We start from the raw sequence: 115,343 nt of genomic DNA, 5'->3' as shown, positions 1-115,343 counted from the left end.
GCAGGTGGAGTCAATGAGGGAGCGATTCGCATTGCCTTTCAAAATTTGTTGGGCGATGCAGGCCGTGCTTGGGGCATGACTGTGGTTGCCGAACAAACGCTCTTAGTCGGTTCGCGCAAATCATTGCGCTTCGATGGCGAGTTACGCGATAGCTTAAATTTGCGCCGTGGCATCTGGGAAGCAAAAGATCCCGCCGATGATTTGGAACGAGAAATTACCAGCAAGATCCAAGCGGGCTATCCCACCAAAAACACCTTGTTTGAAAATAGTCGCCATGCAGTGTTATACCAAAATAATCAGCGCGCATTAAGCATCGATATGCACGATGACCGTCAATTGCTGCGTTTGCTTGAGACGTTTTTTAGCTATAGCGAGCCACAAGTTGATGATTTTCACCAGGCAGTTGCCCGTTTTCGGCGGGAAATTCCCGATTTGGCCGCTAGTGTTGCTGAAATTATTGCCAATGAATTAAAGCATAGCCGTGATTTTAAGCTAGCGTTTGCAAGTTTTGTGGCGCTTTGCCGCAGTTCGCTCAATCCGCAAACAACCGAGCAGCAAGTCGAAGAGATGTTAATTCAGCATTTGCTGACTGAACGCATTTTCCGCTCGGTGTTTGATAACCCCGATTTTGTGCGCCGCAATGCGATTGCCGCCGAATTGGAAAAAGTTATTACGGTGTTGACCAAACGGGCATTTAGCCGCGATAAGTTTTTGGCAAGTCTCGATTATTTTTATAAAGCGATCGAAAATTCGGCGCGTACCATCAGCGATTATAGCGAAAAATCAACCTTTTTGAATACAGTCTATGAGCAGTTTTTTCAGGGTTATTCAACCAATATTGCCGATACGCATGGAATTGTCTATACGCCTGCGCCCATTGTGCGTTGGATGGTCGCATCAGTCGAGCAATTATTGCGCGATCAGTTTGATTCAAGTTTGAGCGATAAAGGCGTGCACGTGCTCGATCCATGTGTCGGTACTGGTACGTTTATGCTCGAAATTCTGAATCAGTTGCAAAATAGTACGCTTGAGCATAAATATCGCCATGAATTACATTGTAATGAGATTTTGCTGCTGCCCTATTATATTGCAGCCCAAAATATCGAACACGAATTTTATGATCGTATGCAGAATTATGTAGCATTTGATGGAATTTGTTTTGCCGACACCTTAGAAATGGAAGCTAATAAGCCGCAAACGTCGATGTTTGTAGCAGAAAATTCGCAACGGGTGCAACAACAGCAAGATGCACCGATTTTTGTGATTATTGGCAATCCACCCTATAACGTCGGCCAGCAAAACGAAAATGATAATAATAAAAATCGCAAATATCCACATGTCGATACGCGGATTCGTCAAACCTATGCAAAATCGTCAAAAGCTTCGTTGCAAACCAAGCTCTACGATATGTATTCGCGCTTTTTTCGCTGGGCCACCGACCGCCTTGGCGACAACGATGGCGTGATTGCCTATGTCAGCAATGGCTCGTTTGTTGAGCAAATTGCCTTCGATGGGATGCGCAAAGAGTTGCTCAAAGATTTTACCAGCATTTATGTGTTGGATCTGGGCGGCAATGTGCGCAAAAATCCGAAACTTTCGGGCACAACTCACAATGTGTTTGGCATTCAGGTCAGTGTTGCCATTACCTTGTTGATTCGCAATCGCGCCAAATATCCCGAACGCCAGCAAGCAGAGTTGCTGTATGCTCGGTTGGATGAATGGTGGCGGCGCGGCGAGAAATATAGCTATCTCAACCAACACACCGATTACCGCAGCATTGCTTGGCAACAGTTGCAGCCCACCAGCAATGGCACCTGGATTACCGAAGGCATGAGCGACGATTTTGCCGCATTTATTCCGATCGGCAGCAAAGAAGCACGCTCCGGCAGCGTCGGTGCTGAGCCAACAATTTTCAAAGATTATTCTGTAGGGGTTCTTACTAGTCGTGATTCTTGGGTTTATAACTTCAATAGTCAAGCACTAGAAATAAATATAAGGAATTTATTAATATTTTATGAATATGAGAAGATTCGTTGGAAAAAAAGTGATAAAATCGATATTGATAGATTTGTAAATAATGATGAAACAAAAATAAAATGGAGTGATCTACTAAAAAATGCACTAATAAAAGATATTGATATTAATTTTGCTAATACAAAAGTTCGTAAATCATTATATCGACCATTCACAAAAAAATTGATTTATTTTGATTCGATTTTAAATCAACGTAGATATAGCCAACATAAAATTTACCCTAATTCAGATGCTGAAAATGAAAATATTAGCATTTGTGTTGCGAGTATTGGAGCAGATCATTGGACGATATTTGTATCAAATATTATTCCAGATGCAAAATGTGGAATTACTGGCAATTCTATTAATCAATGCTTTCCATTCTACATTTACGATGAAGATGGCAGCAATCGGCGGGAGAACATTAGCGATTGGGCCTTGCAGCGATTTCAAGCCCACACAGGCAACAGCAAGCTCGATAAATGGGATATTTTCTACTACGTGTATGGCTTGTTGCACGTCCCGAGCTATCGCGAGCGCTACGCCGCCAACCTCAAACTAGAACTACCGCGCATCCCATTACTTGCGCCAGCGCAGTTCGCGCAACTGAGTGCAGCAGGCAGGCAATTGGCCGAACTGCATCTGAATTACGAGCAACAGGCCGAGTATAAGCTGAAGCATGTGGAAAATCGCGCCGTGCCATGGACGTGGCGAGTTGAGAAAATGCGGCTCAGTCGCGACAAAAGCGCGATTATCTACAACCAAGCCTTAACCCTTGAAGGAATTCCGCCAGAAGTTTACGAATATCGTTTGGGCAACCGCTCGGCGCTTGAATGGGTGCTTGATCAATACCAAGTGAGCAGCGATAAGCGCAGCGGTATTCTGAGCGATCCCAACAACCTTGATGATCCGGAGGCGATTGTGCGCTTGATCAAACAGGTGATCAACGTCAGCCTCAAAACAGTCGCGATTATCAAACAATTACCAGTTTTAGCCTGAGTGAGCAAAAGGAGTTGGTTTCATGAACATACGTCGCAGTTTTGTAGTGGGTTCGTTATTATTAGGATTAATCGGCTGTGGCAGTCAAGCAGTCAGCACAGCCACGCCGCAGCCAAGAGACTGATTAATTAGATCAATGAGCAACATGAATCCAGATGCCTATCGTGCGCAACTAAAATTGCATAGCTTACCAAATCAAGCAAGCTTGCTGCTTGATCAATTACAGGCATCGCCACGCTTAATTGCCCATGCAATTGTAGTTCACGATGTAGCCCAACAATTGGTTAGTGCGTTGAGGGAGAAGTGGCAAAAGGTAGCAATTGATCGTGATCAGGTGGCATTTGGGGCTGCGCTGCATGATATTGGCAAAATTCATTATCCTGAAGAACTCAGTAGCCCGGGCCACTTGCACGAAGCAGCAGGCCAAGCCATGTTGATTGCAGCGGGGATTGATGCTCAGCTCGCCCGTTTTTGCCTTACCCATGCAGCATGGCGCACCCAAAGCCTTGCACTAGAAGATTTGCTAGTGGCGCTTGCCGACACATGTTGGAAAGGCAAGCGCCAGCAAGCACTTGAGGAGCAGCTGATTACCCACATTCAAGTGCACTACCCCGAGCAAGCGTGGGAAATACTGCTTTTCGTCGATGAGTTAATCGAGGCTTTGGCAGCACAATCTGATCAGCGCCTCGCATGGCAAGCGCAGTTTCCAACCAGCAACTAAGAGTTGACGATTTCCTCAGCCCCTTGCCCACGTCCAGTTGGTGCGCGGGCTGAGGAAATCTAAACAATTGTATGTTCTATGCTCTATGTTCTATGTTCTCTGCCCTAGGTTATTGCACCAAACGGCGACGCACCGCAGCGGCGTGGGCGGTTAAGCCCTCGGCCTCGGCCAAACGCTGGGCAATTGGGCCAAGGCGTTGTAAGGCTTTTTCGTTTAAGCCCACCAGCGAAATCACCTTGCGAAAGTGATCAACATTGACTGGCGAGGCGTAGCGCGCAGTTCCACCAGTCGGCATAATGTGCGATGGCCCAGCCACATAATCGCCCAAAACTTCAAATGAACGTTCGCCAATGAAAATGCCACCAGCGTTGCGCACCTTGCCAACATATTGCCAAGGATCGTTTAGCAATAAGCAGAGGTGTTCGGGGCCATAGGCATTGCTAATTTCAAAGGCAGCATCCAAGCCTGGCACAAGCACAATCCCTGAACGATTGGCCAAAGCTTGGGCGGTGATCTCTGCTCGGTCTAGCTCCTCTAGTTGGCGCCCGACCGCAGCCTGCACTTTTTCGGCCAAGTCCAACGAGGGCGTAAGCAAAATCGCCGAGGCCAACAGATCATGCTCCGCTTGAGCCAACAAATCGGCGGCCACTAACTCAGGGTTAGCGTCAGCATCGGCAATAACCATAGTTTCGGTTGGGCCAGGCAAGGCTTCAATATCAACCGTGCCATAGACCGCTTTTTTGGCCAGCACCACAAATAAATTGCCAGGCCCAATGATTTTATCAACATGCGGCACGCTGTTGGTGCCATAGGCCATCGCCGCAATCGCCTGCGCCCCGCCCAAGCGAAAAATCCGATCGACCCCAGCAATATCGGCAGCAACTAGCACCAGCGGCGAAATCTCGCCAGTAGCCCGTTGTGGCGGCGAACAAACAATAATCTCGCGCACCCCAGCAACCTTGGCAGGAATCACGCCCATCAACAGCGATGAAGGCAACGGCGCAGTGCCACCAGGCGCATAGGCTCCAATCCGATCCAGTGGCAACACAATTTGGCCCAGCGCACCTTCATCGCTCCAATCGACCCAACTTTGGCGGGTTTGCTTGCGGTGAAAGCGCTCAATTTCGGCGGCAGAAACCCGCAAGGCCTCAATCAATAATGGATCAACCAAGGCATAAGCAGCTTCGATTGCCAAGCGATCAACCTCAAACTCGTTGATGGCAACACCTTCGATGGTTCTGCTCCAGTGCTGCAAGGCTGCATCGCCATCGCGGCGCACACTGGCCAAAATCTGGTCAACCGCAGCGGTTGGGGTTGTGCCAGCACCAAACATTGTATCGAGGCTGTGTTGCAAACGCTCAGGAATTTCGACCGTATCGAAGGCAACTCGCGCAAGTGGCCCTTGTTTGGCCAACGCAAGATCGGTATAAAGCTTAATCGGCATAATGGCTCCATCTATCCAAGGTCAAGGCCCTAGCATGCTACCAAATTCAGGCTTGAGCGCAAATGCCCAATTCGAATCGTGCCTTGCAGCTCGTAGGTTTGGGCTATAATGCCAACATGGCAATTGCAATTTTAGCAACCAAACTGATGATTCCAAGCCCGCGAACGAGCGTCGTTAACCGCAGCCAGCTATTGGCGCTGCTTCAGCGCGGCCTTGATCGGCGGATAACCCTCGTTGCAGCACCAGCAGGCTTTGGCAAAACAACCTTGCTAAGCACATGGCTGCACCAAACCAGCCATGCCAAAGCGTGGCTAACCCTCGATCAGCGCGATAATGATCCCTTGCGCTGGCTAAGTTATTTGGTGGCAGCGTTGCAAACCATCGAGCCAACCCTTGGCCAAAGTGTGCAGCAAGCATTGCAAGCGGCTCAGCCAGCCCCAAGCGAGCAACTGCTGGTTAGCTTAATCAATGAGATTCATCGAATCAAGCAACCAATGCTGCTGGTGCTCGATGATTATCATGTAATCGAAAACCAAGCAGTTGATGATATGCTCAATTTTTTGCTGGAGCATATGCCCAACTCGATGCACCTTGTGTTGGCAACCCGCGAAGATCCCCAAATACCCTTGGCTCGGTTACGCGCTCGCGGCCAACTCAACGAATTGAGGGTTGCCGATTTACGCTTCAATTTGGCTGAAAGCAGCGAATTTCTGAATACAGTCATGGGCTTGCACTTGCCAGATCAGGCGATTGCCAAGCTCGAAACCCGTACCGAAGGCTGGGTTGCTGGGCTACAACTCGCGGCGCTCTCACTGCAAGGCCAGCACGATCCAAATAGCTTTATCGAAACATTTAGTGGCCAGCATCAATTTATTTTAGATTATTTGCTCAGCGAAGTGCTGCACCAGCAAACGCCTGCAATTCAAGCATTTTTGCTGCAAACTTCGATTCTTGAGCGCATGACTGGGCCGTTGTGCGATGCAGTTTTGAACCAAACCAACAGCCAATCCATACTCGCCCAAATCGATCAGGCTCATTTATTTATTGTGGCGCTCGATCAGCAACGCGCTTGGTATCGCTATCATCAGTTATTTAGCGATTTACTGCGTCAGCGGTTGGCCCAACAGCTCACCCAGCAAGAGCTTGTGGCCCTGCATCAACGGGCCAGCCACTGGTATCAACAACACGATTTAGTGCTCGAAGCCTTTCAACATGCCACGCTTGCCCACGATTACCAGCGCGCCGAAGAATTGATGATCCAAATGCCGCTGCATGCCAATGGCTTTGTCTCGGCAATGCTGAATTGGCTGGCGAGTTTACCCAATACAGTGCTTGATCAGCAGCCTTCGTTGTGGGTGCGCTATGCAGCAATTTTGCTGGTGATGGGCCAAACCAGCGGCGTTGAAGCAAAATTGCAAGCAGCAGAACGGGGCCTTGAGCAGCAGCCAAATAATGAATACACTCGCGATTTAAGCGGCCAAATTGCCGCCGCGCGGACAACCATCGCCTTAACCCAATATCAAATTGAGACGATTATTGGCCAAGCTCAACGCGCGTTTGCCTATTTGCATCCCCACAATTTGCCCTTTCGGGCGACGGCTAATTGGGCTTTGGCCTATGCCTATCAAGTACGCGGCGAACGCCACAATACCAAGCTTGCCCTAAGCCAAGCAATCGAATTGAGCCAACAAGCCAATGATACCTTTACGCTGATTTTGGCCTCAATCGGCATGGGCCAATTGCAAGAAAGCAACCTAGAGCTGTATCGGGCCGCCGCAACCTATCGTCATGTGCTGCAATTGGCGGGCGAGCAGCCACAGCAAATCATCTACGAAGCCCAACTTGGCTTAGCACGAATCTCCTATCAATGGAATGATTTGGCCGCCGCCGAGCAGCATGCCCAGCAAAGCCTGCAACTTGCACTGCAATACGAGCAAGGCATCGATCGTTTTATATTATGCGAATTGATGTTGGCCCAGATTAAGCTAGCCCACAACGATCTCGCAGGAGCCAAACGGCTGCTTGATCAAACTGAACAATTAGCGCGCCAGCACAATTTTAATCAACGCTTTGCTGAAATTGCCCATCTGCGAATTCAATTGCTGTTGCGCGAAACCAAATTGAGCAACGCCAAGCAACTTGCCACCAGCCATCAACTTGCATTCTGCCAAGCCCAGAGTGCGTTGGCTCAAGCCCAGCCAGCAGCGGCAATTGCCATCCTAACCCCGCTTCAGCAGCAAGCCCAAGCCAACAATTGGCCCGACCAGTTGGTACAAGCCTGCTGCTTGTTGGCGCTGGCCTATGTAGCCCAAGGCCAAAACGCACAGGCAATCGAATGGCTCAAACAGGCATTACCACTGGCTGAGGCCAATCAATTAATTCGCACCCTGCTTGATTATGGCCCTGCAATGCAACAGCTTTTGCAACTGGCCCAAACCCATAGTCTGCACTCATCGTTAATCGATCAGGCGCTTCCGCTATTTAACCATAGTTCCTCAATAAAACCCCAAGCCAAACAGGTTGAGCGCCTGAGCGAGCGCGAAATTGAGGTGCTACAACAGATTGCCGCTGGCTACACCGACCGCGAAATTGGCGAACGGCTGTATTTATCGATCTACACGGTCAAAGTGCATGCCCGTAATATTTATGCCAAACTTGAAGTCACGAATCGCACCCAAGCAGTTGCCCGTGCTCGCAGCCTCGGCATCCTGCCCCAAACCTAAAACCTAGAACCAACAATAAATATGCAGCCTACCTCGTCGAATAACTCATTTGAGGTATGACAGGCCGCGACCAGAATTGTATCCTGCTCGCAGATCGCACACGACGCATAGTTCAAAGCAGGAAGGTATGGCAAATTCATCGCTGCGCTATCAGATTCAGATCAAAGGCCAGCTTGACCCAAGTTGGGCTGAATGGTTCGATGATTTAGCCATCAGCCATACGCCGCAAGGCGATACGCTGCTCACTGGCTCAATCGTTGATCAGGCAGCGCTCTATCGGGTTTTGCGCAAAATTCGCGATTCAGGCTTGAGCTTGATTGCAGTCGTGCCACTTGAGCAACCAATCAACATTTCACAAGGAGCAAGCACCATGGCCAACCAACGCCGCCACGCCATTCTCATTGGAATCTTTTTTATCTTAGCAGCAGTCAGCTCGATTCTTGGCCTACTGTGGTATGCACCATTGCTAACCGAAAGCGACTATTTGCGCGCAGGCGCAGCCAATGCCAACCAAATTGTTGTTGCAGCGCTCATGGAACTGGTTCTCGTCACCACCGCCGTTGGCACAGCCGTCACCATGTTTCCAATCTTACGTCAATATAGCGAACGGATTGCCTTGGCGCACCTATGTTTCCGCTTTCTCGAAGCAGTGGTGATTACAATCGGGATCGTGGGCATGTTAGCTTTGCTTAGCATCAGCCGTGAATTTAGCAGCACAACTGCCGCCGATGAGCAAAGCTACCGCGTGGTTGGCAGCGCATTAATTGCCATCCACGATTGGACATTTATGCTTGGGCCAAATTTCATGCTTGGCCTCAACACAATTATGTATAGTTACATTTTCTTTCAAACCCGCCAAATTCCCCGGCCAATCGCCACGCTGGGCTTGGTTGGCTCAAGCCTCATTTTTCTTGCATCGCTGTTGGAAATGTTTGGAATTATCGAGCAACTTTCGACTTGGGGCGCACTCTTGGCGATTCCAGTGGCGCTTACCGAAATGAGTTTGGCAATTTGGTTGATCGCCAAGGGCTTCAAAACCAGTTCACATACAGCAAAGACCAGTTCAAGCCAACAATTGGTCAATAGTATCTAAAAGTATCGGCTAAGTATAATCACACCTCTAGCCCAACACAAAATAAAACCCCACCTATACCTCTGTGCAGGTATAGGTGGGGTTCACACTAATTATTCGATTAAGAATGATTAAGGCTACTTCGACTTATATTCTTTGGTAAACTGACTTATTTGTCCTGGACCTCCTACCGATAATATTCGATCAGCAGAATCATTAATGTCGGTCAGATTAACTTCTGTTATTTGTTGTTTTCTACCATATGTATGTTCTACTCGCATACCCAATGAGGTAGCAACTGCTTCGGCACGTGGTGGAGCAATAAGAGCCGTTTCATTATTATCACAGACAGGATTATAATAAACACACAACTCGTACCCAACCTTAATCGCCTCAAATCTCTCATCATCACCCCACTTATCTACTGTGAATGTATATCTTAGGTGATAGATATTCAAGTTTTTTGCGCCATCAAATAAATCAGTTCTGCCTACTTTAGCAAGATTGACTCCAATTGCTTTTAACAGACCCACATAACCCGGTGTATATGTCAACTCAGCTTGATTAAATGCGGCAGCATCTGCTGAGGTAAAAACGAATTTGATAACCCCATTAGTTTGTAATTCGGCATTCACACTACCATTAGCAACCCCCGGAATACCAATATTACCACTTCCTCCAACGGTTCCTGTAGCACCTCCCTGAAGTTCCAACGCGGATGTATAAGTATAAGTTATCAAACCCTGCCCAAACGGTAAAAATGCCCCCTCAATTGCACGTGCAGCATTTGCGGCTGAATACATATCCGCATAGCGAACCTTAGTGGCCGTGACAGAAATAGTTAGATCTTCTGATACGATACGATCACATAATTCATTGTCTAATTGTCTTTCCAGCGATTTCTCCCGCGGACCTTGTTTCTTTTCGCCGCCTTCATTAGGGCGAGGCACACGCCCACCACTGCTCGCTTCGCCTGTACCAGGCGTACGGCCACTTGGGTCGGCATAGACCGTTGGGCTGCTATAAGCATATTGGTATGGGTGCAACGAATATGGTTGTTCGGCAAAGCCAGCAAACGGGTCGCGGCCTTGGAAGGTACCATTAGCAGGGTTATACCAACGTGCGCGCAAGAAGACTAAGCCCGTATCAAAGTCGGTATACTCGCCGGTATAGCGCAACGATGACATTGGCGTAGTTGCGCCAGTCAAAACACCCCAAGCATCAGTATCTTGGTTACTAGTTACGCCATCGGTAAGGTTAACTTGTTGGCGCAGGGTATTTTGGGCATCGCTAAAGAAGGCCATGCGTCGAACTGGATTGGTGTTGGTATATTCCGACCACAACAAACCACCATATGGCCCATAGGCATAGGTTGTATAGGTTGCAGCACCTGGTAACGAATAGATCCGTAAGAGGCTGCTATAGCCACCAGTAATCGTGTTGTGCAACAAGGCGGTTTGCGGAGTCATCACGTTGCCATTTGCCGAGTTGGCAACCGAGCGCAAAATCATGGTTTCGCCATGATACTTGTAGCCATAGGTTGAGCCAGCTTTGGTGGTAGTCAACATGCGGTTCAAGCCATCGTAGGTATAGGTATTTTTACCAACCCCGTCGCTCAGCACATTACCCCAAGCGTCATAGCTCCAACCACTGTTTGTCACTCGACCTGCATCATCAAAGCTCAAGCTGGTGTTGTTAACACCATTGACCGTGACACTTGTGCGGTTACCAAGTTTGTCGTAAGCGTATTGTGAGGTTGTGCTTAATCCATTATCAAGCTCAGTGATTAAGCGGCCTAATTTATCGTAGGTGTAGGTATGGCTTGCATTTGTTACCGTACCATTGGTCAAACGTTGGTTTGAAACGAAGGTTTCAGGTTCGTTGGCACGGTTGTAGGTATAGGTGTAGGCCGATAATTGGCTATTAGCCCCGAGATTATTGATCCCCGTTGTGGTTAAGCTACTGATGCGGTTGATTTCATCATAGCCGCGGATCGTTTTAGCCCGTTCAACGCTATTTTCATAATTGCGCGTTTGGCTTAATCGACCAACAGTATCGTAGCTATAATCGGCGACCAGTGAAGCACCACGTAGCACTTTCCATGGGCGGCCAGCAGTATCATATTCATAGTTGGTTGAACCAACGTTGGTTACCCGGCCAGCAGCGTCGTAGCCATAGCCAAGTGTCCATTGGTTGGCAACTGGGTCACCAACAACCGAGCGTTGTTCGCCAGTAATCCGATTCAAGGCATCGAAGTTGTAGGTCATAAGCCCGGTACGGCTATTAGCAACATCAACTGCTGAAACATCAAAGAACGATGTTCGGCGCCCAAGGACATCGTAGGTATATTCTTGGACAACTGTTAAGCCAGCAACCGTCGTTGGCGCGGTGCTAACAGTGCGTTGGCGGCCAAGCTCATCGTAGCTAACGGCAATAACTGGGCGATTGGTGCCAGTGCCGAAGCCAATTGTCTTGGTTAGCAAATTGCGCAGATCATATTCATAGTTAATCGTGCGATTTGCCAGCCCTGTAGCATCGGTATCACTTACGATCCGGCCAGCAGCATCATAAGTTTTGCTGCGCACTTTGCCATGAGCATCAACAATCGCGGTTTGGTTGCCAAGCCGATCATAGCGATACACAGTCGTTACCCGACAATCGCTTGCAGTAGCAACACAGCTAGGTGAATCGTTCTGGACGACCTTAACCAAGTTGCCGCGTAAGTTATAACCATAGCTGGTTTTGCGGCCAATTTGATCAATGGTTGCCACCAAATTGCCAGCACCATTATAAGTATTGGTAACGACAAGATCCTTAACCGTGCCGTCACCAGCGTCATTCGTACCATTTTGATAGTTGGTAAATTGTTTGACAGTTCGGCCAAGTCCATCAACATAGGTCAAGTTAACCGTACCATTTGGCAACTTGATCCAGCGTTGCGCACCACTACCATCAAACCCATAGCTAGTGCGTAAGCCAGCAGTATCAGTTACTGCAATCGTTTGACCAAGTGCATTAGCTTCGTATTGGGTTACTTTGCCCGTTGGATCAGTGGTGTTCCAACGCCGACCGCCAGCGTCAAGATAGGTTGCGCTCGCTGTGACATTATAGGGAGTTGCGGTGCTGCCGTTTGGAGATTGAACATAGTTCTGAATGGTTTGATAGCCACGGCCAAGCACATCATAATTGGTATGGGTTACCGTACCATTTGGTGAAACGGTTTCGTAATCACGGCCCAAGAAGTCATAAAGGGTTGTATCACTTGGCACATTCCGATCAACCGTGCCGCTGCTTGAACCTGCGCTGGTGGCACAATTTGTAAAGGCAATCGTACTTCCCTGCCGACAGTTCTTGATTGTCTTGATGATTCGACCTTGGGTATCATATTCAGGCACGTTCCATTGCCCAAGCACGTCTTGGGAAGCCAATGTTCGGCCAGTTACCAGATCAATCTTCGTTGTGGTCGTGCGGTTAACATCAGTCCGGCCAGTAACGCCTGGAGCGCTGTTTTGGGTTGTGCCAATTTGAATCCCGGCACTGTTGTAGTTATTGAGCGTTACAAGATTGGTAATTGGAGCTGAAGCCGACCATACGCCAGTGGTGCGTAGATCATAATTGTTGATAACGCGATCAACCCCAAATTGATTGTATTTGGTAACTTGAATAATGTCGGTATCGTTGAGCGAGGCCCACGAAAGGTTGCCAGCATCGATTGTCGCTGGATTCCCATTTTCATAATTCAAGGTTACTGTCACTGGGCGATTTAAGGCATCATAGTCAGTTTTCGTCCAGCGATGGAAGAGATCCTTGTACCATACAGGATTACCAACTGCATCATAATAGGTATAGCTCTTAAGGTTTACATCAGGGTAGGTAGCGCTATATTGACCATTATTGATCGTTGGGCGATAGTTCAAGGTTGTAGTAACTGGGCGGCTCAACGCATCGTACTCGACCAACGTGGTACGATCGGTTGCTGCAGACCATTGCATGGTTTGCAGATTAAAGGTGCCAGTTACGATCCCAGTAACCGTTGTTGTACTAGTACGGCCTTGCACATCATAACCATAGCTGGTAACAAGATTTCCGGTTGGGAAGGCTGGGTAGAAGGTTGGAACCGTAACATCAGACGTTGGCAACGCAGGTTTACCGCTGCTGTTGATTGGATTCTTAACCACCCAACGAATTTGGCCAGCTTGATTGTAGGAAACATATTGATCATAGCTGCCATCGGGAAGCTTCGTCCAAAGCTTACGACCCAAAGCATCATAGCCATATTCGGTCGTAATGTTTTGGCTAGCAGTCCGAACTGAGCCATCGCCTACCAGATTAACAATCGTTCGGACTACTTGGCCATCTGCGCGATAGTCCGTCTTGGTGGTTAATGGTGAAGCTGAACCAAACCCTGTCGTTACTTTAATTTGGCGCCCAAGGCTATCATATTCATAGGTTGTGGTTTGGGGATTGCCACTTTCGTAGCCATCAATTTGTTTGGTAACTTGGCCCTTGGTATTGTATTCATACCACGTGCGCACATTATTGGGATTATGTAAGATTTCAAGCCAATTTTTACCAGGATAGCGCACATTATAGGTATAGATTGTTGTCTGACCTAAAGGTGAAATTGTTGTAATCCCATTGGTTTCACGAATGACATTATTGGCATTATCGTATGTGAGCAAACTGCGGATATTATTAGAATCAAGCCGGGCAATTGGACGGAACTTTGCATCGTAGGTAATAACGGTAGTGCGTTGCAAAGCATCAGTGGTGCTAGTAATCCGGCCCATGCGATTGCTAGTTTGCTTGGTTACACGGCCTAAAGCATCAGTCTTGCCAGTCCCAACCAAGTTTGTGCCAATCGTTGCATCGCTCAGCTTAATCCCATTCAAGGTTTGCGATTCGATCGTGTTGTTGGCAGCATAACGATCAACGCGGGTTTCTAGCACAGCATTGGTGCTAGGATTGACCAACTGAATTTGACGATCGGCACTGTTATAGTTGAATTGCAACTTACGGCTGGTGCCATCGGTGCTATTAGGGAAACTTTGTTGCGCTGTTGCCCGAAACATTGGTTCGTTATTGATTGTGCTCGAAATAAAGGTCGTGCGCTCGATCAATTGACCCAAAGCATTCGTGCGTTCGCTCAACAAGTCGTTGCTATAGCCAAACGTTTCTTGGGCATTGGCCAAATCGGTATAGCTAGTCAACTTTCCAGTCGTCGTATTATGGTTGAAGGTAATGCTCCGGCTGTTTTGATCACTGATTGACGATAAATAGCCATTCGTATAGCTAAAATTGAGCCGAATGCTGGGGTCAGTGACGGATTCAACCCGATCAACCGCCCATACGCCATTGCCGAAATCTTTATTGATAACTTTTACTCGTTGACCTTTATCAGATTCAATCAATAAAAGTTGACCTTCAAGATTGAAATAGAGTTTTGTGTCGTGACGGGTTGTAAATACATAGACTTCAGCAGGCAAAAGCGGATCAGTGCTTGCTACCAAATCAAGTGCGGCAAAAATGCCTGATTTTGGAGCTAAAAGAACTCCAGGCACTAGTGGGCCACCAGCAGTAAAGCGTAAACGCGCCCCGCCAGAACCATTGTAAATAACAGTATTTGGTTCGCTTGTGGTATCAAGCCACATATTGTAGCTGTGAGTCCAACCTGCTGCTAACCCTCTCGATGGTTCAGCCGATAGCCCACGTTGGGGAGTTGGGGTCGATGGATGCACCGCTTGGCTATTGTATTCAAGCCCACCATGCAAGGTTCCATCAGGCGATTCAACTTCGATGCTCTGGGTACCATAGTTATAGTTCCCAGTTGCGGTGTTAATATCGCTCTCGTCGCTAACACTTGCTGAGCGTTGATAATCATCGTTCTTAGTACAATCGCAATCGGTGCGGTCTTGGTCGCTGAAACGGGCTTCTTGGCGCAGCGCTACAATCGACATATCACCGCTACTAGGTTGTGTCATCCCAACTAAAAGATACGCACCTTCACGGGCAACTTTGTGTCCCCAGCCATCGCTTAAGGTAATGCTCGATTCCCAAACAAGGGCTTTGGCGGCAATGTCGTAGGCGACGATTAATGGGCTTTGATCAAATGCACCATAGGCGTCTGGAACGATATAGAGATAGCCATCGGCAACCGTCATGCTTGAATAATTACCATGCTGCGGGATCTTTACGCTTGCTTCACGGGTAAGAGTTGTGCCATTAGTACTGAAAACATGCAGGGTAGCGACAAAATTCGGCATGATGTCAGTCCAAGTCGCTCGGTTACAGAATTCGCAGGTAAGCAAAAAGATTTTATTGCCGGAAGCATAAATATCCGAGGTAATCCGCCCCTTGAGCGTGAAGGTATTGCCTGCACTGCCAGTTTGGCTATAGAGGCCAACTTTGGTTTGAAACGTATTAGTATTAAGATCGACAGGCTTTTGTTCTGAGAAGGCAATTGCGCCATCGGCAGTTGCGGTGCTATAAAAACGCACAGTTGATAGCAATGGCGTAGGAAGGGTTACCACCGTTGCTAGGGTTTGACGGTTTACTAAACGGTTACTTAAAGCAATAACCGAGGAGAAAACACCCAACAATCCATCGAGTTCAGGAATAGAGCTATTAAGCACCTCAGCACCAGTGAGCATGTTCACAGCATGTAATCGGTTTTGAGGACCCTCATAGCTGCTATCTGTTTGAAAATAAACGAGATTTTCATACTGATAGCTACCAGTTAAGTCTGTAGGATAAGATCGGGCAGGCCAAGCGTCAGATCCATCACCCACTTGGAATCCATAGACAGATGATAGAGATCCAGGATTATCGCCAAATACAAACCCTTGGTAAGTCACCACGACAACTGATTGATAGACGAAAATCTTGGTAGAAATCGTTGGATAACCAACAGGCAAAGGCCGCGACCAAAGCTGTTGTTTGGTGGTTAATGACCGGGCTACAACTGCGCCACCAACAACGGTATACACAACCCCGTTGGCAGTAGCAAAACCAGTACTATATTCATCATAGGTGTCGATAACTTCAGAAAGCTCGAATGGCGGCGAGCCAGCAATTGTCGTAGGAGCAACTGCTTCACGCTCTGGTGCAGCAATCGAAACATCTTGCTTCAATAAAGGACTACTGCCAGCAGGTCGCCACGCAGCATCGGGGATCGATTGTTCAGGCGTAGCTGAATTGGTGCGATTATCAACCGATGGTGGCTTCGATTGGGCTGCCGCTGGGGAGATGGCAGCAGGTGAAACCATGCTTAAGCATAAGCTTAATAGCATGAGACCCTGAAACGGGCGAGCCAACGAACGCTTCATACATGACCTTTCAATAAAAGAAAGTGATCATGAGCGTTAATGATTCATAGCAGCACAACATGCCGCCTAGAAACCATTATTCTTTGATTTAGGGGAAAGGTTAAAGGGGGATTAATGATAACCCTTCAATCCTCTATCTTCAAACGCTCGGAGCGATTATAAATCTATAATCCGCGCTTTGTCAAATCGCTCTTGCATCCAGCTGCAAAACTCTGTATGCTTAGAGCGATTCTCCCCTTCCAACGGCAAAGGTAGGTGCGCAATGTCGCAACCCACAGAGCAAGAACTGGTTACCAAACGGCTTAAAACCACAGTCTATTGGCTGCTTGGCGGCTCCTTAATCTCCTTATTTCTGTATCTATTTATGGGCGATTTGGTTGCGGTTGCCAGCTTTACGGTTACTAGCGGGCTGTTGGCCACAGCATTTTGGCTGATCAAACGCCAATACAACCAAGCAGCAGTGGTCTTGATGAACATGGCAGCCTTGAGCTTGGTGATTGTCGGTTCGTTTCGCTTTTTCACCTTGCTCTCAATCGCCACCGTGACAATTATTTCAATTGTGCTCGTACTGCCGTTTGTTGATAGTAAGCGCTTGCTGGGAATTTGCGGTTTAGCCTGGGTCGTCAGCATCGTCAGCATCACCAATCGCCTGCGAATCGATCAAGTTGCTGGGTCTGAGATGCCAGTTCGCGTTATCCTCAACTCGCTTTCGATTTTGATCATTATGGGCTTGCTTTGGCAGATTCACCGCCAATTGACCACCAGCCTGCAAGCCAGCAACAGCGCCAACCAAGCCTTGCGCGCCAGCCAACAATCGCTCGAACAGCAAATTGAGCAACGAACCTCGGCCTTGCAACGGGCCTTGCGCGATGTCCAAGCCCAAGCAGATAGCCAAGCGGTATTGGCCCAACAACTGGCCGAACAACAAACCACCATTCGCAACCTCAGCGTGCCAATTTTGCCAATTACCCAACATAGCTTAGTTGTACCCTTGGTTGGAGCCTTGGATGCAGAGCGCTTGAGCACGTTGGTCGAGCAAATTTTAGCCAATCTCAAAAGCCAACGCACCCGCAATTTGATTCTCGATATTACTGGCGTGCCAACCTTGGATCGTGATGCAGGCCGAACGTTGCTCAAAGTGAGCAATGCAGCTCGCCTGTTGGGAGCAAGCACGACCCTGATCGGCGTGCGGCCCGATGTGGCCGAAATGCTGGTGAGCATTGGGCTTGATTTGCGCTCAATTCGCAGCGAAAAAGATTTGCAAAGCGTCGTGTATAGCCTCGTCCAAACAGCATAAAGGCCAAGCATTAACCTGCGCTGATGTTGGGTTCAATGAAATTACCCGCCAGCCCGGGCTTGAGCTTAGTAGCTTTGTCCGGGTCGAGTAACCTACCAAGCTGCCTGATGCCGCAAGCAGCTTTTAGTTAGCGGAGCGCCAAACCACGCCGCACACCCACCAAATAGATCCCAAAGAGCAGCACCATCACACTATCGATAGCGATAGCGATGCCTGCTTGTTGGCCTAGATAGCGCGAACCTTGGGCCAAAACCAGGCCAATAAACACCAACTTGCTGCTCCCAGCAATCAACAAAATTAACGGACGCTGAGCCACATTCCAAGCCCCATACAGCAATAAAATCCCAATCAGCGTAATCAACGCACCCCAATTCCGCACCACCACTTCGACCAATGGCCCGCTCATGGTCTCGCCAAAGTTCGATTGCAAAGCCCATTGGGGATTAATTGCTGCCATGATCATTGAGCATGTCAATATTCCAGAAACCAGCATAATCCACTTCATGTTGTGCATAATCCAGCGCATACGACCTCACACAGCTAAACAACGAGGGCGCTATGATAGCATGGTTTAGCGTAGCGCTTAACAAACTTAACTACTCATTTTGAGCCAAATTGGTCAATTCGAGAAGGTTTTTGACGACGCGATGCTCATCAATAACCATAAGCAACAAAACCGGGCGAGCATAGCAAATCAACCTTCTATAAACAACAAACGCCCGCCGGAGCACTCTCCAGCGGGCGTTACGATCACCGTTGCAATCTAAAATTAGCCGCGTTTTTCGACTGGGACGAAATCGCGGGCATCGTAGCCAGTGTAGATCTGGCGGGGACGCGCAATCGAGGTTTCCTTGTCGTTGTGCATTTCATCCCATTGGGCCAACCAACCCACCGTGCGTGGGATGGCAAACAACACAGGGAACATATCGACAGGGAATTTCATTGCTTGGTAAATAATGCCCGTGTAGAAATCGACATTCGGATAGAGTTTGCGTGAAACGAAATATTCATCTTCAAGCGCAATCTTTTCAAGTTCCAAGGCAATGTCGATCATTGGGTTGCGCCCAACGACTTCAAACACATCGTAGGCCAACTTCTTCACGATTGCAGCGCGCGGATCGTAGTTCTTGTAGACGCGGTGGCCGAAGCCCATCAACAAGACTTCACGATTCTTGACCCGACGAATGTAATCGGAGACATTGCTGGCAGAACCGATTTCTTGCAACATACGCAGCACTTGCTCGTTGGCGCCACCATGCAGCGGGCCATACAACGCAGCAGCAGCAGCAGCCATCGCCGAATAGGGATCGACGTTTGAGCTACCAACCGAGCGCATTGCATTCGTGCCACAGTTTTGCTCGTGGTCGGCATGCAAAATGAACAAGACATCCAAGGCTTTTTCCATAATTGGATCTGGTTGATAGGGATCGGCCTTTTGGAACATCATTTTCAAGAAATTGCCAGTATAGCTCAGCGAGTTATCGGGGTAGACATAGGGCAAGCCCATACGTTTGCGATAGGCATACGCCGAGATCGTGGTTACTTTGGCAATCAAACGGGCAATTTGCAAACGGCGAGTAGCTGGATCTTTGATGTTTTTCGCTTGAGGATAGAAGGTTGACATCGCGCTTAGCGTGCTAATCAACATCCCCATTGGGTGGGCATCAAAGTGGAAACCATCCATCAACTTTTTGATATTTTCGTGGACCATGGTGCGATGGGTAATTTCATGCACCCAGCCATCAAGTTGGGGTTTGGTTGGCAATTCGCCGTTGAGAATCAAGTAGGCGGTTTCGAGGTAGCTGCTGCTATCAGCCAATTGCTCAATTGGGTAGCCGCGATAGCGGAGAATCCCAGCGTCGCCGTCGATATAGGTAATTGCGCTACGGCATGATGAGGTGTTATTGAAGCCTGGATCGTGAGTCATAAGCCCAAAATCTTCGGCATCGGCTTTAATCTGACGTAAGTCGAGGGCGCGGATGGTGCCATCGACGATGGGCAATTCGTAAGTTTTCCCAGTACGATTATCGGTGATCGTCAAGCTGTTAGTCACCAGCGACCTCCTAAAAGCTTAGAACAAAGCTGAGGCGACATTGCCTCAAAAATTCTGATTGGTGTGTCATTGTAACATAAGCTGCCCAACATTCGTTGCTAAAATAGGCCATTATGACGCACCATGTTGGCACACTGCGTTAGATTATGGGCTTGGGATGTTCCACCAGCTCGGTTAATACGCCATGCAGGGCTTTGGGGTGCAAAAAGGCAATCCGAGTTCCATGAATTCCAGGCCGCGCTTCACGATCAATCAAACGCACGCCTTGGGCTTGTAAGCGCTCCAACACATGGTCAATATGCTCAACCGTGTAAGCAATATGATGAATGCCCTCGCCACGCTCGGCCAAAAATTTGGCAAACGCAGCTTCTGGGCTAGTTGGGGCAATTAATTCTAGCAATGTATCACCCACTTTGCCAACCGCAACCCGCATATGGCGTTCGGGCATTTCGATAATTTCCCATTGATCGAGCGCTAGTTGGTCACGATAGCTGGCAATTGCTTGCTCCAAATCGTGCACCGCCAAACCAAGATGATCAACCCGCGTGAGCAATTGCTCCATTGCAGCCTCACAAACACATCCAAAATCAGTATTGTAGAAGTGTACCGCCACCCCAATCAAACGTAAAGGCAGGTCAAAAATCAAAAGTCAGAAAGCAAAAGTCAAAACCTCATCTTCGTGTTCCTTCGTGGGCTTCGTGGATCAGATGTTTAACGCAGCGGCGCAGAGAAGGATGAAGGATGAGGGATGAAGGAGCTAAGATTCATGAGTGATGCGTTGGGTCAGCAAGAATCCAATCAACATAATCTGTGCAATCTGTGGCCAAAGAAATTAATCTTCGCGTCCTTCGCGGTTTGATGCTTCGTGCTCTTCATGTCCTTCATGGATCAATTGCTTAATCCGGAGGCGCAGCGCGATCAGGGCTTTGGGTGTAGGAGGAACACAATCCCAACAATTTGTGCCAATCTGTGGCCAAAGAAATTAACCTTCGCGCTCTTCGCGGTTTCATGCTTCGTGCTCTTCGTGTCCTTCGTGGATAAAATGCGCCAAAAAATTTACTCTTGACAACCGTCTGTTCGGACGGTATAGTACCGTCTACATAGACGGTATGGAGTATTCTATGACCAAAAAAGACCCGCACGCAACGAAAGCCAAGCTTTTACATGCCACGGTTGCGGTAATTATGGCTGATGGTGCGGCCAATCTGACCCTTGAAGCAGTTGCCAAAGCAGCGCAGGTGAGCAAAGGTGGCTTGCTGCATCATTTTCCAACCAAAGAGGCTTTGTTTTATGGCTTGCTAGAGCTAGGCAAACAGGCGTGGGAGGCGTGCTTGGCTGTTGAACTAAGCAAAGAAGCAAGCGATCAGTCGGGCTATTGGCATCGCGCCTATATCCATGCCAGCTTCAACCAATCGCCTGAAGATATTCAAATTTTGCATGCTATGCGGCGGGTTGTGGCAATTTATCCGAATGTATTTGAGGCTTGGCGCGAAGCGTATGCCCAACCTATACCAGTGCCAGCCAACGATCGCCTAGCCTTAGGCCGTTCATTAACAATTCAACTGGCGTGTGATGCACTGTGGTTTAGCGAATTAATTGGCTTGCCAAGTATGCCCTCAGCAACCCAACAGGCACTTTACGCCGAATTATTGAGGTTAACCTATGAGCATTGAACCGCTCACAGCAAACAATTCAAGCGAAGATTGGTCGCACATTCATTGGAAGCCGCGCTTTTTTGCGGTTTGGCTTGGCCAAGCCAGCTCCTTGGTTGGCAGCGCTCTCACCCAGTTTGTGCTGATCTGGTGGATTACCCAAACCGTTGGCTCAGCTCAATCGTTGGCAATCGCAGGCATGATGGCGCTGCTGCCCCAAGCAGTCTTTGGGCCAATCGGCGGCATTATCGCCGACCGCTGGAATCGACGCTTGATTATGATTAGCAGCGATTTGATCTCAGCGCTCAGTATGGTTGTTTTGATTGTGCTGTTTGCCACTGATCAGATTCAGCTTTGGCATATTTATACGTTGATGTTTCTGCGCAGCACGATGCAAGCCTTTCAAAGCCCTGCTGCAACCGCAAGCACCAGCCAACTTGTGCCGCCCGCTTGGCTCACTCGCGCCGCTGGCATGAATCAGATGATTTATGGCTTGATGAGCGTGGCCGCTGCACCACTTGGGGCCTTGGCAATGAGTGTTTTTTCGCTCGAAGGCGCATTGATGATCGATGTGGTCACGGCGCTGCTCGCAATTACACCGTTGTTGTTTTATAAAATTCCCCAAACCATGCAAACCAGCGCAGAGCAAGTGAGCATGTGGCAAGATTTCCGCAGCGGCCTTGCCATGGTTATGAGCAATCGCGGCTTAGTGCTGCTGTATGGCGTTACCTTGTTGATGGTGGCGGTCTTAATTCCAGGCTTCGTGCTCACCCCGCTGCTCATTCAGCAGGAATTTGGCGGCGGCGTTGAACGGGTTGCCTTGATGGAAGGAGTAGGCGGATTAGGCATGTTGATTGGCGGCGTGCTGATTAGCCTGATTCAGTTTCCAATGCGCCGAATTGTGCTGGTGTTGGTAATGTTTGCGCTTTCGTCGGCCATGGTCGGCTTCACTGGCATGGTTCCAGGCTCACTCTTTTGGATCGCGGTTGTGCTGTGGTTTATCAGCGGCGTAACCTATACAATCGGCAATGCACCAATTATTGCCATCATTCAAACAATTGTGCCCAACCAACTGCAAGGCCGCGTGCTCTCGCTCTATTCAACCATGATTGGGCTAGCAGGGCCAATCGCCTTGATTTTTGTCGGGCCGCTCAGCGAATTAATCGGCATTCGCATGATTTTTATTGCAGGCGGATTTCTGGCAACGCTCGTGTGTATGCTCGGGTTTTTATCGCCCAACATTTTGCGCATTGAACAACAACCGGTTCAGGTCGAGCAATATTAATGGTCAAGCGGCTTCCATAAAATTCATGGAAGCCGCTTCGCTGAGCAAGCTTAATCAAATGGCTCAAATAAGGGATACGACTCAGGATACGCGGCTAAAAGTGCAGGATCATTCCAGATCTGATCAAATAGTTCATTAATGTGTTGTGTTTCATCAATCAATTGCAGCAGAAAATCATTATTAAACGCAAAATCGCCAGCCGCTTCAATCCTAGCATGATCAGCTGAACTTAACGCATAGACTACCTGAATATCGCCACTTCTGCCCTGTACTTGAAGCTTCAAGCTAAAATTATTAATTTCCATATAGGCAAAATCGCTGTTCAATTCTGCATCATGGGTGCGCAGCGTCAGCCACGGCCTAAGCTGTTCAGCAAAGCGCTTAAGGGTCGCGCGATTAAACCAACAATCAAAATGATCAACCTGAAGCCAACGATCCTTGATCCGAATGTGCACCAAGACGCGTTGCTCACGGAAATCGAGCTCAACAAAATGCAAGCCGAGCCGCTGTGGAGTACCCAAACCAATCAGCAAGGGTTTAATCTCCATTCCTTTTCCCTCCAAAATTTGATAGCCACAGCCAATAAAAACTTGATCGTTATCGTATTTTATCTAGCTTCAAGTGTTGCTTGTGCCCGGATCTGTTCGAGCGTGGTAACAAACGGGTGGTCATTGCCTTTGATATTCAGTGGCAAAACATAGTGTTGGAGAAGCTCAGGCTTAATCAACCAAGGCTGAGGATGTACAAGCCACGAAAGGCCAGTATTTGCCGCTAGCCATTGAGATAGGCGTTTTTCGCCTTCGCCAAAAGCCACGTACTTGCTCGGGCCATAAGCAGCCAACTTTAGATTAAGCTGTTCGCTTAGTAAACACCCCAAACTCAAGCGCAAGGTTGAACTATTCGCCCGACCAAGCATATGGTCGCGCAACCGTTTGCGCAGATTCTGGCGCGAAGTAGGGTTATTCCTAGCAGGCGAAATTCCAAGATAGAGCAATGTCCAGCCAGCAATGTGTAAACAGCCTACATTTGGAACTTGCGGCGGAATCGTTTTAAACCACCAGCCATAGATCCCAGGCTGCGCTGGAATAAGCTCAGGCGCAGCTAAAAAGTTAACCACAGGCAAAATCTTTTTTGGTTGTAGTAGCTGATCAACAGCTTGATGATCCATCTTAACTCGCTTCTCTAGGTGGAACTTATATTTTTCAGCAACATCATGGTGCTCCACCAATTGTGCTTTAGGGGGTGCAGGGGGATGAAAACCCCCTGCGTTTCCCTCCGGCGGAGGGACAGAAGGGTGGCGAACTTGACTATCCGAATAAGACTATTCCTCGGCCTTTTTCTTGAAATCGACGAAGCGATAGCCAACCCCACGCTCGGTCAAAATATAGTGCGGATTTGCTGGATCTTGTTCGATTTTTTGGCGCAAGTAGGTTACATACAAACGCAAATAATGGCTTTCATCACGATATTCTGGCCCCCAAACTTTGGCAAGCAAGGTTTCGTGCGGCATTACAAAGCCAGCATTTTGCACCAGATGGTAGAGCAAGCGATATTCGGTTGGGCGCAAGCTAATCCGTTCGCCATTGACCAACACTTCACGCCGATCAAAATCGACCGTCAAGCGATCGTCGATTTTGGTGGTTGAAACCGCTTGAGTTGGCGTCACATAATGGCGGCGTAACACAGCCCGCAAACGGCTTACCAACTCGCGATGGCTAAACGGCTTGCCAATGTAATCATCAGCGCCAAGCTCCAAACCACGAATCCGATCATCTTCTTCGTCTTTGGCGGTGAGAAAAATGACCGGAATTGCAGAAAACTCACGCAAGCGGCGCAAGGTTTCGTAGCCATCCAAGCCAGGCATCATAATATCCAACAGCACAGCGTCGGGCATATCTTCGCGCACTTTTTCCAGCGCTTTGCGGCCATTTTCGGCGCTAATCACGCGGCAACCCTCTGCTTCGAGGTTTACGCGCATAAATGTGACCAGCCGTGGTTCGTCATCAACCACCAGAATGAGCTTATCACGTAGCTCAACATTGAACGTATCCACAACAGACTCCTTCTGTAGGCGAATGTTTAAAGGCAATACTTAATCAATAATTGCAAACATCAGCCCACCTTCGGCAACCAACGTGCCATCAACCGTGGCTTTGGCTTGGCCCTTACCAATGCGGCGGCGCATTTTATCGAGGCTTACTTCTAATTTCAGTGTATCACCAGGTGTAACTGGGCGCTTGAAACGAAAATCATCAATCCCTGCAAACATCACAATCTTGCCAGCATACTCTGGCTGGCGCAAAATGATGAATGCCCCGACTTGGGCCAAGGCTTCAACAATCAACACGCCAGGCATCACTGGCCGCCCAGGAAAGTGGCCAACAAAGAACTGCTCGTTCATGGTGACGTTTTTTAGACCAACCGCGCGCACGCCATCTTCAAGCTCCAAAATACGATCGATCAAAAGAAATGGCGGGCGGTGGGGCAGGGTGGCCAAAATATCCTCAATATTAAACATCGCAACACTCCTAACGGCTTTCAAAACCTCTCACAAAGCTCTCAGATAGCCTAGCCCCTAGTGTAACCGAGCCTAAAGCCAGCGGCAAATCCGTTGACGCTGCTATGGTTTTCGGGTATGCTTTGGCTACGCGATAACTTTCACAAACACCGAATTTATGTAGGAAGCGTGCTATGACGCACACATTAAAACAATTGGAAATCCCAAGCACGTTACGCCATGATCTGCAAGCCGTCGAAGATCGCATTATGCACCGAGTCGAATCCCAATCGGCGCTGATCACGGCTGCTGGTCAACACCTTGTTAGCTCTGGTGGTAAGCGGTTGCGGGCCATGATGGTTCTGCTTGCTTCACAATTAGGCCGCTACCGCTTGAGCGATAGCTTGCATGCAGCAACTGCGGTTGAGTTAATTCATGCAGCCAGTTTGGTTCACGACGATTTAGTCGATGATGCCGACCGCCGCCGAGGCAAAGTTACAGTCCATGCCAAATGGGATCAGGGCGTAGCATTGATGGTTGGGGATTACCTGTTTGCGGTTGCTGCTGGCGAAATGGCGCTAGCTCCCGACCCACGGGTGATTCAGATTTTTGCCGAATCGGTTATGACAATTTCGGCCTCTGAATTGCACCCCGTCATGGCGACGCTGCCCACAGCCACAGCCCTCGAACAATATTATGCCAAAATCGGTGGCAAAACCGCAGCCTTGTTTGAAGCAGCTGCCGCTGCTGGCATGGTTTGTGGCGGTGGTAGCCCAGAAGAAATTGAAGCTGCTGCGCGCTATGGCTACGATATTGGCTTGGCCTTCCAAATTGTCGATGATATTCTCGATTTCGTCAGCACCGAGGAAACGCTTGGCAAGCCTGCTGGCAACGATTTGCGCGAAGGCACCATTACCTTGCCATTAATCTTGGCAGTCAAGGATCATCACGAGCATCCTTTGGTCAATTTGCTTGATCGCTACGAGCAGCTAAGCGATGCCCAAGTTGAACAAGCAATTAGCCAAGTTAAGCAGCTTGGGGGCATCGATCAAGCAATCGCTGAAGCTCGCAGCATTACCCAACGCGGCCTCGCAGCCCTCGATATCTTCCCACCATCGGCGGCCAAAGAGCTGTTGCGCGAAATCGCAGACTATGTGCTCGACCGCCATTTCTAAGCTGTGCTAGCTTGGTTGCCTTAGAATTAATGGATTCTCATGGCTCATTAGTGAACTTTTGGTTCGCCACCCTTCCGTCCCTCCGGCGGAGGGAAACGCAGGGGGTTTTCATCCCCCTGCACCCCCTAAAGCACAATTGGTGGATAATTTGAGCCTAAAGAAACTATCGAAATTATTCTTGGTTGAGTGAACACAAATCTAGAACCTAATCGAAACCCTGTTGCAGTGCAGCAGGGTTTTCTAGTTTAATACAATCTCATGATCATTACTTAAGGAAATAGTGATGACAATCGTTCATTTAGCCCCAGTTACCAGCGAAAATTGGCAGGCATGCTGCGAATTGAGCTTGCCCGCAGAGCAACAAGCTTTCGTTGCCTCCAACCTTTATTCAATTGCCGAGGCCCAGTTTTACCCAACCATGCATGTTCGGGCAATTATGACCCAAGCTGATACGCTAGTTGGCTTGGCGGTGTATGGCCTTAGCCCAAACACAGATCAATATCGGGTCGCGCGCTTGATGATCGATCAGGCTTTTCAAGGCCAAGGCTATGGTCGCGCTGCAATGCAGGCGATTTTGGCTGAGGCAGCAGCGTTGGGCACGATCGATCAGGTCTGGCTAAGCTATCGCGAGCACAACCATGCAGCCCGTTATTTGTATCAATCTTTAGGCTTTCAGGAGCAATCCTGCGATGCGAATGGTCGAATTGTGGCCATGTATCCGCTAGCAACCCATGATTAAAGAGCAGCAATCAGTCGATTTTAGCGGCATACCGCTTGCTTAATGCCAGCCCAAGCGCACATATCAGGAGCATACAAACCATGGATTTGAATAGTGGTTATCCATTTTGGGCAGTTAAAAGTGGTTTATTGAGCACGTATCCTCGCTTAGAAAACGATTTAACTTGTGAAGTGGTAGTGATCGGTGGCGGCATTAGCGGCGCGCTGATCGCCCATTATCTGACTGAAGCTAATATCGAAACCGTTGTGCTCGAAAAACGCGAGATCGCTGGCGGCAGCACCAGCGCCAGCACCGCCTTGTTGCAATATGAAATCGATACGCCCCTGACCGAATTAGTTAAGTTGGTTGGCGAGCAAAACGCCGTTCGGGCCTATCAACTTTGTCGCGATGCAATCGATAAAGTCGCCGAAGTTGCCCAAAAAGTCGGTGTAGCAGACCATTTTTCATATAAAACAAGTTTATATCTTGCCAGCAGGCGTTGGCATGTCAAACAATTACGGCAAGAATATGAACTGCGCAAAGCTAAAGGTTTTAATTTGGATTTTTTGGAAAAAGGCGCGATTAGCGAACGCTTTAGTTTTAGTGCTCCCGCAGCCTTATATTCCTACAATGCAGGCGAAGTTGATGCCTTTCAACTGGCCCACGGCTTATTCAGGCATGCGGCCAAACATGGCGCACAGATATTCGATCGCACGAGCGCCAAGGAATGGCAGGCCAATAGTGATGGCGTAACCGTAACGACTGATACAGGCTGCCGGATTCATGCCAAATATTTGATTTTGGCTGCTGGCTACGAAGCCCAAAACTATATCAAACAATCATTGGTGAAATTTCGCAGCAGCTATGCAATTGCCAGCGAGCTGTTGAGCGATTTCAATGGCTGGTATGAGCAGTGTTTAATTTGGGAAAGTGCCCGCCCCTATGTCTACATGCGCACCACCAGTGAAGGTCGGGCGATTATCGGCGGTGAAGATGATCGAATTGATATTCCAGCCAAGCGCGATGCCTTGCTTGAACGTAAAGCAGCCAAATTAAGCAAACGTTTTAATGATTTTTTCCCGCATATTCCGCTACACGTTGATTATCGCTGGGCTGGCACATTTGGCGAAACCAGCGATGGCTTGCCTTATATCGACCATTTACCCGACCAACCGCGGATTTTGCTTGCGCTGGGCTATGGTGGCAATGGCATTACCTACAGCATCGTGGCTGCCGAACTGCTGCGCGATCGGTTGTGTCAACGCCCAAACCCTGATGCAGCGATCTTTCGGCTCGATCGCCATTGAAGCCAACTTGGGCAGATTGCCCAAAGCGCGCTAAAAGCCATTTGTCACAAGCAATTGACTATGCTATAATCGCCAACCGAACTGTGGAATATCAGTGAATACGCGATTCTCATCGAGATGGGCGGAGGGACTGGCCCGACGAAGCCCGGCAACCCCAATTTTTTGGAAGGTGCAAAATCCTGCAGGTTCGGCCTGATAGATGAGTAGACGCATGCGGGCCTCTCTTTTGAGAGGTTTTTTTGTGTAATGCAACCCATGAATGAAGTACCAAAAACTGTTTGGTGGGACGACGTGCCCTGTTTGATCGATCAATTGCGCTTGCCAGCAATGCTGGATATTGTGCGTTGTGAGGATTTAAACAGCGTTATTGAAGCGATTCGCTCTATGCAAGTGCGAGGCGCTCCAGCAATTGGCATTACGGCGGCATATGGCATGGCGCTCGCGGCCAAACGCAGCACAGCCCAAACCAGCAGCAAATTGATCGAAAAACTTGTTAAGGCCAAAAGCCTGCTGGATGCAGCCCGTCCTACCGCAATCAACTTGGCGTGGGCTACGCAGCGGATGCTCGATATAGCACAGGCAAATGCCCAGCTTGAACCTGATCAATTGCGCCAGCGTTTATTGGCCGAAGCCGAAACTATTCGCGACCAAGACGAGGCTATGTGCCGCGCCATTGGTCAACATGGCAAAACGCTTTTGGCCCAAACGCGCAATGTATTGACCCACTGTAATGCTGGTGGCTTGGCAACTGCCGCCTATGGCACAGCGCTGGCCCCAATTCGGGCGGTGCATGAAGATGGTCAGCCAATTCACGTCTGGGTTGATGAAACGCGGCCATTTTTGCAGGGCGCACGCCTCACCGCGTGGGAATTGCAGCAGGCAGGCATCGATCTTACCTTAATTACCGATAATATGGCAGCCTATTTTATGCAGCAAGGCCATGTCGATTGCATTATTGTCGGCTCGGATCGGATTGCAGCCAATGGCGATGTTGCCAACAAAATTGGCACCTATGGCTTAGCGGTTTTGGCCAAAGCGCACAACATTCCACTGTATGTTGCAGCGCCAACCTCGACCATTGATTTGCAGACCGCCAATGGTGCGGCGATTCCAATCGAGCAACGCTCAACCCAAGAAGTGACGCATATTGGGCAACAGGCAATTGCTGCTGAAGGCATTAAGGTGGCGCATCCAGCCTTTGATGTAACACCTGCGCACTTGGTTACGGCAATTATTACCGAACAAGGCATCGCCTACCCGCCCTTTGCCGAACAATTACACACCATGGTCGAGGCTGCCAATGCCGCCAACGCTCGCCAGTGAGTTGCGTTGCCAAGCGATTGCGCCATTTGATCTGCCTTACACCAATCAGGCAAGTGCATGGGCAGCCCAAATGCGTTGGACGCAGGGCTATCCAATTGCGCCAACCTTTGTCGCTCAACCCTTGTGGAGCTTGAGCACCCATGGCTTTCCTGGCTTGAACAGTGACCCACATTTTGAGCTTGCCCAACTCGAACGTCAGCTTGAAGCCCATCAATTGGCCTATCTCGAAAATACGGTTGGCCATGTGGCAGTTGACAGCGTTGAACAATTGCTTGATCATACACCGTGGCTCAATGATCGCCAATTACGGCCCCAAGCTTTGGGTTTTGGCTTGTATGGCCCGTTAAGTTTGGGCCTGACCTTGGTTGACGATCAAGAACGGCCATTATTGGCCGATCAACGCTTGCGCGAGGTCTTGACACAGCACTTACACTTACGGATTGGTTGGCTGGCTCGTGAATTACGCATTCACGACATCCAAGGCTGGGTCTGTTTGATTGAGCCATTTTGGAATGCCCAAGCCCAACCATTTAGCCCAATCAGCCAAGCAGAAGCCTATGGCCTGTTGGCCGAAACCATTCAGCATAGCCCAATTGCCTGTGGCATCGCACCCACTGGAGTAGCTGTCGATTGGCAGCTGTTGATCAAAAGTGGCATGCGGGTGTTGGTTTGTGCCAAAGAGCAACGCCAAGAGTTGCTGGCCTGTGGCAAGTGTATCAATGAGTATTTAGAAAATGGCGGGGCGATTATCTGGGAATGTTTGCCCAGCGATCCCGCTCAGCTGGCCGAAATCACGGTCAGTACTGTGGTCAACGAATGGACTGAATTATTACGTGATGCACTCGATCGCGATATTCTCAACAGTCGCATTCTTGATGGCTCGTTATTAACGATTGCGCAGGGCCTTGCTCAACACGAGCCAAGCCACGCCGATCACGCGCTTGGCCTGTTGGCCGAGGTTAGCCGCGTCATTCGGACGCACTATAAATTGCAGTGAGCGCTGCTATCCACGTAGCATAGCGGCGATATCGTTACTCATACTAGGAGTTTGTTCGTGCGGATTGTTGTAGCTGGATCAATTGCCTACGATTACATTATGGTGTTTCCTGGGCAATTCAAAGATCATATTTTGGCCGATAAAGTTCACGTTTTGAGCGTGAGCTTCTTGGTAGAGTCGATGAAGCGCATGCGGGGCGGCACAGGGCCAAATATTGCCTATAACTTGGCCTTGCTTGGCGAACGCCCCACCGTCATGGGAACCGTCGGCGAAGATTTCAGCGAATATCGCACCTGGCTCGAAAACGCTGGGGTTGATACTGGCTTGATCAAAGTTATTGAAGGCGATTTCACCGCCTCGTGCTTTATCAACACCGACCTTTCCGACAACCAAATCACCGCCTTCTACCCTGGTGCAATGGCCCAAGCCCATCGCCAGCGCTTGCCACTCGATGGCCATCGCCCAGATTTTGTGATTATTGCGCCCAACGATCCTGCTGCCATGGCGCAGTTGGTGATCGAATGCCAAGCCAACAATATTCCCTACTTGTATGACCCAAGCATGCAAGCCCCCCGCATGAACGGCCCTGAATTGCTGGCAGGCTGCCGCAGCGCCGCAGCCTTGATCGGCAACGATTATGAATTTGCCATGATGGCAGAAAAAATTGGCTGCACTGAGGAAGAATTGCATCAAGTCGTTGGCCTAACGGTTGTTACCAAAGGCGGCGAAGGTGCTACAATCTACCACAATGGCCAAGTTTATGAGATTCCAGTGGCCAAGGCAACCGTGGTTGCCGACCCAACTGGAGCAGGCGATGCCTTCCGCGCCGGATTTGTGCGAGGCTACTTGGCAGGTTTGCCCATGCCAGTCGCCGGTCGGATCGCCAGCTTGACGGCATGTTATGCCATCGAGCATCACGGCACGCAAGAACATCGCTACACCAAAGCCGATTTCGTAGCTCGCTACGAAGAAAATTTTGGTGCCGAACCACTCTTAGCTGAATTATTCGGCTAAATCAACCATGGTCATGTCAGTAATGCTACGTTTGTAGCTTACGATTCAGGTATTCAGGGATGCAGTTCATCCTTCATCCCTTTGACTTCATACTTTTATTAAGGAGTTTTTCGTGGCTAAGGATTTCGATATTAAAGATATTAAGCTCGCCGACGAAGGTATGCGCCGCATTGCCTGGGCCGAGCAAGAAATGCCAGTTTTGCGCCAATTGCGCGAACGCTTCAGCAAAGAACGTCCCCTTGAAGGCATCAAAATGTCGGCATGTTTGCACGTTACCGCTGAAACCGCAAACTTGATGCGCGCCTTGCAAGCTGGTGGCGCTGATATTGTGTTGGCAGCCTCAAACCCACTTTCAACCCAAGATGATGTTGCCGCAGCATTGGTGCAATACGACGAAATCCCCGTCTATGCCATCAAGGGCGAAGATAACGCAACCTATTACAACCACTTGAAAGCCGCCCTTGACCACGCTCCGCATATCACCATGGACGATGGTGCTGACCTCGTGAGCGCCGTCTTGAAAGATCGCCGCGAATTGTTGCCAAACTTGATTGGCTCAACCGAAGAAACCACCACTGGTGTGATTCGCTTGCGTGCTATGGCCAACCAAGGCGTGCTCGAATTCCCTGTGATCGCGGTCAACGACAGCCAAACCAAGCACTTGTTCGACAACCGCTATGGCACTGGCCAATCAACCCTCGACGGTATCATCCGCGCAACCAACGTGTTGATCGCTGGTAAAACCGTGGTTGTTGCTGGCTATGGCTGGTGTTCAAAAGGGATCGCGATGCGCGCCCATGGTCTTGGCGCAAACGTCATCGTCACCGAAATCGATTCAATCAAAGCCCTCGAAGCTGCAATGGACGGCTTCCGCGTGATGCCAATGGTTGATGCAGCTCGCATCGGCGACATCTTCATCACCGCAACTGGCGATATTCATGTCCTCGACGGCGAAGATTTCGCTGCCATGAAAGATGGCGCGATTGTTTGTAACTCAGGCCACTTCAACGTTGAAATCGATATTCCAGCTTTGGAAAAAATGGCAGTTGAAAAGAAACAACCTCGCCAATTCATCGATCAATACGTTATGGCCGATGGTCGCCGCATCAACTTGTTGGGCGAAGGCCGCTTGATCAACTTGGCTTCTGCTGAAGGCCACCCAAGCGCCGTGATGGATCAATCGTTCGCCAACCAAGCTTTGGCCAGCGAATACCTCTTGACCAACAAAGGCAAGTTGGAAAACAAAGTCTACGCCTTGCCAGTAGAAGTTGACCAAGAAATTGCTCGCTTGAAGCTCGCCGCAATGGGTATCAGCATCGATATCTTGACCGAAGCTCAAGTAACCTACCTCAACTCATGGGAAGAAGGCACCTAGTCTAATCGATCGTTTGAGGCTGGTTCAGGCTAGTTCAACGATCTTATGCTAATGTGACTGAGGCCGAAGTGCATTAATCCGCCTTCGGCTTCAGTATTAGCAATATTCCCGCCCCCACTAGCCTCCGTCCCGCCGCAGTGGGGGCGGGAATGGGATGAGCTTTCAAGGGTAGATTTTCGCTGCAAACCACGGATATGCTGGTTCATCGGTGGATGAATGACTGCCGATCCATGCCCTTGAGGGGGTGCAGGGGGATTAAAGCCCCCTGCGTTTCCCGCCTTGAGGCGGGACGGAAGGGTGGTGATCACCCATGATTGGAAAAAACCTACCCTTGAAAGAACGAGGTGAGGGAATCGAAGCACGAGCAATCAAACCAATCCTCAGAGAACCCAATGAGTATGGAATTTCAAGATTGGTTAACCATAGATTTAGGAGATAAAACTCAATGGACGCAACAACATTTATGCGTGCTCCACAGTTCTTCTTCACCTCAGAATCGGTGACTGAAGGACACCCCGATAAAATTTGTGACCAAGTTTCCGATGCGATCTTGGATGAATTGTTGGCCCAAGATCCAATGTCGCGGGTGGCTTGCGAAACCGCTACCACGACTGGCTTGATTGTGGTTCTCGGTGAAGTTACCACCAAGGGCTATGTTGAAGTTCAAGACATTGTGCGCAAAGTCGTCAGCGACATCGGCTACACCCGTGGCAAGTTCGGCTTCGATGCCGAAACCTGTGGGATTATCGTTGCCTTGCACGGCCAATCGCCAGACATCGCCCAAGGCGTTGACGTGGCCTTGGAAGTGCGCGATGATCAAGCGAGCCGCGAAGCTGAAATTGAAAAAGTCGGCGCTGGCGACCAAGGTATGGTCTTCGGTTTTGCTTGTAACGAAACCGATGAATTTATGCCTTTGACGATCTCCTTGGCCCATCAATTGACCCGCCGCTTGGCCAAAGTGCGCAAAACTGGCGAAGTCGGCTACTTGCGCCCAGACGGCAAGAGCCAAGTAACCGTCGAATATAGCCACGGCAAGCCCGTGCGCGTTGATACCGTGTTGATCTCAACCCAACACGATCCCAACGTCGATAACGAACGCATCCACAAAGATGTGATCGATTTGGTGATCAAGCCTGTCATTCCTGAAGGCATGCTCGATGAAAACACCAAAATTTTCATCAACCCAACTGGTCGCTTCGTGACCGGCGGCCCAATGGGCGACTCGGGTTTGACTGGCCGCAAAATTATCGTTGACACCTACGGCGGCGTTGCTCGCCACGGTGGCGGCGCATTCTCAGGCAAAGATTCAACCAAGGTTGACCGTTCAGCTGCCTATGCTGCCCGCTACGTTGCCAAAAACATTGTTGCCGCTGGTTTGGCCGAGCGCTTCGAATTGCAAGTGAGCTATGCAATCGGCGTTTCAAAGCCACTGTCAATTTCGTTCGAAACCTTTGGCACCGCCAAAGTCAGCGACGAAAAATTGTTGGAATTGATCAACAAGCACTTCGATTTGCGCCCAGGCGCGATCATCCGCGACCTTGATCTGCGCCGCCCAATCTATCGTCAAACCGCTGCCTACGGCCACTTTGGCCGTGCCGACGTCGATTTGCCATGGGAACGCACCGACAAAGCCGAAACCTTGCGCGCCGAAGCTGGCCTGTAAATTTCAGCAAATTCTGGTCGAGAGCTACCATTTGTAGGTAGCTCTTGGCATTTTAGGAGCCAAATAATGATAATTCGCCCTGAAACCAGCGCCAACATTGCAGCCATCACCACGATCAATCAACAAGCCTTTGGCCGCGCTGGCGAGTCCGATTTAGTCAACCAATTACGTCAAGTAATGCCCATCATTTCCTTGGTTGCCGAATTGGATGATCAGCTGGTTGGGCATATTTTGTTCAGCCCTGTGCACTATGATCAAGCGCCAAGCAGGATCACAATTTGGGGCTTAGGCCCGTTAGCAGTGTTGCCAAGCCAGCAAGCCAAGGGCGTTGGTTCGGCCTTGGTCAAAGCTGGCATTGAAGCTTGTCGCCAAGCGCAAATTCAGGCCTTGGTTGTGTCGGGTGGGCCTGAGTATTATCAACGCTTTGGCTTTCGGCCTGCTGCCACTTGGCATTTGCGCTGCCATTATCCGGTTGATGCCAAGTTTTTTATGGCCCAAGAATTAGTGGAGCACGCCTTGGCAGGCTTGGATGGCACAATTTCCTATCACCCAGCCTTTGATGCAGTGTAGCCTGTAACCTTGCCCAAATCCTGGCGTATTAAAACCAAACAATGCAGGGAGAATGTTTATGGATACACTGTTTTGGGGCATTGCGCTTGCGGTTATTGGCCTGATCATCGCAGTCCACTTAGCTTATCTATCCAAGCAAGAAGAAGCCAAACAAACCGCCAAACAGCGCTACCAACAAGCGTTACATCAAGTTCGGACAAACCCTGACGCTGCCAGTTCACAAAACCTAGCCCAAACGCGGGGCAAGAAGTATATTGAACTGCTTGAGGCTGAGCGCCGTCAACGTGTATACAATGATCAGTCTACATGGCAGGTTGATGCAGAGCTGGTGCGGGCAAAACAACAGCTCGTTATTAGCCGCCACCAACGCAACCAAGGCCCAACTTCCTACGCCGAATGGCAACAGCAAAATCAGCAACAGCAATAATTCAATCAAACATCAGCAACCATCTCCAACAGATGGTTTTTTATTCAATCCAAAAACGAAAATATGTTCTATACTAGGGCGGTGTTTTCAAGGAGGAACGAATGAACGACCAAGCTAGCTGGACTGACGGAGCAATTAGCGCAATTACCCTCTTCGTGCCCGATGTCGTTATGCAAAGCACAACCCAGTTTTATCAGCAAACATTTGGCTTGCCAATGGTCTTCAGCGACGAGAATTCAATGGTTTTTCAATTTGGCTCAACATTCATTAACTTGCTCACCGAAAGCGCAGCGGTTGAATTGCTTGCGCCGATGGCTGTGCCCAAAGCCGATGCACGCGCCTTGTATACAATCACTGTTGCTAATACCGATCAAGTTTATGCAGAATTACGTGAGCGCGGCGTTGAGTTTATCAATGGGCCAATCGATCGCTCATGGGGCGTGCGCACCGCCAGTTTTGCCGACCCTGCAGGCCACCTCTGGGAACTAGCTCAGCAGATCTAAGGGTTATTCGACAGCTAGCCCTCTATCTTTCAATCACAACCAGCTAGCTGTTGCCCCTGCTTACTCCTAGAAAATCCTCGCTTAGGCATTGGGGTATCATTCTGAGCAACAAACCGTGGCTTAGCCAGAAGATAAGGATCGCAAACCAATGCAATTGCGCTTTACACCAATTGATTTCGCTGCAATCAAACCAATAATCGTTGAATATTATGTTCAGCTGCCAACCCATGTCGATTCATTCTTTGAGGATCGTTTACTCCATGCAGTGTGGTATCAGATTGCGCTTGCTCAAACAGCGATTGGCCTCGCCGCAGTACACGATGCAAGCATGCTGGTGCATTTTTCATTGCAGCCTGGCTATCAGCAGTATGGCCAAATTGCCTTTGAGCAAGCCAAAAAATTAGCTACTGTGCAAGGAGCCTTTGTGCCAACCAACGATCAATGGTTGCTCAGCCATGCGCTCGATCAGCATCGCCAACTGCATAAACAGGCCTATTTTTTCCAAGCCAATCACCAAGTTTTGCCCGAAGCAAGTGCGAACGAACAACTACGCTTGGCAACTGAAGCCGATATTAGGCTGATTACTGAGCAGGCCAGCGATTTGTTTGATCAAATTCCGCAACGAGTAGCCTGGCAACAGCTGTTTTGTTTTAGCATCAGTGACGAGCTTGTCGGCTTTGGGATTATCGAGCTAAGCAGCATTTATCAACAGGTTGCGAGCATTGGCATGCAGATTAATGTGGCCTATCGCCAGCAAGGCTATGGCACGCGCTTCATTCAAGCATTAATTCGCCATTGCCACCGCCAACAACTTCAGCCAATCGCTGGCTGTTGGTACTACAACCATAACTCCAAAAAAACCTTGCAACGGGCTGGAATGTATAGCCCAACCCGCTTGCTGAAAATTGAATTTTAATCGTGACCAAGGCTCCTTCGATTTGTGTTTTAATAGAGCTGCATGATTAAACACAACGAGGAGTTTTATGCCAATCGGATACCACGCTGGCCGCGCCATCGAGCTGACCCCATCGATCTTATCGGCCAATTTTGCCAACCTTGGAGCCGATGTTCAGGCCGCCGACAAAGTAGGTTGTAGCTGGATTCAAGTTGATGTGATGGACGGCCATTTTGTGCCCAACCTGACCTTTGGCCCACCAGTTATCAAGGCGATTCGGCCATATTTCAAGGGCACGTTGGATGTTCACTTGATGGTGAGTAATCCCGATGCGCTGCTTGAGGAATATGCCAAAGCCGGAGCAAACCACATAACGGTGCATCAAGAGGCCAGCGTACATTTGCACCGCACAATTCAACGCATTCATGAGCTTGGCTGCACTGCGGGCGTAGCGCTCAATCCGGCTACTCCAGTCAGCAGCCTTGAAGATATAATTGAAGATCTCGATTTGGTGCTAATTATGTCGGTTAATCCTGGCTTTGGGGGCCAAAGTTTCATTGAACGCAGCTTGGCAAAAATTGCCGCCGTGCGCACTTTGCTCGATCAACGCAAGCATGAGGCGGTGATTCAAGTCGATGGTGGGGTTAAGCCCAGTAATATCGCCACGATTGTGCAGGCAGGGGCGACTAATCTAATTGCAGGCTCGGCCTTTTATTCTGCCACCATCACGCCTCACCAAGCGTGGGATGGTTTTGTCGCCGCTTTGGCATGACTTAAGTCACCCGCTAAATCACCCATTATAGGGAATGTCAGCATAGGAGCAATGGCCTATACTTAATGCATCTCCTTCTCCTCTCTTCTCTCGCTAGAACCCCGCAACTGCGGGGTTTTGGCGTTAAAGAATGTTTTTTAAATGCGGTGCTGGCCGCTTGGTAAAGTCCCACGTTTACCAAGCGGCCAACTGCCCTGATGCTTCCAAACCACAGGAGCGCCGCAATGAGAGTGTGTAGGCTTAATATAGCAAGCTCTAGTTCCAAAGGCTGTTCCAACGAGGTAGCATTTTGGTTCCAGCAGCTTTAGCAACGCAAAAACCCCAACCCCAGCCAAAACTGTCAGATCAACGCCGTTTGTAAACCTCTAGCCAAAGATTCCGCTTTATAGTTTCAGTTCGCCCTTGCATTGCAGCAGTCCAACATAGTCGATCCAAAGGCTTAATGCGCGAAAGGTTGAGTATGCGATTTGCTTGGCACACGCTAGCTACAATGATTGGCTGGGTTATCTTTGGTCTGTGGGTCGCTTTTGGGTATCAGATCGTCAGCCAAAACCAACAAAAAGGCATCGCCGCTGTCGATTTTCAAAGCTATGCGTTGGCTGCCGAACGCATGCAACATCACGCCAATCCCTATCCAGCAATTGCCGAGGCGCAAGCGATGTGGCGCAGCGTGCATCTATGGGAACAACGGATGCTCAACGCGCCCGATCAGGCGGCCAAGCTGGCAGTCAAGGCGCAATATGATCAGGTTGGTCAGATTGTGGGGCCATATCTGTACCCGCCAACGTTGGCCAATGTGGTCACAATTTTGCAGATTAACAGTCTTGGCATGGCCGCAATTTTGAGTATGGCAACGTTGCTCTTCGTGGGATTTTGGCTCTATCTGACCAAGCAAAGCAGCGCTTGGACAATCTTGGTAATGCTTAGTTTGGAGTGTATGCTGGGCATCGTTTCGGGCAATGTTGAAGTATTGTTGCTTCTCGGCAGTTTGCTTGGCGGCTATTGGGCGCTCTATCATTCGCGGCTGGCTGCGGCGCTAATTATTGCCCTGCTGCTGTTGATTAAGCCCTTCTATGCTCTGTTTTTCGTGGCTTTAGCAGCGCTGGCCTATTGCAATATGGCTAATTCAGCGGCGCGCCAAGCCTTGATTAAACGAATTGCCAGCATTACAGTGCTGGCCTTGGGGCTGATTGGGCTTGAAATTTGGCGCTGGGATAGCGCGCTACGTCACGAAACCTTCTCGTATTTAGCCAATACCCTCGAATACCAATGGTTTAATTTTGCGGTGGCTGAGCAAAGCCCAATGAGCATGTGGAATCGGACGCCATTGCAAGGCTTAATCAATCTTGGCCTCAAGCCAAATAGCGCTCAAATATTGGCGCTTGGCCTATGGTTGCTCGGGTTGGCTGCAAGTTGTTGGCTAGTTTGGCGCAAGCAGGTTGGTTTTCCATTGCTGTACGGCATAAGTTTTATTTTATTCTATTGGGGTAGGCCTGTTGGTTGGTCGTTCTCATTTATTGAATTAATTGTGCTCAGTTTGGTTTGGCCAACGCTTGGCCGATGGGGCAAAATTGGCCTCAGCACAGCGATGTTTGGGCTGATTGGCTCGCGGTGGGTCGCGCTCGGCCTTACTGCCCAAGCTCAAGGGATGCCACTCAATACGCTGCAAACCAGCAACTTCGCTTGGGAATCGTGGTTCGTCTTGCCCTTGTGCTTGCTCTGTTTGGGCTATACAATTCGCCAAACAGTTCAACCGCATGCAGCTTCAAGCACCCAGCAAATCCTCGTCAATTAAGCTCGTTTTTTAATCAATTATTTAATAATTATCATGATTTTGCTAAAACCAAAGCGCCAATTTCAACGAATGGAGCAATACCAACGCATGGTCTAGTGGAGGTTGTGATAATGTCAGAACGTTTCAATTTATCGCGGCGGGGATTTTTGGGCGCAATCGGCTTAGGCAGTTTGGCCGCAATTTGGGGCAACAAAGAGGCAAGCGCCAAAAAATATGGCGGAGTTGGCAAAACGTTTGATATGGCAACCGTGCCAACCAACGGCAAATTCACCCTGCCAGCCTTGCCCTATGATTATGGTGCATTGGAACCGCAACTCGATGCAGAAACGATGTACATTCATCACCAAAAACATCACAATACGATGGTTACCAATTTAAATGCGGCCTTGGCTGATTATCCAAAATTGCAAAGCATGAATGTGGCTGAACTTTTGCATGGCTTGAGCAACTTACCAAGCGCAATTCAGACCGCAGTGCGCAACAACGCTGGCGGCCATGCCAATCACTCAATTTGGTGGGCAACGCTTTCGCCCAAAGGTGGCGGCAGCGCTGGCGGGGCGTTGGCGGCGGCAATTAATGCCAAATATGGCTCGTTCGGTAGCTTCCAAAATAGCTATAACGATATTGCTTCGCGGCGCTTTGGCTCAGGTTGGGGCTGGCTCTCAACCGATAGCAAAGGCACGCTCTACCTCGCTAGCTACCCCAACCAAGATAGCCCGTATATGGAAGGCTTGACTCCATTGCTTGGGGTTGATGTTTGGGAACATGCCTACTATTTGAAATTCCGCCAAAAACGCGCCGAATTTTTGAGCGCTTGGTGGAATGTGATTAATTGGAGCGAGGTCGGGCGACGCTACGATCTGGCCATTGCCAAGTAAGCCCAAAGCGAAATCGGGCTGCTCATAGTTATGAGCAGCCCGATTTTTATGTCAACTATTAAAATCTATTCCAAGTTAAAGGTTGATTGTTGGCTATCAACTGGGCGCGGTGCTTCGGGGAAGCTCACGCCGAGGTGGTCATAGGCGCGGCGCGTAGCAATCCTTCCGCGTGGCGTGCGCTGAAGAAAACCAAGTTGCAACAAATATGGCTCGTAAACATCCTCGATTGCATCAACTTCTTCGGCAGTGGCAGCGGCCAAGGTGGTTAAACCAACTGGCCCACCATTGAACGTTTCGATCAAGGTGCGCAAAACCCGCCGATCATTCTCATCAAGCCCCAAATCGTCGATTTCGAGGCTAGCAAGGGCGGCTTTGGCAACGTCGAGGGTAATGTGATTATCGGCCATGACCAAGGCAAAATCGCGCACCCGCCGCAGCAATCGATTGACCACCCGTGGCGTGCCGCGTGCCCGCCGCGCAATCTCCAAGGCTCCAGCCTCGTCAATTGGCGATTTGAGCAAGGCCGCCGAACGGCGCACAATGTCGGTCATGGCTTCAACTGAGTAAAATTCAAGCCGATGCACCGAGCCAAAACGATCACGCAAGGGCGAGGTGAGCAATGCAAGCCGCGTCGTCGCTCCAACCACGGTAAAGCGCGGTAATTTCAGGCGCAAATTGCGGGCGCTTGGGCCTTTGCCTACAATAATATCCAGCGCAAAATCTTCCATCGCCGGATACATCACTTCCTCGACGGCGCGATTCAAGCGATGGACTTCATCAATAAACAGCAAATCATCTTTTTTGAGGTTAGTCAAAATTGCTGCCAAATCGCCAGCCCGCTCGATTGCTGGGCCAGAGGTAATTTTGATATTCACGCCCATTTCATTGGCCAAAATGGTTGAAAGCGTGGTTTTGCCTAAGCCAGGCGGGCCATAAAACAACGTATGATCAAGCGGCTCCTTGCGTTGTTGCGCCGCAGCAATCGCAATTTTGAGGTTGGCTAGCACTTTTTCTTGGCCAATATATTCAGCCAATTTTTTTGGCCGCAAACTTTTCTCCACCACTTGATCCTCTTCGCGAGGCTTGGGTGAAATCATTCGTTGAGCTTGATCAAACGCATCCGACATGGCATCCTCCTACAGCGATTATAGCACAGACGGTCGCATGCTGGCAGCAATTGAATCATCAGAAAAAAAGCCTGATATAATGCGCCATAGCCACTTTACACAGGTACCGCACATGGCCGATCCACCAATTGCATTATGGAACGAAGAACGTGAACAGCGTAAGCGGGCCTTACGCCGTATTTTGATCACTGGCAGTAGTTTTATTGTTTTACTGATTCTGTACTATGTTTTAGGAGTTGATCTCAGCGTTGGACGCAATCAAATAGCGCTTGGCTGTTTGGTTGGCATTCTGGTTGCCGCCGGAGTTTCTGGCTGGTTGGTCAGCATCGATCAGCCAGAGCTAGCAACTCATGCGATGTTTATTCCCTATTTTGCGCTTATTTTGGTCGTCGCCATCCCGGTTGGGGTAACTAGTCGCGGGATGTATGGTCTGTTTATTCCAATTGTAGCGGCGGCGTTATTGTTGCCAGCACGTTGGAGTTTAATTTATGCGATTATTGCTGTGATTGTGTTCGTCAGCACCGATCTGCTTAGTCCTCAGCCATTTTCATTAAATATTACGATTCTCAATCTGCTGTTTGCTGGCGGCTGTTTTGGCACCGCAGCAGCCACAACCTCGTTTACGGCGCGGCGCTTACGCCAACTGCTGAAAAGTAGCATCGAACATAGCAAAGCGCTTGAACGCAACCAAACCGTGCTAGAGGAGCGGGTGCAAAAACGCACACTCTACCTAGAAAAAGCACTCGACGAACTGCAACGCTCCAGCGAAACCATTCGCCAAATGAGCGTGCCAGTGCTGCCAATTGCCGAGCGGGTCTTGGTCTTGCCACTGGTCGGCAGTATCGATCTGACGCGGGCTGGGTTGCTGAGCGATGAATTGCTGAATACGATTTATCAGCGTCGCCCACATACGATTTTGATCGATTTGACTGGACTTAACACGATCGATCAAGCAGTCGCCGAATCGTTGGTGCAAACCTTGAGTGCAGTACGCTTGCTTGGCACCGAGCCAGTCGTGGTTGGCTTACGCAGCGAAACCGTGCAAGCGCTGCTGGATACAGGCATCGACATTGCCCATATTCGCACCTTCCGCGATGTGCAAAGTGGCTTAGCTTACGCAACAAGCAAACCGAGTTATTAGAAAATCCCCTCTCCCCTGCATTCAGTGAGAAAGTGGGAGAGGGAACAATTAGGCTAGCGCACGATCAGTGTATTGCCATCAAGCATCAATTGGCTATCAAGCCAGCGTGTGCGGGCTTTTTGGCCATGCATGCCATGCAAGATAAACTCAATTGAATCCTCAGGCGCGGCAAATTCGCGCAAAATCGACCCGCGGACAACAAACGACTCATATGGTCGAATCCGCTTGCTATCCAGTGGTTCGAGTTGCAAATCAAGCGCTGGTTTGCTGCGTAGCTCGACGTTAACATCCTTCCAAAATTTGCTTTGATACAGCGTAACTTCAAAATAGAGACGTGTCGGATCAGCTGATTCGCTTTGCTGCCACTTATCATACAAATCACCTTCGTGGAGCGTAACAGGCAGATCATCACGGATTGGCGGCCCCCATGCCCAGAATGAGATACCGATACAACTGCCAACTACGAGCAAGCATGCAATCAAAAATTTAATCAGTTCTCGCACAACATCCTCATTTCACACCATTCCAATACGGGTTGGATTGAGTGTAGCCTGCGATCGGGTTTGCACCATGCCCAATCCTCGCAGCAATGCAGCATAATCATTGCAATTGTGATTAAAATTTATTGAATAACGAATCTTAGAGGTTTAAGCATCAGCCTAGCTCTGCTAGCGCACCATGAGCACCGTGCCATTAAAATTGGCTGGATGGTTGAGATTAATTGTCCGTGATGTTTCCCCTTTCATTCTATGCAAGGCAAACTCAATTGAATCTCCAGGTGCGGCAAGTTCTAGGGATACCGACCCACGTATAACAAATGGCACAAATGGTTGAATGGTGTTTGTAACTAATGGCTCAAACCATAGTTCAAGCGTTGGTTTACTCAGTGCCTCAACCCAAACTTGGGTAAATGCTTCAGAAGTCTGAAACCTAACTTCAAAATAGAGTTGCGTCGGATTATCCGAGACAATTTGTTGCCATTCTACAGAATAACCACTATCCTCGGGTAGTGGCGGCTCCCAAACCCAAAATGCCAGCCCAATGCAACTGCCAACAACCAACAAACCCGCAAGTGAAAATTTAGCTACTTCGCGAATCACGCGTACCATGACAACTCCATTTCGTAATTGAGCGCACCAATTGGATAGATAGAACCTAAACCTATCCGCAATTCTCGCACGCCAACCAGCATAATCATCGCACCACGCCTGGAATCTACCAATAGTACTTGAGGCGCACGGAACGGTGGTATCAATCCTCACGCTAAACTTTCAAAGCCCATAAATCAGCTCTCAGGCGCATCTACAAAGCGCGCTTATGCACTATAATGCATCTGAAACATATGGCGTTGAGCCATAGTTGCGAATAGCTATGTATGGGGGCGATGATGCCGCATTCGTTTGAAGCATATCTTGATGAGCAACTGAATAGTTTGCGTGAGCAAGGGGTTTTTCGCAGATTGCGCGAATTGCAAAGCCCAACCGGCCCACGCTCAACCATCGATGGCAAATCGGTGATCAATCTCTCATCAAATAATTATTTGGGCTTGGCCAATCATCCAGCCTTGAAAGCAGCAGCAATCAAAGCAATCGAGGAGTTGGGGGTTGGTTCGGGTGCAGTTCGCACAATTATTGGCACAATGAGCATCCACGAGGAGCTTGAACAACGCTTGGCCGAATTCAAGCATACCGAGGCGGTTTTGGTGCTCCAATCAGGCTTTACGGCCAATGCAGCGGTTTTGGGAGTTGTGCTCAACGATGGCGATTTGGTGATCAGCGATGAGCTGAACCATGCCTCGATCATCGATGGCATTCGTCTAACCAAAGCAGCTCGCGCCGTCTATCGCCACAACGATATGGCCGATTTGGAACGGGTGTTGCAGGATAATCAAGGGAAATATCGTAATACATTGATTGTGACCGATGGCGTATTTAGCATGGATGGCGATATTGCGCCTTTGCCACGGATCGCTGAGCTAGCCAAGCATTACGGCGCAATCACGATGGTCGATGATGCCCATGCATCGGGCGTGCTTGGCAGCAACGGCAGCGGCACGGTCAGCCATTATGGCATCACCGATTGGGATATTCAGGTTGGCACGCTTTCCAAGGCAATTGGAGCTTTGGGCGGGTATGTGGCAACGTCGAGCAAATTGCGCCAGTTGATGGAACATCGCTCCCGCCCATTTCTGTTCAGCACCTCACATCCGCCAGCGGTGGCTGCAACCTGTATTGCCGCAGTTAAGCTCTTGCAAAGCCCTGAAGGCGCGCAATTGCATCAACAACTTTGGGAAAATACCACGTTCTTCAAGGCGGGATTGCAACAACTTGGCTTTAACACTGGCATCTCGCAAACCCCAATCACCCCAGTGATTGTTGGCGAGAGCGCCAAGGCCATGCAATTCTCCGATGAACTGTTTCAAGCAGGCGTCTTTGCCCAAGGCATCGCCTTCCCAACCGTGGCCCGCGATAAAGGTCGGGTACGCACAATCGTAACTGCCAGCCATAGCAATGCAGATTTGGCGGAAGCCCTCAGCATCTTCGAACATGTTGGGCGCAAGATGCAGCTAATTTAAGGTTTCATGGTATATTGGAAGCAGAAAAAGTCTGTTCTAGGAAATTGTGGAGGTCTACCTATCGAAGCGCAAGTTCTTGCCCGCCGTGCTGTTGATTTAGCAGACTCGAAGCAGGCAAATGATATTATCATGCTTGATGTTCGCCCATTAGCCACGTTCGCCGATTTTTTGGTGATTTGTACCGCTGGCAATGAGCGCATGGTACGAGCAGTCGTAAAAGAAATTGATGATCAGTTAGTCCAAGAAGGCGCACCGACACCCAAAGTCGAAGGTTCACCCGAAACTGGCTGGGTTTTGCTCGATTTTGGCGATGTGGTTGTGCATATTTTTAGCCCTGAACAACGCGATTTTTACAAGCTCGATAAATTGTGGCAAAAAGCTACGCCAGTTGTCGTTCTTCAGTAATCGGCGGGTCAAGGACGATCACGTGCGAGGTACATCATGAACAAATCTACACAACGCGAACGCTATGTCGTCTTTGCACTTGGAGCAGCAGCAGGCAGCGCCTTAGGCTTGATTCTCGGTTCGATCTTGGCTTCTTCGCTAAGTGACGATACGATGCAAGCTATCGGGCGCGGGTTCCGCCGCCTCACAGGCCGCGATCATAAACCAAATTTCGAGCTGTTTCTCCAATAACACCAAGGCCGACTCATCAGAGTCGGCCTTGCTGCTTGAGTGGATATGCAAAACTCAAATTCAGATCTCAAGTGAGTTGGCGCGCAAGCCACGATCACTTGCCGAAACGCTGACGCGGACGCTATCGCCAACTTGCACCCGATTGCCAGCATGATTAAACAAGCTCGAATGCACATAGGCATCGCCATAATTATCGCTGAGCGCCACAAACATAAAGCGCCCTTGGGGATCGATATAATCAACCCGCGCATTAATGACACCAACAGGAGCACTACCACTGAACGAACGGCTACGTTCGCGCGGGCCATTGCTCCACTCGCGGCGCGGGCCGTTATTGCTTGGGCGGCCTTGAGTAGCAAAACGCTCACGCCGCTCGACCCCATAGCCACCAGCGTCGCGTTGCTCATAGGCCCGAATGCGCGGCGTTGGCGGTAAGGCGTTGGTCACTAAAACATCATTAGCTTCATCACCTTTCATGCCCCGAACTACCACGAAACTTACTTCTTCGCCCTCAACTAACCAGCGTCGTCCATCACCAAGCGCCCGTCGATGAACAAACAACGATGCTCCTGCATGAGTTGTAATAAAACCATACGATTTTTCAGGATCAAACCACGCCACCGTGCCAGTACTACGCTCATTCATAACCCATGTCTCCATGTTGGAATTGATGCTCGGCAGCAACCTAGTGCCGAATCACGCTTTATAATGATACAAAGTATCATTAAATATATACCTTGTCAAGCCCATGGCTCATGTTAAAATGATGTCTGCACACATTAGTAGGAGCTAGAGATGAGCGACGATCACATTTGGACAGCCAAATCAATTCAGACATTAATTCAGCGGCCTGAACGCCTTTTGGCAAACCAAACATGGCGACAACGCTTACAAACATTTGGTGGTTTAGGCGATTTTTATCATTGGCTCGGCCAATTACCGCTCGAACAGCCGCAGCAATCACTGCTCAAGGTGCTTACAACCTATCCTGGCGCGCCAGTCGATAGTTATTGTCAGATGTTGAATATTCATCAAGCAACCTATCATCGCTACCAAAAAGCCTTGTTCGAGCAGCTTGCCACATTGCTCAACCAACCACATCAGGCCCACGCAAACGATCCAAATTCTGCTACTGATCGCGCGCCAATTCACCAATTGCGGCCCGCAGTTGGAGATTTTGTTGGGCGAGAATCCGAGGTTAAGCGCCTAACCAATGCGATTGAGATTGCGCACGAAGCCAAGCGTGGAGCAGCATTAGTTGGCATTCATGGCATGGGTGGCATAGGTAAAAGCGAATTAAGCCTGATCGTTGCCCAAAACATTGTGCATTTGTATCCTGATGCTCAATTGATGCTCAATTTGTATGGAGCGCGTGACCATGCGCTCACCACAGAGCAAGCCCTTGGTTTGGTCATTAACGCGCTTGATCCCAAAACCCGCCTGCCTGAAAAACGCGAGCAATTACTGGCTCGCTATCACAACATTCTGCATAACAAACAAGTCTTGATTGTGGTAGATGATGCGCGTGATGCTGAGCATGTACGCGACCTCATTCCGCCTGTTGGGTGCTGTTTGATTATCAGCAGTCGCCAACGATTTAGCTTACCAGCGATGGCCAGCGTCCAGCTTGAGGCGCTCAATACTGAAGATTCAAGCAAGCTCATCCAAGAAATTTGCCCACGGCTTGATCAGCCAGATACTGAACGATTAGCCAGTGCTTGCCAGTATTTGCCCTTAGCCTTGCGGGTAAGCGCGAGTATTTTGCAGAATAACCCAGCGCTCAAGCCAGAGGATTATTTGGCGCAACTTGCCGATCAAAACCAGCGCTTGCAGGCTTTGCGCGACCCTGACGATCAACAATTGAATGTTGAAGCCTCGCTGGCCTTGAGTTACACCCAACTTAGTGCTCAACAGCAATATTTTGTGCGCCAATTGGCGGTGTTGGTTGCCGATTTTTCTAGCTCAATGGGCTTGGCTATGCTCGAATTGCCAAATAATTTAACGGCAGAAAACGAACTCTATTATTTATTACGGCATAATTTATTACACTACGATGGGCATAATGAACGCTGGAGCATGCACGATTTAATTCGCAGCTTTGCGCTGCAGCAATTGGTGAAACAACAAGAAGTTGAAGCTGCAACATGGCGTTATTGCGAAACTATTCGAGATTTGGCCCAATCGCTGCACGAGCTGTATCTTAACGAAATTGGCGGCAAACTGCGGGCAAGACAAGTGTTTGATCGCGAAGAAAAACATGTTAATTGGGTCTTTCAGTATGCACCAACCCAACTAGGAATAGATCGGGGTGATCAACTAATAATCGATCTCGTCTTAGGCACGGTGTATAACCGAAGTAATTATTATCCATCAAAAGTATATCGAATCGCCTATATCAACCATGCGATTGAAGCTGCAACGAGACTCAATAATGAGCCATTACTTGCCAGGGTTTTGGGTCATCAGGCCAATCTTTATCGTGAGTTTGGCAAAACGCGCGAGGCAATCCCGATTATTCTGCGCTCAATTAAGCTTGCTGAAAGACATGGCATAACCGATCATACAAGTTCTTATATTCAGCTTGCCTATTGTCATCATCAGTTAGGGACACCTGATGATCTAAAAACTGGTTTATCCTATGCTGTTGCTGCATTTTTATGCAACAATCAAGAAGCTGAACTGCTTAGAGCCTATAATAATATACCGCTAATCAATAGCATGGCTACAATTTACGCAAGATTACAAAATGCTGATCTATCGTTATATTACTACTTAAAGGTTATAAAAATTGGTATTGATACGAATATTGGGGTTGATATGGCTCTACATTATGGCAATATTGGCAATATGTACCGAAGAATGGACAAATTTGATAAAGCGTTGGAGTTTATCAAAAAATCTGCTGAAATTGCCGAGCAATATGATGATGGAATCTCGAAAGCAGCAGCAGCAGTTAATCTAGCCGAAATATTGATAGATCAAGCGCAATATGCTGAAGCACTTGCCTATTTTGAGCAAGCAATTCGCTTATTCAGTCAGGTTAATTATCAATTTCATGTTGCCTATTGCCAATGGTATTACGGCATAGCATTACTGTGGCTTGATCAGTTTGAACAGGCAATTGCCCAGTTTACCCAAAGTATCGCCCATTTTCAACAACAGAATACGATGAACCAAACGAATCTTAGCTTGTTTGAACAGCTCAAAGCTGGCCAGATTGAACCACGGCAATTCCTCGCAGAGGTGATGCCCTTCACCTAAAATCGCAAGTAGTGGTGCTAGCTCTTTAGTCCTGTGTCGTACCGACCAAGATGGCCTAGATTTCTTAGGAAATGCCAATGCTTTGGGTATTGATCTTGCATTGAAAGCCATGTAGGATGGTAGATACAAGGATTCGGACGCAGAGGAAATGCAACGAAGCCGTTGTATTTTGTAACGCACAAAGGAGTGCTAGAATGCTGAAGAAACGCCTCGAGGGTACGGTCGTGCGGGTAACCTTCAACATCCCAGCCCCACTCACCGCCCAGACGATCACACTTGTTGGCGAGTTCAATAATTGGAGCGAAACGGCGACCCCGCTGTTGCGTTCCGGGGAAGGCTGGAGCACCACCATGGATCTGCCACCCAATCACAGTTACCAGTATCGCTATCTTGCCGATGGACGCTGGCTGAACGATTGGAGCGCAGATCGCTACGAGCCAAACGAGTTTGGCGGTGCGAATTCGGTGGTTTACACTTAAACCAGCCACAAACGACGAGGCATCAATGAGGATGGCTCGTTGTTTTATTGTTGCTAATAGGTGTTATATTGACACAAAGTCATACAATCGCATATCATACACTTAGCCGTGATTGTGCGCGTGCAGCGACCTAAGGCTATTCTGTTGCGAACTACTAGAAGGATATTCGACATGCTCGATCTACACCCGACCTTTGAACGTGCTACCAGCGATGCGGTTGCCCATTTTGCACCCTTGATTGAGGTCATTGCCGCGATTGCCCATGGCGATGATACCCGCCGCGCCGAGGTCGAGTTTTTATTGCCCCAAATTGATAACAACGGCTGGATTATTCAGGCGGCAGTTGAGCAGATTTGGGCTGGCGAACGTGATTTCGCCCAACTTAGCGCTGGCCTGGATACCAATAGCGCGGCCATCGTGCAGGCAATTTTGGTTGCGGCCAGCCAAACGCCCGACCCTGAAGAAGCGCGGTTAAGCAAACTGATCGGCGAATGGCGGCCAATTATTTTGACGGTAGCCGCTGCCTACTTTGGGGTTCAGCACGCCTACACCGATCTCGACGGTTTCTTGCCGCAGCTTGAAGCTCAAACTCAATGGCAAACCTTGGCTCAACGCATTCGCTTGCTCGTCGCAGGCGATAGCAATCGCCAACGGCTGTTGGCCGATCTTGACACAACTGATAGCGTTATCATGCAAGCAATTTTCCATGCCCTCGATGATAAAACCACAACCTTGCGACTCATCCGCGAGGAGCGGGATCGGGCGGCGGCTCAAGAGGAAGCCAATGAGCAGCAACACGCTTGAACATCGCTGCTATGAACCACAAAGGCTGCTGTATCAGCGACCTTTGCTGCTGCTCCACGGCGCTTGGCATGGAGCTTGGTGCTGGCAGCACACAGCTCACGATTTTGCTGAACGCGGCTTTGTGGTGCATACGCTGAGTTTGCGTGGCCATGGCCATAGCAGCATGCCGCGCTATTTCAACATGGTTGGCTTAAACCACTATCTCGATGATTTGCTGGCGCTGGTTGAAACCCTCAACCCAGCGCCAATCGTCGTGGGCCATAGCCTCGGCGGCTACATTCTGCAACATGCTGCGATGCAGCGCCCGCTTCCCGCAGCAGTTTTGCTGGCCAGCATGCCGCATACCGGGCCATTGGGCTTTGCGTTGCGCAGCCTACGCAGGCAACCATATGTTGCATTACGAGCCTTGGCAACTGCCAATGCTGATAGTTTTATGCGCACTCCAGCCTTGGTAAAATATTTGTTTTTACGTGATAACGCTTCCGCCGCCCAAACCCACGCTATTCACAGCCAACTTGGCAGCGAATCACTGAGGGCTTTGCTTGATGCACTCATCCATAAACCCAACCCAAGCCAAATCAAAACCCCAATAATGGTGATTGCCGCCGAGCGTGATCGCGTATTTTCACTTGCCGAGCAGCGTTCGTTGGCTAATGCCTATCAAGCGCCATTAATTATCGTGCCGCAGGCAGCCCACGATTTGATGTTTGACCCTGCTTGGCCGTTGGTTGCCGATGCGATTGAAGGCTGGGCCAGTCGCCACCAAACATAGTTATTCGACCAACCAACTCCCTAAGCCAACCAAAGCTGCATCCAACGTGGGCGGGTGAAATAGGCCAGCCCGCACATCGCGCGCATAACGTTCGAGCGCTAAATCTGGTGAGAGCGAAGCCCCACCAACCACAATCATGGCCTGTTCAACCGCAGCAACTGCATGCTCAATCGCGGTTGCTTTGGTGGTGGCAATCAAGGCACGTAACTTACCTCGTTCGGCAGGCGCTTGCTGCCAAATTTGGGCTGTTTGATAGAGCAAACTGCGCGCACTCAGCAGTAATTGCTCGACCTTGCCAAGCTGCCGCTGAATCGATTCAAGCTCACTAATGGCCTTGCCAGCCAACGCAGTCGGACGACGCTCGCGAGCATAGTTGCTGGCAACATCGCGGGCAGCTTGAGCAATTCCCAAATAAACCGCCGCCATCGTCAATTGAAACCATGCCCCAGCATTGCTACGGCTCGGATCAACCAAGCCAGCTTGGCGACGTTGCAACAAATTTTGTTCAGCAACAACTACGTCTTCAAGCACAATATCATCGTTGCGGGCTGCACGCATCGCCGTGCCATGCCAAGTTGGCTCAATCGTCACGCCTGCTTGCGTGAGATCAACCAAAAAGATCGCTGTATCGCTGGTATCAACAATCGTGGCGCTAATCAAGGCATGGGTTAATGCAGGTGCGCCAGTTGTATAGATTTTGCGGCCATTCAGCAGCCAACCGCCTGCGACAGGCTGGGCAGTTGTGGCAAACAAACCGCCTCGGGCAGGGCTACCCATTTCACGTTCGCTGGCCGCCGAATTAAGCAAGATTGGCTGCTCAACCACCAAACGACTGAGCCGCTCGATCTGGCTTGGTTGCCATGCCCGGCCTTCGATAATTCCGCCAAGCACATGAATTGGCATTGCCATCACCAAGGCAATTGAGCCATCGCCATAGGCCAGTTGTTCTTGGGCCAAAATTGCCTCGAACAAGCTAGCGCCAAGTCCGCCAAATTCGGTTGGAATGCTCAAGGCCTGATACCGAGCAGCAAAAAAGGCTGGCAAATGCTGGAAGGGAAAGCTCGCAGCCTGATCATGCTGCGCTGCGGTTGGCTTGACCAGTGCCGCCATTTCCCTACCAAGCGCAACAAAGGCTTGCTGGCGTTCAGTCAAGCCAGCATGTAATACATCTATCGCCATTGCTTTATTCCTTAATCAACAAAACACTATCCAAAGCTTAGCACAAACCGCCAGCAACTCATCAAATTATTAACTTTGCATGGCCAATTGTCGAATTTGTATCACAATCGTTTTTTATAGTAGCGCCATTGAAACCAATTAGCGATTGACAAGGAGTTCGGACATGCGTAAACATTTAGCGCTGGCGGTTGGGGTGGTATCATTGGCCTGCGGTGGCTATCTCTGGACGAACAACACCGCAGCTTTTGCTGCCAACAAAAACGATCAGCCAGCCGAAACCATTACGATTACCTCAAATCCTGAGGAAGTTACCATTGAATGTAGTATGACTGGCGGCGAAGGAATGCTCATGCCTATGCTGCACGGCGAAATCGCAGCGAGCAACCAACCTGCTATGGTAATGCCAGCCCAACCGATTGGCAGCGCTACACTCCATCGGCACAGTGCTGCGGCTGTCGCCGTTGATCAGCTTGAAATAACCACTCAGTTCACCGCTACCCAAAATACCAAACCATTGGCCATGCTAAGCAATGCTGATGACGAATCAAGCGATTGTGGTATGGCAGTAGCTATTGGAATCGATTGGTTTGAGCTAGCTGCTGAAACAATTGGCCTGAGCGCCGATGAACTGCATGCAGGCATCGAAGCAAACCAAAGCATTGCCGACCAAGCAGCTGCCAAGGGCGTTAGCAAACAAGCGGTTATCGATGCAATTGTGGCTGCTGAAACTGCCAACATCAATCAATTGGTAAGCGATGGCGAGCTTAGTGCCGAAGATGCAGCTAGCTTTACCGATGATTTGCCCGACATGATCGAGCATTTTGTGAGCAATGTGCCAACTTTCGTTGCTAGCGAAGGCGTTGCTTGTTTCACAGTTGAGCCCGATGAATCGGGCACCAGCACAACTGAAGCAGCGGTTGAATGTGAAGCAATCGAAGCATTGCCCGCGCTACCAACGGCACCAACCACCGATTCAAGTCGTTAGATCACATGGCTGGTTGCAGCTCTTACCACGCCTGCAACCAGCTTGCTCATGCCAGAAGGAACCACCATGGTCGAAATAATCGTCATTATCGAGGATGAAGAACGGATTGCCCATTGGATGCAGTTGTATCTGGAGCAAGCGGGCTTTACAACCTATTTTGCCAGTGACGGACTAGCAGGCTTGGCGTTGGTGCAGCAATACCAGCCAAGTTTAGTCGTTTTAGATCTGATGCTGCCCAAATTGGATGGCTTAGCGGTCTTCAAGGCGATTCGCCAAACCAGCAATACGCCAATTATTATGGTAACTGCGCGCAGCAGCGATGAAGAACGGATTCAGGGCTTAGAGCTTGGGGCCGATGACTATGTTGGCAAGCCCTTCAATGCCCGCGAATTGGTGGCCCGAGTGCGGGCCGTTTTACGTCGTAGCCAGCCAATTGCACCAAGCCAAACCATCAAACGTGGGCCGATTGAGCTTGATTTGGCTCAGCATCAATGCACAGTCAATCAGCAACCTATTGAATTAAGCAAAATCCAATTAGCCTTATTGGCCACCTTTATGCGCCATCCCAACCAAATTCTTAGCCGCGAACAGCTGCTTGAAGCGGTGTTTGCTGGCGATTACGCTGGCTTTGATCGCTCGCTCGATGCCCACATTGCGCGTTTGCGCCAGCGGATTGAGCATGATCGCACCAAACCGCAATATATTATTACTGTGTATGGCCTTGGCTATAAATTTGTTGATTAATCTGGCAGGTAGTTATGCTTCGATCAATTCGTTGGAAATTAGGTGCAGCATTTGGCTTGGTAATTAGTGCAACCCTCTTGTTGAGCGGGCTAAGCGCCTATTTGCTCACTACTCAACGTTTTGATATTTTTGTTGGCGACCAAAGCCAGCTGCGCACAGCCCAACTTACGCCATGGCTGGAAGCCAGTCACGCCTATAACGCCGATTGGTCGGCATTATCAACCTTATTGCAGCAAAGCGAGAAGTTGAGCCAAACCCAGACCTTAGCCCCAGCCATTTTTAGCATCGACAGCGGCCAACTCTGGCAGCATAGCGCCGAGATAATTGGCATTAGCCCTGAGCATTTGCAGGGCGAGGTTGGCAGTGGCGGCAGCATCCAGAGCGTCGCGATTGCGCATAATGTTGATCCTGAAGCATTAATCGTGAGCCTTGAGCAAGCCCAAATCCCAATTAGCACCATCCCAATGACTGCACCAATGACCATGGCCATGGGCGTAGCCACACCAATTGGAGCTGGCATCGACTTACAATCAGAAATTCGCTATTTTGTTGAATATCAAGCTAGCCCTGATTGGCTCAGCCTGATTCAAAAACACCTGAATGCGAACCCCGCTGAAGTGCAACAAAGCTTGCAGCACCCCCAAGGTTTTATAGGCTTAGCCCAACGCTACCAAACCGAGCCAAAAGAACTGGTGCAAATCATTGTTGCCGCCGAACTTGAACGCCTCAAATCAATGTCAAGCATTCCAATGAGCAGTATTTTGAATGAATTGCCGCTGATCGTTGAATCGGTCTGGAATTTTATCGATCCTCAAGCCTTACAGCGACCAGTTAATCAACAACCTAGCTTTGCTCACCACGATAGTTTGTTGCTGCAATGGGAATTACAAGCGCTACTGCATGGCGATGAACGGCTGATTATTCTCGATCCAGCAGGCAATGTAAGCTATGACAGTGCCCAGCAACTTAATAACGATCAGCAATTAGCCGCCGATCTGCGCCAACATGCGATTCCACTCTACGATTTGATTAGCAACGAATTGATTGGATCGGCCTTGATGGTGACTGGAACCCACGCTTATACCGAGCAACAAGGCGCATTTTTACGCAGCACAGGCCATGCATTAATTATCAGCGGCGTAATCGTTGGCATGATCGTTTTGGCCCTGGGCTTTGTGCTGGTGCGCACGATTACTGCGCCAGTTTTGGCATTAACTCAAGCCACCAAGCACATTATTGCTGGCAATTGGCAAACCCAAGTGCCAATTCGTTCGCACGATGAGCTTGGCCAAATGAGCAGCGCCTTCAATCATATGGCCAATTCGCTAGCCCAACAGCGCATGCTGCAAACCCGCTTAATTCACGATTTGACCCACGAATTGCATACGCCGCTCAGCGTGATTCAGCTTGAAATGGAAGGCTTGGCCGACGAGCTACAAAGCGCCGACGAGGCTGCGCATCACGTTGAACATGAGATTAAATTGATCGTTAGTTTGCTTGATGATTTAACCTTGCTGCTCAAAACCGAATCGCAGAGCCTCGATTTTAACCAAACAATGCTTGATTTTGCTCAGTTGTTGCGCGAAACCCACCAGCGTTGGCAACAACCAGCGCTCAACGCGGGCATTCAATTCGAACTGATGATCGAGCAACCACTGCCAAGCATCGCTGTTGATCGCACGCGAATTGTGCAAGCCTTGGGCAATCTGCTCAAAAATGCAATTCGCCATACCCCAGCCAATGGCCGCATTGTGCTCAACTGCACCAGCGATCAAGAGCAGATTATCTTGCGCATTCAGGATACTGGCGAGGGTATTGCAGCCCATGATCTAGCGCATATTTTCGAGCGTTTCTATCGCGCCGATGCCTCGCGCAATCGCGATACTGGCGGGCGTGGTTTGGGCTTAGCGATTGTTAAGCAAATTATCGAGGCTCACGCTGGCACAATTACGGTTGAAAGCACGCTTGGCAAGGGCAGCAATTTTCACATCATACTGCCACTTAGCCCAAGCCACGACTGAAAAAATAATGCCCTAGCCCAACCGTAAACATCAAATTACCATACAAGGCATGCTCCAAACACACCAAGCGTAGCGAGCGGGTTTTACGATAGGTGTCGGCAAACAACCAGCCACCAATAATCGTCAAGATTACAGCATAGGGATTACGAAAAATAATATGCGCCCAGCCAAACACCACAGCATTGAGCAACAACAGCCAATTAGCACTCAACAAATCGCGGTAGCGCTCGAAAAACAAGCCCCGAAAAACCAATTCTTGAATGTAGACCGAAACAATCGGATAGGCTAGCACAAGCAGCAGCCAAGCCCATGGTTGCTGGCGCGGCAAATTAAATAAATTGGCTGGTTGCCAGAGCAATACCAACAGCACCGCCAGCAGGCTTGCTAGCCCAAAGCGCCGAATCAAGCGCCAAAGATTATGTTTTTCGCGCGGATTCAAGCGCCCTTGCCACAGCCCAATTGGCACGCCGCGCCGCCGCAACCAAAACCACGACCCCAGCGCCGCCAAACCAAGCACCCCAAACCACCAACTGGCAGGCACAGCAAAGCGCAGCACCAAGGGCACACCACCAAATAAAGCCAATAATTCCACCCATAGCCACCACTGCCGCATTGGCCACATCCTTTTTTACCGCATCAAAAGCTTATCATCTGCGATGTTGAGGCTAAAACCAAGCACCAATCTGCGCACAAAAGATGAACATTGATGGCTTAAATACAAGAATGGCGGATCGTTGCAGATCCACCATTCTTTGAATTTAAAATGCGCTAGCCTTGTTTCAGCACCAAGTAGCGTTGCCAAACCTCGCGGGTTTCGCTGAAATCACGGCGGGCATGGGCGCCACGGCTTTCCTCACGCAATAAGGCGGCGTAGGTCAACAGGGTTGCAGTTACCAACAAATTAGCATCTTCATACTCGCGTACTGTGGCTGGCTCGGCTTGGGCATCACGCCATGCAACCAACTGTCGCAAGGCCGAACCCAAACCATCGGCCTCGCGCACAATTCCGACGTTGCGCCACATTAGGCGTTGCAAGGCAGCGCGGCTAAATGGCGTTTCATCGGCTTCAGCAGCCATGGTAATTGCTTGGGTTGTTTGGGGAAATGTTGGCGCTTCAATTGGCCCATCGGGCGCTTCAATCACCCGTTTGGCCCACACCAACACCTCAAGCAAGGAGTTCGAGGCCAAACGATTGGCTCCATGCACGCCAGTCATCGAAACTTCGCCCACCGCAAATAAATTGGGCACGCTAGTGCGGCCATGCAAATCAGTCACCACACCGCCAGTCATATAGTGGGCAGCAGGCGCAACCGGAATTGGCTCTTTGGTAATATCTAAGCCATGGCTGCTGCACACTTTGGCGATCGTTGGGAAGCGCAACAACACCAAATCGGCTGGCAAATGGGTCACATCAAGATAGACATGATCAGCATCGGTTGAAACCATTTCGGCAGCAATGCCTCGCGCCACCACATCACGCGGGGCCAATTCTGCATCAGGATGCAATTTGAGCATAAAGCGTTCGCCAGCAGCGTTGCGCAAAACACCGCCTTCACCACGTACAGCTTCAGAGATCAAAAAGCCTGGGGCGCCTAGCAAACGCAAAGCCGTTGGGTGAAACTGGAAGAATTCCATATTTGAAACCCCAGCGCCAGCTCGATAAGCCAAAGCAACCCCGTCGCCAGTTGCCACGGTTGGATTGGTCGTGGCTTGGAAAAGCTGGCCAGCCCCGCCAGTTGCCAACACAATTCGTTTGGCACGTACCTCGCCTCGTTCGCCAGTCCGCGCATCAAGCGTGCGAACCCCAACCGCTTGGCCATTTTCCAACATAATTTCGGTGGCCAAAGTCCAAGCGCGCACATCAACATTTGTATTGGCAACTACACCCGCCAAGGTGGTTTCGATCGCTGCGCCTGTTGCATCGCCGCCAGCGTGCAAAATACGCCGCTCGGAGTGGGCGGCCTCACGGGTTAGGGCGATTGCACCGTTGTGGGTATCAAACGGAACGCCCAAATTGATCAACTCATGCACCCGCGCTGGGCCTTCTTCGCACAACACCCGCACGGCGGCAGGATCGCTAATGCCAGCGCCAGCAACCAAGGTATCTTCAATGTGCAATTCTGGCGAATCGTGCTCACCAATTGCGGCAGCAATGCCACCTTGGGCATAGCGTGTATTACATTCCTCAACCGCTTCTTTGGTTACCAACACAACCTTGAGATTATGTTGAGCTGCAAGTTGGGCGGTATATAAGCCAGCGATGCCAGAGCCAACAATAATATAATCGTTCATAGGACGGGAAAATCCTTTCGTGGTTAAGCGCTAGGGTTTATATGGTTTCGATTTGAATCATTTTCTCCACCCTTCCGTCCCTCCGCTGGAGGGAAACGCAGGGGGCTTTAATCCCCCTGCACCCCCTAAAAGGCAATGATCGGAAGATTTTCGAACGCTGATTTACCTCAATTAAGGTTTTAGTCGAGCACATATCAACTCTAGGCTAATAAGCGCTAGGTTGGGCAAGGTACAGCCGATGTTCGGCAATATAGCCAGCAACGGCATCAGGAACGAGATAGCGCACAGGCAAGCCAGCCTGCAAGCGACTACGCAATTCAGTCGCCGAAAGATCCATGCGTGGGCCTTGAATCCGCACGCTGCGGGTGGCGAGGCTAGGAAATTGGTCGAGCAAGGATTGCCAATCCAATTCGAAGCCAGGCCGTTCTAAAATAGCAAAATGGGCTAGTTGAACTAACTCGTTGGCGGCATGCCAGCGTGGCAAAGTTGCCAAACTATCAGCGCCAACAATCAGCCACCATTCCACAGCTGGTTCAATAATGTTCAATTCATGCACGGTGTCGATGGTATACGAAACGCCGCTGCGCTCAACTTCGAGGTTGGAAACCGCAAAGGCGGGATTATTAGCTACTGCCAGTTCGGTCATGGCGAGGCGTTGGCTAGCGGCGCTGTAGTGCTGTTGTTTCAAAGGCTGTTGCGCCGTTGGCATAAATAGCACCCGATTCAAGCCCAACACCACCCGCGCTTCTTCGGCAATCGCCAAATGCGCATAATGGATGGGATCAAAGGTTCCGCCCAAAAGCCCAACCCGTTGCATAGCTATTCCTTCTTTAATAGTCAATATGACACCAAGTGCAACGTAGTATAGCGCGATTCCGCTTTTTGTCAATATCACACTAAATAAAATATGAAGGATGAGGGATGAAGGCAGAAGGCAACGTATATATGATCCACGAAGGGCACGAAGCGCACGAAAGAAGAAACCGCGAAGCGCGCGAAGGACGCGAAGTTAAGGTTTAGGTCACGAATTCCACGAATTGCACGAATGATTATTGAGCCACAGATTGTTATGATTCCTGTTCCTCTAGCCTAGAGCCTCATTCATTCCTCATCCCTCATCCCTCATCCTTTATCCTTCAATCGCTCTGCGCCTCTGCGTTAAAAAATTCGATCCACGAAGGGCACGAAAACATCCCGATCCCCAATCCCCAACAACTGATCCCTATGATTTCTTTGATTTTTCGCTAAGATTTGCTATACTGCGATTAATTGAATACCTCATCACGAGGAGCCGAGGGATCTGGCCCGATGACGCTCCAGCAACCGTCTCACTGAGAAAGGTGCTTCTTCCAGCAGCAATCGCGCTGATAGATGAGTGGCAACTCAATGATTGAAGCCCTCGCCAGTGTGCGAGGAGTTTTTTTTAACTGTGGTTCTGCGCTTTGGCAGCGCGATCCATACAAAGGGAATGCGTCATGACCAGCATAAAACCTTACATCGCCGAATTGGCGAAACGTGTTCTGATTTACGACGGCGCAATGGGTACTAGCTTGGATTTGTATGATCTCAAGCCTGAGGATTTTGGCGGCGAACAGTATTTCGGCGCACGCGATTATCTCGCCCTGACGCGCCCCGACATTATCGAACAAATTCATAGCTCGTTTATGGAAGCAGGCGTCGATGTGTTGGAAACTAATACTTTCCAATCAACCCGTATTCGCTTGCATGAATGGGGCTTGGCCGATAAAACCTACGAGCAAAATTTCAAAGCCGCCCAACTCGCCCGCAGCGTCGCCGACCGCTACCAAGCCCAAGATGGCCGCAAACGCTTCGTCGCTGGCTCGATGGGACCAACTGGCTTCTTGCCCTCATCAGACGATCCAACGCTCTCGAACATCACGTGGGATGCACTTTCGGACACCTTCAAGGAGCAAACGATTGCGCTCGTCGAAGGTGGCGTTGATGTGCTTTTGGTCGAAACCAGCGTCGATATTCTCGAAGTCAAAGCGGCAATCGATGGCATTCGCCGCGGCTTGGCCGAACTCAAACGCCCAGACATTGCGATTCAAGCTCAAGTTTTCTTGGATCTCTCAGGGCGGATGTTGCTTGGCACCGACATTCAAGCAACCATGGTCACGCTCGAAGCCTTGGCCGATGTTGATGTGATTGGGTTGAATTGTTCGACTGGTCCTGAGCACATGCGTCCAGCGATTACCTATCTTGCAGCCAATTCCAAATTGCCAATTTCGTGTATTCCCAACGCTGGCTTGCCAATGGAAGTTAATGGCGAAACCGTGTTCCCCTTGGAGCCAGAAGGCTTTGCCAAGAGCTTGACCGAGTTTGTCAAGGATTTGGGCGTGCGCGTGGTTGGTGGTTGTTGTGGCACAACGCCGGCTCACCTGCGTGCTTTAGTCGATTCAATCGGCAATAATTGCCCACCCAAAGCGAATCAAGCTCCAGCTGTGCAACAAGTTTCTTCGGCCATGCGCGCCCTGCCCTTGCACCAAGATCCAGGCCCATTCATCATTGGCGAACGGGTTAACTCGGTTGGCTCGCGCAAAGTCAAAAAAATGTTGCTCAAAGATGATTATGATGGCGTGTTGCAAGTTGCCCGCGAACAGGCCGATAGTGGCTCGCATGCGCTCGATGTATGTGTGGCAATGACCGAGCGCCCCGATGAAAAAGAGCAAATGCAAAAGTTGCTCAAAAAATTGACCATGGGCGTTGAATTGCCCTTGGTCATCGACTCGACCGAGCACGAGGTGATTGATGCAGCCCTGCAAATGTATCCAGGCCGTGCAATCATCAACTCAACTTCGCTCGAAGGCGGGCGCGAACAAAAATTCGATAAAACGATGCCGCTCGTTGCCCGTTATGGCGCGGCAATCATCGCCTTGACGATTGATGAAGAAGGCATGGCGCATACCGCCGAAGCCAAAGTTGCGATCGCCAAACGCATGGTTGAGCTGGGCCGCCAAGATTATGGCGTGCAAAATGATGCCTGGCTGTTTGATGCCCTGACCTTTCCATTAACAACTGGCCAAGCAGAATTGCGCGAATCGGCCAAGGAAACCATGGAAGGTATTCGCCGCATCAAGGCCGAAATTCCTGGCGCAATGACCGTGCTTGGGGTTTCCAATCTCTCCTTCGGGATTCAGCCGCACGCCCGTTCAGCGCTCAACTCGGTCTTTTTGTACCATGCAGTTAGGGCTGGGCTGGATGCAGCGATCATCAATCCAAGCCACGTTATGCCATTTGCCGAAATCTCCGCCGAAACTCGCAAGGTTTGCGAAGATGTGATTTTCAACAGCGATGAAGAAGCCTTGCCCCGTTTCATTCAATTTTTTGAAGCCAATGCAGCGGTCGCTGGCGAAGCAAAAGCTGACCCAACTGCCAGCATGAACGCCGAAGAGCGAATTCACTGGAAGATTCTGCATCGCAAAAAAGATGGCATCGAAGCCGATATTGACGAATCGCGAGCATGGCGCGAGGCTGGCGGCCAAACCCAAGGCGAAGCAGCAATCGATGTGCTCAATGGCGTGATGCTGCCAGCCATGAAAGAAGTTGGCGATAAATTCGGTGCTGGCGAATTGATTTTGCCGTATGTGTTGCAATCTGCCGAAGTGATGAAACGTGCAGTTGCTCACCTCGAACAATACCTTGATCGCGTGGAAGGCACAACCAAGGGCAAAGTGGTGCTGGCCACGGTCTATGGCGATGTGCACGACATCGGCAAAAACTTGGTCTACACCATTTTGTCGAATAATGGCTACACCGTTTACGATTTGGGCAAGCAAGTTCCGGTCAATACAATCATCGAAAAAGCGCTTGAAGTTGGCGCAGATGCAATTGGGCTTTCGGCCTTGCTGGTCAGCACATCGAAGCAAATGCCCTTGTGCGTGCAGGAATTGCACAAACGCAATTTGACCTTCCCAGTGCTGGTTGGCGGCGCAGCAATCAATCGCCAATATGGTCAACGGATTCTCTTCCCTGAGCCAGAAGTGGCCTACACAGGTGGCGTTTTCTATTGTAAAGATGCCTTCGAAGGTCTCGAAACAATGGATAAACTTTCCGATCCAACCGTGCGCGAAGAATATATGAGCGTGATGGAAGATGCGGCCCGCGAATCGTTGAAAGCGCCAGAACGCGGTCGCACCTTGCTGGAAAAATTGGGCAAAGATAATCCAAGCGGCGCGCGTTCAGCAATTCGCAACGATAATCCCGTGCCAACGCCGCCATTCTGGGGCGTGCAAGTTGCCAAAAAAATTCGGCTCGATGATGTTACACCATATCTCGACTTGAATACGCTGTGGCGCTTGGGTTGGGGTATCAAAAACCTCAAGGGCGCAGAATACGATCGCGTCGTCAACGACGAATTCAAGCCCCGCTTACGCCGCATGATCGACGATGCCAAGCGCAATGGTTGGTTGCAACCCCAAGCGGTTTATGGCTATTTTCCAGCTCAAGCCGCTGGCGAAGAGTTGGTCGTGTACGATCCTAAAGATCGCAAAACCGTTTTGACCCGCTTTGCCTTCCCACGCCAACCAAGCCGCGAACGCCTCTGCTTGGCCGATTATTTCCGGCCAATCGAGAGCGGCGAATTCGATGTAGTTGGCTTACAAATTGTAACCATGGGCCATGTCGCCGCCGAGCGGGTTGAAAGCTTGCAAAAAGCCAGCGATTATAGTGAATCGTTCTTCAGCCATGGCTTGAGCACAACTTACGCCGAGGCCGTAGCCGAATTCACCAACAAAATTATTAGTCAAGGCTTAGGATTAAGCTATCAGGCCAAACGCTACTCGTGGGGCTATCCAGCTTGCCCCGATCTTGAGGAGCACACCAAGCTGTTCAGCATCTTGCCAGCCCAAGAAATTGGCGTGAGCTTGACTTCAGCCTTCCAGCTCGACCCTGAGCAAAGCACCGCCGCAATCGTCGTGCACCATCCCGATGCCAAATATTTTTCAATTGGCTCGGTCGCCGAACGCGCCGAAAGCGATGTGGCCGAAATCGCCAGCTAGGCAGGGGGCAGTAGCAAGAATTCAGAGTTCAGGCTTTAACGCAGAGGCGCAGAGAAACATTAATACTCTGCGCCTCTGCGTTTAAAGCTAATTCACGAAACACATCCAAAACGTGTCAGTCTCTATGTTCTATGTTCTCATGCTTCATAATTCATCCCTCATCCTTCATCCTTCATAATTTCATATGTTCTATGCTCTGAACCGCATCCTTCATAATTTCGCCTCAAGCGTATGCGTCAAGCCATCATCAACAAAGCTCACAGTAATCGCCCCATCAGCATGCACACACTCAATTGGCTGCTCATCAAGCAAAACAGCTTTTGGTGGCAACGAGTGTAAATTGACCACGATTGTACGAGGTGCTGGCTGCCAAGAACCTTGGCGGGCAGCAATAACGAAGTTAATTGATTGCGCAGTTTCAATGCAGCTAAAATGGGTAGTTGCGCTCAAGCCCTGTTCATATTCAAATGAAATTCCATCATCTTCGTAGAGCGTCCATTCGCTTGTACCGCTGGGATACACATCGAGCGTCAAAGGATCAAGTGGAGCCTCGCCAGTGTAATTGAGCACTGGGCCAAGCGTCAGAATTGCGCCGCCACGCACATACAGCGGCAAACGCTCTAATGGCGCGTGTACCAAAATATGCTGCGCCCCAGTAATCCGCTCGCCAGTCCACCAATCGTACCACTCGCCAGCAGGCAAATAGACCGAGCGATATTCAGCGCCAGGCCGGACAATCGGCGCAAGCATCAACTGCGAGCCACACAACACTTGATCATGCAAGGCATGGGTTGCCACATCGGCAGGATATTCATAAACCAAGGGCCGAATAATTGGCGCACCAGTGGTTGAAGCCTGATAAAACAGCGTATACAAATAGGGCAATAAGCGGTAGCGCAAGCTCAGATACGCGCGGGCAATTGCTTCAGTACGTTCGCCAAAGGCCCAAGGCTCAGCAGGCCGCGTGCCTGAGCACGAATGGCCGCGACAGAAGGGCAGAAATGCGCCAACTTGTACCCAACGTGCCCATAATTCTGACGAAGCATTCCCGAAAAACCCGCCAATATCGACCCCAACAAATGGAATTCCCGAAAGCCCCAAGTTACAAATTTGGGGCAAGGTCATTTCCAAATGTTCCCACAACGCCGAATTATCGCCAGTCCACAGGGTTGCCCAACGTGATAAACCAGCAAAACCAGAGCGCGTTAGCACAAAAGGTCGCTCATTTGGCCGTAATTGGCGCAAACCCTCATAGGTTGCTTGAGCCATCAACAAACCATACAAATTATGCACTTCGGCGTGGGTTGTGCGCTCATCAGCTGCGCCTTGCGGTGCGTTTAAGTCAATCGTGCCACCATTGCCGCCGCCCTCACTAAAAGGGCGATCAAATACGGTTGGCTCGTTCATGTCATCCCAAATCCCACGCACGCCTGCATCAACTAATGTTTTATGTAAATTTCCCCACCATGCGCGCACATCAGCCCGCGTAAAATCAGCAAAAGCGCTATCATCGGGCCAAACATAGCCACTAAATAAACTTCCGTCAGCTCGTTTAATAAAATAATCGTTGGCAAGACCTTCAGCAAAAACTGCATAATCAGGGTCAGTTTTAAACCCAGGATCAATAATTGTCACCACATTAAAGCCATCTTGGGCCAAATCTTGCACCAATTGGGCTGGCTGAGCAAATCGTTCAGGATGCCAAGTAAAAACTCGATAACCATCCATATAATCAATATCAAAATGAATTGCATCGCATGGAATATTGCGCGCGCGTAATTCATCGGCAATTGCCCGCATTGTGCTACTTGAATCGTAGCCCCAGCGGCTTTGATGATAGCCAAGTGTCCAATAGGCTGGCAACGGCATTGCGCCCAACAATTCGCGCCATGTAGCGGTAATATCTGCTGGTGTAGCACCTAAAACCAGATAATAATCAAGATCTGGCCCTTGAGTTTTTAAGCTCAATAATGCAGCATCAGTTGCTCCAACATCAACACTCGAACGAAAAGATGTGTTGAAAAATACGCCATAGCACAAATTGGGCTGCAAACCCATAAAAACTGGCATCGTTGCATACATATTATCAATCCGTGGGCCATGATGCGGTTCTGGATCAAGCGTCCAATTCAAAAAATGCTGACCTGTTTTTTCAAGCCAACCAGTTCGTTCGCCAAAACCATAAAAATGCTCAGAATTATAAATTTGCTTTGTAACCAGCCAGCCATCAGCGTTGTATGTTGCAGGCCCAACATCGCTAAAAAAAGCTTGTTGTTGGCGATTCGTAAACGTAATTCGCCCATCAGCATGTGCAACATTTACCTGTAAATCAGCCGTCTCAAGCGTTGTTATAGCAGAATTTTGCGCAATCGACCATTCAACTGGCTCCCATGCATCATCAGCCCGATTAACTGCCCATGAACGCCGTGGTAATGGTTGATCATTGCTGAGTGAGACCCGAATGAGCTGTGTGCTACAGATGCTAATTCGCAGTTGTTGGTTTGCCCGTTTAAACAGACAGCTCCGCGTATCACGATGATCAAGTGTAAACATTGATGAATCTTGCAGCATAATTCCTCCAAAATTGGCCAAATTGAAACAAAAAAACTTGACACAAAGCAGAAATCTATATACGATAAGGCTATACAGAGCAAGAATATTGAGAATGGCGTGTCGTCAATAGAATAGTATCATTTTCGGAGGCTAAAATCATGGCAGAATTTACACTCTGGTCACCAGAAGAAATGCAAGAACGGGCAAAACCAAAGCGTGCAGTGCAACGCGAAACCCGCGAACGCATTATTGCCGAATACACCAACTATTTCCAAAACGCAAAAGCTGGTTTTGGTGGTCAAGTTGTATTAGGCGATGAAGAAGATAAACGCAAGTTGCGTGCACTTGTGCGCGAAGCTGCCACCCGCAGCAATCTTGTATTACGCTTCCGCCCAATCAAAGACAAAAATCGCATTGAATTTTTGGTGATTGATCCACAAAGCCAACCAGCTCGCAAAACTGGCGCTCGCCGCGGTCGCCCCAAAAAGAAGAGCTAAATAGATTAAAAAGGATGTGGTACATACCACATCCTTTTTTTGATTTAAAAAAACCCCTGTGGATTATTCCACAGGGGCGTTTAATTATTCTTCGGTTGCTGGTTCTTCAGCTGGAGCTTCTTCAGCTTGTGGGTAACCCAAAGCCAAAATCAAGCTTTCAACATCATCGAGGATTTCTACATTTGCTGGCAAGTTCAAATCTTTAACCAAGATTTGTTGGCCAACTTCGGTCAAGCTGCTTACATCAATATCAATTTGATGTGGGACATCGCCTGGCAACGCGCGAACGCGCACGACTGATTGAACCAAGTTCAATACAGCATTGCCACGGCTGACCAAATCGTTTTCGCCTTGCAAAGCAACGTGAATATCCAAATCAACTGGTTGGTTGACATCAACAACCCGCAAGTCGGCATGGATAATGCGATTGCTGACTGAGTTGCGTTGGACTTCCAACAAGAACGCTGATTGGCGCTTTTGGCCAGGGATGCTCAACTCGATCAAGCCGCTATAGCCAGCTTTGTTGATCACTTTGTTAAATTCGCGTTCGTCAACTTGGGCTGAGTAGGGTTCAATCCCACGGCCACAAATCCCAATTGGCAAAATGCCTTGGTCGCGCAAGCTTTGAACCTTTTTGCCAGTAATTTCGCGCGGTTGGAGTTCCAACCGGAGAGTTTCGTTCGCCATTGCTATGCTACTCCATGTAGAGTTAAAATAATCTTAGATCGCTGCAAAACTGCGATAGTGTACCATAAAACAGGGTGTTGTGCAAAAAATCAACCCAACGCCACGTTAAATGCACGTTGGGTCAGCAGTTTTAACCACGTTAGTTAATCAAGATAGCCACGTAATTTCTTGCCAAGGTGTGGGTGACGCAGTTTGCGCAAGGCCACTGCTTCGATTTGGCGAATCCGCTCGCGGGTAATGCCAAATTCAAGCCCAACTTCTTCTAAGGTGCGGTAGCGGCCATCTTTGAGGCCATAGCGCAATTGAATAATTTTGCGTTCGCGCTCAGGCAATTTTTGCAAAACTTCTTCAATCTGTTCGCGCAACATGGTCATCGCGGCAGCATCAACGGGGGTTGAAACCCGATCATCCTCGATGAAATCGCCCATGCGGCCTTCCCCCTCTTGGCCAACTGGCATTTCGAGCGAAAGCGGATGCATCGAGGCTTCTAAGGTGCGGCGCACTTTCGATGCGGTAATGCCCATGGCTTCGGCAATTTCTTCAGGCGTTGGCTCACGTTGCATAGTTTGTTGTAATTTATGCGAGGTCCGCTTAACTTGGCTAATCGCTTCGCCCATATGTACTGGCAAGCGAATCGTGCGGCTTTGATCGGCAATTGCCCGCGTAATCGCTTGGCGAATCCACCATGTGGCATAGGTCGAGAACTTATGGCCTTTGGTGTAATCGAATTTCTCAACGGCCCGCATCAAGCCAATATTGCCCTCTTGGACCAGATCCATCATGGTCAGGCCATAGGAGGTATATTTTTTGGCAATCGAAACCACCAAGCGCAAGTTGGCCTGAATTAAGTGTTGGCGGGCAGAGCGCCCAATATCAATATGGCGTTTGAGCGAAATGCGATCGCTGTGCTCAAGCAGGCCATCATCTTGCAACAAGGTATCGTTGGCAGCGTGAGCCACTTCCATTTTCTTGGCGAGATCGACTTCTTCAGCAGCAGTTAACAATGGTACTTGCCCAATTTCTTGTAAGTACATGCGCACTGGGTCATCTAGCGCAATATCGGAAAGGTCAGGCAAGGCTCCATCGAGATCGTGGTCGCTATCGAGATCTAAATCAAGATCGAGTTCGGCCACGTTGGGGGCTTCGTCTGCATCAATAACCTCGATGCCTGCTTCTTCGATTTGTTCGTAGAGGCTTTCGAGGGCTTCGATATTCGTCTCTGGCTCTGGCAACACGCTGAGAATATCTTCGCGTTTGATGCGGTTCTGATTTTTTGCCGCAAGCTCCAGTAGCTTGTCAATCATTGAAATGGCTCCTCCGAGGTTGAGTCGCAGGCAAGATGTTGTTATCTAAACTAATGATCGAACGCCGCCCCCCAAGCATCGGCACGAGGCGCGGCGACAGTTTATCTATACAATGCCTGAATGCTAAGGCAAATTGTGGCAATCTCATCGCGGTATTGTGCGTGCTGTGATGCCGTTGCTCGTAAGAACAACAGCATTTAGCCACTCGTTTCACTATAGCATTGTTCCTAGTTGATCGTCAACCCTCTCGAAGTACTTTTTAACTAGCAATCTCCGTCTTTTGACTGATCATGTTTAGGATTAATGGATTATTGCACGCTCAAAATAATTCGTCAGCTTCTTGATCAATCAACTCTGGCGTGCGCGGCCTCAGACTTGGCCCGCGCCGATTGCCATGCATCATTGCTTCGTAGAAGGTTTTATCGTAGGCACGAGTGCGCATCACGACTGGCATTGGCACAGCATGGCCCAACATCATGGCCTGTTGGCGCGAATCGAGCGAGGCCAACACGGTTTTCAGGCCTTTCGAGCCGCCAACACCCATAAACACCGCATCGATATCGCGATCATCGTTGAGCAACGCCGTAATCCGCGAGCCAAGCTGGCTCATCACTTCGTTGTCAATCGACGATGGCCGTTGGTCAACCACCAGCAAGGTTACCGAATATTTGCGCAATTCACGGGCAATTTTGCCAAAAATGGTTTGTTTAGCCAAGCTCGGCGTCAGAAAATTATGTGCTTCTTCGATGGTAATCATTAGTTGCGGTGGCCGATCGCTCGTTTTTTTCGAGGCCAAGAAGGTTTCAGTACGTCGCACCCATTCATCATAAATTAGGCGCGTCAGAATGTTTGAAACCAACATATAAGCCAACTCGCTACGATATTGACCAAATTCGACAACCACATTTTTGCCTGCTAGCAAGGCATCAATAATTTGGCGAATTGATGATTGGCTCGATTTGCGGGTTACAAATTTAAGTTGTTCAAGTTGGGCTAATTTACGCGAAAGCGCCGACATCGACGACATGTTTGCACCTGTCGATTCAACAAATTCTTTCAGCTGCTCTGTATCTAATTCGCGCAGCTTTTGAATCCAATCGTCGCCAAAACGTTGAGCGCAAATAAATGCCGATTCAGCAGCGGTAGGATTGAGATTAAGTGCATCTTGCAATAACAAAATATCATCAACCCGAACTTCATTCAGGCCAATCGTAATTTCACCATCGTATTTCACGCCACGCCGCCGCGACGATTCAGGATCAAGGCTATAAATATAGACTTGGCCAGGAAAGAGCTGCGATAAGCCCTTAACTTCTTGAATTTTATCTTCAGTTGTGCCACTCCAGCCATATTCTGAGTGCATATCGAAAATTAAATTACTCGCAGCATTATGTTTAATCACACCACATAATAACAAGCGGGTCAAGAACGATTTACCCGTTCCAGACTTGCCAAAAACCCCATTTGAGCGCTCAACAAAGCGTGCCAAATCGATACAAACAGGCACATCCATATCGAGCGGCGTGCCCATTTGGAATTTTCCATCGCCCTCGGCCCCAAAAACCAGGCCAAAATCATCTTCGCTGGCTTCGTAAATCGGTGCAAAGTGGGCCGGAATCGTTTTAACCGGACGTGGAGTCTCTAACGAATCTTCAGGCAACATCAACTGGGGAGTTATTTTAAACGTGCCATATGTATTGCGCCCAGCCAAAATCTCACGCAACAACGGGTGTTCATCATCAGGCGGATCGGCCAAAATAGAGAGGCTGGTTGCTGCCAATTGCACATCGGTCAACATCGAAAAAAAGCGATTTTGACGGCCTTGCACCACCATAAATTGACCAACCCGCAAACGCTCAATATCGTAACGTTCATCTAAACGAGCAGTTAATCCTTCAAGTAACGATCCGCTCGTCACCAGCCCAATCCGTGTTGCTTGTGCCATACTCAAAAACTCCGTACAAACTCGGTAGCTCATTTTAGCACATCTGCGCGACTCCAACAATGCGCGTTTGCTGGTCAGGTTTTGATCCACGAAGGACACGAAGAGCACGAAGCGCGAAACCGCGAAGAGCACGAAGGCTGTTTTAGCCACAGATTGCACAGATTATGTCGATTAGATTCTTGCTGACCCAACGCATCACTCATGAACCCTAGCCCCTTCATCCCTCATCCTTCATCCATCATCCTTTCGTTCTCTGCGCTAAAACATTGCTCCTTTTCTGACTTCTGACTTTTGATTTTTACCTTTCACATGGTTATGTTCTATGCTCTTTGTGCTCTTTTCGACTTGGCTTACATCTTGCTATAAACGTGTGAGCTTTTTTCAAATTTCAAAAAAATAAGCTGCTTGATCGCTAGGCTACAATAGAACCAAAGCCGATCAACAAGTTCATAGCAATATCGTCGCTTGGTGCAAGGAGCAGTTAGCTTATGCAAGCACATGCCGTTCAATCGCTGATTCAACTTCAGCAGGTGACAAAGCGTTTTGGCGATCGCGACGTGGTGCGCGATGTTTCTTGGAATATTCAGCCTGGCGAGATTTTTGGTATCGTCGGGCCATCAGGCTGTGGCAAAACCACTACGGTACGCTTGATGACGGGAGTCTACATTCCCACGAGTGGCTCAGTTAGTGTGCTGGGCAAAGATCCAGCTACATTTAAAGCCAGCGATCGCGAGCAACTTGGCTATATGCCGCAATTGTTTGTGCTCTACCCCAACTTAAACGTGCTCGAAAATATGCGCTTTGCAGCCTCGATGTATGGCGTTTCATTAACCAAACGCCGCAAACGCATCGACGAGTTGTTGGATTTTGTGGAGCTTGATCAGGCGCGCAAAACCTTGGCTGGCAATATTTCTGGTGGGATGCAACGCCGCTTGCAATTGGCCGCCGCATTAGTGCATGAGCCAGAATTATTGTTCGTCGATGAACCAACTGCGGGGATCGACCCTGTACTGCGGGGCCGCTTCTGGGATCAATTTCAAGAACTCAAGGCCATGGGCAAATCGCTGGTCGTTACCACCCAATATGTCAACGAGGTTGCTTATTGCGATCGGGTTGCGGTGATGCGCGATGGCCAATTGTTGTTGGTTGATACGCCCGATGGCCTACGCCGCCGCGCCTTGGGCAGCGATGTGCTGACCATTCGGGTTGATGCTGAAGATTTGCGCAATGCAGTGCGGATTTTGAGCCGCCATCAATTGGTTTTGGGCATTGAGCGGCCTCACAATGCGCCGCTTGGCAGCATGATGGTCTATGTTGATGATGCCAGCACTGCCTTGCCCGAATTGATCGCCGCGCTCAATAGTGACCCAACCATCGATACCCGCCAAGTTGGCGAATATAATCCGCCATTCGACGATATTTTTATTACTTTGATGGAACGGCTCGAAACGCCAGTTAGCAAGGAGCACAGCAATGCTTAAAAATATTGTGCGCATTTTTGCGTTCTGTGCCAAAGAATTAAATGCAATCCGCCGCCAACCATTACTTTTAGTTGGGTTGATTATTGGCCCGTTTCTGATTCTCTCGTTGTTTGGGGTTGGCTATCAAGGCGAGCAACCAAAGCTTCGCACAGGCATCGTCGTGCCACCTGGTCACCGCGATGATCCGCAAGTGACCGAATTACTCAAGCGGATTAGCAACACATTTTTGATTGATCCAGAACGCCATATTTACGAAAGTGAAGCGCCAGCAGTCGCCGCGCTCGAAAACGACGAACTCGATTTGGTCGAAGTGTTTCCTTTGGAGATGACAACGGTCTACTCGACTGGCAAAGCAGTTGATATTCGTTTTATCTATAGCGAAGTCGACCCATTATTGCGCTCGTGGATTGAATATCTCTCATATACCCAAATTAATGAACTCAACAAAGGCATGTTGTTCAGCGTGGTTGGCCAAAGCCAGCAGCAAATTGGCACCTTGCGCGATTATGTTAGCGATGCGCGTCAGCAAATTAGCCAATTGCGCGAACAGCTCAGCGGCAACAAGCGCAACGAGGCCCGCCAAACTATTCGGAGCTTGCGTGAATCAGGCGCGTTGCAATTAATTGCCTTATCGATGACCCAAAATGGTGCCAGTGAAACCAGCACATCAACCCAAAGCCTTAGCTCGTTGCAAGCTTCGCTCGATACGCTTGATCGCGATTTGGCCGCAGGCGGCAGCTTGGAAAAGCAAGAACAGCAATTAGCCGAGCTTGATACGCGGCTTAGCGAGCTTGATCAACAGGCAGATCGAGTGCAAGCAATCGATCCGGCGGTTGTCGTTTCGCCATTACGCTCAGTTGCCAACAACCTTGCGCCAATCGAAAGCCTTGGCGACATCACCAAAGATCCAGCAACTGCCTATGTGCGTTTTTACACCCCAGCAGTATTGGCGCTCTTGCTGCAACACATGATGGTCACCTTGGCTGGCTTATCGCTGGTGCGTGAGCTACAACAAGGCACATTGGAAATGTTTCGGGTTTCGCCACTCTCGGCCTTCCAAACCTTGATTGGCAAATACGCCAGCTATACAATTTTGTCGGCGTTGATCATCACAGTTTTGGTTTCGCTCATGGTCTTTGGGCTAGGCGTGCCATTCTACACTGGCCAACTGCTCAATTTTGCCTTGCTAACCTTTATGCTCACCATCGCCTCGCTGGGAATTGGCTTTTTCATTTCATCGGTGGTCAGCACTGATAGCCAAGCAGTGCAATTCTCGATGTTGGTGCTGTTGATGTCGGTCTTCTTTAGTGGCTTCTTCATCTCGATTAAATCGTTTTTGCCGTTTGTGCAGAATATCGCTCGCGGCCTGCCCGTGACCCATGGCATTGCCAATTATCAACAAATTATGCTACTCAACCGTGCGCCAGAAACCAGCACCTACATCTGGCTTGGCGGCATAGCCTTGGTATCATTTTTGCTTAGTTGGTTGATATTCAGTCGTCAATTTCAACGTAAATAGCATACAACGAATCTCAAGCACCGCTAAAATGGAGGAAACGCAATGTTTGGACATTTCTTCAAAACCATGTGGATGGCAGGTAAATATTTTCTGTTGGGGTTAGCAACTGCTGCCCTAACAGCACCTCAAACCGGGGTTGAAAGCCGCCAACTGCTGAAAAAACGCATTTTGGGCTTGTTTGATCAAACCCTACCAACCACACCGAGCACAATTGAACACGATGAGCATGGTGCTGCCGCGCTCGATAAGCAAGAGTATTGGCAAAATGGTGCTGAAAAGCACAGCGTCTTATAAGGAGCAGCAGCATGTTTCCATTAGGCGATGATAACTCCAAAGTCCGACGGCGCGGTTATGTAACCTATGGCTTGATTGCGCTCAACGTGCTAGTGTTCTTCTACGAACTTTCGTTAGGCAGCGAAAGCCAAGCCTTACAAGATTTTATTATGACATGGGGCGCAGTACCCGAACGCATCGCCGCTGGCGATGGCTGGATCACCTTACTGACTTCGATGTTTTTGCATGGTGGTTGGGCCCACTTAATTGGGAATATGCTGTTTTTATTTGTCTTTGGCGATAACGTCGAAGATGCCTTTGGCCATATCAAGTATCTAGCTTTTTATTTGATAACTGGCTTAATTGCTTCGGCGGCACACATTCTGCTTAACCTCAACTCAGCGAGTGCTGGAATTCCCAGCGTCGGGGCATCAGGCGCAATTTCGGGGATACTTGGAGCCTACATCGTTATGTTCCGCAGCAATTCGGTTAAAGTCTTGCTCGGTCGTTTCGTGCAAACGGTTCCTGCTTGGATGATGATTGGCTTGTGGGCAGTGCAACAATTCATTGCTACTTTCGCCACCATTACAACAACTAGCCAAACCAGCGGCGGCGTTGCATATGCTGCCCATGCTGGTGGCTTTATTGCTGGGGTTGTGATTGGCTTTGTGCTAAGCCGCATTCAACCAGCGCCCCAATTGGCTCAACGCCCGAAAGCCTAATTATTTGGAGGAATTGATAATGAACAACGAACAAAAAAATCACGATGAACCTGGTTTTGGCGAAAAAGCCAAAGATTTTATTCAAAATTTGTTTGATCGCGATGAAACGCCAAATAACGCACCAGTAACCCAAAACGCTGAAGTAGAGGATGAATCAAACAAACCACGCGACCGTGGGATTGTTGAATACACCAAAGATTTTGTCAGCAACATGTTTGGCAATGATCGCGCTCACGAACGCCGCGAAGAAGGCGAAGCCGATACCCCTCACGATCGTGGCTTTGCCGAATACACCAAAGATTTTGCTGGCGGCTTGGTTGGCCGTGATCGCGATGAAAATCCAAATCCAACCGATGCTGCGGCAGAAAAAGCGCGCAATGTGGCAGAAGCAGCCCAAAATGCAGCCCAAAAAGCTCGCGAGCAAGCAGACAAACAACGAAACCACTAAGCTTGATTAACCCAAAACAACGCAATCGTTCGAACGATTGCGTTGTTTGTTTAATTGCGTAAAAGCAGGTCGATCACATGGGTCGCCATATCCTCGTGAAATGGTTCGCCAGTTACCAACAAACGCAAGAAAAACGGCCCAATCAACATCTCTAGGAAAATTTGGGCATTCGTCGCCGCTGGCAATTCGCCGCGCCCAATCGCCCGCTCCACCAAAACCGCAAATTGCGCCACCCAAATTCCCCAAACCGCTTGGCGCGCCTCAGCAGCCTCGGCCAGATTAGAAACATCAACACACGCGCGACTGAGTGCAGCACCCTCAGGCGATTGCAAATAACGCACTAAACTCGGCAAAAAGCTCAAAACATCATCGCGAAACGCCCCAGTGTCGGGATTTGGCACATGCTGATCAAACAATGCCAAGACCGTATCAGCCACAAGCATAGCCTTGGTTTTCCAACGCCGATAGATCGAGGTTTCATGTACGCCTGCGCGTTGGGCCACATCGCCGATGCGCAATTGGGCATAGCCCTGCTCAAGCAACAACTCACCAGTTGCTTGCAATACTGCTGCATGGACTTTGGCACTGCGCCCACCTGGACGTTGACGATGTAGCAACGATTGATACACCGTATCGTGTTCGTGCTCTGTTGGTTCCGCTGGCTCTGGTTTCGTCATGCATAATCCTTCTATCATTAATGCAAGTTTCTTGCATTAAGCCAAAAATTATTCTATAGTTAGCACATAATGCAAGAAAGTTGCGTTTACAAACGCAAACAATTCATGGCCATACGAGGAGCATACCATGGATGAATATACAATCAGCGTTCAGGGCACGGTTGGCGAAGAGGCGATTCGGGTTTTACAACGCAGCACTGGCGCTGAACAATTTATCGCATGGCATGGCATTACCGCTGTAAACCGTTTTTGGCTGTGGGATGCGTTATGGCCGCATGGTGAAGTGCAGCTGGTTGGCTTGCCCGGCCATGGTGCAGTGCCCAATCAACCGAATAAACAATGGAGCCGCTGGACCCAAGAGCATTTAATTGAAACTGGAATCGCCAGCCTCAAAAGAATTAGCAACGGTCAGCCAGCTACGATTATCGGCCACTCCACAGGCGGCTTGATTGCCTTGGGCATTGCTCACCAAGCACCAGAACTGGTCAAACGCCTGATCGTCATCTCGCCAGTAGTTTGGTCGGAACTCAGTGGAATTGTAAGTTTATGGCAGCGTTTTGTTGGCCAACCGAGCTTGCTCAAAGCGCTTATTCATAGCTCGCTTGGTTTGGGTCGCTATAGCCATTGGGCCTTTTCCAAATCGCTGGTTGCCTTCATCAAAGATCGTCAAGGCTTTTATAGTAACCCCAAAGTGGTTAAAACGATTCGTGATGGCTATGGGCAAATGCAACAAACGCCGATTGCAGGCATAGCTGGCATCACAACTGTACTCAAGCATGCAGATTTGCGGCCCTTGATTCTGGCCAAACCAACCACCATACCGACCTTAATTGTGCATGGCCAACACGATCCGATCGTGCCATTTAAGCAGGCCCAATGGCTTAAATTGACACTTCCCCACGCCGATCTCTTGGCAATTCCCAAGGTTGGGCATTTACCGTATGCAGAACAAGAAGCTTATGTCAACCGTGAAGTTGTTGCCTGGATCGAAAAAACCGCCTAAACGTGTCATAATAAGCCAGCGTTATTGAGCGTCAGGAGCGTTTATGCGGTGGCTTATGCGGTTATCGGTTTGGGAATGGATTGCGCTCATAACCTTGGGCGCTTGGCTTTGGCAGCGCATCAGCCAGCGCAGCAAGTATCAAAACTCACAACGGCAGCGTTGGTTCATTGATATGTGTGTTGTAATTACCGTGCTAGCGTTAGTTGGCAGCGCCATCTGGCAAATTCGTTGGCTAGGCTTAGTGGCGTTTGGCGCGGCGGCGTTGGGCTTGGCATTGAGCATTCGCAATTGGCTCTTAACAATTCGTGGCTGGTTTGATGGGTTGTTTAGTCGCAAATAATTCAGATTTGGCTATAATACAGCAGGTCTTTTAAATTGGAGATGATCGTTGTGAAGCGCTTTTTAGCTGGCCTGCGTCCTTTGATTCAGCAGTTGCCCTATAGATTTCCCCGTGCCTATGATTTGCTGGTGCATCATGGGGTTTTTCGTTGGCTGGGAATGGCTGGCACTGAACAAACAGCGCTGGTGGCAAAAGCCTTGCAACACGATGGTTGGGCAATCGAAGCGCCGATCGGCACTGGCCGATTAACCCTCGATCTGTATGCGCAACGGCCCAATTTACAAGTGGTTGGCATCGATTTGGCTATACCAATGCTCAAAGCAGCCCAAGCTGAGTTAGCAAAAAAAGGCATTATCAATGTGCATTTGATTTGTGCCGATATGACAGCGCTGCCCTTTCGTGCCGACCAATTTAGCCAAATTGTGACATTAAATGGCTTGCAGGTTGTGCCGCATGCAGAAACATTAATTGACGAATTATTGCGAGTTGCCGAAGATGGCTGCTCCATCGCTGGCACCGCTACGGTTGATATTGGGCTAGAGCCACGCGGCGGTTTACAGCGCTTGCTCGTTCGCAGCGGCATGATCAATAAACTCAACCCTGAGCATTTGCACGAAATTATTAGCTTGACGTGGAGCAAACTAAGCGCCAATCGACGGGGCGCTGTTTACAACTTCTTACGTCCCCGCCTTGATCGCACCACTGGCGAACCAATTAACAACGAATAGAGAGAGGATAATCTTGGTATGATCTTTTTTGGCAAACGCAGTAACGTCGTGGACACATTAAAAACCTTTTGGCATAGTTGCCCTGGCTGTCAAATGAATGTCCCATTTAATGTGCATTTTATCTATAGCTATATTCATTTATATTTTATTTTTGGCCTGATTACTAGCCATCAGTATGTTGAAACCTGCCCCAACTGCTTGCGGCGCCAAGTTGTGCCGAAAGAAGCGCTGCCGCTTGAAATTCGCCAAGGCCGCTATGCCAACATCACCCATCAATTTGGTTTAGCAGCTTTAGCTGGCTTTATCATTCTGATGGTGCTGATCAACGCCATTAAGTAATTCAGCCTATACGGGATTACAATCAAAAACCCTTGCCCAATAAAATGGGCAAGGGCTTTCTTTATAAACTGATCAAAGCGAAATTATGGCAAAATCGGCACTGCCAAAACGCGGAAGGCTTTATCGCCAGATTTAACCAAGGTTGGTTGGCCAGCAAATTCAAGAATCGCTGCGGCTTCGCTATCGGTCACAACATTGCCTTCGCGCAACTCGGCCTTGAACGTCCATTCGGCGGCGGTTGCCAGTTCTTCGGCTGCTGCTGGCTCCAAGTAAATCGTCACACCTTGAGCTTGATATTGCTCGGTTTTGACTTTCACCAAGGCTTCAACTGCTGCCAAAGCTTTGCGGAATTGAACGAAGCGGCGTTGGCCGTCTGCATTCAAGCCTGAGCGTTGCTCTGAAAAAGCAGCATAGGCTTGGGCGCTGCACGAACCATCAGCCAAATTCACGGTCAAGGTAGTTACGTTAACATCTGAGATCATTGGTTCTGGATCGCCCAGTGGCGTATCGAGACAAAACTCTTTTTCAGCCCCAAGCACATCGCTCAGCAATTGCTTAATTTGGGTCTCATTTAATGTAGTTTTTTGCCAGAATAATTTACCATTTTCATCATTATATTGATAAATCAACTCGCCATTGCCATATAAACGTACTTGAGGCACTGCCAACAATTTATTGTATAGTGGGGTAACAAAGCCACCCTCATTGCGCAATTCCAAGATTGTTACAGCGGCACTAGTATCGTAAGCATAGCCACCAGTAACCGCAGGCGTTGCCGTAGCGATCGTTTGATTCCCGCCAGCAGTAGTGGGAACAGTGGTTGGAGTGGTTTGGCCACCACAGGCAGTCAAAATCAAAAGGGCAGCAATTGCCGTAATTCGTCGAAGCACTAGAAGATTCCTTTCAACTGATTTGTTTATGCTAGACTAACGCCAGGTGATTCATAAAAGTTCCCAGAACGAAATCTGGTACAATCGAGGCAGCAATGGCAAACCCAAAATCGCAGCCAAATCGGCTTGGCTATGCAATCGGCAGTGGAATTTTCAGCGGTATGATGGCCAGTATGGTTGGTTGGGTGCTCAACATCGATCAACCAGTATTAATTGTTGTGCTGCTGCTTTCGGTCATAGGCGGGGCGATAATGGGCTACCGTTCGCGCTCGTAGTTAATTGTGAGGATGTTATGTCGTTAACCCCTGAACAAGTGCGCCAAGTCGCACACCTTGCTCGTTTAAAATTGGCCGATGATGAGATGGAGCGCATGCGTTTGCAGCTTTCCTCGATTCTCGACCATATTGAGTTGTTGCAAGAAATTGATGTGACTGATGTGCCGATTACCGCCCAAGTGACCGATTTAACCAATGTCACACGGGTCGATGCGGTAACGTCGAGTTTGCCAGTTGATGCAGCGCTGGCCAGCGCTCCCGACCGCCAAGGCGATTATTTTCGGGTCAAAGCCGTTTTCGAAGAATAAACCCACTATCAGCCCCGCTCTTGTTGATTGAGCGGGGCTTGATTGTAGCCGGAGTAGGCTATGTTTGATGCTCAGTTAATTGGCTATACCCTCGCCGTTGCTCTACTCACCATTACCCCAGGCGCGGATACAATGCTCGTGATGCGCAATGTTTTGGCGCGAGGACGCAAAGCTGGCCTGCTGGCGACCCTCGGCGTTAGCTCAGGTTTATTCTTTCACGCGCTGCTCTCAGGGCTTGGCTTGTCGCTGATTCTTACCCGTTCGGCTATGGCATTTAGTGTGGTGAAATGGGCTGGGGCGCTGTATTTATGCTATCTTGGCCTGCAATCGCTGCGCAGCGCTTTCAAGCAAACCCAAGTAAGCAACGAGCTAGCAACCACGAGCGAACCAAGCGCCAACCCATGGCAGGCCTACCGCGAAGGGTTGATCACCAACGTCTTGAACCCCAAAGTTGCCTTGTTTTATCTCGCGTTCTTGCCCCAATTTATTCGCCCAAGCGATCCAGTGCTGTTGCGATCATTGCTATTGACCTCGATTCACTTTGTGCTTGGAATTATTTGGTTGGGCTTGATTACCTTAAGTTTGGATAAAATGCGCAGTTGGATGCTCAAGCCACGGGTACGGGCTTGGATCGAAGGCAGTACAGGGCTGATTTTATTTGGCTTTGGAGTACGCTTGGCGCTAGCGAAACGTTAACGCAACAATTCAGAGCCTGCTGGCGTATCATCAACAGCAAACCAAACGGGAGTTTACCCGTTCTAGGAGGTTCTGATGAAAAATCAACGTGATACTATGATGACGATTGGAACGGTGGTCGTTGTTGTAGTTGCGATTATCTTACTGATTATGATTGCCAATATTGCTGCTAATGTAGTGGGAGCTTTGGTTCCACTGGTTACTGGTAGTTTATTACTGTTTGGCAATCGCACCGAGTTGATGAGCCTTGTACGCACCCGTAATTTGGGACTTAGTTCGCTCAACGTGCTCATCGGCATTTCGCTGATTCTCTTTGGTGCGGGACAAACGCTGTTTGGCGAAACCTTTTTGCGGGTTCTGTTCTACATTCCAGCAGTGATCTGTTTGGCGCTGGCAGCTCCGTTGGCCTTTGGCAAAACCGATACTAGCGCAACCTATCGTGCTTGGTGGAATAGCGTTCGTAGCAAGGTGCGCCGCAAACCAAGCACACCAAGCGTCATCAATACCGGTTTTGAGCCAGCGGTTAACAACACACCGCCAACCAGCCAAGCACCCTTTGATCCAATGACTGGCCAGCGCGTGAATGCGAATCCTGCGCCAAGCAGCCAAGCCAATTTCGACCCAATGACTGGTCAACGCACGGTCAAGCTTGATCCCAACGAGATCAACAACGCAGGCGTTCGCCAATAACATCCTCGCATCATTCCTGTAACGTAGAACCTGATGAGCAATCGTCAGGTTCTCGCCGTTTAATAAAGGATTTACTGATGCAAAAGATCGCTTTGATCACCGGGGCAAGCGGTGGAATTGGTCAAGCTATCACACAAGGACTCGCAGAAGATGGCTGGCAGACGGTTTTGATCGCCCGCGATCCAACCAAACTCAATCAAACAGTCCAAGCCTTGCAGAATCAAGGCTATCGCAGTCGTGGTTTTAGTGCTGATGTTCGCGACCCCGAAGCGGTTCAACAGGTAGTTGCAACCGCAATGGACCAGCTAGGAACACCAAGTGCTGTGATCAATCTTGCGGGCGTGCTTGGGCCATTTGGTCAATTTCATGATCTCAATCTGGCTCAACTACGGTTAATGTGCGATACAATCTGGTGGGGCACCCTCAATCTCTGTCATGCGGTTATTCCAGCAATGATTGAACACGGAGGTGGATCAATTATTAATATTGCTGGCTATGGCGCAGTTGAAGCATCGCCACGGCTGGCGGCATATGGGGCAATCAAGACCGCAATTGTGCGCTTGAGCGAAACGCTGGCAATGGAATTGAAGCGCCAAAAGATTCGGGTTAATTGTATTGGACCAGGCCTTGTTGCAACCAAACTGAGCACCGAAATTGAGCACACCCCCGAAGCTCAACGCTTTGCTGATGGGATGGTCAAAATGGCCCAAACCAAAGGGGTTTCTGGGCAGGAGGCCGCTAAATTAGTGCGCTGGCTGCTTGCTGAGGATAATCCACTCACTGGACGGTTAATGACGGTTCACGATGCCTATGAGCAATTAAGTTCGCAACTGGTGGAAATCAATCATAGCAGTCGTTATACCTTACGCCGCATTAATGATTAGGTGAGGAGGCCGCTCAGTTAGTGTACTGAACGGCCTTTGGGTTATTTACCAAGCACCATCAAGGCCATGCGGATATAAGGCCACTTTGGCAGCCTCGCCACGCAGCATCAATTCAAACGCGGTTTCAAATTCTTCCAAGGGCAAGTGATGGGTGATAATCGGGCGCAAATCGACCTTATTACCAGCAACCAAGGCTTGGGTTTGATACCAAGTTTCAAACATTTTGCGGCCTGAAACGCCATACACCGTCGCACCTTTAAACACCACATGGTTGGCAAGGTCGAAATCAGGCAAGCCGTTTGGTGGCAAACCCAGCAGCGAGGCAAAGCCACCATAGCGCAATGAGCGGAAGCCCTGATCAATCGCACTCGGATGCCCCGACATTTCCAGCAGCACATCAACGCCTTCGCCCTCAGTTGCGGCCAGCACATGATGCACCACATCGTCACGCGAATCTAAGGCATGGGTTGCGCCCATCGTGCGGGCCATTTCCAAACGCTTGGGATTAATATCGGTGGCGAAAATTTGCTTAGCACCTGCTGCGTGAGCAATCCCGACTGCAAACAAACCAATTGGGCCACAACCAGTTACCAGCACATTGCGGGTTGTAAGGTTGGTGGCTAAGGCGGTATGCACCGCATTACCAAATGGCTCTTGGGCCGCAGCCAAGGCTGGCGGCATGCTGGGATCGTTGCGCCAAACATTGACCGCTGGAACCGCAATATATTCAGCAAAACAGCCAGGCCGATCAACCCCAATAATCTCGACGTTGCGGCAGATATGGGCTGCGCCAGTGCGGCATTGGTAGCAATAGCCACACACAATATGGGTTTCGGCAGAGACAAAATCGCCAACCTTAACCATCGTGACATCGCTGCCAACTTCGACCACATCGCCAGCCAACTCGTGGCCAAAAATCATTGGCGCTTTAAAACGGCTCTGCGCCCAAGGGTCCCATTTATAAATATGTAAATCGGTGCCACAAATTGTCGCAGCCCGCACCCGAATCAGCACCTCATCGCGTTTTGGTTGAGGAATTGGTGCTGTAATCAGCTTGGCGCCAGGAGCCGCCGCCGGTTTTTGCACCGCCCGCATCGTATCAGTTGCCATAGTTTGGTCTCCTCGTTGAAACCCATGGACGATTGTTTATTTGTAGCATTGTTTTACCCAAATAGCATTTGATTCATTGGCAAAAAGGTTTCGGGCAAGAGTTTGACAATTATCAAGACTACTGGCCCCCAATATTCAGCCAAGGTTGATTGTTGGATTGCATCGATGATTCCGATTTGGGGTAAGCCAACACACCCTGCTAAAACGGCCCCGATCAGCACGATTGCTTGGACTAAACCCAACATCGCGCCAAGTACGTGATCTGTGCGGCCTAAAAATAACAAGCCAACTTTCAGGCGTAGCCACGAGGCAATCGCACTAACAAGGCCAGTTACTGCCAACAAACTCAGCAAAAACGCCAAGACGCTAATAAAGCCAGGAGCAGTCGCAGGAATCAAACTGATCAGTAGATCGGTCACGCTAGGATAGATTCGCCCTGCAATTGCAATTGCCGTAATCATCCCTGCTAGAGCCAATAACTGGCGAATTGTGCCCCAGTAGTAACCCAACACGGTGTACCACAGCATAATGCCGATCAAACCCCAATCAAGAATCGTCAAGCGCACCTCCTTGGGCTATTTTAGCGAACTGCGACCAGATTGGTCAATTGCTGATTGGCAAATTGTACGCCAGCTTGCAGCAAGGCTTGCACTTGTTCAGCATTGGCAGCTTCGGCGTAAATTCGCAACACTGGCTCGGTGCCTGAAGGTCGAATTAACAACCAACTTTGGTCGGCCAGCAAATATTTAACGCCATCGCGATCGTTAATTGATTGCAGCGCAACTCCGGCAATTTCGTTGGGTGCTTCTGCTTTGAGCGCATGCACCAAATCAGATTTTTTAAATGGTTGCACCCGTTGATCAATCCGATCGTAGGCAAATGGGCCGTATTGAGTTTGCAGCTCAGCAATTAATTCGTGCAATGGCTTGCCTGCGCGGGCCACAATCTCCAGCAACAACAAGCCCATCAGAATCCCATCGCCTTCGGGCACATGGCCCAAAATCGAAATCCCGCCTGATTCTTCGCCACCAATTAATACTGGCTCGGCCAACATTAGATCGCAAATATGGTTGAAGCCAACTGGAGTTTCTTCGACCCGTAAATCGTAGGCTGCTGCCAAGCGATTGACCAGCTGGGTGGTTGAAATCGTTTTGACAACAAGCCCACGTTGGCCTTTGGTTTCAATTAAATGGCGCAGCACAAGGGCAAAAATTTGATGCGGGCTAACGAATTCGCCATGAGCATCCATCGCGCCAATCCGATCAGCATCGCCATCGGTGGCCAAGCCCAAATCGTAGCCATCGCGGCGAATCATTTCGGCCAAAGGCTGCAAATTACGGCCAATTGGCTCTGGGTGCAAATGGCCAAAGCCTGGGTTCATCTCGCCATGAATTTCGGCAACCATCACGCCCAATTCGCGCAACCAACGGGCAATATAGCCACGGCCAGCACCATACATGGGGTCGACTGCTACGCGCAACGAGCTCCGCGCAATCGCTGAAAAATCGATTAAGCTGCGTAAATGGGCCAAATAGGCTGGCAACGGATCGAAGCGCACAACTTCGCCTGCTTGGGCGGTCATGTTTTCGCGCCAAACTGGCTCTGCATATAAGGCTGCGCGGCCAGAGCTTTGCAAAGCGCTAATCCGCGCCTCAATTTGCTTCATGGTTGCGGGCAAGGCTGAGCCACCAAAGGCAGCTTTAACCTTAATCCCGTTGTAGCGTGGCGGATTATGGCTGGCGGTAATCATCACGCCACCTTGGGCCGCCAACTGCTTAACTGCAAACGACAAAGCAGGAGTTGGACAATCGGCCTTGCTCAAGTAGACCGCCAACCCATTGGCAGCTAAAACATTGGAAACAGTAATTGCATAGCGATCGGAGAGAAAGCGCGTATCGAAGCCCACTACTGCCCGCGTTACTTCGCCAGCTGGGGTTTCGGCTAAAAGTTGCTCGGCAATTGCTTGGGCAACCAAACGCACATTTTCAAAGGTAAATTCTTCACTGATGACAGCACGCCAGCCATCAGTACCAAAGTGAATTGCCACGAGTTTCGGCTCCTTGCTTGGATTTCAATGCCTGTTATCCAGACAATTACGTCATTGTACCGCGAAATTGGCGCTTGTTGCGATGCCAATTTGGGCGTGGCAAACCGAGCAAGTTCGGTATAATGCTGCCCAAAAATACAACTATATCGCAAGCAAGTTGACAACTGCAAACGATTTTGGTACATTCGTTGGCAAGAAAAGAGAGCAACCTCAGCATTCATCCCTCCTTCCAAACATTGCTCGATTCAAATACATATTCTTAATCAGGAGACGGTAATGTCTTTCTTTGAGCTGCTCACAAAACGCGAGCAAGAAGTTTGTCAACTACTCATTCGTGGATTAAGTAATTCGGCAATCGCAAAAACATTGTGTATTACGGTTAATACGGTTGAGGTTCATTTAAAATCAGTTTATCGAAAATTAAATGTGCGTAATCGCTCGAATGCAATATTGATTTTACTTAAGAATACGCATAATTAACGGAATTCCGTAATAGCATTAGGCTATTTTTATTATTAAAATAGTCCTGATAGCTATCATTGAGATCATAGTTTGTAAGAATGGAGAATATTAAATGGTACGACGCAAACGTTTAGTAGCAGCTTCGGTTTTATGTAGTTTAATGTTGCTTTTTGCCAACAGCACATATGCTGCTTTTACCGAAGTTAATGCAAATTGCTTTCGCCCATGGCTCTCAAGCACCTTGTCATGGGGTGGCGATGCAAATACTGATATTCCTGGTAGCCATACCTTGAATGTTCGGCTGACCAAATCTGGAGTGCAACAAGGCTTCCTTTCGGATAACAATGCACCTTGGACTGTCAGCTCATCAACAGGTGGGGTTAGCGGCGGTGGAGTCTGGCAAGTAACCGCTTGGATGGATTCTGTTAGCGAAACCTGTGTTGTAAACTAAGTTGCTTAGAGGTACTCAGCACAACTGAGTACCTCGTGCATTGGCTTTATTGAGATGGCTGAATGAACTATTTTCGCAAAAAAGCGTGGTTTTTGTTACTAATCGGGATTCCACTGTTGCTGCTCTGGACGTGGGAAGGCATTATTGCGGTGACCACTCCAAGTTCGCCAATTATTGGGGCCTATCGGATTAGCAATTGGCTCATTCCATGTTTGGTTAGCCTTGTGTTTGGCTATGGAATCGCGCAAACCGAGCCAGATCCGCGATTGGCAGTTTTAGGCCTACGTGATCCACGCAGTTTATGGCTCAAACGCTGGGGAATGTATGGGTTGTTGATACTGCTGGGGATTAGCGTTAGCGTCTTGCTGATAAGCATCAGCTTTAACGTAGGATTTGCCAAACTCGCCAGCACCACCCTCGTAACAAGTTGCTATGGCATGGCTTGGGCTTGGGCTTTACATGTTTGGACGGGCGCGCGCGCCAGCGTGATTGCATGGATGACCATGAGCATTATGCTGCTGAGTATCATGCTGCCAATTATTATCAACCTGAGTATTGCATGGTCGCTGACCCCAACCCCGCTAGGCTGGCAGCGCGAAAACCCATTAACCAGCCAACTGCTGCTGCATCATGGCGTGGTCTTAGCCATCAGTGGCGGTTTAATCGGTGCTGCGCGCTGGCTCCCCAATGATATTCGTAACTTGGCATGGATTCATGCAGATCGAGGTTTCGATGCTTAATATCGAAAAGCTGAGCCATCGCTATCAGCAAAAAGTTGCCCTAGATCAGATTACCTTTCATGCAGAGCAAGGAATTATTGGCTTGCTTGGGCGCAATGGAGCAGGTAAATCGACGCTGTTGCGCATTTTAGCCACGCTACAACAGCCAAGCGAAGGCGAAATTTTTTATCACAATCAAGCAAGCATTGAAAACCCCAAAGCATTACGTCAAGCTACAGCCTATTTACCCCAAGATATGGTGTATCCTGCCAAACTCAGTGCCCGTGATTATATTCATTATCTCTTGCGGTTGCGCGGCAATTCGCCGAAAGCAGGCGATGAATGGCTCGAAAAACTAGGCCTTGGTTCAGTCGCGCATAAACCGCTTGGCAGCTATAGCGGTGGCATGCGCCAACGCATGGGTTTGGCCTACATTTTGGCCTGCGAAACCCCAATTATTCTGCTTGATGAACCAACCCAAGGGCTTGATCCATGGGAGCGCGTGCGCTTTCACGAATATTTGGCCGCCGCAACCCATGATCGTTTAGTGCTTTTTTCAACCCATATTGTCAGCGATATTGAAGCGATTGCCCATCGAATTCTGATTATTGATCAAGGTAAGTTGGTCTTTGATGGTCATCCACAGACGCTAACCACAACCTCAGCCGAACCAAGCTGGCAAATCGAGGCCAATCTCCCAATCTATGGTCAAGGCTACACCATTACCAATGTGCGACGTGAAATTGCCGGCAGCGTGCGCATGCGTGGAGTTGGGCTGCCCATTCCGCGAGGCGCAACCAGAGTTGCAACCACCTTAGAAGATCAATATCTACGGCTTACTGATCAGGAGCGAATCGTATGATCCGCTACCATTTAAAACGCAATCTTAATTGGTTATTTTTGGTTGTGATCGTCATTATTGGGTTTTTGAGCTGGGTATATCGGCGGGGTGGCAGTTGGCTTGGCCAAAGCATGAGCTATTATGCGGTGCTGCAATACTGGTCGCTGATCACAACCGTGCTGCTTTTTGGCATCGCGACAACAATGCCCAGCTGGCATACTGATAATCGCGCCTATGATCCGATCAATGTAGCCCGCCCGCAACTCAAGTATCTGATTTTTGATGGCTTAGCACGTTTGGCAACTATGTTGCTGCCTGTTGTGCTAGTTGGTGTGCTTGGGTCGCTGTTTTTACAAACGCGGGTTGCAGATATCGCCTTTGCAGAATCGCCGACCAACGCGTTTCCGCCAGCCTTAGACAAACTGACGGTTTGGTTGGTTTTTTGGTTGGGGCCACTGCCTGGGATTGCACTTTGGGTTGCAATCAGCGATTTAGTTGCTACCTGGTTGCAAAGTAGCATCTGGCGCTTAATTACGCTGGGAGCAGTGGCGGTGGCCGATGCAGCCAACCGGATTGGGCTGGCCTTCATCTCACCATCGGGCACAACCTTGGGAATTGCCCAAACTCATTGTTGCGGCGATATTAGCCAAACTGTGCAAAGTAACTATGAATTTATTGGTCAGTTAATGGTTCGGCCAGCACTGTGGGGAGCATATGCCTATCGGATGGATGGCACACCCTACAGCGGGCCACTGACCACAGCCATTGCCCCAAGCCTCTTTCAAACCCGCGCAGCCCTAGGAATTGCAGCTATCCTCTTAATGATAGGCGCCGCATGGTTGCGCCAGCGCCAGCTAGATCGCCTCTTCAATGACCAATAACTAGTTGGATCAGCGAGTTTGCCATGATGAGGAGCGTGCCACGAATGAACGTGGCACGCTTTTTGCTTTATAGAGAATCAGGAAATCGGAGTACTGATTGTAAATATCAGTTAGGTAACAAAGGAGTTCATCGTATGACAACCACAATTGTAGGTGTATTCAATTCAGACGCACAAGCTCAAGCCGCTGTTCGCGATTTACACGCCTTGGGTATCACAAACGATGCGATCTCAGTCGTTGCCCGCGATAGCAGCCGCACTGTTGATGCAGATGGCAACCTGACTCCTGCGAGTGATGATCATATGACTGCCGGCGAAGGCTTAACTGTTGGCGCAGTCTGGGGTGGCTTGGTTGGTTTGGCCGCATTGGCAATTCCAGGAATCGGGCCATTAGTTGGCGCCGGTGCCTTGGTTGCCGCTCTGACTGGTGCCGTTGCTGGTGCTGCAACTGGTGGGATTGCCGGGGCATTGATTAATGCAGCGAGCGTTCCAGAAGACCAAGCCTATGTTTATGAAGAACGAGTTAAAGCTGGCAGCACGCTGGTAACCGTTCATGCCGATGATAGCAAAGCAGCTCAGGTTCGTAGTACCTTGCGTCAAGCAGGCGCTGAGCGCTTCCAATGGGATACCGATGATGATGTTGCTTACGACCAAAGCAACGAACAAGCCTACGCTGATAGCAGCAAAATCGGGACCGTTGGCGGTGGCGCTGCTGGGGCCATAACTGGGGCAAGCATTGGCGCAGCCGGTGGCCCAGTTGGCGCAGTTATTGGTGGCGTAACTGGGGCAGTCGTTGGGGGCGCAGTTGGCGCAGCTGGCGATACCGCAGGCGAAAAATTAGACGACAACACGCTTGATAGTGATTACACCAATCGCACTGCTGGCGCTTATGACACCACCAATGCATATTCAAGCAACGCAACCTACGATCGAATGAACGAAATTGATGCAACTCGCGAATCAATTGCGAATCGCGATTACACCACGACCAACGATACGCCACTTACCAATCGCATTGAAAACAGTGTCCGCGATGTCACCACTGATGATCAAGGTGACGATACCTTCCGCAATGCCGATAAAGCCTATGATGACAGCAGCAAAATCGGGACTGCTGGCGGCGGTGCAGCTGGGGCAGTAACTGGCGCAGCAATCGGCGCAGCTGGTGGCCCAGTTGGTGCAGTTGTTGGTGGGGTTGTCGGTGGCGTTGCTGGCGCAGCAGTTGGTGCTGTAGGCGATACCGTTGGCGAACAAGCTGATAAAGAAACAGGTGCATTCAGCCCTGATAATCAAGCACAATATCGAGGCACCGCCAGCGCTGTCGGTGACAAGTTACGCGATGCTGGCAACAGCGTTGAGCGCAAACTTGATGCTGATATCGACCGCGATGGCGATGTAGGTCGCCGGGGCTAAAGCCCAATTCCTCCAGGTGCTTGGGCAGCGGAGCAAACTTGCTCCGCTGCTATTTTTGTTGCTTGGCTACCGTCGCCAAGGCTTGTTGCAACACATCTAAGGCATAATCAACTTGAACTTGATTGAGGATAAACGGCGGCGTAAGGCTCAGTACATTGCCATCCATCCCGCCACCAAGCACCAAAACGCCTTGGGCTTGGCAGAAACTTGTCACTTGCATCACTGCCCTTGGATTTGGCGTAATCCCATCGGCCTGCACAAGTTCCAACCCAAGCATCAAGCCACGCCCACGTACATCGCCCACCAAGGCACAGTTTTCAGCAATCGCGCCCAAGCCCCGCAAAAGTTGGGTGCTTAATTGATTAACCCGATCTAATGTATTATGTTCAGTTAAAACCCGAATTGCTGCCGCAGCCCCAGCGCATGCCAAAGGATGGCCCATAAACGTGCCAGTATGCAATGGCTCGCCATTAACCTGCCAATGGGCCATATGCGCAGCGCGACCAACACATGCGGCAATTTGCAAGCCACCAGTCATGCCCTTGCCCATACAAATCAGATCTGGCTCGATGCCATCGTGATTCACACCCCACCACTGGCCAGTACGACCCCAACCAGTAAAAATCTCATCGGCAATCAAGAGAATTTCATACTGATCGCACAATTGGCGCAAGCCGCGCAACCAGCCATCAGGCGGCACAATTTCGCCCTCGCGGCCTTGCACTGGCTCGACAATTAATGCCCCCAGCGGGCTTACACTGGTTTTAATTGCCTGCTCGGTCGTACTCAAAGCCCAATCAAGGCAATCGCCCGGGCCACGCCAACGAAATAGATAAGGATATGGCGCCCGTTGAGTGTGGCTCGACAGTTGGGGCAAGAACGGTTGGCGAAAATCGGCCCGATTGGTTGCTGCTAATGAGCCATAACTCAAGCCATGATAGCCGCCAGTAAAGGCCAAAACCCCGGGCTTTTGGGTTGCAAGCATGGCCGTTTTCAGCGCAATTTCGATACTTTCAGCCCCACCACCAGCCAGAAAAACCCGTCCATCGGCAATTGGCGCATGCTGCTTAATCAATTGCACCAATTCAATCCGCGCTTCATGAGCAAAAACATCGCCCATACCGTGAATCAAACGTTGGCTTTGGGCTTGGATGGCCGCTAAAACCGCTGGATGGCGATGGCCAATGCCAACCACGCCAAACGCCGCCGCCAAATCCAAGTAGCAATTGCCATCAACATCAGTAACCAGCGCACCTTCAGCTTCGGCCCAAACAATTCCGCCGGGCAAGGTTAAGCTTGGTGCTTCGCTGGCAGCCAGTTGCGCCAACAGTGCTTGGCTGCGTGGCCCAGGCACAGCACTCACAATTTTTGGTAACATGAGGTAATTCCATTCTCAATAATCGACAGCATAAAAAAACCCATGGCTGCTAAGCAACCATGGGTATTGTAGCAAGCTTCAGCGTTTACAAACGAGCGCCACATTCAGGGCAAAAAACACCTTGTCCAGTAACTTTAAAGCCACAACTTGGGCATGAGCGCTCAATTGGAATCGAGCCACTATCAGCAGTTGCATCGGCTGCTGGCGGTGCGTATGCTACTGCAGGAGCATCACTTGGCGCATAGCTGGTTGGTGGCACATAATTCTGGGCCTCAACTGGCGGTGCATATGGTGCTTGTTGGGGTGGAACCGATGACGCATATGGTTGGGGGTACGCTGGTGGCGGCGGGGTTTGCACAGCCACAAATTGCTCATTCTGCGCCCGCTCCAATTCAGCTTGCGCGGCAGATAAGCGTGCCTGCAAATCGTTGATCAGATTGACCAAACTGGTGACTTCAGGAGCAGACAACACTCCTTGTTGATGCAATTCATAGGCGCGTTGACCCAACAAACCATAGTTGGTGGCAATTTGCTGTTGCATATCGCCAATATCGCCTCGAACGCGGCTCGTCCGTTGTAATTTGTCGGCCTCGAACTTGGCGCGGTCTACACCTTGAGAAAGCGTGCCTTTAAGATTGTCGAGAAATCCCATATATTCCTCCTACAATAGCTTGGAAACCCATAGCTCTACCGTATTCTAGCGGAAATACTCGTCAAATGCTACCTTCCGCAAGGCTTGGGCCATGGGTTGGTTTAACGCTGCACAACGCTCACAAGTTGCAGCTGGGTTATACGCCAGTTGGCACATCAACAAAGAAGGTTTTGACCCGAAAGGTTTGCTCTAAATGCGCTCCTAGCGCTTTCACACCCAAGGTTTCAGTATGATAATGGCCAGCACAAATTAAGGGAATATCAGCTTCAATCGCAGGAAACACAGCTGCATAATTGACTTCGCCAGTCAGCAACGCATCGCAGCCATCGCGCAAGGCTTGCTCCAATTCGCTTGCCCCATCACCAGAAATCACGCCAACCCGCCGAATGCCACGCGCACCTTGACCCCAAATCTTGATCTCGGCTTCGGGAATTCCCAAGGTGGTTTTGATGTGGGCAACCAGGCCATCAATGCTTAATGGCGTGGTTAGTTGGCCAATAAAGCCCAATGTTTGGCCACGATAATCGCCAAATGGCTGCACCATTTCCCAGCCCAAGAGCTTGAGCAACTGAGCGTTATTGCCAACCTCGCCATGGGCATCAAGCGGCAAATGCGAGGTGTAGAGCGAACAATCAGAGCCCATCAAGCGTTTGATGCGACGGCCAAACCAGCCAACCAATGGCTGTGCATTGCCCCAAAAGAGGCCATGATGGGTCAGCAATAAATCAGCATCGCCAGCTATCGCCGCCTCAATCGCTTGCATCGAAGCATCAACGGCAAGCGCGATGGTCTTGACTTCAGCGCGCCCTTCAACTTGCAAGCCATTTAAACTAGCATCGCGAAATTTGGCGGTTTGCAAATAGCCATCCAAATAGCGCACGAGTTCAGTTAGTTGCATTCTTCCTCCTATTCGCCTTGAATTCGCGCCGCAACGCGTTGCCGAAATGGTGCCAGCAACAAGCCAAATAGCCAACGAATTGGCCATAACAGCCAGCCCACCACCGTATCAATAATCGATGCTAACGGCAAGCCCAAACGCAAGAATTTTTTGAGTGGTTTCAAGAATGGTAAGCGTGAAAGGCCAACAGTTAAGGCTAAAATTGTCATCGAGATCGCAAATTTCAGCCAATGTGGCGTTTCTACATGCCACACAATCTTAATCACCGATTCAGCGCCAATCGCCAGCAACAAGGCAAACGCTGCATGCTCAAGGTTTGGCTCCCACTCAATCAAGTTGGTGAAGATTTGGGCCGCAAAGCGCATGACCAAAATCCCAATTGCCACGCCCAAGCCAATCACCCAAAAGCGTTTTTGGGGATCAGCGCTCACCGCCACGACGACGTTGTCAAGGCTAAATGCAAGGTCAATCATCTCAATAATTAACACCGTTTGCCAGAAGCCTGTCACTCGTTGCTTAGTTGTACCATGCTCATCAACTTGATCACGACGATACAAATGGGCAAAGTGATTGACGCTCAGCCATACCAAATAGCCAGAGCCAATCGCCAAAACCCATGGGTTTTCGGTAATGATAAAGGCCACTGCCAACATCAAACCACGCCCAACATATGCGCCAATTAAGCCAACTTTCAACGCAGCGGCCTGTTGCATGCCCAAAAAGCGTTCGCCATGGCCCTGCATCCATTGTAACCACTTAGGCCATGGAATCGGCTGATCTTGCGGTAAGTGCGCAACCATTGCACCTAAAACAGCGGCATTGTCGATCGAAAGAATCCCTTCGAGAAACACCAAAAGAAATACAATCTGCAGAATATCAAAAATGTCTTTCCACACGGTTTAAATGTCCTTTCATCTTAGCTAATTGAATCACCTAGTTTCAATTATACGCCACATCAATCTAGCACTTGTACAAAGAATGTTGATTATTGATTAACCAACATACACTTAAACACGAAAATGCTAGCCGTAGCTAGCACCTTCGTTCGATTTGATCAGGTCGGATCGATCAAACCGTTATCTTTTAATGAATCGTCGCGCGCACCTGCTTGGTTGCCGCCAGCATCGCCCGCAATGCAGCCTCAACTTCAGCGTAGGTACGGGTTTTCAAGCCACAATCGGGGTTAATCCACAATTGTTCGGCAGGCAAATACTTCAGCAATTGCTGAATCTGCGCCACCAATTGCTCAACGCTGGGAATATTCGGGCTGTGAATATCGTACACGCCAGGCCCAAGTTGCTGCTGATAACGTCCTTCCAAGCCAGCCAACAACGAGCCAGCACTGCGTGCATCCTCAATGCTAATCACATCGGCATCAAGAGCAGCAATTGCATCAATAATATCGTTGAAATCGCTGTAACACATATGGGTGTGAATTTGCGTGCTCGCAGCGGCATCACTCGTCGCAATCCGAAAAGCGCGCACTGCCCAATCAAGGTAGGCTTGCCATTCATTGCGCCGCAACGGTAAGCCTTCGCGAAATGCTGGCTCGTCAATTTGAATAACATTGATACCTGCTGCCTCTAAATCAGCCACTTCATCACGCAGCGCTAAGCCAATTTGGGCCGCAACTTCGCTGCGAGGCAAATCATCACGCACAAAACTCCATTGCAACATCGTCACTGGTCCCGTCAGCATGCCTTTAACGGGCCGCTTGGTCAGCGACTGAGCATAGGCAGTTTCGGCCACACTCAAAGCTGCGGTGCGATAAACATCACCAGCGATCACTGGCGGACGCACACAGCGGCTGCCATAACTTTGCACCCAGCCTTCTTGGGTGGCAATATAGCCCGCCAAATGCTCGGCAAAAAATTGCACCATATCGTTGCGCTCTGGCTCGCCATGCACCAGCACATCAAGCTCCCATTGTTCTTGCAACGCAATCACATGGGCAATTTCAGCCCGAATTGTTTCGGCATAGCCCGCCGGATTGCGCTTGGCTTCGGCGCGGGCTTTGCGCAAGGCCGCAGTTTGCGGAAATGAGCCAATTGTAGTCGTTGGCAGCAATGGCAAGTTCAATTTGGCTTGTTGCAAAGCTACCCGTTCAGCATACACCAAGCGCGCTGGCGTTTCAGCACCCAAGGCAGTGCTACGCTCACGAACCGCAGGCACAATCCGCCCAGCTCCATCAAGCCATTGTTGGCGCGAAGCCAGCGCTGCATCCCATGTGGTTTGAACACTGGCAACGCCGTTACGCAAGGCCTGCGCCAATAATTCCAATTCGGCCAAACGCTCTTGGGCAAAGGCCAAACCGCTGCTCACCGCAACTGGCAAATTGCGTTCAGCAGTCACCGTTTCGGGCAAGTGCAACAACGAACATGAACTGCTCAAAATCAAGCGTTCAGGCGCAACAAATTCGCTTAATCCACTAATTTTGGCCTGCAAATCAGCCAAATCGCTGCGCCAAACGTTGCGCCCATTCACCACACCAGCCACTAAAATTTTATCCTGAGGAAAGCCATGATATTGAATCGCAGCCCAATTGGGTTGGCCTTGCACCAAATCTAAGCCCAGCCCATGCAGCGGCAGGCGGCAGAGTTCGCGATACCACGGCGTAACATCGCCATAATAGGTTTGCACCACCAGCTTGCCATGCTTGCTCAATTCGCGATAGCAAGCAGCAAATGCTTGCCATTCTTCCTCAGTCACGTCGCCAACCAAAGCTGGCTCGTCACACTGAATATAGGCTACATCGCAAGCGCTCAATTCGCGCACAATTTGGGCATAAATTGGGATCAATTGTTGCAAATGCTTGCTTAATTCTGCCCCCGCCAAGCGAGCCAACCGCAAAAATGTCCAAGGCCCAAGCAAGACAGGCCGTGCTTTTGATCCAAGCGTATTCTGGGCAAAGCGCAATTGCTCTAGCACCAAATTGGCTTGCAATTCCCAGCGTTCGGGAATTTCTGGCACCAAATAATGATAATTGGTATCAAACCATTTGGTCATTTCGAGCGCTGGCACGCCGTCGCGGCCCCGCGCCATGGCAAAATAGCCTTGCAAATTATTGGCATCAAGCTTGCCAAAACGGGCTGGCACAGCGCCCAACATCAGCGCTGTATCCAACACATGGTCATACAAGCTAAAATCGCCAACTGGCACCAGATCCAAGCGCTGGGCTTGGATTGCTAAACGATCTTGGCGCAATTCTTCGATTGCCGCCCGAAAGTCTGCTTCAGTACGTTTGCCGCTCCAGAAGCTTTCCAAGGCCTGCTTGTATGGGCGGCCAACGCCAACCCGTGGATAGCCCACAACCGTCGTCTGAAAATTCATGCTTAATCCCATTTTAGGCTGGCCGCTGATTGATATTCAGTGACCCGCGTCTCAAAAAAGTTCTTCTCTTTGGTCAAATCGATCGTTTCACTCATCCAAGGAAATGGATTTTGTGAGCCGTATTGCGTCGCCAGACCAATCCGTTGTAGGCGGCGGTCGGCGATATATTGCACATAATCGCGGAACATTGCTGCATGCAAGCCCATTACGCCACGTGGTAAACATTCAGCAGCATATTGAGCTTCTAATTCAACTGCTTGGCGAATTAATTGCACAATCTCAGCTTGAAATTCAGCAGTCCAGATTGCTGGATTTTCAGCTTTGATGCCGTTAATTAAATCAACCCCAAAGTTCAGATGAATCGTTTCATCACGCAAAATATATTGAATTTGTTCACCAATACCCGTTAATACATTGCGTCGATGCAACGAAAGCAGCATCGCAAAACCGCTATAGAAGAAAATACCTTCCATAATCACATAATAGCCAATCAGATTTTTGACGAAGGTTTGCATGCCTACGAGCGTTTCAGTGCTAAATTGTGGGTCAAGCACCGCCGCAGTTAATTGCATCTCAAATTGATCTTTTTGGCTAATTACTGGGATTTCATGATACATATTGAAAATTTCGCGCTCATTCAAGCCCAAACTTTCAACAATATGCAAAAATGCATGGGTATGAATCGCTTCTTCAAAAGCTTGGCGCAACAGATATTGGCGACATTCTGCGTTGGTAATATGCCGAAAGATTGCCAAAACAATATTATTGCCAACCAAACTTTCAGCTGTAGCAAAAAAACCTAAATTGCGTAGCACCATCAAGCGCTCATCATTCGATAAGCTATTCGAGCGCCAAATTGCAATATCGCCAGTCATCGAAACTTCGTTCGGCATCCAATGGTTGGCACAGCCATTGAGATAATGCTCCCAAGCCCAGCCATAGCGCAACGGCATTAATTGATTTACGTCAACTTGATTACAATTGATCAAGCGTTTATCACTGGCATTGAAGCGCCCAAATTGTTCAGTCATTCGAAATTCCTCGCTACTCACAGGCTTCGCAACTAGGGTCGTCGATTGGGCAAAAATTATCGGCTAGCACGCTGGCCGATTCGCTCACATTGCGCATCCAGCGCGGCTGCACCCCAAAGCGATTAATATCCAAGGTCGATTTTTCAATTTGGGTCGCAGCCAGCGTGCGCAGGTAGTAAGTGGTTTTTAATCCCATGCGCCACGCCGTCAGATAAATCTCATTCAAGCGTTTGCCGCTGGTTTCAGCCACATATAAATTCAACGATTGACCCATATCGATCCATTTTTGGCGACGAGCAGCGCAGGCAATCAACCATTCGGGGGCAATTTCGAAGGCAGTTAAAAATTGGGCCTTGAGTTCAGCAGGAATTCGCTCAATTTGGCTAATCGCGCCATCGTAATATTTCAATTCGGCCAGCAAATCTGCATCCCACAAGCCGCGAGCTTTGAGCGCAGCGACCAACGCCCAATTGACGGTCGTAAAATCGCCCGAAAGATTGCTTTTAACATACAAATGGCGATAGGTCGGCTCAATCGATTGGCTAGTGCCAACGATATTAGCAATCGTGGCAGTCGGCGCAATCGCCAGCAAATTGCTATTGCGAATGCCATGCTCAGCCAAGGCTTGGCGCAGCGGTTGCCAATCGTAATGGCTGCTGTGATCAAGCTCCGGTTTGGTGCTACGTTGGTCAGCCAAAAGCGCCAAACTATCAATCGGCAAAATCCCACGATCCCATTTCGAGCCACGAAAACTTGGGTATGCGCCGCGCTCGATAGCCAAATCAATCGAAGCCGCGACCGCAAAATAGGCAATCGCTTCCATCGAACGATCAGCAAATTCGACCGCCGCTTGGCTGGCGTAGCTGATATTCAACCCATAAAGCGCATCTTGAAAGCCCATCAGACCAAGCCCAATTGGCCGATGACGGGCATTGGCTTGCGCTGCTTGCGGGCGCGGATAAAAATTAATATCAATCACGTTATCGAGCATGCGCACTGCTGTCGTAACCGTTGTGCGCAATGTTTCAAGGTCAAGCGCGCCATCACGAATATGGGCCGCCAGATTAATCGAGCCAAGATTACAGACCGCAATCTCGTCAGCCGACGTATTGAGCAAAATTTCAGTGCACAAATTGCTGCTATGAATCACCCCAACGTGATCCTGCGGCGAACGCAGGTTGGCAGCATCCTTCCAGGTAATCCAAGGATGGCCGGTTTCAAACAAGCGGGTCAAAATTTTGCGCCACAAACCGAGTGCTTCGACTTGACGTGCCGAACGCAGCAAGCCTTGCGCCGCCAGCGCTTCGTATTCTGCGTAGCGTAGCGCGAATGCCTGGCCATACAAATCGTGCAAATCAGGCACTTCATCAGGTGAGAACAACGTCCACGTGCCGTTGCTCAACACCCGCTCCATCAACAAATCAGGAATCCACAAAGCCGTGTGCATATCGTGGGTGCGGCGGCGCTCATCGCCTGTTGGCTTGCGCAAATCAAGAAAATCTTCAATATCAGCGTGCCACGCTTCGAGATAAGCGCAGACCGCGCCTTTGCGCTTACCGCCCTGATTGACCGCAATCGCGGTATCGTTGACAATTTTGAGGAAGGGAATCACGCCTTGGCTCACGCCATTCGTGCCATGAATTGGCGCGCCGAGCGCCCGCACAGGAGTCCAATCGTTGCCCAAGCCACCAGCCCACTTCGAAAGCATGGCGTTATCGCTGATCCCCCAAAAAATCGCCTCAAGATCATCGCCGACCGTCGAGAGATAGCACGATGACAACTGCGGATGAGTCGTCGCGGCGTTGAATAAGGTTGGCGTGGCCGAGGTAAAGTAAAATTGCGACAGCAGCTCGTAGAAACGCAGGGTTTGAGCTTCGCGATCAGCCTCATTCAAGGCCAAGCCCATTGCCACCCGCATCCAAAAGAATTGCGGCAACTCGCGGCGCAAACCAGCCCACTGAATAAAATAGCGATCATAGAGCGTTTGCAGGCCAGGATACGCCAATAAAGCATCGCGTTCAGGCACAATTGCCGCCGCCAAACGAGCCAAATCAAACTTGGCCAACTGCGGGTCAAGCAACCCTTGCTCAATTCCGGCCTGAATATACTGGATAAATGCCGTTGGACAGCGGGTAGCAACCGCTGAACCTGCCAGATATTCGCCAAAAACCTCGCAATTCAGTTGGCTGGCCAAGAGTGCGGCGGCCACAAAACTATAATCTGGCTCCTGCTCAATCCAGCTGCGGGCGGTCAAAATACAGGCTTGGAGTTGTTCGCCAGCAGTCATATTGGGATAAAAGCTCAAGTTGGCAGCCTGCCAGAGCTGATTCGCGTCGGTTGTTTGGGGATAAGCGCTACAAGCCTCAGCAAGTAGTTGCAAAAGCCAAGTAGCCTGCTCGCTAGTCGCTCGTAGCTCAACCTCGATCACATTCATAGAGCATCCTTTGTGCGCTAAATAAAAAATGCCTGCTCCTTAGCGGAACAGGCATAAACCATTACCAAACCATAGGCAGCAGCCCATGGGCATCAATTGCAAGCGGCAATGATCACCCCCTTTGACGCGAAGGGACATCTCGATCATTTCGAACTGAGTGGGCATTCGGACTTAGCATTGAGCCATACCGTTGCGCGACAGTGCCGGAATCTCACCGGACTTTCCCCAATTTGCAACCAAGCTACGACAACTTGGCCTCAGACGAATAAAAAATTGTAGCCAATACTGTAGCAGATGCCAGATCAACCGTCAATCAAGCCTCGTTACTTAACCAAACCAGCTGATTGCCTGATTCCAACGCGCTAAATCTGGTTAATCAAGTTCAAAATTGAGTTGCAAAGTAGCCGATAATCAAGCAAATTGCCGCTTGATTCCGCAAGTCCTAGTACTCAGGGTAGGCCATTAGCTAGCTAGCAGGGTAGCTGAGGAAGACTAGTAAGCTGAAATGCCAGAATAAACTCAATCCAAGACCTTTCTCAAAGGTCGCTGAGGCGCTATGATTAACAACCGAGCACTGTTTATAGGTCAGAGATAGTACAAGACTCCTAACCAATTGCGATATTGGTGGGAAAAACCCTAAAAAAAGCTCTTGACAAGTGCAATTTGGTTTTGTACACTCTGAGTACGAATTAACCGCAATTGGCAATCGATGTTTATGTGAAGCAAATAGCATTACAACGTTGCAATAGCTAAATACATGGGGTGAGAGAATGTATTTGGTTAAAGCAGGCACACTCAGTAAGCACAAAAACTACTAATTGAACAAACTCGTTTCTCGACGGATCCGAATTTCGCTCATTAGGCCAGTTTTTGTAACAATCTATCGCTTTGGTGGCAATAACAATCGATAAACCCCTATTTGGTCTTTTTATACAAAGCGGTGGTGTTGGGCTGGTGGTGTTAGAAGCAAGCTCTTGCGGAGCACAAACAACCTTTGGCAGCCAAGGACAATTCAACTATTAGCAATCTCGGTCGCTCGGCATATCACTCAAACCTAAAAGGAAAGCTTCGGCTACCTTCTTTCGTCAGATTGATATAACTCGCAAGCATTGTGGACGTGTGGCCCAATGCAGCCAACTTGGCTCCGAAACACACAAGGAGGATTTCTCAATGGCAGCAGAAGTAGTACAAATCGATCAAGAAGCGATGGCTCAAGTTGCTCAACGCTTCGGTAAGCTCGAACAAAACGTGCAACAATTGTTGCAAACCCTCAATCAACTATCCCAAGTTTTGCAAGAAAAATGGGTAGGGGCTGCAGCAACGAGCTTCCAACAAGAATGGCAAGGCGAAATGACCCCAGCCTTCAATCGCTTGATTCAAGCATTCAACACCTTCCAATCAACCAGCAACGAAATCAAGCAAACCTTCCAACAACACGAAGATGAAGCATCAGCAATCTTCAAAGCTTGGAAAATTTAAATCTAGCTATTTTTATTAAGGAGGCCCTCTCATGGCAGCAGAAAAAATGAAGTATGATCGTGCGACAATGGAACAAGCCCAAGCAACCTTTGGCAAAGCGCACGAACAAGTTCAAGATGTAACCCAAGAAGTTTTGTCAATTGCTAGCACCATCGACGAAGCCCTCAAAGGCGACGCTGGTAGCGAATTCGTCGATGTTTTGACCGGCATGATGGCTCCATCATTGGCTAAATTAGCTGCCAAGATGACCGAAATTCAAGGCGACATCAAGAACGCTATGGCCGCAATGGATGCAGCTGACGGCGGCGCGAAAAGCACCTTCTAATCGTAATTGGATCTTTTTATACCTAATTGAGGAGTTTATTCATGAAAAGTTTCTTGATGCGCTTGGCTCGCAAAGTTTTGGAAAGCGTTCTGCAACAATTGATGCAACAATTCAATGTCATTCAAGAACAAGCTTTGGCTCCAATCAAGAAAATCATTGCTTCATCGGTAGTTGACTGGAAAGGCGAAGGCGCTGATGCATTCCGTGAGGAATTGACCAGCTTGTTGAGCCCTCAGATTAGCCGCATCGGCACTGGCATCACCAGCTACCACAGCAACTTGGGCAAAGCTCGCGATTTGATCGATCGCGCTGATAGCACCGCTCGCAACTTGGTTAACTCAAAATTGCGCAGCATCGCTAAGTTCTACTAATTTTGACCTTGAATTCTTAAAGATAGATCTAAGGAGGCCATTTCATGGCAGCAGCAAAAATTGAGATGAATGTTGGACCAGTCCAACAAATTGCTAAAACCATCAACACGGTTGGTCAAGTTTTGAAAACCGTCGCTAAAGTTTTGGAAGTGCTTTCAACCACCCTTAAAGCAACTGCTTTCATCGGTTTGGTCGGTGGCGCAGCTGTAGCAAACTACATCGATCAGTTCCGTCCACAGATCGAAAAGATGGCTGAAAAATGTATTGAAATCACCCAAGATGTCAATACCGCCATCAAGAACTTCCAAAACCAAGACTTCACCGCTTCAGGCCGCTTCGGCTAGTTCCATACCAAGTCATTTTACCCAGTATTTCAAACCGATCATGCACTTGCATGGTCGGTTTGAGTTTAAGGGCTAAAAGCTTTGAAGTTTCAAGCACGAAAAAGAGCAGGGCGCAAACCCTGCTCTTCAACCACGAACATAAGCTAAATAATATTCAACTGATTCAAGGTTACGAAGAAGGTAATCAAAAAGGCCACCGTCAATAAACTAATTACAATAATCAGGATTGTATTAAGGCTCGGCCAGCGGCTCTTTTTGGCAGTTGGGACTTCGCCAAACAATTTGAGCAATTCCTGGACGACCTGGGCCGCATTCTGAGGGCGATTCGCTACTTGAACATCGACCATACGCACAGCAAGCTCAGCAATTGCTCGCACGTCAGCAGTTCGGTTCATATTAACATGATGGTTTTTTAAGACTGCTTGATAAACCTCTTCGTCGCTTTTGAGCTTGAAGGGATAGGCCGGAACACCAACCAGCATTTCATACAAAATCAGGCCGAGGCCATAAACATCGGTTGCATAGCTTGGCTTTTGTAAGTGCGGCTGCATAATCTCTGGTGCAGTGTAGGCTGGCGGCACCATAAACGAATACCAATCGTTGTTAATATTTTGGGGCGTGCTAGCGATGCCCAAATCGAGCAAGTGAATGGTTGGGACTGAAGGATTATCTTCAAAATGCACCAACAGCGATTCGGGGTTGATTCCAAAATGCAAAACACCTTTGCTTTGCAAGAGCGCAATCGATGACGCCAAACGCATGACCAACCAGCCAATATGGTTGACCCACATTTGCGGATTTTTGGTCAGTGCATCGCGTAACGATTCACCAGCAAAGAAATCTGACAAATAATAGTAAAAAAGGTGCTCACCGAGCATCGCCCGCCCGTAGGCCTCAGTTTGAGCGCTTACTGTAGCATTTGCATAGGGTGGACGCCAATTTGGCAAGAACGTATTGCGTTCGTTCGAAACCCGAATAGTTTTCAGAAATTCGGCTTCACGTTTTAGGCGCTCAGTATTTTCGCTGCCAACATGGGCTACTTTAAGAAACACGCGTTGTTTTTGGTGGCTAGCTTCGTATAAAACTGAAGAGCGTAGGACAACAACAGGCCGCACGATTTCAATATCGCCCAGCCATTTTCCATATCCGAGAATTGTTGGCGATTTTTCAGCTTGACAATAAACTTCTTGACAATACAAATTATTATCAAACGATGTTCGTTCACATAACAGACATACCTGTTTCATGGGCACTTACTCCGTTCCATGGGTAGTCATGGGAAACCAGATTATGGCTCTATCATACCGTAATCTGGATTGCTAGGCGAGGATTGTTGGCACTACTCTACTCATTTATTCAAAAGCTGTCAACCACTAGCCGAAATACAGGTTTGTATGGTATAGTTGACGCGTTACACCAGCAATGCGCAATTTCTCTCCTCGTGCCACTTTTTAGCGTGTGTTCACATCAGATCCGATCAGTGACTGATCGATGGGCGGAATTTTGGAGATGCACCGATGAAAAACTCTATCCAGATGATAGATCGTCCTCCACGGATTCAACCAGAGCTACCTTTTAATCGTTTTGAAATCCCATCCCCCCCAGAAAACCCTGAGGATGCGATTTCGAAACTCATTCAGTTGGCTCTGCCGATGACGATGATTGTGGGTTATGTCTTCGTAACAATGTTTGGAGGGCGTGGCGGTAGCGGCGCTTTGATTCTCATCCCGATGGCATTATCGGTGTTGGCCTCCACAGGGTTCTCAATCTATTCGTTTATTCGTGAAAAAAACCAACGTTTAGAACGTGAACGCCAATACCATGAACAGATCGTTGAATTAAATAAAGATATGCACGGCTATCACGATTTGCAGCGCCGTTTCTATCGCTACAACTATCCTGATACGCCAAATACGATCAAGGTTATTACCGATGCCAAGCAAGATTTAGAAAAGCCTGAACGCACCCTCCGCTCGAATGCGCGGATTTGGGAACGGCGGGTTTCTGATGATGACTTCGGCTCAGTACGCCTTGGGATGGGCACATTGCCCTCAACCGTGGTCTACGAGGTTAAGAGCGGTGGCAATTTTAGCAGCCCCCTTGCTCGCGAAGCCATGAAGCTTGATGCTGATTCACGCTATGTCTCTGATATTCCGATTATTATTACCTTGCGCTATAAGCAAGAAGAAGAAGGCAGCTCGAAAGAAAAGACAACCCCGATTACCCCAACCACTCATGCCTTGGGGATTGCAGGCGATCGGGATGCTGTCTATGAATCGATTCGCTCGATTTTGGCGCATTATGCGGTGTTCCACTCACCTTCCGATTCGCGTTTGTATGTTTTGGCCTCAAAATATAACGAATGGGATTGGGTCGAAACCTTGCCCCACTGTCAGCCAGGCGAATATGAGCAACTTTGTTTCGTCAGCGAAATCAAAGAAGTTGCTGATGATGCCGATGAAGAAGGCGATGAATTAGATCAATACATGGAAGGGATTCGTAAAATTCTATCGCAACGTAAGATGCGGATGGAAGATAACGAAGAAAATAATAATAATTCGGGCCGTGGCAACCCTGGCTTACCATTTATGTTGCTGGTGGTTGACTTGCTCGATATGTATGAAAAAGCTGGCGAGCGTTTACGCGATATCGAATCGGATGCAGCACTCTCGATCTTGATCGAAGAAGGCCCACAGCTTGGCGCTGCGGTTATCTTCCTCGTGCCAGAACGCAGCAAAGTGCCTGGTGGTTGTAAGTCGGTGATTGAAATTGAACGCACCACGCCAGCAACCAACAGCAAGCAAGCCCAACATCAACAATTGTTCTTCCGCTACGCCGAGCAGGGGGTTAATACCTTCCGCTATATCGGGGCTGCCGATAATATTGTTAATCGCGAAGAATCGCGCAAATTGGCCGAAGAACTCTCGACCCTCAACCTGCGCCAAAGCGCTGGGGCTAATCTCGCCGATGGTGTTGCCTTCTTTGATCTCATGGGCTATAGCTCGCTTGATGAACTCAAGGTCGATGCGATTAAGAATTGGCAACGCAGCACCCAACCGAAATACGCCAACTGGCTGCGCGCCAAGGTTGGCCGCATGTCGGGGAATAAAACCCGGACCCTGGTTTTCTCATCCAAACGTGATGGGGTTCACGGGATGGTCGCAGGGAGTACCGGTTCTGGTAAATCGGAGTTGCTGATCTCGCTGATTGCGGTGATGGCAGTGACCTACGATCCTTCAGTGGTTAACTTTGTGTTGGTTGACTACAAGGGTGGTGGCGCATTCAAGGAATTCGAACGCCTGCCCCACTGTGTTGATATCATCACCAACTTGGCTGGCGATGGCGTAACCCGCATGTTCACAGCAATTAAGTCGGAAATGCAACGCCGCCAAGTCTTAAACAACGAAACTGATACCAAAAATATCGTTGAATATCGCAAGAAGAACTTCCACAATACCCACTATCCTTATCCCTATTTGTTTATCATCATCGACGAATTCGCCGAAATGATCGCCGATCGGGCTGAGTATCGGGGCGAATTGGAAAGTATCACGCGGATTGGCCGTTCGCTAGGGGTTTCGCTGATTCTCGCCGCGCAACGGCCTAGCGGGATCACCGACCAAATGCGTTCGAATATCAAGTTCCGGATTAGCTTGCGGGTAGAAACCCAAGGCGAAAGCCGCGAAATGTTGCGCCGCTCGGATGCAGCCTTCTTGCCGACCGGGATTCCAGGTCGGGGCTATCTCCAAGTTGGCAACGAAGAAATTGAATTGATTCAAGTGGCCTACACTGGCGATCCCTATGTTGACCCCAATTCAGTTTCACAAGAAAAAGTTATTTGGCCAGATCGCCGCCGCGCTGAAGGCGTTGACCCAGGGATTGATACCCAAGATCAAAGCCCACCAGAACTGTATAAAGTCATTGTCAGCACGCTCGATGCCTTGTCACGCGATAACAACGTGCCAATTCAACGGGCACCATGGCCAAACTTCTTGCCACGCGAACTGGCCTTGACCCAACACCTGATCTCAGAAGATCCGAATGTTAATGCAGTGACTTTTGAAGAATATCTGTTGGGCATCGACGAGATCATGGTTGGCTTGCCCCGCGAGCACGATCTAACCTTGAACCCTGCCTTGAACAAATGGATCAATGGGACGTCGGGCTGGGTCGAAGATCTGAACTGGCGTGATTATGCAATGCGGCCTGTGCTTGGCTTGATTGATAATCCGTATGCAGCCAAGCAATTACCCTTGACCGTGGACTTCCCACGCGGCCATGCAGTGGTCTTTGGTGGCTCTGGTTGGGGTAAAACCACCTTCCTACGCTCGATGCTGATGAGCTTGGCCGCAACCCACTCACCAAATCAGATGCACATGTATATTCTCGATTTGGGTGGGCGAAACTTTAGCGTGCTGGATAAATTGCCTCACTCTGGTGCGGTGATTATTCCTGATGGCGAAGGCTACGAAGAACGGGTCGAACAATTGCTGCGCGAAATCAACGATATTGTCGATGCGCGCAAGCTGTTGCTCAACGATGCAGGGATTGCCGATATTTACCAATACAATGCGGTTAATCCAACCAATACCCAGCCAGCAATCTTGGTTGCAATCGATAACTTTGCCGAATTTACCGAAACCTTTGGTGAAGGCCCAGATAGCAACGTCGAAAGCGTGCTGGATAAGCTAATTTCGATTGCGCGCCAAGCCAAACCATATGCCATTCACTTTATCATCACCATTGGCAGCATGGCTGAGCTATCCAACCAAATCTTTAGCTTGTTTACCGAGCGTTACACCTTGAAGCTCAGCGATAACACCGAATATCGGTCGATCGTTGGCGGGCGGGTTGACGACATCAATGATATTCCTGGCCGTGGCTATACCAAGGTTGGCCCACAGCCGCTCAGTTTCCAAGTGGCAGTCGCAGCAGGCATCAGCAGCGATGGCTCGCTTGACCCAACGATCGAAATGAAAGAAATCGATCAATTGGCCCAATTTATGACTGATTATGCCCGCACCAGTGGCAAGAACTATCTCAAGCCACGGCGGGTTGATGCAATGCCCAAGGCGATTCTCTTCAAATCGATGTTGCCCGAAATGTATGCCACCATGCTCCAGCGCGAAATTCGCTTCGATGCTGATCTACGGCCTCAATTGAATAGCCTGATGAGCGAAGCATGGGAAAATAGCATCAAGCCCGAAAATGCCGATTGGCTCAAAGTGACGATTGGGGTGATGTCGGGCAATCGCCCACGCACGCTGCAACTCGAAGCCAAAAAAGACGGTGTTCACGGCATGATTGCTGGCGGTACTGGCGCTGGTAAATCGGAATTGTTGATGAGCTTGATCATCGGTTTGGCTGTGCGCTACGACCCCAGTATCCTTAACTTCATTTTGGTCGACTATAAAGGTGGTGGTGCCTTTGATCCCTTCAAGGATATGCCACACACCGTTGATTTGGTGACCAACTTGAATAAATCGCGCGTACGCCGGATGTTTACTGCAATCAATGCAGAAATGGGCCGTCGCCAAGCGCTGAATGCACGCACTGGCACCAAAGATATTGTGGAATATCGTGCCAAGGGCTTCCACCTCGACCCACAATGGGGGCCATTCCCGCATCTGTTTATCATTATCGACGAATATGCCGAAATGATCAGCGATACCCCAGAGTTCCGCGATGAGCTAGAAAGTATCACCCGGGTTGGGCGTTCAATTGGGGTTAACCTCTTGCTGGCTTCACAACGGCCAATCGGGGTTACCGACCAAATGCGGGCCAATATCAAATATCGGATCTGTTTGCGGGTTGAAGATATTGAAACCAGCCGCGAAATGTTGCGTCGCTCGGATGCAGCCTTCTTGCCAAGCGGGATGCCTGGTCGGGGCTATCTCCAAGTTGGCAACGAAAATCTTGACCTGATTCAAGTTTCCTACACTGGTGAATCATACGATTATGCAGTGGCTGCCGACGGCACCAAGGCTAAGTTCTATGAATTAATCGTGACGATGGCGCAAAATTTACTCCACCCACGCCCACGGCCTCAAACACCATGGCCAGCGCCATTGCCCGATGCCATTACCTACGAACAACCGCTCAATCCACGGTATGTTGACAAAACCTATCTACCATTGATGACCCTTGGCCGTTCGCAACGAATCGCAATCAATGCCTTTGTTGGCGATTGGTTTGAAAATAAAGGTCAGTGGTTTGGAGTAGATTGGAATCACGTAGCAATGCGCGCGGTCGTTGGGGTACTTGACGATCCAGGCAATGCCCGCCAAATGCCATTAGTGCTCGACTTCAACAAAGGTCACGTGGTGGTTTTCGGCGCTTCTGGTTGGGGTAAAACAACCATGATTCGCTCGTTGGTGTTGAGTTTGGCGGCAACCCACTCGCCCAACGAATTCAATGCCCATGTGCTTGATCTTGGTGGCCGTAACCTTGAAGTCTTACGCTCCATCCCTCACGTTGGGACGGTAATTCTGCCAGACGAACAAGGCTACGAAGAGCGGATTCAGCAGCTTTGGCGTGAATTGAATAATGTTGTTGACGAACGCAAGAAGCTGTTCAGCGATGCTGGGGTTTCTACGCTCTCTGAGTACAACAGCCAAAACGCTGCTAATCCAAAGCCTGCCATTTTGGTGGCAATCGACAACTTTGGCGAATATATCGAAACCTTTGGTGATGATAAGAATAATGATGCCAATAACCTGCTTGAGGTCTTTGTGGCCTTGGCACGCCAAGCCAAAGCCTATGGATTGCACATTCTGATCACTGCTAGCCGCTTGAATATTCTATCAAGTAAGCTGTATAGCCTCTTTACCGAGCGCTTGACCTTCAAGATTTCTGATGCAGGCGACTATTCGGCCATTGTTGGCGCACGGCTCTTAGAAGTTGAAGAAATTCCTGGCCGTGGTGCTGTCAAAGTTGGTCGCGATGCACTGAGCTATCACATTGCCTTGCCGCCAGGCACCATTGGCAAAGCCGATGTCTTAGGCGCTGACGGCCAACCACAAGTTACCGAAAAACTGCAAATTCGCGGTGAAGCTGGCCAAATTCGGGTTATCGGCAAGCATATGAATGCGCATATCGCCAATAATCCCGGTAAATACCAACCACCACTGGGAATTGCCGCCTTGCCCAAGAGTTCATCGTATCGCCAAGTGCTGCAAGAAATGCACAATATTGGCCGTGGCGATCGGCCATTTGTCGAAGAACTCAAAGAAGCAACGGCCAAAACCTGGGAATATAACGCAGGCACTGGCAAACAAGCTGGCTGGTTGGCTGCATGTTTGGGGATTGTCTCAGGCAATCGGCCACGCACGCTGCAACTTGAAGCCAAGCGTGACGGTGTTCACGGGATGGTTGCAGGGGGTACTGGTGCTGGTAAATCGGAATTGCTGATGACCTTGATTGTAGGTCTGGCGCTGAATTACTCGCCCGATATTCTCAACTTCGTCTTGGTCGACTTCAAGGGGGGCGGTGCCTTCAAGCCGTTCGAAAACATGCCGCATTGTGTGGACATTGTGACCAACTTGAACAAGTCGGCAGTTGATCGTATGTTCACCTCGATTGATGCTGAAATTCGGCGCCGCCAAGCACTCAACGCGATGACTGGCACGAAAGATATTGTGGAATATCGCGAACGTGGCTTCCATAAGAAACCAGAGTTTGGCGCCTATCCACACTTGTTCATCATCATCGACGAATACGCCGAAATGTTCGATTCGAACCCTGAATATCTGCCATCGTTGGAAAGTATCACCCGGGTTGGGCGTGCGCAAGGGGTCAACCTCTTGCTCGCTTCGCAACAACCAAAGGGCGTTACCGACCAAATGCGCGCCAATATCAAGTTGCGGCTCTGTCTGCGGGTTGAACAGCCAGATACCAGCCGCGAACTCTTGCGCAAACCAGATGCAGCTTTCTTGCCCAACGGCATGCCAGGCCGTGGCTACTTGCAAATTGGCAACGAAAATCTTGAATTGATTCAGGTTTCGTACACTGGCGAAAGCCAAATCGATGACCGCGAAGTGAGCGTGCTCTGGCCAGATCGAGAGCCAGAACCAGTCTCAACCAGCGAAGATACGCCGAAATTGTTCGATACCGTGGTGCAAATTTCACGTGAGTTGGTTAACTTCCAACCAACGCCAAAACCATGGCCAAATTTCTTGCCCGACCGTGTAAGTTTGCAATCACCAATTATCAATGCCAAAGACAATAGCATTATTGTCTTCCAACCAGCAGTGACCGATTGGATCAACGGTGATACTGAACATCTCTGGCCTGGAGTCGATTGGGAAACCGAGGCCATGCGCACCGCAGCCTTGTTGGTTGATGATCCCAATGAAGCAACCCAATTGCCATTTGTCTTTGATTTCAGCACCAATCATTTGGCGATTTATGGCGATTCTGGTTGGGGTAAAACTTCGTTGTTGCGCTCGATCATTGCCGGTTTGGCAGCCAGCCACAGCCCTGATGAACTCCACGCCTATGTGGTCGATTTGGGCGGGCGCAACTTCCGTAGCTTGCGCAACTTGCCACACATTGGGGCATTGATCTACGCTGATGACGAAACGTTTGAAGAACAAATGCTGCGTTTGTTCAGCAAAATGGAACGCTTGACCCGCGAACGCCAACAGATCTTTAGCGATGCAGGGGTCAACACGATCTATGAATATAACAAGCAGTTCCCAGATAAAGCTTTGCCAGCAATTGTGGTCGCAATCGATAATATTGCCATCATCCACGAGAATTACGACTCGGTTGAAGAATCGATCTTGATTCCATTGGTTCGGCGCTCGTTGAGCGTTGGGATTGCCTTTATCGTTACAGCCAACTTCCCAACTAATATGTCAAGCCGCTTTGGTAGCCTATTTGGTGAACGGATTACCTTCAAGCAAGGCCAACAAGATCGCTACATGGATATTGTTGGGCGGGGAGCAATTGAATTTGGTGATGTGCCAGGCCGCGGGTATATCCGGGTTGGCAAGCGCCCATTGCTCTTCCAAGCAACCTTGCCAGTGGGCTTGGTTGGGCCTGATGGCCGCGACCATCGCAACGAAGCTGAAGAACTTGATTTGATGGGGATGATGATGCAGGCCCGGGTTGAACAACTTGGTGGCATGCGCAGCACGCCTGATCCAATTCAAATTCTGCCGCAAATTGTGCCATTGCGCGAAATGCTCGATGAAACCAATAAAGTTGCTGAAGGCAAAGTCATTTGGAGCGTCATTGGCCAAAGCAACAACCTGATGCCAGCCATGTACGATCTCAAGAAGATTGGGCCACACGCAGCGATTGCTGGGCCACCAATCTCTGGTAAAACCACCTTGCTCTACAACTGGGTGCTTTCGCTGGCCGATCGCTACACACCTGAACAGGTTGCTATGGTCTTGATTGATACTCGCGGACGCTTCTTCAAGTATGGTGGCAAACGCAGCCTCGCTGATTTGCCGCACGTCTTGCAAACCGTCAGCGAAATTGATCAAATGGGTTCTTTGCTGGAAAATCTGCAAATCGAGTGTCAAGCATTCGCTCAGCAAGCAATTAACCGCCCAGTCTACATTTTCATCGATAACTTTGAAGATTTCAGCGACGAAGCAGAAAGCAAGCGTTCAGTGATGAACGATATTGCAGTGCTTACCCGGCGCTATGGTGGCGAAGGCGTGTTTGTAATTATTGCAGGCACCCTCGATGGCTCAGTCAATGATCTGCGCCGCCGGGTTATGAGTGCCAACTTTGGGATTGGCTTGCGGACAGCTCAAGCGGTTGAATCATTACGGGTTATGCGCACACCAAGCGAAGTTCGGGGCAAGGAATTACCAATGGGTCGGGGCTTTATGGTCAAAGCAGGCCAAACAACCTTGATTCAAGTCGCCAGTCCGTATACCGATGGCAGCCATGTTGTTACCGAAGATGCCAGCGATGAGGCAGAACGGGTGATCACAGCCCTTGATGGCTGGGTTGAAACCATCAGCGAGCGCTACCCAGAACGGGCAGCATGGTCAACCGGAGCAATTACGATTGGCGATAAACCAGTCAGCATGGAACAAGACCCGAAAGTGGCTAGAATGTCGGCCCTGATTCGCCAAGGTATTCAACGCTTGATGCCACGGATCAAAGAGGCAAACGGTGACAGCAACATTGCTGAAACAATTATGCAAAATTATATTTCGATGGATTTTGCAAGTTGGAACAGCTCTGAGCGTCTGCGATCGATGTTGCATCAAATGTTGGTCGATCAGCATATGCACGATGGCCTCGATCTCGAAACGGCGACCATGATGGCCGACATGACGAGCAGCGATGATGAATCGTTGATCTTGACCTTCGAAGGAACCTTAGAAAGCTAAAGCAGTGAGGAGCGATCCACGCTGTTGGATCGCTCCCCCAAACCTAGTACCGTGTGAGGAGTTACTTTCATGGGTGCCAAACAAGCCCGCTTTGAACTTTTTATCGATGTCTATGAAAAAAAGCAACAAGTTGCTCAAACACTCACCAACATTCCTACCGGAGAACTTGTTGAATCGATTTTGAAGGAATTTCGGCGTGACTTCGATTTTCTTGGGCAAAATCCCGATGCCTATTGCTTAATCAAGCAGGATGGCAGCGTCTTAAGCAATAACCGCACACTCGATAAACAAGTTTCCAATAAAGAACGCTTGATATTTAGTGAAGCAATGCCCAATATGCCAGAAGCCGGCCAGCCCATGGCCCGCCGAATTTATTTGCGCGAGCATCCATCTGGCAATAGTTATCGTTTACACTGGCAACCAGCAATCGTTGGCCGCTTCGACAATCAAGCAAGCAACGATCTATTGGCCGTCGATTTGGGCAGCCACCCCAATGGTTTGCGGGTTTCACGGCGCCAATTTGAAATTACCGAAACTGGCGGCCATTTCTATATTGAAAGCCTCTCGCCAAACCCGACAACAATTACGGATTCAACAGGTCGGCCCATTCAGGTTGATCGCCGCCAAGTCTTACAACATGGCGATTTGATCACGCTGGATCGCAGCCAAATAACCTTTAAAGTAATCATTTCGGATTAAGCTATTCGCCGAAAAATCAATATGCAGTTAAAATAGCGCTTGGTTCACACCAGCGCTATTTCTCTGCGCAGATTAATATTCAGGAGGATGTATGAGCGATTTAGAACACCTACAAAGTTTAGTTGAAGATGCATTTTTGGAAGCACCATTAATGTATGCTAATGGTTTTATCAATGGTTTAGGCTCAACTGATGCCTATACCGTGTTACAAACCAATGGCCGCGCCGTTGCCGTTGTCAATATGTCATTGCCAGTTGCCAAAACGCTTGGCCAAGGGCTTTTGGCAATGATTGCAGCCTACGAACAACAAACTGGTGAAACCGTAGCAACCCTCGACCAAATCCACGGACGCTAAAGCCATGAATCGACCATCCGCTTAGTCGTTATACATTAAGCGGATGGTCGAACTGTTTTAGTTCCCAATAAGTCTACTGTAATCAATTCATCCTCTTGTACAGCCAATTTAGATTTGCTATAGTGATAAATCTAGATAGCGGTATAGTAAAGAGGGTTTTTAAGATGAGCCAAGCTATTATTCAAGCTCATTATGAGCATTTAGCACGGATTGCCCAGCGTTTTCAAACCTTAGTACACACCACCGAAAGAATTTGCCAAGCAATCAAGCAAACAGCCAGCCTTTAGAAGCAGGTCAATGGCAAGGTGAGGCCTTTAATCGGTTTAAAGCCGAACTCGATAATGAAGTTTATCCCGCTTTTCAACGGCTCAATACGCTCTTCAGCGTTTCGCAAGAAATTACGCTCAAGATTAGTAAGCTATTCGAAGCTGCTGAAGCTGAAGCAGCAACACTTTTTAAATGGGAGCATGGGCCAGCACAGGGTTCACAAGCATTCCAAGCTGTTGCAAGTAATGCTCGATCACTCGAAGCACGCAGTGATCTAATACTTAATTTCTTAGGCTATAATCCGTCGGCCAAGCCTGAGTCGTTATGGGCAGCCCCATTTGTCGCAGGAGCAGCTCTCTTTGGTCCAGGGCCAGTCCCAATCCTTGGTAAATGGGCATTATTCCCAGTGGCTATACTAATGCTGGCAAACGGCTATGGTTGTATGTTGGTGGTTCAGGCCCTGATACCGTTTTCTCGATTCATCAACATGCTGGTTGGGGACGAGCACCCTTTAAATTAAAAAAACCAAATCTTCGCTTTGCTTATGGCCCAATCAAAACCAAAGCAGGGCTTGGTTTCTTGCCTGGCGGTGGCTCAACAGCAGTGCCCGCAGGCCCAAACTTTCTGCACTGGAATGTTGAAGGCGGCATGGGGCAAATTAATAAACCACTTTGGCAATCGTTTAAGAGTGCAATTACGAATGATCATCAATTGCTGACGCGCTCGGTAAATCCTAAACCCAATATTTTTGGAAGTATTGCTGGTGGCAAGTTTATCCGTGGAGCATCGCGAGGGCTCTTTGTCGTTGGGGCGGCGTTTGATGTATATAACATTGCAACAGCCGATGATAAAGTTCGTGAAACAACCAAAGTTGCTGGCGGCTGGGTCGGTGGGGCAGCAGGTGCAAAAGGCGGAGCAGCGGTTGGTGCAACGATTGGTGGTGTTATTGGGGGTATTGGCGGCTATTTCCTAGGGATGAAGGAAGTGGAGCAGTGTATGATTTCTTCAAATAGCCAAACCCCAACCTGGCTCGTCTACCGCGAAACAAACCAAAACCTCGCAATGTTGACGCTAACAACATCACGAATTTATCCAGATGGACAGATTATTGCGTTTGATGCTGATCCCGACCACATCCTTGATAGTTCGCATGATCAAGAATATCAGCTGCTTAATGAGGTTTTAAGCAATTGGTTAGCAGCCTATCAGGTTATGAGCTATGCGCTAAGTCATGCCAAAACACACTTACTGACACTGTTTAAGCCAGAGTATCGTTTCTGCTGTCAACAATCACGCTCAACGCTAATCACGGTATTTGAGGAGCGAGGATTGCGCAATACGAATGGAACGGAGCCAGATTTTATTTTTCTTGGTGGCGAACCGCATGTTCATCAAGAATCAACACTCCAAGCATGGGTACAGATGTTCAATCGTCATGCTTCAATTGAACTTAAAAACCCAGCTATTAGCCAAATCCTTAAGCAGCTTGATGGCCTGATAATGACCATCAGCACCGAAGTCCATTTTTATTTTCGGCGTACTCAGCATAATTTCCAGCAGCATAGCACCAGCGTCGAGCAGGTAGCTGTAATGGTACAATAGATTAACGACCATCTGCGTCGATCGCAGCGCTCCCCTCGGAGTTTATCATGGGATTACATCGTAATGCCGCACTGACCGTGCGCCAACGCCAAGAACTACAACGCCTGCGCC

Annotated in this window: 99 protein-coding genes and 3 riboswitches (1 of these 102 running past the window's edge); of the genes, 65 read left to right on the top strand and 34 right to left on the bottom strand. The window is 49.4% G+C overall.

Features of this window, described 5'->3' with window-relative positions:
• Positions 1-3,012 carry the 3' portion of a type ISP restriction/modification enzyme gene (locus tag SE18_RS00900; RefSeq protein WP_054532531.1) on the top strand. It extends 63 nt beyond the left edge of the window, so the window shows 3,012 of its 3,075 coding nt (coding positions 64-3,075); its start codon lies off the left edge, out of view; the stop codon is at positions 3,010-3,012.
• A 145-nt stretch (positions 3,013-3,157) separates the two neighbouring features.
• Positions 3,158-3,733, top strand: a complete 576-nt coding sequence (locus SE18_RS00895; RefSeq protein ID WP_054532530.1) for an HD domain-containing protein — start codon at positions 3,158-3,160, stop codon at positions 3,731-3,733.
• A 109-nt stretch (positions 3,734-3,842) separates the two neighbouring features.
• Here SE18_RS00895 and hisD read toward each other — a convergent pair whose 3' ends face one another.
• On the bottom strand, positions 3,843-5,177 hold the full coding sequence (gene hisD / locus SE18_RS00890; RefSeq protein ID WP_054532529.1) for a histidinol dehydrogenase: 1,335 nt from the start codon (positions 5,175-5,177) through the stop codon (positions 3,843-3,845).
• A 62-nt stretch (positions 5,178-5,239) separates the two neighbouring features.
• Between hisD and SE18_RS00885 the strand changes: the two genes are divergently transcribed.
• Both SE18_RS00885 and SE18_RS00880 read left to right on the top strand, forming a co-directional pair.
• Positions 5,240-7,900 carry a LuxR C-terminal-related transcriptional regulator gene (locus SE18_RS00885; protein ID WP_083469638.1) on the top strand — a complete coding sequence of 887 codons (2,661 nt, stop codon included), beginning with the start codon at positions 5,240-5,242 and terminating at the stop codon, positions 7,898-7,900.
• A gap of 127 nt (positions 7,901-8,027) precedes the next feature.
• Positions 8,028-8,993: a DUF4386 domain-containing protein gene (locus SE18_RS00880; RefSeq protein WP_201783457.1), complete on the top strand. Its 966-nt coding sequence runs from the start codon at positions 8,028-8,030 to the stop codon at positions 8,991-8,993.
• Positions 8,994-9,109: 116 nt separating this feature from the next.
• On the opposite strand, the gene SE18_RS00875 is transcribed toward SE18_RS00880, so the two are convergent.
• The gene (locus tag SE18_RS00875) at positions 9,110-16,297 is read right to left on the bottom strand and encodes an RHS repeat domain-containing protein (protein WP_054532528.1); all 7,188 of its coding nucleotides are present in this window, start codon (positions 16,295-16,297) and stop codon (positions 9,110-9,112) included.
• 262 nt (positions 16,298-16,559) lie between these two features.
• Between SE18_RS00875 and SE18_RS00870 the strand changes: the two genes are divergently transcribed.
• Positions 16,560-17,594 carry an STAS domain-containing protein gene (locus SE18_RS00870; protein ID WP_054532527.1) on the top strand — a complete coding sequence of 345 codons (1,035 nt, stop codon included), beginning with the start codon at positions 16,560-16,562 and terminating at the stop codon, positions 17,592-17,594.
• Between the two features lie 127 nt (positions 17,595-17,721).
• On the opposite strand, the gene SE18_RS00865 is transcribed toward SE18_RS00870, so the two are convergent.
• From SE18_RS00865 to mce, 3 genes are all read right to left on the bottom strand, one after another.
• Positions 17,722-18,057 (bottom strand): hypothetical protein, encoded by a 336-nt coding sequence (locus SE18_RS00865; RefSeq protein ID WP_236706781.1) that lies wholly within the window; start codon positions 18,055-18,057, stop codon positions 17,722-17,724.
• A 306-nt stretch (positions 18,058-18,363) separates the two neighbouring features.
• On the bottom strand, positions 18,364-19,647 hold the full coding sequence (locus tag SE18_RS00860; protein WP_054532525.1) for a citrate synthase: 1,284 nt from the start codon (positions 19,645-19,647) through the stop codon (positions 18,364-18,366).
• Positions 19,648-19,786: 139 nt separating this feature from the next.
• Positions 19,787-20,209, bottom strand: a complete 423-nt coding sequence (gene mce, locus SE18_RS00855; protein ID WP_054532524.1) for a methylmalonyl-CoA epimerase — start codon at positions 20,207-20,209, stop codon at positions 19,787-19,789.
• 559 nt (positions 20,210-20,768) lie between these two features.
• Between mce and SE18_RS00850 the strand changes: the two genes are divergently transcribed.
• Positions 20,769-21,320, top strand: a complete 552-nt coding sequence (locus SE18_RS00850; protein WP_054532523.1) for a TetR/AcrR family transcriptional regulator — start codon at positions 20,769-20,771, stop codon at positions 21,318-21,320.
• Positions 21,310-22,584 carry an MFS transporter gene (locus tag SE18_RS00845; protein ID WP_054532522.1) on the top strand — a complete coding sequence of 425 codons (1,275 nt, stop codon included), beginning with the start codon at positions 21,310-21,312 and terminating at the stop codon, positions 22,582-22,584. Before SE18_RS00850 ends, SE18_RS00845 begins: the two co-directional genes overlap by 11 nt.
• Positions 22,585-22,634: 50 nt before the next feature.
• On the opposite strand, the gene SE18_RS00840 is transcribed toward SE18_RS00845, so the two are convergent.
• The 4 genes from SE18_RS00840 to fabZ all read right to left on the bottom strand — a co-directional run bounded on the left by SE18_RS00840 (position 22,635) and on the right by fabZ (position 25,102).
• On the bottom strand, positions 22,635-23,132 hold the full coding sequence (locus SE18_RS00840; RefSeq protein ID WP_054532521.1) for a hypothetical protein: 498 nt from the start codon (positions 23,130-23,132) through the stop codon (positions 22,635-22,637).
• A gap of 59 nt (positions 23,133-23,191) precedes the next feature.
• Positions 23,192-23,752 carry a GIY-YIG nuclease family protein gene (locus SE18_RS00835; protein ID WP_054532520.1) on the bottom strand — a complete coding sequence of 187 codons (561 nt, stop codon included), beginning with the start codon at positions 23,750-23,752 and terminating at the stop codon, positions 23,192-23,194.
• 153 nt (positions 23,753-23,905) lie between these two features.
• Positions 23,906-24,637 (bottom strand): response regulator transcription factor, encoded by a 732-nt coding sequence (locus tag SE18_RS00830; protein WP_054532519.1) that lies wholly within the window; start codon positions 24,635-24,637, stop codon positions 23,906-23,908.
• 39 nt (positions 24,638-24,676) lie between these two features.
• On the bottom strand, positions 24,677-25,102 hold the full coding sequence (gene fabZ, locus SE18_RS00825) for a 3-hydroxyacyl-ACP dehydratase FabZ (RefSeq protein WP_054532518.1): 426 nt from the start codon (positions 25,100-25,102) through the stop codon (positions 24,677-24,679).
• A gap of 173 nt (positions 25,103-25,275) precedes the next feature.
• On the opposite strand from fabZ, the gene SE18_RS00820 reads away from it, so the two are divergent.
• The 15 genes from SE18_RS00820 (at position 25,276) to SE18_RS00750 (ending at position 40,493) form a co-directional block, all read left to right on the top strand.
• On the top strand, positions 25,276-26,256 hold the full coding sequence (locus SE18_RS00820) for a polyprenyl synthetase family protein (RefSeq protein ID WP_054532517.1): 981 nt from the start codon (positions 25,276-25,278) through the stop codon (positions 26,254-26,256).
• A gap of 283 nt (positions 26,257-26,539) precedes the next feature.
• Positions 26,540-26,995, top strand: a complete 456-nt coding sequence (locus SE18_RS00815) for a GNAT family N-acetyltransferase (protein ID WP_054532516.1) — start codon at positions 26,540-26,542, stop codon at positions 26,993-26,995.
• Positions 26,996-27,075: 80 nt separating this feature from the next.
• The gene (locus tag SE18_RS00810) at positions 27,076-28,281 is read left to right on the top strand and encodes an NAD(P)/FAD-dependent oxidoreductase (protein WP_054532515.1); all 1,206 of its coding nucleotides are present in this window, start codon (positions 27,076-27,078) and stop codon (positions 28,279-28,281) included.
• A 106-nt stretch (positions 28,282-28,387) separates the two neighbouring features.
• A riboswitch (SAM riboswitch) is annotated at positions 28,388-28,487 on the top strand.
• Between the two features lie 49 nt (positions 28,488-28,536).
• Positions 28,537-29,604: an S-methyl-5-thioribose-1-phosphate isomerase gene (gene mtnA, locus SE18_RS00805; RefSeq protein WP_054532552.1), complete on the top strand. Its 1,068-nt coding sequence runs from the start codon at positions 28,537-28,539 to the stop codon at positions 29,602-29,604.
• Positions 29,582-30,601 carry a hypothetical protein gene (locus tag SE18_RS00800; protein WP_054532514.1) on the top strand — a complete coding sequence of 340 codons (1,020 nt, stop codon included), beginning with the start codon at positions 29,582-29,584 and terminating at the stop codon, positions 30,599-30,601. Before mtnA ends, SE18_RS00800 begins: the two co-directional genes overlap by 23 nt.
• Before the next feature lie 57 nt (positions 30,602-30,658).
• Positions 30,659-31,615, top strand: a complete 957-nt coding sequence (locus SE18_RS00795) for a carbohydrate kinase family protein (RefSeq protein WP_054532513.1) — start codon at positions 30,659-30,661, stop codon at positions 31,613-31,615.
• A 112-nt stretch (positions 31,616-31,727) separates the two neighbouring features.
• On the top strand, positions 31,728-32,990 hold the full coding sequence (ahcY, locus tag SE18_RS00790) for an adenosylhomocysteinase (RefSeq protein WP_012189895.1): 1,263 nt from the start codon (positions 31,728-31,730) through the stop codon (positions 32,988-32,990).
• Positions 32,991-33,435: 445 nt separating this feature from the next.
• Complete coding sequence (gene metK / locus SE18_RS00785) at positions 33,436-34,653, top strand: methionine adenosyltransferase (protein ID WP_054532512.1); 1,218 nt, start codon at positions 33,436-33,438, stop codon at positions 34,651-34,653.
• A gap of 66 nt (positions 34,654-34,719) precedes the next feature.
• The gene (locus SE18_RS00780; RefSeq protein WP_054532511.1) at positions 34,720-35,223 is read left to right on the top strand and encodes a GNAT family N-acetyltransferase; all 504 of its coding nucleotides are present in this window, start codon (positions 34,720-34,722) and stop codon (positions 35,221-35,223) included.
• Positions 35,224-35,281: 58 nt separating this feature from the next.
• Positions 35,282-35,650, top strand: coding sequence for a hypothetical protein (locus SE18_RS00775; protein WP_054532510.1), 369 nt, complete (start codon positions 35,282-35,284; stop codon positions 35,648-35,650).
• A 101-nt stretch (positions 35,651-35,751) separates the two neighbouring features.
• Positions 35,752-36,153, top strand: coding sequence for a VOC family protein (locus tag SE18_RS00770; RefSeq protein WP_054532509.1), 402 nt, complete (start codon positions 35,752-35,754; stop codon positions 36,151-36,153).
• 148 nt (positions 36,154-36,301) lie between these two features.
• Positions 36,302-37,069 (top strand): GNAT family N-acetyltransferase, encoded by a 768-nt coding sequence (locus tag SE18_RS00765; protein ID WP_054532508.1) that lies wholly within the window; start codon positions 36,302-36,304, stop codon positions 37,067-37,069.
• Between the two features lie 67 nt (positions 37,070-37,136).
• Entirely contained in the window at positions 37,137-37,820 is a 684-nt protein-coding gene (gene rpe / locus SE18_RS00760; protein ID WP_054532507.1) for a ribulose-phosphate 3-epimerase, read from the top strand.
• A gap of 460 nt (positions 37,821-38,280) precedes the next feature.
• Positions 38,281-39,615: a glycosyltransferase 87 family protein gene (locus SE18_RS00755; RefSeq protein WP_054532506.1), complete on the top strand. Its 1,335-nt coding sequence runs from the start codon at positions 38,281-38,283 to the stop codon at positions 39,613-39,615.
• Positions 39,616-39,854: 239 nt separating this feature from the next.
• Entirely contained in the window at positions 39,855-40,493 is a 639-nt protein-coding gene (locus tag SE18_RS00750; RefSeq protein ID WP_054532550.1) for a superoxide dismutase, read from the top strand.
• Positions 40,494-40,558: 65 nt separating this feature from the next.
• Here the strand turns inward: SE18_RS00750 and ruvB are convergent, their stop codons facing one another.
• Positions 40,559-41,590: a Holliday junction branch migration DNA helicase RuvB gene (gene ruvB / locus SE18_RS00745; RefSeq protein WP_407928461.1), complete on the bottom strand. Its 1,032-nt coding sequence runs from the start codon at positions 41,588-41,590 to the stop codon at positions 40,559-40,561.
• Between the two features lie 142 nt (positions 41,591-41,732).
• Between ruvB and SE18_RS00740 the strand changes: the two genes are divergently transcribed.
• Entirely contained in the window at positions 41,733-42,761 is a 1,029-nt protein-coding gene (locus SE18_RS00740) for an STAS domain-containing protein (RefSeq protein ID WP_054532504.1), read from the top strand.
• A 53-nt stretch (positions 42,762-42,814) separates the two neighbouring features.
• Here SE18_RS00740 and SE18_RS00735 read toward each other — a convergent pair whose 3' ends face one another.
• Both SE18_RS00735 and SE18_RS00730 read right to left on the bottom strand, forming a co-directional pair.
• Positions 42,815-43,264, bottom strand: a complete 450-nt coding sequence (locus SE18_RS00735; protein ID WP_054532503.1) for a hypothetical protein — start codon at positions 43,262-43,264, stop codon at positions 42,815-42,817.
• Between the two features lie 165 nt (positions 43,265-43,429).
• The gene (locus SE18_RS00730) at positions 43,430-43,870 is read right to left on the bottom strand and encodes a hypothetical protein (RefSeq protein ID WP_054532502.1); all 441 of its coding nucleotides are present in this window, start codon (positions 43,868-43,870) and stop codon (positions 43,430-43,432) included.
• A 278-nt stretch (positions 43,871-44,148) separates the two neighbouring features.
• Here SE18_RS00730 and SE18_RS00725 point away from each other — a divergent pair, with 278 nt between their 5' ends.
• Genes SE18_RS00725 through SE18_RS00715 form a run of 3 tightly spaced genes read left to right on the top strand, consistent with a single transcriptional unit; the run spans position 44,149 to position 45,972 of the window.
• Positions 44,149-45,336 (top strand): glycine C-acetyltransferase, encoded by a 1,188-nt coding sequence (locus SE18_RS00725; protein ID WP_201783455.1) that lies wholly within the window; start codon positions 44,149-44,151, stop codon positions 45,334-45,336.
• 6 nt (positions 45,337-45,342) lie between these two features.
• The gene (gene rsfS, locus SE18_RS00720; protein WP_269083547.1) at positions 45,343-45,741 is read left to right on the top strand and encodes a ribosome silencing factor; all 399 of its coding nucleotides are present in this window, start codon (positions 45,343-45,345) and stop codon (positions 45,739-45,741) included.
• A 36-nt stretch (positions 45,742-45,777) separates the two neighbouring features.
• Entirely contained in the window at positions 45,778-45,972 is a 195-nt protein-coding gene (locus SE18_RS00715; protein ID WP_054532499.1) for a hypothetical protein, read from the top strand.
• A gap of 60 nt (positions 45,973-46,032) precedes the next feature.
• On the opposite strand, the gene SE18_RS28290 is transcribed toward SE18_RS00715, so the two are convergent.
• Positions 46,033-46,617 (bottom strand): cold-shock protein, encoded by a 585-nt coding sequence (locus SE18_RS28290; protein WP_083469635.1) that lies wholly within the window; start codon positions 46,615-46,617, stop codon positions 46,033-46,035.
• 150 nt (positions 46,618-46,767) lie between these two features.
• On the opposite strand from SE18_RS28290, the gene SE18_RS00705 reads away from it, so the two are divergent.
• The 4 genes from SE18_RS00705 (at position 46,768) to SE18_RS00690 (ending at position 51,288) form a co-directional block, all read left to right on the top strand.
• Positions 46,768-49,233, top strand: coding sequence for a tetratricopeptide repeat protein (locus tag SE18_RS00705; RefSeq protein WP_054532498.1), 2,466 nt, complete (start codon positions 46,768-46,770; stop codon positions 49,231-49,233).
• 194 nt (positions 49,234-49,427) lie between these two features.
• Entirely contained in the window at positions 49,428-49,712 is a 285-nt protein-coding gene (locus SE18_RS00700) for an isoamylase early set domain-containing protein (RefSeq protein ID WP_041304451.1), read from the top strand.
• Between the two features lie 171 nt (positions 49,713-49,883).
• Positions 49,884-50,516: a hypothetical protein gene (locus tag SE18_RS00695; RefSeq protein ID WP_054532497.1), complete on the top strand. Its 633-nt coding sequence runs from the start codon at positions 49,884-49,886 to the stop codon at positions 50,514-50,516.
• Entirely contained in the window at positions 50,497-51,288 is a 792-nt protein-coding gene (locus SE18_RS00690) for an alpha/beta hydrolase (protein ID WP_054532496.1), read from the top strand. Before SE18_RS00695 ends, SE18_RS00690 begins: the two co-directional genes overlap by 20 nt.
• Here SE18_RS00690 and SE18_RS00685 read toward each other — a convergent pair whose 3' ends face one another.
• On the bottom strand, positions 51,289-52,467 hold the full coding sequence (locus SE18_RS00685; RefSeq protein WP_054532495.1) for an acyl-CoA dehydrogenase family protein: 1,179 nt from the start codon (positions 52,465-52,467) through the stop codon (positions 51,289-51,291).
• Positions 52,468-52,630: 163 nt separating this feature from the next.
• Here SE18_RS00685 and SE18_RS00680 point away from each other — a divergent pair, with 163 nt between their 5' ends.
• From SE18_RS00680 to SE18_RS00670, 3 genes are all read left to right on the top strand, one after another.
• On the top strand, positions 52,631-53,452 hold the full coding sequence (locus tag SE18_RS00680; RefSeq protein ID WP_054532494.1) for a hypothetical protein: 822 nt from the start codon (positions 52,631-52,633) through the stop codon (positions 53,450-53,452).
• A gap of 66 nt (positions 53,453-53,518) precedes the next feature.
• Complete coding sequence (locus tag SE18_RS00675; protein ID WP_054532493.1) at positions 53,519-54,196, top strand: response regulator transcription factor; 678 nt, start codon at positions 53,519-53,521, stop codon at positions 54,194-54,196.
• Positions 54,197-54,210: 14 nt separating this feature from the next.
• The gene (locus SE18_RS00670) at positions 54,211-56,217 is read left to right on the top strand and encodes a sensor histidine kinase (RefSeq protein ID WP_054532492.1); all 2,007 of its coding nucleotides are present in this window, start codon (positions 54,211-54,213) and stop codon (positions 56,215-56,217) included.
• Here SE18_RS00670 and SE18_RS00665 read toward each other — a convergent pair.
• The 3 genes from SE18_RS00665 to nadD form a co-directional block, all read right to left on the bottom strand.
• A complete protein-coding gene (locus SE18_RS00665) occupies positions 56,198-56,830 on the bottom strand; it encodes a CPBP family intramembrane glutamic endopeptidase (protein ID WP_054532491.1) in 633 nt (210 codons plus the stop codon). The genes SE18_RS00670 and SE18_RS00665 overlap by 20 nt on opposite strands.
• Before the next feature lie 155 nt (positions 56,831-56,985).
• Positions 56,986-58,509 carry an L-aspartate oxidase gene (gene nadB, locus SE18_RS00660; RefSeq protein ID WP_054532490.1) on the bottom strand — a complete coding sequence of 508 codons (1,524 nt, stop codon included), beginning with the start codon at positions 58,507-58,509 and terminating at the stop codon, positions 56,986-56,988.
• 205 nt (positions 58,510-58,714) lie between these two features.
• Entirely contained in the window at positions 58,715-59,326 is a 612-nt protein-coding gene (gene nadD, locus SE18_RS00655; RefSeq protein ID WP_054532489.1) for a nicotinate-nucleotide adenylyltransferase, read from the bottom strand.
• Between the two features lie 458 nt (positions 59,327-59,784).
• A riboswitch (SAM riboswitch) is annotated at positions 59,785-59,887 on the top strand.
• Positions 59,888-59,984: 97 nt separating this feature from the next.
• Between nadD and metH the strand changes: the two genes are divergently transcribed.
• A complete protein-coding gene (gene metH / locus SE18_RS00650; protein WP_054532488.1) occupies positions 59,985-63,527 on the top strand; it encodes a methionine synthase in 3,543 nt (1,180 codons plus the stop codon).
• 210 nt (positions 63,528-63,737) lie between these two features.
• Here the strand turns inward: metH and SE18_RS00645 are convergent, their stop codons facing one another.
• Entirely contained in the window at positions 63,738-66,098 is a 2,361-nt protein-coding gene (locus SE18_RS00645) for a TIM-barrel domain-containing protein (protein WP_236706780.1), read from the bottom strand.
• A gap of 140 nt (positions 66,099-66,238) precedes the next feature.
• Here SE18_RS00645 and SE18_RS00640 point away from each other — a divergent pair, with 140 nt between their 5' ends.
• Positions 66,239-66,577, top strand: a complete 339-nt coding sequence (locus SE18_RS00640; RefSeq protein WP_054532487.1) for a hypothetical protein — start codon at positions 66,239-66,241, stop codon at positions 66,575-66,577.
• 84 nt (positions 66,578-66,661) lie between these two features.
• On the opposite strand, the gene SE18_RS00635 is transcribed toward SE18_RS00640, so the two are convergent.
• The 3 genes from SE18_RS00635 to SE18_RS00625 all read right to left on the bottom strand — a co-directional run bounded on the left by SE18_RS00635 (position 66,662) and on the right by SE18_RS00625 (position 70,513).
• Complete coding sequence (locus SE18_RS00635; protein WP_054532486.1) at positions 66,662-67,264, bottom strand: 50S ribosomal protein L25; 603 nt, start codon at positions 67,262-67,264, stop codon at positions 66,662-66,664.
• A gap of 143 nt (positions 67,265-67,407) precedes the next feature.
• Positions 67,408-68,568 carry an RNA polymerase sigma factor RpoD gene (gene rpoD / locus SE18_RS00630; protein WP_054532485.1) on the bottom strand — a complete coding sequence of 387 codons (1,161 nt, stop codon included), beginning with the start codon at positions 68,566-68,568 and terminating at the stop codon, positions 67,408-67,410.
• A 319-nt stretch (positions 68,569-68,887) separates the two neighbouring features.
• Complete coding sequence (locus tag SE18_RS00625; protein WP_054532484.1) at positions 68,888-70,513, bottom strand: helicase HerA domain-containing protein; 1,626 nt, start codon at positions 70,511-70,513, stop codon at positions 68,888-68,890.
• A 488-nt stretch (positions 70,514-71,001) separates the two neighbouring features.
• On the opposite strand from SE18_RS00625, the gene SE18_RS00620 reads away from it, so the two are divergent.
• Genes SE18_RS00620 through SE18_RS00600 form a run of 5 tightly spaced genes read left to right on the top strand, consistent with a single transcriptional unit; the run spans position 71,002 to position 74,956 of the window.
• Positions 71,002-71,994, top strand: coding sequence for an ABC transporter ATP-binding protein (locus SE18_RS00620; protein ID WP_054532483.1), 993 nt, complete (start codon positions 71,002-71,004; stop codon positions 71,992-71,994).
• A complete protein-coding gene (locus SE18_RS00615; RefSeq protein ID WP_054532482.1) occupies positions 71,987-73,513 on the top strand; it encodes an ABC transporter permease in 1,527 nt (508 codons plus the stop codon). The genes SE18_RS00620 and SE18_RS00615 overlap by 8 nt, the downstream gene beginning before the upstream one ends.
• Positions 73,514-73,555: 42 nt before the next feature.
• Positions 73,556-73,807, top strand: coding sequence for a hypothetical protein (locus tag SE18_RS00610; RefSeq protein ID WP_054532481.1), 252 nt, complete (start codon positions 73,556-73,558; stop codon positions 73,805-73,807).
• An 11-nt stretch (positions 73,808-73,818) separates the two neighbouring features.
• A complete protein-coding gene (locus tag SE18_RS00605; RefSeq protein ID WP_054532480.1) occupies positions 73,819-74,508 on the top strand; it encodes a rhomboid family intramembrane serine protease in 690 nt (229 codons plus the stop codon).
• A gap of 19 nt (positions 74,509-74,527) precedes the next feature.
• Complete coding sequence (locus SE18_RS00600; protein WP_054532479.1) at positions 74,528-74,956, top strand: hypothetical protein; 429 nt, start codon at positions 74,528-74,530, stop codon at positions 74,954-74,956.
• Between the two features lie 50 nt (positions 74,957-75,006).
• Here the strand turns inward: SE18_RS00600 and SE18_RS00595 are convergent, their stop codons facing one another.
• A complete protein-coding gene (locus SE18_RS00595) occupies positions 75,007-75,633 on the bottom strand; it encodes a TetR/AcrR family transcriptional regulator (RefSeq protein ID WP_054532478.1) in 627 nt (208 codons plus the stop codon).
• A gap of 127 nt (positions 75,634-75,760) precedes the next feature.
• Between SE18_RS00595 and SE18_RS00590 the strand changes: the two genes are divergently transcribed.
• The 4 genes from SE18_RS00590 to SE18_RS00575 are packed head-to-tail and all read left to right on the top strand — an operon-like array spanning position 75,761 to position 78,043.
• Positions 75,761-76,636, top strand: a complete 876-nt coding sequence (locus SE18_RS00590) for an alpha/beta fold hydrolase (protein WP_054532477.1) — start codon at positions 75,761-75,763, stop codon at positions 76,634-76,636.
• A 43-nt stretch (positions 76,637-76,679) separates the two neighbouring features.
• Entirely contained in the window at positions 76,680-76,976 is a 297-nt protein-coding gene (locus tag SE18_RS00585; RefSeq protein WP_054532476.1) for a hypothetical protein, read from the top strand.
• Between the two features lie 50 nt (positions 76,977-77,026).
• On the top strand, positions 77,027-77,704 hold the full coding sequence (locus SE18_RS00580; protein ID WP_054532475.1) for a class I SAM-dependent methyltransferase: 678 nt from the start codon (positions 77,027-77,029) through the stop codon (positions 77,702-77,704).
• Positions 77,705-77,722: 18 nt separating this feature from the next.
• Positions 77,723-78,043: a hypothetical protein gene (locus tag SE18_RS00575; protein WP_054532474.1), complete on the top strand. Its 321-nt coding sequence runs from the start codon at positions 77,723-77,725 to the stop codon at positions 78,041-78,043.
• Positions 78,044-78,126: 83 nt separating this feature from the next.
• Here SE18_RS00575 and SE18_RS00570 read toward each other — a convergent pair whose 3' ends face one another.
• Positions 78,127-78,933, bottom strand: coding sequence for a hypothetical protein (locus tag SE18_RS00570; protein ID WP_054532473.1), 807 nt, complete (start codon positions 78,931-78,933; stop codon positions 78,127-78,129).
• Between the two features lie 95 nt (positions 78,934-79,028).
• Here SE18_RS00570 and SE18_RS00565 point away from each other — a divergent pair, with 95 nt between their 5' ends.
• From SE18_RS00565 to SE18_RS00545, 5 genes are all read left to right on the top strand, one after another.
• The gene (locus tag SE18_RS00565; protein WP_054532472.1) at positions 79,029-79,208 is read left to right on the top strand and encodes a hypothetical protein; all 180 of its coding nucleotides are present in this window, start codon (positions 79,029-79,031) and stop codon (positions 79,206-79,208) included.
• A gap of 17 nt (positions 79,209-79,225) precedes the next feature.
• Entirely contained in the window at positions 79,226-79,516 is a 291-nt protein-coding gene (gene gatC, locus SE18_RS00560) for an Asp-tRNA(Asn)/Glu-tRNA(Gln) amidotransferase subunit GatC (RefSeq protein WP_054532471.1), read from the top strand.
• Between the two features lie 60 nt (positions 79,517-79,576).
• Positions 79,577-80,212 (top strand): LysE family translocator, encoded by a 636-nt coding sequence (locus SE18_RS00555; protein WP_054532470.1) that lies wholly within the window; start codon positions 79,577-79,579, stop codon positions 80,210-80,212.
• Between the two features lie 75 nt (positions 80,213-80,287).
• Positions 80,288-80,902, top strand: coding sequence for a hypothetical protein (locus SE18_RS00550; protein WP_054532469.1), 615 nt, complete (start codon positions 80,288-80,290; stop codon positions 80,900-80,902).
• A gap of 77 nt (positions 80,903-80,979) precedes the next feature.
• The gene (locus tag SE18_RS00545; protein ID WP_054532468.1) at positions 80,980-81,786 is read left to right on the top strand and encodes an SDR family NAD(P)-dependent oxidoreductase; all 807 of its coding nucleotides are present in this window, start codon (positions 80,980-80,982) and stop codon (positions 81,784-81,786) included.
• 45 nt (positions 81,787-81,831) lie between these two features.
• On the opposite strand, the gene tdh is transcribed toward SE18_RS00545, so the two are convergent.
• Genes tdh through SE18_RS00530 form a run of 3 tightly spaced genes read right to left on the bottom strand, consistent with a single transcriptional unit; the run spans position 81,832 to position 84,943 of the window.
• Positions 81,832-82,896: an L-threonine 3-dehydrogenase gene (gene tdh, locus SE18_RS00540; RefSeq protein ID WP_054532467.1), complete on the bottom strand. Its 1,065-nt coding sequence runs from the start codon at positions 82,894-82,896 to the stop codon at positions 81,832-81,834.
• A gap of 53 nt (positions 82,897-82,949) precedes the next feature.
• Positions 82,950-83,456, bottom strand: coding sequence for a CvpA family protein (locus SE18_RS00535; RefSeq protein ID WP_054532466.1), 507 nt, complete (start codon positions 83,454-83,456; stop codon positions 82,950-82,952).
• A 20-nt stretch (positions 83,457-83,476) separates the two neighbouring features.
• Positions 83,477-84,943: a phosphoglucomutase/phosphomannomutase family protein gene (locus tag SE18_RS00530; RefSeq protein ID WP_054532465.1), complete on the bottom strand. Its 1,467-nt coding sequence runs from the start codon at positions 84,941-84,943 to the stop codon at positions 83,477-83,479.
• Positions 84,944-85,219: 276 nt separating this feature from the next.
• Between SE18_RS00530 and SE18_RS28285 the strand changes: the two genes are divergently transcribed.
• The 6 genes from SE18_RS28285 to SE18_RS00500 all read left to right on the top strand — a co-directional run bounded on the left by SE18_RS28285 (position 85,220) and on the right by SE18_RS00500 (position 89,709).
• Positions 85,220-85,423, top strand: coding sequence for a response regulator transcription factor (locus tag SE18_RS28285; protein ID WP_054532464.1), 204 nt, complete (start codon positions 85,220-85,222; stop codon positions 85,421-85,423).
• Between the two features lie 94 nt (positions 85,424-85,517).
• Positions 85,518-85,856, top strand: a complete 339-nt coding sequence (locus SE18_RS00520; RefSeq protein WP_054532463.1) for a hypothetical protein — start codon at positions 85,518-85,520, stop codon at positions 85,854-85,856.
• Between the two features lie 62 nt (positions 85,857-85,918).
• The gene (locus SE18_RS00515) at positions 85,919-86,596 is read left to right on the top strand and encodes a hypothetical protein (RefSeq protein WP_054532462.1); all 678 of its coding nucleotides are present in this window, start codon (positions 85,919-85,921) and stop codon (positions 86,594-86,596) included.
• Positions 86,589-87,437, top strand: coding sequence for an ATP-binding cassette domain-containing protein (locus SE18_RS00510; protein WP_054532461.1), 849 nt, complete (start codon positions 86,589-86,591; stop codon positions 87,435-87,437). Before SE18_RS00515 ends, SE18_RS00510 begins: the two co-directional genes overlap by 8 nt.
• Positions 87,434-88,297, top strand: coding sequence for a hypothetical protein (locus tag SE18_RS00505; RefSeq protein WP_054532460.1), 864 nt, complete (start codon positions 87,434-87,436; stop codon positions 88,295-88,297). The genes SE18_RS00510 and SE18_RS00505 overlap by 4 nt, the downstream gene beginning before the upstream one ends.
• A gap of 134 nt (positions 88,298-88,431) precedes the next feature.
• Positions 88,432-89,709: a general stress protein gene (locus SE18_RS00500; RefSeq protein WP_054532459.1), complete on the top strand. Its 1,278-nt coding sequence runs from the start codon at positions 88,432-88,434 to the stop codon at positions 89,707-89,709.
• 49 nt (positions 89,710-89,758) lie between these two features.
• On the opposite strand, the gene SE18_RS00495 is transcribed toward SE18_RS00500, so the two are convergent.
• From SE18_RS00495 to SE18_RS00465, 7 genes are all read right to left on the bottom strand, one after another.
• Entirely contained in the window at positions 89,759-91,087 is a 1,329-nt protein-coding gene (locus SE18_RS00495) for an aspartate aminotransferase family protein (protein WP_054532458.1), read from the bottom strand.
• An 85-nt stretch (positions 91,088-91,172) separates the two neighbouring features.
• Positions 91,173-91,739, bottom strand: a complete 567-nt coding sequence (locus SE18_RS00490; protein ID WP_054532457.1) for a zinc ribbon domain-containing protein — start codon at positions 91,737-91,739, stop codon at positions 91,173-91,175.
• Between the two features lie 136 nt (positions 91,740-91,875).
• Complete coding sequence (locus SE18_RS00485) at positions 91,876-92,637, bottom strand: Nif3-like dinuclear metal center hexameric protein (protein WP_054532456.1); 762 nt, start codon at positions 92,635-92,637, stop codon at positions 91,876-91,878.
• A gap of 8 nt (positions 92,638-92,645) precedes the next feature.
• A complete protein-coding gene (locus SE18_RS00480) occupies positions 92,646-93,533 on the bottom strand; it encodes a TerC family protein (RefSeq protein WP_054532455.1) in 888 nt (295 codons plus the stop codon).
• 187 nt (positions 93,534-93,720) lie between these two features.
• Positions 93,721-95,967 (bottom strand): 5-methyltetrahydropteroyltriglutamate--homocysteine S-methyltransferase, encoded by a 2,247-nt coding sequence (metE, locus tag SE18_RS00475; protein WP_054532454.1) that lies wholly within the window; start codon positions 95,965-95,967, stop codon positions 93,721-93,723.
• Between the two features lie 2 nt (positions 95,968-95,969).
• Complete coding sequence (locus SE18_RS00470; protein WP_054532453.1) at positions 95,970-96,998, bottom strand: ribonucleotide-diphosphate reductase subunit beta; 1,029 nt, start codon at positions 96,996-96,998, stop codon at positions 95,970-95,972.
• A 13-nt stretch (positions 96,999-97,011) separates the two neighbouring features.
• Positions 97,012-99,432: a ribonucleoside-diphosphate reductase subunit alpha gene (locus SE18_RS00465; RefSeq protein WP_054532452.1), complete on the bottom strand. Its 2,421-nt coding sequence runs from the start codon at positions 99,430-99,432 to the stop codon at positions 97,012-97,014.
• 139 nt (positions 99,433-99,571) lie between these two features.
• Positions 99,572-99,708, bottom strand: a riboswitch (cobalamin riboswitch).
• Between the two features lie 894 nt (positions 99,709-100,602).
• Between SE18_RS00465 and SE18_RS00460 the strand changes: the two genes are divergently transcribed.
• Genes SE18_RS00460 through SE18_RS00445 form a run of 4 tightly spaced genes read left to right on the top strand, consistent with a single transcriptional unit; the run spans position 100,603 to position 101,951 of the window.
• Complete coding sequence (locus tag SE18_RS00460) at positions 100,603-100,911, top strand: WXG100 family type VII secretion target (protein WP_054532451.1); 309 nt, start codon at positions 100,603-100,605, stop codon at positions 100,909-100,911.
• A 31-nt stretch (positions 100,912-100,942) separates the two neighbouring features.
• Entirely contained in the window at positions 100,943-101,236 is a 294-nt protein-coding gene (locus SE18_RS00455; protein WP_054532450.1) for a WXG100 family type VII secretion target, read from the top strand.
• A 41-nt stretch (positions 101,237-101,277) separates the two neighbouring features.
• Positions 101,278-101,607 carry a hypothetical protein gene (locus tag SE18_RS00450; RefSeq protein WP_054532449.1) on the top strand — a complete coding sequence of 110 codons (330 nt, stop codon included), beginning with the start codon at positions 101,278-101,280 and terminating at the stop codon, positions 101,605-101,607.
• A gap of 44 nt (positions 101,608-101,651) precedes the next feature.
• Positions 101,652-101,951, top strand: a complete 300-nt coding sequence (locus SE18_RS00445; RefSeq protein ID WP_054532448.1) for a type VII secretion target — start codon at positions 101,652-101,654, stop codon at positions 101,949-101,951.
• Positions 101,952-102,094: 143 nt separating this feature from the next.
• On the opposite strand, the gene SE18_RS00440 is transcribed toward SE18_RS00445, so the two are convergent.
• On the bottom strand, positions 102,095-103,198 hold the full coding sequence (locus SE18_RS00440) for a serine/threonine protein kinase (RefSeq protein ID WP_054532447.1): 1,104 nt from the start codon (positions 103,196-103,198) through the stop codon (positions 102,095-102,097).
• Between the two features lie 405 nt (positions 103,199-103,603).
• Between SE18_RS00440 and SE18_RS00435 the strand changes: the two genes are divergently transcribed.
• The 6 genes from SE18_RS00435 to SE18_RS00415 all read left to right on the top strand — a co-directional run bounded on the left by SE18_RS00435 (position 103,604) and on the right by SE18_RS00415 (position 115,232).
• Positions 103,604-112,309 carry an FtsK/SpoIIIE domain-containing protein gene (locus SE18_RS00435; protein WP_054532446.1) on the top strand — a complete coding sequence of 2,902 codons (8,706 nt, stop codon included), beginning with the start codon at positions 103,604-103,606 and terminating at the stop codon, positions 112,307-112,309.
• A 69-nt stretch (positions 112,310-112,378) separates the two neighbouring features.
• Positions 112,379-113,008, top strand: coding sequence for an FHA domain-containing protein (locus SE18_RS00430; RefSeq protein WP_054532445.1), 630 nt, complete (start codon positions 112,379-112,381; stop codon positions 113,006-113,008).
• A gap of 91 nt (positions 113,009-113,099) precedes the next feature.
• The gene (locus SE18_RS00425; RefSeq protein WP_054532444.1) at positions 113,100-113,363 is read left to right on the top strand and encodes a hypothetical protein; all 264 of its coding nucleotides are present in this window, start codon (positions 113,100-113,102) and stop codon (positions 113,361-113,363) included.
• Positions 113,364-113,527: 164 nt separating this feature from the next.
• Positions 113,528-113,650: a hypothetical protein gene (locus SE18_RS28105; RefSeq protein ID WP_269083546.1), complete on the top strand. Its 123-nt coding sequence runs from the start codon at positions 113,528-113,530 to the stop codon at positions 113,648-113,650.
• On the top strand, positions 113,617-114,150 hold the full coding sequence (locus tag SE18_RS26620) for a WXG100 family type VII secretion target (protein ID WP_083469626.1): 534 nt from the start codon (positions 113,617-113,619) through the stop codon (positions 114,148-114,150). The genes SE18_RS28105 and SE18_RS26620 overlap by 34 nt, the downstream gene beginning before the upstream one ends.
• Positions 114,151-114,341: 191 nt before the next feature.
• A complete protein-coding gene (locus tag SE18_RS00415; protein ID WP_152976507.1) occupies positions 114,342-115,232 on the top strand; it encodes a hypothetical protein in 891 nt (296 codons plus the stop codon).
• The last annotated feature ends 111 nt before the right edge of the window (positions 115,233-115,343 follow it).

This window comes from Herpetosiphon geysericola, from assembly GCF_001306135.1.
Taxonomy (GTDB): domain Bacteria; phylum Chloroflexota; class Chloroflexia; order Chloroflexales; family Herpetosiphonaceae; genus Herpetosiphon; species Herpetosiphon geysericola.
Note: the sequence above shows the minus strand (reverse complement) of the source record. Positions and strands in the feature narration are given on the sequence as shown.

Bases quoted from the DNA above. Each gene is read 5' to 3' on its own strand.
- SE18_RS00895 (WP_054532530.1), top strand. From the start codon at position 3,158: ATGAATCCAGATGCCTATCGTGCGCAACTAAAATTGCATAGCTTACCA.
- hisD (WP_054532529.1), bottom strand. From the start codon at position 5,177: ATGCCGATTAAGCTTTATACCGATCTTGCGTTGGCCAAACAAGGGCCA.
- SE18_RS00885 (WP_083469638.1), top strand. From the start codon at position 5,240: ATGCCCAATTCGAATCGTGCCTTGCAGCTCGTAGGTTTGGGCTATAAT.
- SE18_RS00880 (WP_201783457.1), top strand. From the start codon at position 8,028: ATGGCAAATTCATCGCTGCGCTATCAGATTCAGATCAAAGGCCAGCTT.
- SE18_RS00875 (WP_054532528.1), bottom strand. From the start codon at position 16,297: ATGAAGCGTTCGTTGGCTCGCCCGTTTCAGGGTCTCATGCTATTAAGC.
- SE18_RS00870 (WP_054532527.1), top strand. From the start codon at position 16,560: ATGTCGCAACCCACAGAGCAAGAACTGGTTACCAAACGGCTTAAAACC.
- SE18_RS00865 (WP_236706781.1), bottom strand. From the start codon at position 18,057: ATGATCATGGCAGCAATTAATCCCCAATGGGCTTTGCAATCGAACTTT.
- mce (WP_054532524.1), bottom strand. From the start codon at position 20,209: ATGGAGCAATTGCTCACGCGGGTTGATCATCTTGGTTTGGCGGTGCAC.
- SE18_RS00850 (WP_054532523.1), top strand. From the start codon at position 20,769: ATGACCAAAAAAGACCCGCACGCAACGAAAGCCAAGCTTTTACATGCC.
- SE18_RS00845 (WP_054532522.1), top strand. From the start codon at position 21,310: ATGAGCATTGAACCGCTCACAGCAAACAATTCAAGCGAAGATTGGTCG.
- SE18_RS00840 (WP_054532521.1), bottom strand. From the start codon at position 23,132: ATGGAGATTAAACCCTTGCTGATTGGTTTGGGTACTCCACAGCGGCTC.
- SE18_RS00835 (WP_054532520.1), bottom strand. From the start codon at position 23,752: ATGGATCATCAAGCTGTTGATCAGCTACTACAACCAAAAAAGATTTTG.
- fabZ (WP_054532518.1), bottom strand. From the start codon at position 25,102: ATGTTTAATATTGAGGATATTTTGGCCACCCTGCCCCACCGCCCGCCA.
- SE18_RS00820 (WP_054532517.1), top strand. From the start codon at position 25,276: ATGACGCACACATTAAAACAATTGGAAATCCCAAGCACGTTACGCCAT.
- SE18_RS00815 (WP_054532516.1), top strand. From the start codon at position 26,540: ATGACAATCGTTCATTTAGCCCCAGTTACCAGCGAAAATTGGCAGGCA.
- SE18_RS00810 (WP_054532515.1), top strand. From the start codon at position 27,076: ATGGATTTGAATAGTGGTTATCCATTTTGGGCAGTTAAAAGTGGTTTA.
- mtnA (WP_054532552.1), top strand. From the start codon at position 28,537: ATGAATGAAGTACCAAAAACTGTTTGGTGGGACGACGTGCCCTGTTTG.
- SE18_RS00800 (WP_054532514.1), top strand. From the start codon at position 29,582: ATGCCGCCAACGCTCGCCAGTGAGTTGCGTTGCCAAGCGATTGCGCCA.
- metK (WP_054532512.1), top strand. From the start codon at position 33,436: ATGGACGCAACAACATTTATGCGTGCTCCACAGTTCTTCTTCACCTCA.
- SE18_RS00780 (WP_054532511.1), top strand. From the start codon at position 34,720: ATGATAATTCGCCCTGAAACCAGCGCCAACATTGCAGCCATCACCACG.
- SE18_RS00775 (WP_054532510.1), top strand. From the start codon at position 35,282: ATGGATACACTGTTTTGGGGCATTGCGCTTGCGGTTATTGGCCTGATC.
- SE18_RS00770 (WP_054532509.1), top strand. From the start codon at position 35,752: ATGAACGACCAAGCTAGCTGGACTGACGGAGCAATTAGCGCAATTACC.
- SE18_RS00765 (WP_054532508.1), top strand. From the start codon at position 36,302: ATGCAATTGCGCTTTACACCAATTGATTTCGCTGCAATCAAACCAATA.
- rpe (WP_054532507.1), top strand. From the start codon at position 37,137: ATGCCAATCGGATACCACGCTGGCCGCGCCATCGAGCTGACCCCATCG.
- SE18_RS00755 (WP_054532506.1), top strand. From the start codon at position 38,281: ATGCGATTTGCTTGGCACACGCTAGCTACAATGATTGGCTGGGTTATC.
- SE18_RS00750 (WP_054532550.1), top strand. From the start codon at position 39,855: ATGGCAACCGTGCCAACCAACGGCAAATTCACCCTGCCAGCCTTGCCC.
- ruvB (WP_407928461.1), bottom strand. From the start codon at position 41,590: ATGATTTCACCCAAGCCTCGCGAAGAGGATCAAGTGGTGGAGAAAAGT.
- SE18_RS00740 (WP_054532504.1), top strand. From the start codon at position 41,733: ATGGCCGATCCACCAATTGCATTATGGAACGAAGAACGTGAACAGCGT.
- SE18_RS00730 (WP_054532502.1), bottom strand. From the start codon at position 43,870: ATGGTACGCGTGATTCGCGAAGTAGCTAAATTTTCACTTGCGGGTTTG.
- SE18_RS00725 (WP_201783455.1), top strand. From the start codon at position 44,149: ATGCCGCATTCGTTTGAAGCATATCTTGATGAGCAACTGAATAGTTTG.
- rsfS (WP_269083547.1), top strand. From the start codon at position 45,343: ATGGTATATTGGAAGCAGAAAAAGTCTGTTCTAGGAAATTGTGGAGGT.
- SE18_RS00715 (WP_054532499.1), top strand. From the start codon at position 45,778: ATGAACAAATCTACACAACGCGAACGCTATGTCGTCTTTGCACTTGGA.
- SE18_RS28290 (WP_083469635.1), bottom strand. From the start codon at position 46,617: ATGAATGAGCGTAGTACTGGCACGGTGGCGTGGTTTGATCCTGAAAAA.
- SE18_RS00705 (WP_054532498.1), top strand. From the start codon at position 46,768: ATGAGCGACGATCACATTTGGACAGCCAAATCAATTCAGACATTAATT.
- SE18_RS00700 (WP_041304451.1), top strand. From the start codon at position 49,428: ATGCTGAAGAAACGCCTCGAGGGTACGGTCGTGCGGGTAACCTTCAAC.
- SE18_RS00695 (WP_054532497.1), top strand. From the start codon at position 49,884: ATGCTCGATCTACACCCGACCTTTGAACGTGCTACCAGCGATGCGGTT.
- SE18_RS00690 (WP_054532496.1), top strand. From the start codon at position 50,497: ATGAGCAGCAACACGCTTGAACATCGCTGCTATGAACCACAAAGGCTG.
- SE18_RS00685 (WP_054532495.1), bottom strand. From the start codon at position 52,467: ATGGCGATAGATGTATTACATGCTGGCTTGACTGAACGCCAGCAAGCC.
- SE18_RS00680 (WP_054532494.1), top strand. From the start codon at position 52,631: ATGCGTAAACATTTAGCGCTGGCGGTTGGGGTGGTATCATTGGCCTGC.
- SE18_RS00675 (WP_054532493.1), top strand. From the start codon at position 53,519: ATGGTCGAAATAATCGTCATTATCGAGGATGAAGAACGGATTGCCCAT.
- SE18_RS00670 (WP_054532492.1), top strand. From the start codon at position 54,211: ATGCTTCGATCAATTCGTTGGAAATTAGGTGCAGCATTTGGCTTGGTA.
- SE18_RS00665 (WP_054532491.1), bottom strand. From the start codon at position 56,830: ATGCGGCAGTGGTGGCTATGGGTGGAATTATTGGCTTTATTTGGTGGT.
- nadB (WP_054532490.1), bottom strand. From the start codon at position 58,509: ATGAACGATTATATTATTGTTGGCTCTGGCATCGCTGGCTTATATACC.
- nadD (WP_054532489.1), bottom strand. From the start codon at position 59,326: ATGCAACGGGTTGGGCTTTTGGGCGGAACCTTTGATCCCATCCATTAT.
- metH (WP_054532488.1), top strand. From the start codon at position 59,985: ATGACCAGCATAAAACCTTACATCGCCGAATTGGCGAAACGTGTTCTG.
- SE18_RS00645 (WP_236706780.1), bottom strand. From the start codon at position 66,098: ATGCTGCAAGATTCATCAATGTTTACACTTGATCATCGTGATACGCGG.
- SE18_RS00640 (WP_054532487.1), top strand. From the start codon at position 66,239: ATGGCAGAATTTACACTCTGGTCACCAGAAGAAATGCAAGAACGGGCA.
- SE18_RS00635 (WP_054532486.1), bottom strand. From the start codon at position 67,264: ATGGCGAACGAAACTCTCCGGTTGGAACTCCAACCGCGCGAAATTACT.
- rpoD (WP_054532485.1), bottom strand. From the start codon at position 68,568: ATGATTGACAAGCTACTGGAGCTTGCGGCAAAAAATCAGAACCGCATC.
- SE18_RS00625 (WP_054532484.1), bottom strand. From the start codon at position 70,513: ATGGCACAAGCAACACGGATTGGGCTGGTGACGAGCGGATCGTTACTT.
- SE18_RS00620 (WP_054532483.1), top strand. From the start codon at position 71,002: ATGCAAGCACATGCCGTTCAATCGCTGATTCAACTTCAGCAGGTGACA.
- SE18_RS00615 (WP_054532482.1), top strand. From the start codon at position 71,987: ATGCTTAAAAATATTGTGCGCATTTTTGCGTTCTGTGCCAAAGAATTA.
- SE18_RS00610 (WP_054532481.1), top strand. From the start codon at position 73,556: ATGTTTGGACATTTCTTCAAAACCATGTGGATGGCAGGTAAATATTTT.
- SE18_RS00605 (WP_054532480.1), top strand. From the start codon at position 73,819: ATGTTTCCATTAGGCGATGATAACTCCAAAGTCCGACGGCGCGGTTAT.
- SE18_RS00600 (WP_054532479.1), top strand. From the start codon at position 74,528: ATGAACAACGAACAAAAAAATCACGATGAACCTGGTTTTGGCGAAAAA.
- SE18_RS00595 (WP_054532478.1), bottom strand. From the start codon at position 75,633: ATGACGAAACCAGAGCCAGCGGAACCAACAGAGCACGAACACGATACG.
- SE18_RS00590 (WP_054532477.1), top strand. From the start codon at position 75,761: ATGGATGAATATACAATCAGCGTTCAGGGCACGGTTGGCGAAGAGGCG.
- SE18_RS00585 (WP_054532476.1), top strand. From the start codon at position 76,680: ATGCGGTGGCTTATGCGGTTATCGGTTTGGGAATGGATTGCGCTCATA.
- SE18_RS00575 (WP_054532474.1), top strand. From the start codon at position 77,723: ATGATCTTTTTTGGCAAACGCAGTAACGTCGTGGACACATTAAAAACC.
- SE18_RS00565 (WP_054532472.1), top strand. From the start codon at position 79,029: ATGGCAAACCCAAAATCGCAGCCAAATCGGCTTGGCTATGCAATCGGC.
- gatC (WP_054532471.1), top strand. From the start codon at position 79,226: ATGTCGTTAACCCCTGAACAAGTGCGCCAAGTCGCACACCTTGCTCGT.
- SE18_RS00555 (WP_054532470.1), top strand. From the start codon at position 79,577: ATGTTTGATGCTCAGTTAATTGGCTATACCCTCGCCGTTGCTCTACTC.
- SE18_RS00550 (WP_054532469.1), top strand. From the start codon at position 80,288: ATGAAAAATCAACGTGATACTATGATGACGATTGGAACGGTGGTCGTT.
- SE18_RS00545 (WP_054532468.1), top strand. From the start codon at position 80,980: ATGCAAAAGATCGCTTTGATCACCGGGGCAAGCGGTGGAATTGGTCAA.
- tdh (WP_054532467.1), bottom strand. From the start codon at position 82,896: ATGGCAACTGATACGATGCGGGCGGTGCAAAAACCGGCGGCGGCTCCT.
- SE18_RS28285 (WP_054532464.1), top strand. From the start codon at position 85,220: ATGTCTTTCTTTGAGCTGCTCACAAAACGCGAGCAAGAAGTTTGTCAA.
- SE18_RS00520 (WP_054532463.1), top strand. From the start codon at position 85,518: ATGGTACGACGCAAACGTTTAGTAGCAGCTTCGGTTTTATGTAGTTTA.
- SE18_RS00515 (WP_054532462.1), top strand. From the start codon at position 85,919: ATGAACTATTTTCGCAAAAAAGCGTGGTTTTTGTTACTAATCGGGATT.
- SE18_RS00510 (WP_054532461.1), top strand. From the start codon at position 86,589: ATGCTTAATATCGAAAAGCTGAGCCATCGCTATCAGCAAAAAGTTGCC.
- SE18_RS00505 (WP_054532460.1), top strand. From the start codon at position 87,434: ATGATCCGCTACCATTTAAAACGCAATCTTAATTGGTTATTTTTGGTT.
- SE18_RS00500 (WP_054532459.1), top strand. From the start codon at position 88,432: ATGACAACCACAATTGTAGGTGTATTCAATTCAGACGCACAAGCTCAA.
- SE18_RS00495 (WP_054532458.1), bottom strand. From the start codon at position 91,087: ATGTTACCAAAAATTGTGAGTGCTGTGCCTGGGCCACGCAGCCAAGCA.
- SE18_RS00490 (WP_054532457.1), bottom strand. From the start codon at position 91,739: ATGGGATTTCTCGACAATCTTAAAGGCACGCTTTCTCAAGGTGTAGAC.
- SE18_RS00485 (WP_054532456.1), bottom strand. From the start codon at position 92,637: ATGCAACTAACTGAACTCGTGCGCTATTTGGATGGCTATTTGCAAACC.
- metE (WP_054532454.1), bottom strand. From the start codon at position 95,967: ATGAATTTTCAGACGACGGTTGTGGGCTATCCACGGGTTGGCGTTGGC.
- SE18_RS00470 (WP_054532453.1), bottom strand. From the start codon at position 96,998: ATGACTGAACAATTTGGGCGCTTCAATGCCAGTGATAAACGCTTGATC.
- SE18_RS00465 (WP_054532452.1), bottom strand. From the start codon at position 99,432: ATGAATGTGATCGAGGTTGAGCTACGAGCGACTAGCGAGCAGGCTACT.
- SE18_RS00460 (WP_054532451.1), top strand. From the start codon at position 100,603: ATGGCAGCAGAAGTAGTACAAATCGATCAAGAAGCGATGGCTCAAGTT.
- SE18_RS00455 (WP_054532450.1), top strand. From the start codon at position 100,943: ATGGCAGCAGAAAAAATGAAGTATGATCGTGCGACAATGGAACAAGCC.
- SE18_RS00450 (WP_054532449.1), top strand. From the start codon at position 101,278: ATGAAAAGTTTCTTGATGCGCTTGGCTCGCAAAGTTTTGGAAAGCGTT.
- SE18_RS00445 (WP_054532448.1), top strand. From the start codon at position 101,652: ATGGCAGCAGCAAAAATTGAGATGAATGTTGGACCAGTCCAACAAATT.
- SE18_RS00440 (WP_054532447.1), bottom strand. From the start codon at position 103,198: ATGAAACAGGTATGTCTGTTATGTGAACGAACATCGTTTGATAATAAT.
- SE18_RS00435 (WP_054532446.1), top strand. From the start codon at position 103,604: ATGACGATGATTGTGGGTTATGTCTTCGTAACAATGTTTGGAGGGCGT.
- SE18_RS00430 (WP_054532445.1), top strand. From the start codon at position 112,379: ATGGGTGCCAAACAAGCCCGCTTTGAACTTTTTATCGATGTCTATGAA.
- SE18_RS00425 (WP_054532444.1), top strand. From the start codon at position 113,100: ATGAGCGATTTAGAACACCTACAAAGTTTAGTTGAAGATGCATTTTTG.
- SE18_RS28105 (WP_269083546.1), top strand. From the start codon at position 113,528: ATGAGCCAAGCTATTATTCAAGCTCATTATGAGCATTTAGCACGGATT.